The sequence below is a fragment of the Halobacillus sp. A5 genome, from assembly GCF_024189315.1.
In the GTDB taxonomy this organism is placed as follows: domain Bacteria; phylum Bacillota; class Bacilli; order Bacillales; family Halobacillaceae; genus Halobacillus_A.
This window is the reverse complement of record NZ_JAIZEO010000002.1, coordinates 398,629-513,971: the sequence shown is the minus strand read 5'-3', so window position 1 is coordinate 513,971 and position 115,343 is coordinate 398,629. Positions and strand designations below refer to the sequence as shown.

Genomic DNA, 115,343 nt, shown 5'->3' with positions numbered 1-115,343 from the left:
TGCTTTCTCTAGTAAATCCGGCCGGCCCACGTCCCCGACGAATACGAAGTCGCCCGTAAAAATACCCATAGGAACGCTGGCGCCTCCACCTTCATCAGTTAATAGATAAGATAAACTTTCCGGAGTATGACCGGGGGTATGCAGAACATCCAGTTTAACGTTCCCTACATAGAATTTATCTCCGCCTTCAAGAAGCTGATGAGAATATTCCTTGGCAAACCCATACTTCCAATCAAGATCTCCTTCATCTGACAGGTAAAGCCTGGCCCCTGTCTTGTCGGCAAGTTCTCTTGTGCCGGATAAGAAATCAGCATGAATATGAGTTTCAGTAATACTAGTAATATTGAATCCTTCTTTTTCTGCGGTCGTTACATAAGGGCTGATATCTCTTGCAGGATCAATTACCAAGGCTTCTCCAGTCTTCTGACAGCCTATCATATAAGACATTTGAGCTAAGTTTTCATCAAAGTATGATTTAAAGAACATTCATGATCCCTCCATACATAAAACGTTTATATTCAAATAATATACCCTTAGGGGTAAATTGTAAACCGCACATTCTTCATTATCTTTACCCTATCCTGGAAAAAAACAACTTAAAAAACCGTACCCTGAAATGGGTACGGCTCTTATGGTATTGAAATACCTGTTTTACACTTCCTGGCTGTTAAACGGATAGTTACTCTGGTTTTCTGCTCATCCTAAACCTATTTATGACTATTGAAAATATTCTCTCAATGCTTCCACAGGCGTCTTGGCTATTGGGTTAAAATAAAGCTCGGCATTGCTTATATAATTGATTTCCGCTGCATCAATTTCTTCATATTTTAACCCGTCCGCGGCGTCCTCCACTAATAGCTGTACCTGATTCATCATACAGAGGACCTGTCTGTTGTCAGTGTTCGTATAGACGAAGGGCTCTGCCTGCTTTAATAATTCATCAATAATTTCCTCTTCCACTTTAATTAATTGAAGTAATTGCTTGAGTGACCCTTTAATAACATTGTTTAAGTTATCAAACTGCTGTTTCCTGAGTCCAAATAGAGTTAAATTAATGCCTGTTTTATTATTCATAAGGATGAGGCATTTTCTTCGATTAATCGTGATCAGGTTGGCATGCCACCTATTAATTAAAGGAGTATCTTTATATTCATTTAAGTCTTCGAAATCTTTATGAATTTCTTTTGACAGCTTTTCTGTTGCTCCTATGACAAACATACTGTTCCACCTCTTGTTGGTTACTTTTCCTTAGTGTAACAGGTCAAATATATTTAACCTATTCATATCCATTTCTCTATTTTATACAAAAAGACCTATGATATAAAATCATAGGTCTTTATTTGGTACGCCTGGCAAAATCGACAAATTGAAATTTGTCTGGACGGTGTCTGGATTCTGTAAATTGAAACAAAGTAGCATCAGCCAGGTAGACGTAGCTGCGAATAACGACGACCTGCGAATGTTCTTCTACATCCAAATACTTCCGGTCTTCTTCTGTAACCTGCTCTACCACGATTTCTTTCTTAGCAAAGCTTATGTCCAGCCCTAATTCATTTTCAATATAATCGTAGATCGAATGTTGAGCGACGGATTTCGTTAAGTTAGGAACAATATCTTCTCTAATGTAGTCTTTGTCTAAGATCACTCGTTCTCCGTTAATTTCTCTTGATCTGGAGACCTTCCAGATTTTCACACTGCTGTGGCAGTTCAAACGTGATCGCAGACGATTATCAGCGGTTTCAACAAAAACTTCATGTACATGTGTTTTAAAATCCTGCCCAAGCTGATCTGACAGCTCTTTAAAGCTGGTTAAACCAGACACGGGAAATTCAAATTTATTTTGATCTAAAACAACAGACCCTTTCCCTCTTACCTTTTGAATGTAACCATTTTGAGAGAGAAGATTTAATGATTTTCGAATGGTCTCCCTCGATGTAGAGAATTGTTGAGAGAGATCATGTTCAGATGGCAATGTGTCGCCTGACATGAACTCTCCTTTACGAATCATCTGGACTAAGTCGTTGTAGATGATTAGATATTTATTTTTCATACTCACACCACCGTTATTATCCTATCACTTTGTGTGAAAATGGTAAACGATGGATTCATATGGACGCAGCTTAACCTCATTGTCATTCATCTCTGGATCTACATAGTTACTGATTAAGATTTCGGGTTCTCCCTGCAGGTTTATATCATCAGGCAGTGTGAAGGTTGCACCTTCCCCGTAAAAGTTATTCAACACCAGCAGAGTCTCACCGTTCCACTGTCTCGTAAAAGCGAATATCCGCTCATCACCCTTGTCGATCCACTTGTAATCTCCGTGAGTAATAATGTCATGTGTTTTACGAAGCTCATTTAATTTCTGGTAATGAGTAAATATAGAATTTTGTTCATTCATCACTTTTTCCGCGTTCACTTTTGGATAGTTATCTGCAACGGGAATCCAGGGAGTTCCAGTAGTGAACCCGGCATGGTCTTCATGACTCCATTGTACTGGTGTACGCGAATTGTCTCGTGATTTCTGTTTCAGAATTTCTATAATCTCTTCTTCTTTCATGCCTTTTTCTTTCATAATCCTAAAAGCATTCAGCGATTCAACATCCCGGTATTGGGTGATACTTTCAAATTTAGGGTTCGTCATCCCGAACTCTTCCCCCTGATAAATATAAGGAGTTCCCTGCATCATGTGAATCGTCGTTGCGAGCATTTTTCCGGATTCGACAGGATAGTTTTCATCATCCCCAAACCTTGATAATACACGAGGCTGATCATGGTTGCACCAGAACAAGGCATTCCATCCGCTTCCTTCATGCATTCTCTCCTGCCATGTAGAAAGAATCTGCTTCAGCTCCTGAAAATCAAATGGAGCTTTAGTCCATTTTTCGCCGTTGAGATAGTCTACCTTCAAATGATGAAAATTGAAGGTCATGCTTAATTCATTACGTTCAGGAGCTGTATAACGAATGCAGTGCTCAATTGTTGTAGAGGACATCTCCCCTACTGTCATTAAATCATATGGAGTAAATACTTCCCGGTTCATCTCCTGCATGTATTCATGCACTTTCGGTCCATCTGTATAGAATTTGCGGCCGTCACCTGGAGCGGCACTTCCATCGTCATTAGGAAAGTCCTGATCTTTAGAAATTAAGTTAATGACGTCGAGCCGGAAACCGTCAACACCTTTTTCTCCCCAGAACCGCATCATTTCATAAAGCTTCTCTCTTACTTCTTCATTCTCCCAATTCAAGTCTGCCTGAGTGACATCGAACAAGTGTAAATAATACTGGCCTGTTCCCTCATCAAACTCCCAGGCGTTTCCTCCAAATTTGGACTGCCAGTTGCTCGGAGGTCCGCCGTCCACGGGATCCTTCCAGATGTAATAATCGCGGTATTGGTTATCTTTAGACTTCACAGCCTCCTGGAACCATTCATGCTCTGTAGACGTATGGTTAATCACAATATCCATAATCAGCTTCATTCCACGCTTGTGCGTTTCTTCTAGAAGCTTTTCAAAATCATGCATCGTTCCATATTCATCATGAATGTCATAATAGTCGCTGATGTCATACCCATTGTCGTTCTGCGGAGATTTATACATCGGGGTCAGCCAAAGCACATCGACCCCGAGTGTGTTTAAATAATCTAGTTTTTCTATGATGCCCTGGATGTCGCCCACACCATTTCCTGTTGTATCATTAAAGCTTTTTGGATAAATTTGATAAACTACAGCTTTTTTCCACCATGGTTGTGCGGTCATATGAGCTCCCTCCATTTCTAATCAATCTTATACGTCCCGTTTACGTTTTGCATAAAGGTAAGTGGCTGCGGTCGGAAGTACAATAACGATGACCATACCAATAATAAAGTCAAACCAGTATTCTGTCACAATAGAGAATATTCCTGGTACACCGCCGACTCCAATTGAGTTAGCCAGGACGCCTTGAGAGGCAATGTAAAGTCCTGCGATAGCCGAAGAAGAGATCGCGATCACAAACGGATATTTAAACCTCAGGTTCACACCGAATAATGCTGGTTCTGTTACACCCAGCCAAGCTGAGATACCAGAGGATAACCCTAGTCCTTTAAGCTTCTCATCACGTGAAGCGAGCATAATTGCAAAGGCTGCTGAACCTTGTGCAATATTGGATAAGGCAAGCATCGGCCATAAGAAAGTTGTTTCTGTACTCCCGATTAACTGAATATCTACAGCCAGGAATGTATGGTGCATCCCTGTAATAACCATTACGCCATATAGTCCACCGTAAATGAAGCCGCCAAGAGCCGAAGCAGCATCGAAAATTCCAACTAATCCATCTGTAATAAAGTTACCGATAGCAAAGGTTACAGGTCCAATTAGAATGAACGTTAAGAAACCAGTAACAAGCAGCGCAACAGGGGCTACAACTAAAAGCTGAATAGCGTCAGGCGTTCGTTTCTGCATAAAGAGTTCAATCTTCGTCATCACCCAGGCCGCAACGAGTACAGGTAAAACCTGACCCTGGTAGCCGATCTTATCGATTTCCCATCCGAACAAATTCCAAATTGGTACAGATCCTTCGTCTACTGCATCTCCATACTCCCACGCGCTTAAGAGTTCCGGGTGTACTAAGGCTAACCCTAATACAATACCAAGAAGCGGATTGCCTCCAAACCGTTTAACGGCCGACCATCCAATTAAACCAGGTAAAAAAGCAAATGCTGTATTGGCAATGATGAAGATCATATTGGCAAGACCTTCCCATTGAGGGTAAACGTCTATTATGGATTCTTCGTCAAAGAAGATTCCCGGCCCGGTTAAAATGTTATTAATCCCTAATAGTAAACCAGCAGTAACGATGGCAGGTAAAATTGGAATAAAAATGTCAGCTAACGTTTTTATGCCTCGCTGCAGCGGGTTCATTTTTTTAGCGGAAGCTTCTTTTACTTCCTCCTTAGAAGATTCATCAATTCCTGCAATAGCTACTAATTCTTTATAAACCTTATCCACCGTTCCTTGTCCAATAACAATCTGGAACTGACCGTTGGTAGAAAAAGAACCTTTAACGGCTTCTATATCATTTAACTTCTCTTCATCCACAATGCCTTCATCATTTAATGCTAAACGAAGACGTGTTACACAGTGAGTAGCGGCATTAATATTTTCTTTACCGCCAATAGCTTCAAGAATTAACTCGGCTTGTTTTTTGTGGTTCATAATCTTCCCTCCTCAGATTATTCGTTATGAACTTTCATAAGTACCGTCGTTCCCGCGGCAGCTTCCTCGCTGTCTAAAAGCTGCACCTTAAGGTCATTGCTGTTCGTAATGATAATTGGCGTTATTGAACTTTTCGCCTTCTCTTCTACAAGACCTTTATCAAACGTAATCAGTTTATCCCCGGCTTTAACCTTATCTCCCTGTGAAACGTGCGGTTTAAACCCTTCACCTTCCATGCTTACAGTTTCAAGGCCGATATGAATAAGGACTTCAACTCCATTTCTTGTCTTTAACCCTATGGCATGATTAGTAGGAAACAGTTGAACAACCTCACCTTCCACCGGACTGAACACTTCTCCATCTGCCGGTTTAACAGCTAACCCCTCGCCCATCATCTTTTCTGCAAAAACTGGATCCGGAACTTCCTTCAAATCAACCACCCGGCCATTGACAGGAGCTACCACCTCCACAGTTTTCTCTTTATGTCCAAAAAGCTTCTTAAACATGTTTTCCTCCTTAAACGCTTACATGTTATTCCAGCGACTTGTCTATACAAAATTCAGTTATGATTATAATTTGTATATACAAGTTTTGCAAGCGTTTTTATGAATGGAAATTTTTTTATTATATATAGATTCCCTGAAAAACAACTTTTACTCCCAGCATTTCCTTTATACAATTGATTACTTATGGTATAAATATTTAGTGTACCGAAATAATGAGGAAGAAGGGGTTATTATCCTTACTCAAGAACAAAGAGCCAAGCGAAATGTTTGGATTATGTGGTTCGCAAATTTTTTTATTGCGGGCAGTATAACAATGGTTCTGCCTTTTTTATCACTTTACATAGATGATCTTGGAAATTATTCAGATTCTTATGTACAAACTTGGTCCGGGTGGATATTCGGAATTACATTCGTAACTGCTTTTATCTTTTCACCTGTTTGGGGGAAAATAGGGGATCGTTATGGAAGGAAAAATATACTCATCATCTCGTCCACAGGCTTAGCTTTATCCGTACTGCTTATGGGGTTTGCTGATTCTGTGTGGGAGTTGTTCTCTCTACGCTTTTTCATGGGTATCTTTACTGGATTTATACCTATGTCCCAAGCATTAATCGCTACGCAGACACCTAAGCACATGGCTGGGCGTGTCCTTGGAACCCTGCAGACAGGAAGTATAACAGGCACGCTGATGGGACCGATGATCGGCGGAGTCATAGCTGATGCCATTGGTTATGGTTTAACCTTTCAGTTTGTCTCCATTTTCGTTTTTATTTCAGCTTTCATTGTGTTTTTTGGGATTCACGAACAGCAGATTAAAGAAGAGGATGACGAGAAATCCAGCTATACGTCCAAAGAAGTCATTTTACATATTATACGGCACCCTGTATTGCTCGTGGTGATGATTATCTCTCTGTTTATTCAAGTAGCACACTTTAGTATCCAGCCCATCCTTTCCCTTTATGTTGGAGAATTACATGGCCCTGAAAATTTAGCGTTGTTTTCAGGAATTGCTTTTTCAGCTGCCGGGCTGGGGAATTTAATGATGGCAAGACGCTGGGGAACCATCGCTGACCGCCAGGGTTATATTAAGATCCTAATCTTTCTTTTATTTATGGCAGGCCTTGTCTACTTTCCTGCGGCGTTCGTCACAAATATTTGGCAGCTCGTCATTTTACGTTTTCTTTTAGGTATTTCAATCGGAGGAATCATTCCGGTTCGGACCGCCTATATTCGTCAGGAAGCTCCTATTGCTATGCAGGGAGAAGTGCTGGGTTATAATACAAGCTTACGATTTCTCGGTAACATCATCGGCCCAGCGATGGGCGGCATGCTTTCCGGGTGGTACGGTTTCTCCTCCGTGTTCTTCGTAACAAGTGCCCTGTTGATTACGTGCGGAGTGGTGTTATTGGCAGCTGTCCGAAAGAATTCCAGTTCCGCAGTTGATACTGCATCTACTTAAATAGAACTTCCCTATCTATGTTAATATAAGTGTATATACAGTACATAAGGGGTGGATAAGCGAAAATGGAAAAAGCATTAATTGTCATTGATTACACGTGCGATTTCGTCGCAGATGATGGAACATTAACCTGTGGAGACCCTGGACAGAATATTGAGAGTAATATTACAAGTTTAACGAAAAGTTTTCTTGCTCAGGAAGAATATGTTGTTTTCGCGGTAGATGTTCATGAAGAAGGCGATCCTTATCACCCGGAGACACATTTATTTCCCCCTCACAACATCCGGGGCACACACGGCAGAACTTTATACGGGGGGTTACAGGAGATCTATGAATCAAACAGCTCCAGTCCTCATGTTCTCCATATAGATAAAACCAGATACAGTGCTTTCTCGGGTACTCAGCTGGACCTGAAGTTAAGAGAAAGAGGCATTACAGAGCTGCACTTAACGGGTGTGTGCACAGATATATGTATTCTGCATACTGCTGTTGAAGCCTATAATCTTGGGTATAATATTGTCGTTCATAAAAACGCCGTTGCCAGCTTTAACCAGACGGGTCATGAGTGGGCACTCGAACATTTCGAAAATGTATTAGGCGCAACCGTGAAATAGTTTAAAAAGCACCCTTTGTTCAAAAGAGTGCTTTTTCAAGTTGATGAAAAACCATCGCTTTCTTGTAACCATTCCTTGCTTGTCCAAGAGGGAAGGGTTTTAGGAAACGACTCGCTTTCCGTGGGCGTACGGTAAGCCTCCTCAGGCTATCGCCTTCCGGGGTCTCACCATGTCCGTTTCTCCCACAGGAGTCTCGCCGCTTCCTAAAACCCTTTTTCAATAAATAATCACTAACCAAGTGACATCTATGATTTCCTCCCACATGCTCCATGCTCTGATGACTCCTGCAGGACGAGCAGACAGGAGATGCCCCGGAGGTCGCAGATCGAGGAGAGTTTCCGCCTGACCTGCTTAAAGTAGTGCTTTTCCAGTCCCTTTCTACATATTCGAATATTGAACCATTTGTACATCCATTTATGCTTTTTCAACAACTTGAAAAAGTTCCTTTTTTCCAAATGAGTGCTTTTTATTTTGGTCTAAATTCAGAAAATATTGTTCAAAAAACTGCCATTTGCTATTCTTGAAAAAATCGAATATGATGAAATATGGACATTTGCGTTTTTATATATAAGCAGTAAATGATATAGGAGGAATCACCCATGAGCTCAAAAGATTATCGAGTTCTGTTGTACTACAAATATGTAGACATGCCTGATTATGAAGAATATTGTCAAAGCCATTTAGAATACTGTAAAGACTTAGGACTCCGCGGCCGCATTATCGTTTCTCCTGAAGGGATTAACGGAACGGTATCAGGGACAGTGGACCAGGTTGAACAATATATGGAGTACGTCCGCTCCGAGGAACGTTTTGCGGACATTCACTTCAAAATCGATGAGCACGAAGGACATGCTTTCAAGAAAATGCACTGCCGCGTAAAACCGGAGCTTGTGAACTGGAGCATCGATAATGACGACATCGATCCTAAAGTATTTGGAGGTAAACATCTAAAGCCAAAAGAATTCCACGAAATGCTTCAGAATGAAGATACGATTGTTATTGATGGACGTAATGAGTACGAATACCGCATCGGACATTTCCGAAATGCGATTCGTCCAGAGGTCGAACACTCCCGTGAATTTCCTGAATGGATTGCAGAAAATGCAGACCAATGGCGAGACAAAAAGGTCCTCACCTATTGTACGGGAGGTATACGCTGCGAGAAATTAACAGGAATCCTTATGAAGAATGGTGTAGAGGATGTTTACCAGCTTGAAGGCGGCATTACCACTTATGGAAAAGACCCTGAAGTAAAAGGCGAGCTTTTCGACGGGAAAATGTACGTCTTCGATGAGCGCATCGCTGTTCCCGTTAATCAGGTAGACGAAAAAGTAGTCGCAGAATGTGAACATTGCGGTAAAGCAGAAGATCGTATGATTAACTGCAGCAACCCGATTTGCAACCGCCAATATGTATGCTGTAAGGATTGCGAAATTGAACAGCATGCAGCCTGTACGGCCGAATGTAAAGAGCACCCGGAAAACAGATGGGATGCAGAGCGTCAAAAACAAATCGATAAATATGACCGTATTTCCGGTTAATCAAAAACTCGCTTAGATCTCTCGACTAAGCGAGTTTTTCAGTAGTTGAAAAAACTTAGATGGTTGTAGGTCTCCATTAAAATCTAGAGAAAAGGAACTGGAAAAAGCGCCGCTTTTTAAGCGGGGCAGGTAGTTGTCACACTTGGTTAGAGATTTTTTATCGAAAAAGGGTTTTAGGAAACGGCGAGACTCCTGTGGGAGAAACGGACTTGGTGAGACCCCGGAAGGCGATAGCCTGAGGAGGCTTACCGTACGCCCACGGAAAGCGAGGCGTTTCCTAAAACCCTTCAACTTATGTGATAAAAATGAAAACGATGGTTTCTCAACGAGTTGAAAAAACTCGCTTAGACCAGTGATCTAAGCGAGTTTTTCTTTTCTTATTTTCCGATCATCAAACGCGTAATCCACAGCGACTAATAACAAAGCAAAGATCCATTGAGACCAGAAGTGCATTGTTACACCCGCAATTAATTCATCCACGATATAAACTGACACCCATGTAAATAATAGGTCGATTCCAATTATAAATTGAAGTCCTGCTCTTTTCACTTTTACTGCTTTAATAAGCTTAGCCAATGCTTCAAATATAAAACCAATCGCAAACACCATCATTCCAAACCATACAAGAGAACGATTTGATTCGTAATCGACTCCTAACAGTTGAAACAGACCTACCATACCTAAGAAGAAGACGCCGAGCAGGAAAAATAATCCTAACAATACTAAAAACGTCAAGCTGGTAATCACCATTAATTTTGTTTTCGAATCTAATTCATTAAAAGGTTTCTTCTTGGACATAACTGTCATCCTTTTCCCTGCATAAATGAAGAATAAGACCTTTCCACATAGACATAGCCTTCAACGGCGGTCATCCCCTGCTCCGTTAAATAAATACCTGATTGATCAGCTATACCGTAGCCCGCATCAACTCCAGCCTTATGAACAGCTTGTTTTAAATGATCTTCTTCCTTCCAGCTTAAATAATGTGCAGCTACAACAACATCTTTGACAAGTCCTAAGCCGCCTTTATATAAGGGCCCACCTTCTTTAGTATCCTTTGGCGATATTACACATGTTTCCGGTGCAATCAGAGCTCCTGCAGAAAAACCGGCAACCGGTACACCTTTTGCATATAAATCCCTTATGATCGAAGCTGCCTCGGTTTGAACGATGCCCTGCTGATATCTCACTGTGTCTCCGCCACCGATCATTATTCCGTCTGCCTTCCTAAGCTGATTAAGCTCACTTGAAGGATAACTCTCTTTAATCGAAACAAAAGAAAACTGCACGTGAGTAGACTGTGAAGAGACCGGGGCGGTATAAACAGAAGAGTACTCCTCAATTCTCATTCCTTTTCTCGGGATATACAATAAAACCACCGTGCCTTCACCCGCTAAACCCGCAAAGATTTTCGCAAGCTCCCCAGGCATCGGAGGACCGCCTCCCATTAAAAACAAATGCTTCCCCATGATCTTCCCTCCTTCTACTTATATTTTCGATAAGCTGCATGGTTGGTTGAACCAATTCCACGATTAAAAGAGAGAGCGTGTTCAATGGCTTTAGTTACAAATATCTTTGCTTTCCTTACTGATTCTTCGACTGACTTCCCTTTTGCAAGCTCTGCAGTGATCGCTGCAGAATACGTGCAGCCGGCACCACTTGTATGAATCGTGGCTACCCGTTCGGATTGCAGATAAGTCATTTCTTCTCCATTGTAGAGGATATCAATTGCTGGATAATCCTGTAATGACCCTCCTTTTATCAGTACATATTGCGCGCCGACGTGGTAAAGTTCACGGGCGGCCTGCTCCATCGCTTCAGGAGAATCGGGGGTGGAGATATTCAGCAGCCGTGCCGCTTCCTCCAGATTGGGTGTGATAATGGCCGCCGTCGGCAGCAGGTGTTTCGAGAGCGCTTCTACCGCCTCGTCTAAGAGCAGCTGCGATCCCATTTTTCCGATCATAACGGGGTCGACTACTACATTTTTTATTCCATAATAAGAGATCAGCTCACTTGTGCTGTTGATAATTTCTTCTGTAAACAGCATACCTGTTTTTAGGGCCTGAGGACCTACGTGCTCGAAAGAAGCATGAATCTGTGCTTCTACAGCTTGAAGGGGATGAGTGAATATTCCTTGTTCCGTTGTTGAATTATTAGCTACAATAGCTGTGACGGCACACATACCGTATACGTCTAATTCCTGGAAGGTTTTTAGATCTGCCTGAATTCCTGCACTTCCCTGCGCAGCCGACCCGGCAATAGTCAAGGCTCGTGGTATACTCATACTTAGATCTCCGTTCTAATTATTGTTTAGATGAATTGTACCAAATTTTGTTATGGTTCGGCTATTGATGTGAACGGACGGACAAGGAGTTTTTCTATGAATTCTTTTACCGAAAAGGCGGTACATATTATTCACTCCATCCCTAAAGGAAAAGTGATGACTTATGGAAGCATAGCGCGTGAGGCGGGAAATGCACGTGCAGCCAGACAGGTCGCCCGTATTCTTCATTCGATGAGCCGTAAACACAATCTCCCCTGGCATCGTGTAGTGAATGCGAAAGGGGAGATCGCGATTAAAAATGAAGAGACCGCATTAGAACAGCAGTTACGGCTGGAACGTGAAGGAGTAACTGTCACCAACCGCATCATCAACTTGAAAGTATTCCATTGGTAAGGTGAGGATTTATGAAATTTGAAGTGAGAAAATACCCTGAAATGTCATGGTCGTTATCCAGACATAAAACGATGCTTACCTGCAAGCGCAAATATGCGTATGATTATTACGTTTCCCATAATGGCTGGCTCAATGACGCTGATACGCTCGCCCGACAAGCATACCGTTTAAAGAAGATCACTAATTTAGAAATGCATTTCGGCAGTGTGGTTCACGATTTAATCTATCAAATCATTCAACGTGTGCTTAATAACCAGGAGATCCCGAGAGAAGAAGCAGTCGTAGACGAAATCCGCCATCATCTGAACCGAAGCTTTATTGAATCGACAAAAAAGGAACACTTATGGCAGCACCGGCCTAAACACTTCACGATGCTGCACGAAATCTATTACAGTCAAACCAACCAATTGCCAGATCACAAGATTAAGAAAATCACAGAACGTCTTCATACGACGGTAAGTAATTTTTTCGCCAGTCGTTCATTTGCCGATGTCCTTAATAAACAGCAGATGCGTTTCTTGGAATCTGAGAAATTTCGTTACATGACTGTGGACGGGGTAAAGATCTTTATCGTAATGGATTTGCTTTACAAGGACCTCACAGAGAATAAATGGGTCATTGTGGACTGGAAAACGGGTAAATCTTCTGAAGAAGACCGAGGTCAGCTTGCTATGTACGCATTATACTTGCAGCAGAAGCATCACATTGAGTCACTCGACGATATTGTGATTCGTAATGAATACTTGCTGGATGGAACACACGCGGAACACCAATTAACCGAGCAGGACCTAATCAACGTCCAGCGTTTATACGGCATAAGTCTGGAACAAATGCAGACGTTGCTGATAGACGTTGAGAATAATATTCCGCAGCCGATTGAGCATTTCTCCATGCAGGAGGACCCGCGTATATGCGCCCGCTGCAATTACCAGGAACTATGCTTCCCTTCTCTATCTAATGTTTAACATGATTATGAATCGGATACATATTAGGTGGATGCAGATCACACTTTGAAGGGAGTTTTTGTGAGTTATGAAAGTACTGGTAGCAGGAGCAAATGGTAATACTGGACGTTTACTTATACAATATTTAAAAGCCGATGGACACGAACCATACGGCATGGTGCGTAAAGAGGAACAAAAAGCTGCGATCGAACAGCTTGGAGGAATCCCTGTGCTTGCTGATTTGACTAAAGATGTAGGTCATACGGTTAAAGGGATGGACGCCGTTATATTCGCTGCAGGCTCAGGTTCAAGTACAGGACCTGAACAGACAGAGGCTGTAGACCGTGACGGAGCCATAAACTTAATTAAACACACCGAAAATCTCGGCATCAAAAAATTTGTCATGTTAAGCGCTATGAACGCAGATGATTCAAGCGAAGCCTCAGGCAACTTTAAAGTCTATCTTGATATGAAACGGGAAGCTGATGATTATCTAAGAGGGACAGAGCTTGACTACACTATTGTCCGCCCCGGCGCGCTGACAGATGAGGAAAGCACTAACAAAATTCAAGTCGGTGAAAAAGTGGAGCGTGGCGAAGTACCACGCGCTGATGTCGCCAAGACGATGATCACGTGTATGCAATATCAAAATGCCTATCACAAGACGTTTGAAATGATTTCCGGTGATACTCAGATCGAAGATGCTTTAAAAACTTTATAATTGTTCAAGTAAGAGCAGTATAAGCCGGACGGCTCATACTGCTCTTGCTTTTACACAAGAATATTATGTAAAATTACCCAATTTTATTATTCTATTTATAGATACTTTGATATAATATACCTTAGTCTTATGATAAGCTATTGTTGATGAAGAGGTGACCGTGTTGAAGGGGCAATTAATTAAGCAGCATCGTAAATTTAAAGATATGACATTAGAAGAACTGGCAGACGGAATCTGCTCTGCTTCTTATCTTAGTAAAATTGAACACAATACTATGAACGCAAGTGATGAAATTTACCGCCTGTTAGGTGAAAGGTTAAATATTCGTTTAGAAAATCTAAATGAAGAATTTGATGATGATATATATGACGAGATCATCCACTGGCATGAAACTATTCAATTAAAAGACTTTGCGTTGATGGACCAGCTTCAGAAACGATGCCACCGGAAGCTTCAGAAAAATCATAATATAGAACTGGCCAACTTATACAAGGTTGTAGATTCCAGGTTCAGAGTGACGAAATTTAAAAAACCACTTTCCAAAAAGATTGCCAAAGAACTTCGTGATGTATTGTCACAATCCTCAAATGAATATCGCTTTCTCTATTATAAAACAATCGGTCTGCATCATTTCTTAAATTCAGAGTACAAGAAAGCTATTAATCATTTTCAATGTGCTGAAGAATTGATGGAGAAGCTGCCGAATCATGATAGTGAACTATTCTATCATTTTTCCCTCACCTATACACGCCTCCGAATGTATGTTGAGTCCAATTATTACGCCAATTTAGCTTTAGAAGGCTACCAAAAATCTCTTACTTACTCCAAAATTACTGATTGTTATATGATGCTTGCCATTAATTATAATTTCTTAGGTGTCTATAATGTAGCTGAACGTTTGTTTCAGAAATTGTTAAAGGGATCAAAGGAGCACTTGAGTCTGGAAGACGAAGGACGGGTTTTTCATAATTTAGGCTACATTTACAGTAGTCAGGAAAAATATTCATCTGCTATGAAACACTTAGAAACTGCATTGGAGCTTAAAGAGAAAGAAGGTTTATCCACCGTCAGTACATTGTTTTTGCTGGCTCAGACTGCTTTTTATACCGCGGAGGAAGAAGGAAGCTGGGAATATTTCAAACGCGGTGAACAGGAAGCTGATGAACGTGAAGATCTTAAATATAAACATAAATTTTATGTCTTAAAACACAAAATCAATGAAACAACCCAGGAAGACGCATTTATTAAGAAGCTTGAGAAGAAAATTATACCTGATATGCTGCTTCTAAATGAGTACAATGATTATAAAAACTATTTAGAATTTCTTGCGGAGCTCTACTATGAGCGCAGAATGTATAAAAAAAGCTCAATGTTCTTTATTGAAGCAAATCAGTACAAGTCTGCACAAATTAAAGATCTATTTTAAAAAAACGATCGGTCCTCAGCCAGACCGATCGTTTTTTAATTACATCCCTATAATATTTTTCTGCCAGTTTTTAAATTCTAATTCGTCAAATTTGCTTGCCATGCGTGCTTCATCAATGAAAAACAAGGCATCTTCCAGTGAACATTCTACATCTGCTTCACAATGAATCGCAGCAAGCTTTCTCGAAAGGTGCAGCATCTCTAAATCCTGTTCAATCTTTGAGCGCTGGCCTTTGGTCAGCACTTCAAGATTTTCAAGGATTCCCTCAATGGTTTTATGTTGAATAAGCAGCTTTAAAGCTGTTTTTTCGCCAATGCCGCGGACTCCCGGGTAATTATCGCTGCTGTCCCCCATTAACGCTTTTAAATCAATCATCTGCTGAGGGGTGATTCCTTTTTCTTCAAAAAACGTTTCTTCCCGGTACTCAGCATAATTCCCATAGCCTTTTTTTAGTAGAACGACTGAAATATTAGGCTTGAGCAGCTGCAGCATATCCTGATCACCTGTCAGAATAAAAACGTGAGAGTTCTCGCTGTAGACTCGGCTGAGCGTACCCATACAATCATCTGCTTCATACCCTGCCGTCCCCACATTTGGGATATTAAGAGATTCAACGACTTCCTTTGCTAAATCAAATTGCGGAATGAGTTCCTCAGGAGGCTTCCTGCGGTTCGCTTTGTAGTCAGGAAATAAATCATTACGGAATGTCTTGCTCCCCATATCCCAGCAGCAAATCACATGAGTAGGCTGATACGTATCAATGGCCGTAAATAAATGCTTCATCATGCCATATACACCATTCGTCGGGGTTCCTTTACTATTAACCATATAATAATTGCTCATAGCTGTAGCGTAGAAAGCTCTAAACAGAAGGGCCATCCCATCTACAAGCATAATCCGGTTGGTAGTTGTCATAATTCCTATCCTTCCTATCATAAAGATGACTCTATTATAACAAATTTAATAGAAATTTGATCGATGATTAATCACCAGTATTATCTAATAATTGACAAAATTCAGATACAGTGATAATTTCAAAATAAGTGCTTATCGCTTTTTTTGTGCATTTTTGTAAGCGTTTGCACTAAAAGCTATAAATTGGGAGGAAATTAACTCATGGTCTACGCATTTCCAAACTCAGAAGGATCCATTGTACAATTCAAGGAACGCTACGACAACTTTATTGACGGTAAATGGACCGCCCCCGTCAAAGGGCAGTACTTCGATAATGTTTCACCAGTAACAGGCAAAAATTTCTGTCAAGTAGCCCGCTCTACAGAGGAAGACATTGAACTTGCTATTGATGCAGCCCATAAAGTTAAAGATGCCTGGGGCAAAACATCTGTCACTGATCGATCACTGATCTTGAATCGGATTGCGGATCGTATGGAGGAAAACTTAGAACAGCTGGCTGTTGCAGAGACATGGGAAAACGGGAAAGCCGTCCGTGAAACGCTGAACGCAGACATCCCATTAGCGATTGACCATTTCCGCTATTTCGCCTCCGTCATTCGATCCGAGGAAGGAACGATCGGAGAAATTGATAACGACACCGTGGCTTATCACTTTAAAGAGCCTCTCGGCGTGGTTGGGCAGATTATTCCATGGAACTTCCCGATTCTCATGGCAACGTGGAAAATTGCACCGGCCCTTGCTGCAGGAAACGCTATCGTATTAAAACCGGCAGAACAAACGCCGGCTTCCATCCTGTACTTACTTGAAATAATTGAAGACTTACTCCCTGCGGGTGTATTAAACGTAGTAAACGGCTTTGGATTAGAAGCCGGTAAACCTCTTGCTCAAAACCCGCGCATAAATAAAATTGCCTTTACTGGAGAAACGACTACTGGTCGGATGATTATGCAGTATGCTTCACAAAATATCATCCCTGTCACTCTCGAGCTTGGAGGTAAATCACCAAACATTTTCTTCGAAGATGTAATGGCCGAAGACGATGACTTCCTTGATAAAACAATTGAAGGCATGGTAATGTTCGCTTTAAATCAAGGGGAAGTCTGTACCTGCCCTTCCCGTGCGCTTATTCACGAATCCATCTATGACAAGTTCATGGAACGAGTCTTAGAGCGCGTAAAAGCCATTAAGACCGGCAATCCGCTGGACCCTGAAGTAATGATGGGAGCCCAGGCTTCCTCAGAGCAGCTGGATAAAATCTTATCCTATTTAAATATCGGGAAAGAAGAAGGGGCCGAATGCTTAATTGGCGGAGAACGGAATCAAATGGACGGTGACTTTGCTGACGGATATTATGTTCAGCCTACTATGTTCAAAGGAACCAACGATATGAGAGTTTTCCAGGAAGAAATTTTCGGACCAGTTCTTTCTGTTACAACCTTTAAAGATCATGAAGAAGCGATGGCCATTGCCAACGATACCCTGTACGGTCTCGGTGCCGGTGTATGGACGCGTGATATGAATACAGCCTACCGCTTCGGTCGGGGGATTGAAGCAGGCCGCGTGTGGACGAACTGCTATCACTCTTACCCGGCACACGCCGCTTTTGGAGGATACAAGATGTCCGGCGTTGGCCGCGAAAACCACAAAATGATGCTCGACCACTATCAGCAAACGAAAAACCTGCTCGTCAGCTACAGCCCACAGAAATTAGGCTTCTTTTAAGCGAAAGAGATAGGCGGTTCGGCATGAGATTCTTAGGTAATAAGACAGTGTGGTGAAGGGATCTTTCTTCATGCACGCCGATTGCTTATACCGCTGACTCCTGCGGATGGAAAAATAAGGGTAGGTTATACGTACTAAAACTCCCCTATCCTTCACACCCTAGTCATACACTATAAAAACCGGAGGTGAAAAACTCATGGTTGAACGCGTAACGGCAACTGATGCTGCCCTTGACCTTTTAGCCACTTTAAAAGAGAAGCATGGTCCTCTTATGTTTCATCAGTCAGGAGGATGCTGTGACGGGAGCTCCCCTATGTGCTATCAGCAGGGGGACCTTCTCATAGGAAGCCAGGACGTGAAGCTCGGTGAAATTGGGGAAACCCCTTTCTATATTAATAGGAAGCAGTACGAATACTGGAAGCACACGCAGTTAATTATTGATGTAGTTGACGGAAGAGGCGGCATGTTTTCCTTGGAAGGCGTGGAAGGAAAGCGATTCCTGTCCAGATCACGCGCCTTTACAGATGAGGAATATAAACAGTTAAAAGCTGAAGAAGCGTTATAGGCAGACATTCCCCTCAGCGACTTTAGTGTGGATAACCTATAGTAAAGCAGATAAGTATTCGAGGGGGTTGCACGACACACTTTTTACTATTCACCTTTCAAATCCGAACTCTTGTACATGAACGGACCAAAATGTCTCAGATGGAGTGATCTGGATAAAGGACCTTAATAGAAATAAGATACTATAAAAGCACTTCGCCTGTTCATCGGCGAAGTGCTTTTTACATAGTATTGTTCTTTTCTTCAATTAAGTGTTTGATCTCTTCTATTACTGATTCTAATTCTCGTACACCCTGATCCGGGCTGGAGAGAAATACTCGATCAAGACGATTGTTTACGTCGTCAGGCTTTATATTCATCAAGTTTAAGCTCTGTTTCTGCCACTTATAAGAGGGGTGATGCACATAAAGACAGTTAAGTCCAAATAAGAGACCCATAATTTTTGACTGGGTTTCTGTCAGTAATGAGTATAACATAAGCCAGTCTTCACGTTCTATTAAAGCATAGCGGTGATTCCACTTTTCCCCTAAGTCCAGATGAGCTTCAACCATATTTTGACTAAGTACTTCTGGATATACGAGTACTTTAGCCTTTAACCCATCTAATAATTCTTCTCCATGTAAAGGGACTCCATAGTGAATGGAAGCAGCTAAACACTGATCCTCAATATTAACTTGAAACTCTTTAGTCACACGCTGGATTCTCTTAAGCACCTCTTCTGTTAAGAAACTGCTGATTTCAAATTTCACACCATTAACTGTATATACCTCTGACCACTCTTCATCTTCGTAATCGTTAAAGTGAACTATAACCCCGTTCATTCTCTCTATAACGACTTTTCGGTCTTCATCGCTCGGCGGCTCTGTCCAGCATATGTTTAATTCTATGTCTGAATACTGGTCTTCCCATCCCCTCGAAACCGAGCCCACAATATAAACCGCTTCCACTTTCTTATTTTCCTTATAAACGTCCGCAGCTTGTTCAGCTAACTGTTTTAAGTTCATGGGGCACTCTCCAGACTTTTAGATAATAGCTTTCTGTTCCTTATTTACGTCTTCTTCACCTTACCAAATATTTACCAACATTGCTATACATCCGTACGTATTTAATTGATCAGCCGGGTTTTCTTAAAGAGATTTCTTTTTGCTTTTAGATTACATCCATTGGCTTCAAATATTCTTAACATTGGAGTATTGTTATGACTAGTCGCACCAATATAATCTGAAGCACCGAATTCCTTACGAAGCTTCGTTAAAGCTAAGTGATGTAACTCTCTTCCTCTGCCCTGCCGGCGAAACTCCGGTAACACACCGAAGTAAAACAGCCGCCCTTCTTCCTTAGTGCCCGGTTCAATATGAGGCATAATAATTCCTATAGCCTGCTCATTTTCATAGGCGGTCAAGCACGACTGTAAATAAGGGGCTCCGATCTCTTTTTTCAACCCTCTCATTTGTTCTTCCATATTCAGCTTGGATGGGGCATTTAAAGAGTCCGTCATCGTCTTCTCCCATACGTCCCGGAAAAAAGATTCCGACTGTAGTCTTACTTCAATTGATGATCCATCTTCTGTATGCTCCGCGAGAGTTTTATGAACATAGATGATAGTGTCCTCCTGCACATAGCCATTTGCTTTTAATTCCGAGCCTGCTAGAAGGGTTCTTTTCTCATTTAACAATATCGAGAAGTGTTCCACCTCAGAGTATTCAGCCTCCAAATGTGTCATGAGGTTTATAACCTCCTCCTCTCCCGCTTCCTCTACCATGATAAAATTCTCCCCTTCGATTAACTTCACTTTAGAGCTCACATGCCTGCCTCCTTTTCTCCTACTCTACCACGGACAGTATTCTATAGAAGCTGATTATTTTATGACTCCGTGTCATGCCGTTACAATAATAAGCAACCCAATTAAAAAGGAGTGGAAAGAAGTGAACCGCGAAATTCATTTAGTGAAAAGACCAGAAGCTGCACCTACGCACGAGCATTTAAATATAATAGAACAGCCTGCTCCAGCCCCCAATGAAGGTGACGTACTGCTGAAAACTTTATACGTATCAGTGGATCCTTATATGAGAGGCCGTATGAACGATGCAAAATCTTACATTGAACCTTTTCAATTAAATGAACCTATTTCAGGAGGCGCCATCGCTCAAGTTGTAGAATCACGTACAAGTCAATTTGAAATAGGTGACATCGTAACGGGTGCATTAGAATGGAAAGAATATTCCACAGCAGATGGAACAGCCTTAAGAAAAGTAGACCCTTCCCTCGGGTCTGTGACGACTTCCTTAGGTATTCTCGGGATGCCTGGTTTAACCGCCTACTTCGGTCTCCTTGATATCGGAGCTCCTAAAGAAGGTGAAACCCTGGTTGTCTCAGGTGCAGCAGGTGCTGTAGGTTCTGCTGTTGTACAAATCGGAAAAATTTACGGCTGCCGTGTTATCGGGATTGCAGGATCAGAACAAAAAACAAGCTACCTTAAGGACAAGCTCGGAGTTGATGCTGTAATCGACTACAAAAAAGAAAATGTGGCTGACGCTTTACAAACAGCCTGCCCAGATGGAGTAGATATATATTTTGATAATGTAGGCGGCGATATTTCCGACACGGTTTATCCACTGCTTAATAAGTTCGCTCGTATTGTCCAATGTGGAGCTATTTCCTCCTACAATACACCAGATGACAAGGGACCTAGAATCCACATGCAGCTAATTAAATCCAGCGCACTGATTAAAGGCTTTACAGTAGGCGATTACCAGGATCGCTTCAGCGAAGGCTTTCAGCATTTATCAAAATGGGTGAAAGAGGGAAGCCTCACTTATGAAGAAAACATCGTAGAAGGTTTTGAGAATATTCCTGATGCATTCTTCGGGCTCTTTAAAGGAGAAAACCTGGGTAAACAACTCGTTAAAACAGCAGAAATAGAATAGATAAAAAGCGCAGGGGCTTGTCCCCTACGCTTTCTCCAGACTAATTCCTATTTCGTTTAATGCTTGTTTTAAATTTGCTCTCGTTTTCACCTGACTGAAATTCACACCTTTTTCCACAACAGATCGTGCAATTTCAGGACGAATACCAGTCAAAGTCGTATCTACCCCTACTAATTCTAAGGAATGACTGACCTGGAAGATAAAGTGAGCTACTGTTGTATCAATTTCCGGCACACCTGAAATATCAATCAGTAAGTACTGAAGCTGATATTGTGCGCTTTTCTCTAATGATTTTTCCATAATTAGCTGTGCACGGTCCGGATCAATCTCCCCAATTACAGGCAGAACGGCTACACGATCCGCAATCGGGACTACCGGGACAGACAGCTGATTGAGTTTATCCTGAGCTTTTTCATAAACTTCATTGTTATGCTTAATATAGATTTGACTAAATTGAAAAATCACTTTATCCAGCAGTGGGTTTATGAATTTATTCACATCTAGCACCGTAATGGCTGCAAACTGATTCTCCTGAAGCTCCCGATCAAAAGTATTCCAGATCACCGACCTGTAGAAACCCATAATCGCTATCGTTTCATTAAGCGGAATTTGCTTATCTACGGCTTCTTCTCCAATTGAGTTGGCCCACGCAACAACCTTTTCTTCTACTTCTTGGTATTCCTCAATAAGTGATTCCCCAAGAAACTGGAACAAACGAGCCCTCCATGCAAGAATCTGCTCCCTGCTTAAATCGGAATGCTGAATCTTTTGCACATAAGATCCTTTCTCATAGTTTTCGATCTCTTTGGCAAGCTCATGCTTATGGTTAATAATACGATTACCGATGTAATTCAACTCTTCTTTCATCCGTAAAGAAGCTCCTTCATTCTTTTTTATTTATTATAAGTATTTTTTACCCAATTTGTAAAAAGTTTTATGAATCCAATCTCGGTTTTTCATATTGACCAAACCATTGGTAGCGTCTGGCTGAGAACCATTTGTAAAAACGGGCACCCATCATTTCCATACCTGGCAGATACAAATAAAGAGCTAATAACGAGAAAACAGGAAGCTGCAGTAAAATAAATCGAATTGATTTAAAACCTTCAAGCACCCTCCCTTCTTTTGTAAGAAGGTGAATTTCTTCAAGAATCGGCTTTCCCTCTAAATAAGGGTATTCACCATTTTCCTTTACTTCCTGTACAGAAACCCATTTCATCCGGTTATTCCAATCAAATCGCTTAACTGACTTTTTTACATGATAGCAGAACGGGCACTGAGCATCGTAAAATACAATATGTTTCATCGTTTATGCCTCCTCAGTTAAATCTACCTGAATCCAACCGCGGACACCATTAATCATCCATATTTCTTCACACGTGTCCAGTTCATTTTTATAAATCGTTCTTTCTTTAATCTTACCTTGTTCAAGCAGCTTCCCTCGTAATGTTCCTGCCAATAAACCTGAACTTACTTTTGGCGTCCAGTACTCGCCTTCTTTCTTAACCACTAGATTCGCTATTGTAAATTCGGTCAACTCTTCCTCAGCATTCCACAGCAAAACCGAGAAAACCCCCTCCTGCTTATGAACATCATAAACAGAACGATGGGTTGTTTTATGATATAGAAAAGGATCCTTATCATCGATTGGCTCCTTGGCTAACGCACAAGTTACCCGGGTTGGAGAGTGGGGGATTCTGTCTGCTCCGCCGCTCACTGTACCGTTCTCATTCACCAGCAATCTCACTTTATATGATCCCTCCTGGTGTTGTTTTTTCCATTTTTCCAGCTGCCCGTAAACCTGTTTATCATCGAACTGGAAGTTAAAATACCGGGCAGACTTCCTAATACGGTTGATATGATAAGGAAGGAGCGGCCATTCCCCATTTTCCAATTTCATTGATTCCAGCAATTGAAACTCAGGTCTTTTTTCAAATAAAAGCTGAGCTTTCGCTTTAATTTCTTCATATTCTTTTGCCGATGTGGAATCCCAGGTGACGCCTCCACCTGTGCCGTAGACGGCTTTATTACCTTCGAGCATAATGGTTCTAATCGGAACGTTAAATACGGCATCCCCTTGGGGAGTCATAAATCCAATAGCCCCGCAGTAGATTTCCCTGGGTGATCGCTCTATGTCAGCAATGTACTCCATTGTTCTGACTTTAGGCGCACCTGTAATTGAACCGCATGGAAACAAAGCACTGAAAATCTCCCACAATGAAGTTTCCTTTTCCAGCTCTGCTTCAATGGTTGAAGTCATTTGGTGCACAGTAGGATAAGTTTCTATTTCAAACAAGCGGGTCACGTTCACTGACCCTGAAGCTGCTATTTTACCCATATCATTTCTCAGTAAATCTACAATCATGACATTCTCAGCTTTTTCTTTCTCAGATTGTAATAGAGCATTTTTTTGTTTTTCGTCCTCTTCAAATGTGCGCCCTCGCCGGGCTGTTCCTTTCATTGGTTTTGTTTTAAATCTCTTTCCTTCTTTACGAAAAAATAATTCCGGAGAAGCAGATACGACTCTACGCCCTTCTCCATAGTTCAGATAAGCGCTGTATCCAGAGTTTTGATTGTTAGTCACCTGCTTATAAAAAGCAAGATCATTACCCTCAAATAAGCAGCGCAGCTTTGTCGTGTAGTTGACCTGGTATGTATCCCCGAGTTTAATGGCTGATTTTATTTTGTTCAAACCTTCAGTATAGGCAGTGAAATCTCCATCCATTTCCCAGTTTGAAGTGTAATAGGCATCTTCACTGAAAGACGGTTCTTCAGTTACTGGTGCTTCAAATACTCCAAACCAGACCAAGGGCCACTCAGCCCCCCGGCTCACTTTATAAGAGGAGTCGAATGCAGGGGCGGCTTCATATGAAATAGAACCCGCAACATAACAGCCCTCCCTCAAAGCCTGTTCTGCTTTAGTAAATGCTGCCTCGACTTCTTCGATCCTGTAAGCTTCTATAACAAAAACAGGATCAGAAAACTGCTTAGGATCGATCTTCCCATTGCTGTCTTCAAATTCAAAAACTAAATGTATACCGCTCATACTTTGCTCCCCTTCTTCTCCCTCAAAAACTTCACCGCATTGGTATATACATTCTTAAGCATATCAAACCCCCGCTCTGTCAAAATTGCCTCAGGGTGAAATTGAATTCCTTCAATAGGAAGAGAGTGATGCCTAACTGCCATTACAACACAGTCTTCCGACAGTGCACTGATTTCCAGACAAATCGGCATATCTTCTATTGGAGTGTGAAGAGAATGATAGCGGGTGACTTTAATCGGCGTGGGAAGGCCTTGAAAGAAACTTCTTCCGTCATGTGTAATCGTCGTAACCTTGCCATGCATTGGCTGCTCCCCTTCATCAGTCCGTCCTCCAAAATATTCGACGATTAATTGATGCCCGAGGCAGACTCCCAATATAGGAACTGATCCGGCAAAATGCTCAAGGGCTTTTCTGCAGATCCCCGTTTCGCCCGGGTGACCAGGACCTGGCGAAAGAACAAGCAAAGCAGGTTTTTGCACGATCAGCTGAGCTAACGTAACTTCATCGTTACGAAACACAACAACATTCTCGTCCATCTGTTTAAAGTATTGAACTAAGTTATACGTAAATGAATCATAGTTATCAATAATGGCGATCATGGTAAACACCTTCACTTTATATTAGTACCGCATACTATTATAGCGATCCTGCACTTATTTTTCACGCTAGATCTTTTTTCCTATTACATCCAATTCCACTAAATTATCACTGAAATGTATCTAATATTTTGATAAATCTGTAAAATTCATTGAAAGTATTTTAAATAACATAGTATAATGAACCATATGTAAGCGTATACAAGAAGAAGCTTACATCTCTATTCACTTAAGGAGGGGTTAAGATGAGTGCAATCTGGCTGGCTGTAGCTGGAGGTATTATTTTTATACTAGGCTATAAGTATTACTCTAAATTTATTGCAGAAAAGATTTATCGATTAGATCCGAACTACACAACTCCTGCCCACCAATATAAGGATGGTGTAGACTTCGTCCCTACCAACAAATTTGTCTTATGGGGACACCATTTTACCTCAGTGGCCGGGGCGGCTCCTATTGTAGGTCCTGCGATCGCTGTTTACTGGGGATGGCTGCCTGCACTGCTGTGGGTATTACTGGGTACGGTTTTTGCAGCTGGTGTACATGATTTTGGGACACTTGTGCTTTCCGTGCGTAACAAGGGACAATCTGTTGGCACCTTAGCCAACAAGCTCATTGGTCAACGAGCAAAGGTATTATTCCTATTTATTATCCTACTGCTTGTCCTCATGGTAAACGCCGTATTTGCCTGGGTTATTGCAAACTTATTTATTTCATTCCCGGCAAGTGTTATTTCCGTATTTATCCAAATCCCGCTTGCGATCTGGATTGGTTATATTGTGTACAAACGTAAGAAGAGCATGCTGCTTCCTTCACTTGTTGCACTTGCGGTCATGTATGCTGCAGCGATTATCGCAAGCTATGTGCCGGCACTGCAGATTGATTTGGTGAGCTATTTCGGAGGCGATAATGCAGCACCGATCCTTGGATTAGATGCAACCGCCATGGCGTTCTTTGTATGGATCATTATATTGATGGTTTATGTGTATATCGCTTCTACACTGCCCGTTTGGAAGCTGCTGCAGCCCCGTGACTATATTAATTCACACCAGTTAATCGTAGGGCTCGGTTTACTTTATTTAGGGCTTCTATTCACAAATCCTGAGATTACAGCTCCGGTAAACAATAGTTCAGCTGATACTTCATGGTTCCCGCTGCTATTCATTACGATTGCATGTGGAGCGATTTCAGGATTCCACGGGTTAGTTTCATCCGGAACTTCCTCAAAGCAGCTCGATAAAGAAACCGATGCCCGGTTTGTCGGTTATTTAGGTGCAGTAGGAGAAGGTGCTTTGGCACTAATTGCGATTATTGCTGTAATCACTTTCTTCCCAAGTACAGCTGAATTCTCGGCCACCTACAGTGGGTTTACAGCCGCAAACGGGGAAGGGCTTGGTGTATTTATTCAAGGTGCAGCAGCGCTGGCATCTGGTTTAGGAATTCCTGCATCTGTAGCCTCAACCATTGTATCTGTCATTGTTGTAAGCTTTGCTGCCACAACACTTGATTCCTCTGTACGTCTCATGCGTTATATTATCGCCGAGCTTGGTACAGAATACAATGTAACACCATTAACAAAAACTCACGTTGCTACTACTACTGCAGTTTTGTCAAGTGCGGCTTTAACACTTATTCCTCAAGGACCAAATGGGTTTGGTTCAGGCGGATATCTGTTGTGGCCGTTGTTTGGGACATCAAATCAGCTTCTGGCAGGGATCAGTTTACTGCTGATCGCCATTTGGCTGAAGCGTCAGGGCCGTAATTATTGGCCGGCTGTTATTCCAATGGCCTTCCTAATGTTCATGACTCTGTATGCAATGTTCCTGCAGGTCATGACCCAATGGGCGCCTTGGGCCGGGCAGAGTGACTGGCTGCTCTTCATATTCGGAGCGATTATTTTCGTCTTCGCCCTGTGGATTATGTTCACGGCAGCTTCTGCCTTAATGAACAGTAATAAAGACCGTATTTCTAAAAGTGCTTAACTAATTATTCAAGCTTAAAAAGAGGGGGGCCCCTCCATCAGAGAATATGAACATTATTGTTGACAAAGAGAGTCGCGCATTGCATGTGCGGCTTTCTCTGTTTACCCGGTCCCACCATAAGAAAGGAGACTTATTATGGTCGAAATAATGATACTCAGAGCTGAGAAAGAAATTGGAATGGGCTGCTGCGGGGGTGTCTGCGGTGAAGGGTTTATAGAAATGAGAGATGAATTCAAACATCACGAAAAGGACCGCATACAGCTGGGCGAGCTTTATCAATACCTCAGCACTAAGTTTGGGGACCAAATTCAAATCACTTACCTCGACCCAAGAAACGTACTTATCATCGGGGCCTACTTTATTAAACAATGGAGAAAAGGACATATTACGTTCCTCCACGCTTTTAATAACGTAACACGCCAGATAAAGTACAATGCGATTTTCGTAAACGGTAAATATTCTGAGAGTTCTGCAGGCTGTGATACACTTGTTGAAGAAATGCTTACCCTCTCACACTAACCTTTTATAAGAGGTGAACCTAAATGGCTGACCGTAAATTCTCATTAAAACGTCTATTCCAATTCTATGATGAAGTCCTCAGTCTCCCCCACAAAAATGAGATTGCAAGGGAATTAAGAGACGAGGACGATCTTTTTCTTCTGCTCGTCTACTCTGATATGCTCGGAATTCCTAATCCGGCTTTTTATTATACGCTGGAACTCTACCCATTCATTATTGAGAGATTTCACGACTGGCACTTACGGATGGGGATGGAGAAGTCACCGTTAGATGGTATAAGATGCTGCTAAGAGAGGACTGTCAAAAATGACCGATATCCAGGCTGATAAAATTTTATTTGTGGGAGGCAAGGGCGGTGTAGGAAAGTCCACCTCTTCTGCTGCCTTAGCACTCGCTTCGGCCAGATCAGGCTATAAAACACTTGTTGTCTCCACTGATCCCGCTCACAATTTAGGAGACATTTTTCATAAAAAGATAAAGCACGAGAAAACCCTGCTTGAAGAGAATTTGTGGGGGATTGAAGTGGATCCTGCCCGCGAGTCTAAGCGTTACATTCAAGGAGTAAAAGATAATTTACAGGGGCTCGTGAAATCCCGGATGGTTGAAGAAGTCCACCGGCAGATAGATATGGCCAGCGCTTCTCCCGGAGCTGATGAAGCTGCCCTATTTGATCGTCTGATCTCTATTATTTTAGAAGAAGCAGATGAATTTGATAAAATTGTATTTGATACCGCTCCAACCGGTCATACGATCAGGCTGCTCACCCTCCCCGAACTGATGAGTGTATGGATAGACGGAATGCTTGAACGAAGAAAGAAAATCACGGACAATTATACTGAGCTTTTGAATGATGGTGATCCTGTTGATGATCCAATCTATGATGTGCTTCAAAAAAGGAAGGAAAAGTTTGCCGCTGTAAGAGATATTATATTAGACTGTAAACAAACAGGCTTTATTTTTGTTTTAATTCCTGAGCGTCTCCCTATTCTGGAGACACAACAGGCCATCAAGCAGCTTGACCAGCACCACCTCCACATTAGGACATTGATTGTTAATAAAGTACTTCCTGAGCACGCGGATGGTGTATTTTTAGAAAAACGCAGGATCCAGGAAAAAAACTATTTAGATGAAATTGACAGGGTATTTAAGAAACAGCGGCTGATTAAAGTTCCTCTTTTTGAAGAGGACGTGTCCGACATGGACAAACTGTCGATTTTCGCAAAGCATTTATCCACATTAATGAAGGAGGATTCACCTTAATGAAAGCTGTTAACCACTCAAACATAGAAGGACTTGAAGGATTATCTTACTCCGATATGGAAACTCCTCAGATAGAACCTCATACGGTCAGGGTCAAACTCAAGACTGCCGGTTTGAATCGAAGAGACGTCGCCGTTACGAACCGTCATAAAACGGATCAGCCGCCTCTTATTCTTGGCTCAGACGGTGCAGGAGTCATCGATGAAGTAGGAGCTGAAGTCAAACATTTAAATGAGGGTGATGAAGTTATTTTAAATCCTGGTTTAGGATGGAAGCATAACAGTGATGCCCCGCCGGCCGGATTCGAAATTCTAGGCCTCCCTGACCATGGCACTTTCACAGAATATATCACTATAGATGGAGACCATGTTGAACCAAAACCTTCCCATTTAAGCTGGGAAGAGGCCGGTGTCCTGCCGCTTGCTTCTCTTACGGCCTACCGCGTATTATTTACGAGGGCAAAAATCAAACAGGGAGACACGGTGATGCTCCCGGGAATCGGAAGCGGTGTGCTCACCTTCGCCTTAAAGTTCGCTAAAGCCGCTGGAGCACGGGTGATCGTCACCTCCCGCAGTGAAGATAAATTGCAGAAAGCAAAAGAACTGGGCGCCGATGTTGGAATTTTAACGCAATCTGACTGGAACGAAGAGTTAAAAGAAGAAAACGTGGATGTACTAGTGGAAAGCATAGGTCAGGCTACTTTTTCTAAATCCTTGAAAGTCATCCGAAAAGGCGGAACAATCGTTACTTTTGGAGCGACCACGGAAGACGAAGTCACCATCGACATCCGTCAGTTTTTCTACGGTCAGTATAATCTTCTCGGGTCGACAATGGGAAGTGGTGAAGAATTTAAAGCCATGCTTCAATTTATTGAACAGCATGACATTAAACCAGAGGTCGACAGGATGTTTGATCTGTCCGATTACAAGAAAGCGTTTAATTACTTGCGTGATACAAAAAACTTCGGAAAAATAGGATTTTCGATCAGCTAGATCTTACCCTGTGACGGTGTCCGTCACGGGGTTTTTCATCGCTTCTAGAAACGACCTAGTAATGTTTTAAAATTTCGAGCATAAACCATTGCCAACCTTGGCGTTAAATTATAATATTAGTAGTATTAACACGGCGACGCGGTAAACAACATGAAAAGGAGGGCGATTTTCAGTGAGGTTATTAATTGTCGATGACGACGAAACATTGCGTGATATGATGAAAAACTTATGTGAAAGAGATGGACTAAATGCTGATACTGCTGTGGACGGGCGGGATGGACTATACTTATTTAATAAAAATCATTATGATATCTTAATCATTGATTACCATATGCCAATCATGGACGGATTAGAGCTGGTTAAACAGGTAAGGTATGAAAATCAACAAATTCCTATCCTCGTATTAACTGAAGATGACCGGCATGAAACAGCTGAAGAGTTTATTAAGGAAGGGGCCACGGACTTTGCTCTAAAACCAATTAAAGCTCTTGACCTCATTTCCCGCATTCATCTTCATATACAAATCGTTAATATGAGAAATCGTTTAAAAATTGAAGAAGACGTTTATACAGCTAAAGGCATCAGCAAAGGAACACTTGATTCCATCGCTGCTTATTTAAAAGACCACCATACCCCGAAATCGGTAGATGAAATTTCGTCCAGTGTAGGGTTGGCCTATCCTACGGTGTATCGCTATCTCATGCATTTATTAGAGGATGGCATGGTGAGGCAGGTCGTGCGTCATCAAAAAATCGGCCGGCCTAAGAAGTTATACGAATGGTATACTCACTAATCAAACGACGAGCCTGAGAGAAAACACGATTTTAATCCAGAATAGACCCGAACAATTCATTCGAATTTGATCGGGTTTTTCTCTATTTAGCAGTCACCATACTTTGCTGCAATATATTCATTTATTAATTATAAGTTTAAAATTTCAGCTGATTTACAGACATTACAACTAAAATATGCATATTTCGCCCCATATTTCATCCTACTTGAACAAGTTCTGTCGAAACCCGGCCCTTTAAACCCTTAAAATCCCCTCCCCTTTCCCAATAACAATTCCATTGTAACCGTGTTATCATAATATTGTAACAATTTAGATATTACATAAATTTTGCCCGGGCTTTATGTAATCAACACAAGGAGGACATTTAATGAAAAAGCAGTTGAAATGGATAGGCTTCATGATATTGCTCGCACTTGCTTTAACCGCGACACTTGGAAGCGCCGTAAGTGCCGATTCTAAAGAATCTCCAGTTGAAGATTACTTAATTGGTTTTAAGAATGATGCTCAATCTAACGCAGTTAACAGTTTAGGCGGTGAGGTGGAGCATCAGTATAAACATATGAATGTCGTGAAAGCGAAATTGCCTGAACAGGCTGTGGATGCCCTTTCCAAAAACCCTAACATCGATTTCGTTGAGAAGGACCAGGAAGCTAAAGCTTTTTCTCAAACGACACCAGAAGGCGTTCCACAAGTTAACGCTGATGACGTTCAGGAAGATGGAAATAGTGGATCTGGTGTAAAAGTTGCTGTTCTGGATTCCGGTATTGAAGCTGGTCACGAAGACCTTGATGTGGCTGGCGGAGAGAGTTTTGTAAGTGATGAACCCGATCCGTTCGATGATCAAAATGGCCATGGTACACACGTCGCCGGAACAGTAGCCGGTGTTGATAACGACCTGGGTGTTCTTGGCGTAGCTCCGGAAACTGATCTATACGCTGTTAAAGTGCTAGATGGTGAAGGAAGCGGTTCATACAGTGATATTGCTGCAGGAATCGAATGGGCTATTGATAATGATATGGATGTTATTAACATGAGTCTTGGTGGATCCATTGGTTCTTCCGCCCTTGAAGAAGCAGTAGATAATGCAGATGACAATGGTTTATTAGTCGTTGCGGCTGCAGGGAATGAAGGGTCATTTGGTCCATTCAATACTATTGGTTACCCCGCTAAGTATGATTCCGCTATGGCTGTAGGCGCTGTTGATGGTGATAATAACGTAGCCTCTTTCTCAAGCCGCGGCGATGAATTAGAAGTGATGGCACCAGGAGTAGACGTACTTAGCTCCGTACCGGAGAATTCTTATGAAGAGTTTGATGGAACATCAATGGCCAGCCCGCATGTAGCTGGCGTTGCAGCTCTCGTCCTTGCTGATGATTCAAGCTTAAGTAATGACGAAGTTCGCACAATCTTAAACGAAACCGCTACCCCGCTTGGCGATTCCTTTGATTATGGAAATGGTCTCGTTAATGCCGAGGAAGCTGTTCAATAAATTCCCCCCCCTTTTTTCCTGGCCGGCAGCTAATAAAGCTGCTGGTTTTTTTTCGTTATTAATCCACGAAAATGATAACCTTTGCAGCTGGAAAACAGAGGTGCAAGCGTCCTGGCAGACACAAAACGGGTAAGCAGAACGTCTGAAGGAAGTTGGCTGGCCCTTCCGAAGGGCGCACTGCTCGTGACGTGCGTTGGATTTTTATAATTTCCCAGCCCATAAAAAAAGTGAGCTTGATTCAGACCAAGCTCACCCTTTCCATTATTTACGTCGAAAAAATTCAAAGAAATCGATAAATGCTTGAAACATTCCTATAGATTGAAAGGTAATAAGGCTTAACGCTGTTAACGAGAAAAACCCAATAAATAGAAATCGAGCAGCTTGGATTCCATGTAACCAGGCCATTTTAATTCCTCCTTATGGATACACCCCTTATAGCGGATACATTCATTTTACTCTTCTTTATAAAATTTTCAACTACTTTATTTGTCGAGCTCCGTTATTATTTTTCTGCGGAAGCTCCAGGACATTTTAGCATTGAGTTCACCTTTCATTTGGCTGGCCTTCCCGGGAAAAGATCCGCACCCCGTTTTTATCTTTACTCTTCACTTTATATAATGCTTCATCTGCATGGTTCAGAAGCTCGCTTTCTGTGTAACCGTGCAGGGGATAAAGAGAAATCCCGATAGAAACACTAAGCTGCAGTGTGATGCCATCTACTGATGCCGTCTGACTAATATGTGTAACAATTCGCTCAGCTATTTCAACTGCCGATTTTTCTGTATCAACATGTGGAAGCAGGACAGCAAATTCATCCCCTCCGATTCGAGCGAATAAATCCTCTTCACGCAGCACGTTTCTTACTCGATTCGAGAATATAATAAGCACTTGGTCCCCAATATGATGACCATACGTATCATTAATCTCTTTTAAACTGTCCATATCCATATAAAACACTGCGAAATGTGGCAGTGAACCTTCGCTGTGTATTGAATTTACCAGCTGTTTTAAGAAATATCTCCTGTTGTATACTTCTGTGAGCGGGTCGATATAGATCATTTCTTTTAATTGCTGGTCTTTCGTCCTTTGATTCGTCACGTCCTTACAGATCGTCTGGATGGCATAATCCCCCTGGAAGTTCATAACTCCGCCATGCATCTGGACAAACAGCAGCGAGCCATCATAACCTTTAAAGCACCTTTCCAGCGGACCCGACACAAATGTTCCAGCAAACAGCCCCCTCAATCTGGCGCGAATATGCTCTGCCGGCTCACTGTGAAAAAGACTGACAATATCTTTGCCCAGAAGATCGTCTTCCCGTTCTGCTTTAAGCAGCCTTACAGCAGCTTTATTTACAAATACAATTCGATCATTACGGTCATGTAAAAATACAGCATCTTTTGAAACCTTTGCCCGTTCCAAATACCTTTCTTCTATATCTTTCAATTCCTTTTTCTTATCGTTTGGAGAACTGGAGAATTCCGATGCCTGAAACACGATTAAATAGCTGACTGCGTCCTGATCAAGTCCAATAATCGAATGAATTAAATAATTTTCATTTAAAAGAGGATGAAAAAAACGCTGATTATTTTGTTTTATATCATCCACTCTCTGAACCGATTGAATAATTACTTTAAACTCCTCGCTGTCCTCGAGAAGAGTATTTATTGAAAGAACCTTATGAAATTTTTCCGCTGCGAGCCGGCTGACAAAGCTGCATATATATTGATCAGCCGCCTTTTGGATTAAAATTGCTTCCATTTCTAATGCTTCCATCATATCCTCGATCATCTGCTGATACATATTGTATTTCAAATAACCACCCCGCCCCTCATCCCATATCCAGCTTGGTTAAGTTAAAATCTCGCGTTGAATAGATTCCATCACATCAATATAACGAATGGTCTCTTTTCGGTAAGTTTCTAAAGACTCACCATTATTGACCGCATTCATAAAGGCTTGTACCTGAAGACTATACTGATCGCCGCTTTCCACAAATTCCTGTCTTCCTTCATTATTTTCCAGAGTAATTTTTCCTTGATGGTCTTTTTTGTCTGGCCGGTAAGAATTATGTACCGTAATGACGCCTTTCGAACCTATAACTTCATAGGTGTTTCTTGATGCTGAGTCAAAGCTGCAATCCACCTGGACGACAACACCATTCTCTAACAGCAGAGTTGCAGAGGATGTAGTATCTACCTTAGCCATTGGATCGATTTTAGCTGCAGCCTTTACACTTTTGACTTCCTTATTTAGAAGGTGGAGAGCAGAGTACACCCCGTAACAGCCGACATCCCATAGTGCTCCCCCGCCCTTATCTGCATCAAGTCGAATGTTGTAGCTTTCACGATCGAAATAAAACGAAAAGCTTGATCTAACGAGGCTGATTTCACCGATCGCTCCATTCTTAATTAAACTTTTCACTTTCTGATGCTGAGGGTGGAACTGGTACATAAACGCTTCTAAAAAATGAACGCCATGCCTATCACACGCTTCGATCATATCCAGAATGTCCGATCTAGTTAATGCTGCAGGCTTTTCACATAGAACATGCTTCCCAGCTTCTGCTGCTTTAATGGTCCAATGTTTATGCAGATGATTCGGCAAAGGAATATAAACGGCTTCCACTTCAGGATCGTTTAACAGCTCCTCATAATTGTTATACGTTACAGGTATCTCAAACTGTTCTGCGAGTTCTCTTTCCTTTCCACTTTGGCTGGCTGCGGCATAGACTTCCGCTCCCTCTGTTCTCAAAAGAGCCGGAATGATCGCTTTCCTAGCTATATTTGCCGCACTGAGTATACCCCACTTCATATGTACCTTCCTCCTTATTTACTACTTTTTTAAAATTATAACATTACTTTTGAAATTATGTTATAAATTACCTATTTTCCATCCTTTTCTTCTTATTTATCTATACATCACTCATCATTCGGACCCTCTAATTGCTGTCCTGAAGAAATGGCAGATTCCCTTTCATAATCGGTTAATAGCTCAATAATAAATGTCGGACTGCCTCCATTTTTATAAGTCATTAGGTTTAGGTCTATTTACTTATTTATGTTCTCTGCTTTATTTAAAATAAACAATTGGACAGGCACGGTTTAACTCGCTCTAAATCGGGAAACTTATTAACAAAGCTTGAGGAGATGATTATTGTGAGCCGTTCCTTTCTTCGTTCCCCTCCTGTGATTATTGCTGCAGCCGCCGCAGGTATCCTTGCCTTCTTTTTCACCAATGGATTTTTCATCGAAAATTTAACCCGCTCTCTCATTATCTTTATCCTTGCACCATCAGCCATTATTTTCGCAAATACCCGCCGCCTCTGGTTCCTGCATTCCTTTCGCTGGCTCCTTTATTTCAGCCGTCATTTGCTATTAAGCCTGACCATCTTTATCCTGGGCGGCTTACTTAGCTACGAGCTTCTACATCTGGTGCCTTCTCCTGTTGGATTTGTCTTACATCTTATTATTTTGCCGGTCAGTTCCCTCATTTATTGGGCACCGCTTCTTGTGAAGTGTGCATTTCATAAACCTCGAGAATATTCAGATAAGATGGCGTATTTTTCTATCACAAGCGCTCTCTTCTTCATTTACCACCAGGCAGCTTTCCTCTACTACGACGGAGCTCCGACTCTTGGATTTATGATTGCGGGATTAACAGTTATGCTCATAACTCTGCTCTATTTATTTATTGCCTGGCATCAGTCCGAGAAACAGATCGATCGTCCAACCGTAGAAGGTTATGTTCGATCCGTTCCTAAACAAAGAAATTCATAAATAAAGACAGGCATCATCTGCCTGTCATCCTGTAGAGAAAATATTGTTTGCTCTGTTAGTTAAAAGAATTGAGTCTGCTTTTCAACTATGGGAGTACGCTGGAGGCCGGAGTGAAAAGGGGCTTAGGAAACAAGCTGGCGAACCGTAAGCACCTAAGGCCTGCCGTGGTCTCACTAAGTCCGCATCTCCCACAGTAGTCTCTACGTTTCCTAAATCCCTTTTACGATAATGTGCTGAACCTGTTAAACGGCGGATGTGAAAGTATGAATCGTTGAGAAAAGTTCAAAAAATAAGGCTGTCGAGAACTTTCCCGACAACCCTGCAGGCTTCTGCCTGTCTTTCTTTAGCGGGGCGTCATAAACATTTGAGTCCAATACGTCCCGTACCGATCTCCGCTTTCCTCCACATAGCCTACTCCGATATGGGTGAAATCTTCTTTCATGATATTCTCACGGTGCCCCGGGCTGTTCATCCATCCTTCAACTACCTGTTCTGGACTTCTCTGCCCGGCAGCAATGTTCTCCCCTGCAGACCAATAAGAAAACTCATACTGGTCCATCATTTCAAAAGGAGAACCATAAGTAGGAGATGTATGATCGAAGTAATCCTGGTCTGCCATATCCTGAGATTTTAACCTCGCTAAATCACTTAAACGGTCATACATTTCAAGTGGTTCCAATTCTTCTTTTGCTCGTTCCTCATTAACAAGCGTTACGACCTCTTCTTCAAAATCAGAAGGGTCTTCAGATTGAAGGGAACTTTCAGGCTCTTCTGCCCCTTCCTCATCTTTTATTGCAGCTCGTTCATTCAGCTTTTCTTGTAACTCTCTTTGCTCTGGCTGACCCTCTTCTTCAACCGGCAGCTGCTCCGGATTAAATAAGTTTTTCAAGTTCGTTTCAAATTCTTCCATCGTTATATCTTGTTCAGTCAGCCAGTCTTTTATATTCATCGACCATTTGCCAAAGGTCGTTGACCCTTCATTTTCGTTCTTCCACATCTGATCTGCTAATGCAGGAGTGGCGACAGATACCATAAACAATAGACCAATAAAGACAAGGACATATTTTTTAATCATACAAGCCCACTCCTTCTTGCTGGATACCATTTAGTATTTCACCTTAAGTGGTTTACGTCTAGAGGACTTTCATTTATTTTATGATAAAAACTGTTGGGAATGTCACCAAGTATTACAACTATTCCCTTACATCACCTTTTTTAAAACTTAACAGGCTCCCTATTTCATTTAGGGAGCCCCAGACTGTCGAGAAAGTCTCGACAGCCTGATTTTTTTGATTTCTTTTATTTTTCACCACGTTCATTTGTTATCCTATAGATAAGAATCTGTTTAGGCGGTGATCTTTAGTTTCAGTCCAGAAAAGAACGACAAAATGAAATGGAAATCGTAACGATTGAAGAGCTTGTCCCGGAAAATCACTTACTCCGTAAGATTGACTAATACATAGATTTCTCCTTTATCCTCGAAAAAGTTCGAGAGCAGGCGTTACTGACGGCTGCCTGCCAGAACATGAAAAAGATTGCCCTTCACCTAACTAAGGTGAGTTAGGTGAAGGAGAGTCTTTTTTGGTGAAGGGCGGTCAAATACCAGGAGACTCCTGCGGAAAAACGGGCGATCCGAGACCCCGCAGTGGAGTTTTCACGAGGAGGCTCGGGCGTTCGTCAGCGAAAATCGAGTGGTATTTGTCCGCACGGGCGCACAAAAAAAGCTTGTAGTAAAACACAGGGTTTCTCTACAAGCTGAGGCTCCCTATTTCATATAGGGAGCCCTGACGCCATTAACGATATTGAAGTTGACCTTTTATAATTGAAGCTTTTGTTAAAGTAAAATCATGATCACGTGCAATTTTCTTTAAGCGTTTTTCTTCGACAGGATTAACGAGAGAAATTACTATTCCTGAAGACGACCCCACTCTTGCGGTTCTTCCTGCTCGATGAATATATGAAGTGAAATCTTTTGGGACGTCAAAATTCACGATATAGTTAATATCCTGAATATCAATTCCACGAGCAGCTACATCAGTCGCCAGCAATAGTTGATATTCACCCGTACGATATCCTTTTAGAGCTTTTGCCCGCTGTTCTTTTTTCGCGTCACTGTGTAAAACAGCAAGGTCAATTCCTTTATAACGCAGTTTCTCAGCATATACGTTCAAGTTGCCAATATCCCGCATGAATGCAAGTCCTTTAAAATGATCAAGGTGAATCAATTTTCGTAAGAGCTCCACTTTTTCACGATCTTCACAAGAAATGTAAAAATGTTCTACTTCCGGCTTTTGAGCTTCTTCCTTCACACGGACAATTTCTGGTGAACCCATGTAATCGAGGGCTGTTTTTTCGATCTCTTTAGGGAGAGTAGCGGAAAAGAGCAGAATCTGCCGTTCCTTCAGTGTGCTCTTGATAATGTCTTGTACCGTCTTTATATGCTCAGGCACAAGAAGTTGATCCGCTTCATCTAACACAATGGTCTTAATTTCATGGGCCTTTAGCTTTTTCTTTTGCATTAGTTCATACACTCTTCCAGGAGTGCCGATAACCAACTGTGGTTTCTTTTTCAATTTCTCCATTTGACGTTTCACGTTGGCCCCGCCGATAAGAGTGGTGCTTTGTACACCACTCCCCTTCGACCACAGCTGGACCTCTGAATGAATCTGCATCACCAGTTCGTGGGAAGAAGCCAGAATTAAAACTTGAGTATGTTTTTTGGACGTATCAATACTCTCAAGCATTGGAAGTAAATAGGCAAGGGTTTTACCACTGCCTGTCGGGGCTTCTGCGATGACATCTATACCTTCAGTAATCAAAGGGATCGTTTTGTTCTGGATCGTTGTTGGTTTTTCAAATTGTGAGGCTGTCCAAGCTTCTTTCGTAAACGGCTGCATCGCCTGCATCCATTCAGGCAGATTGGAATGTGTCATAGGTGCTTGCATCTCCTTCGTCTCAGGCGATAAAAAAAGGCCTGCTTATCGGCAGAACCTTGTACCCGAACTTTATCTTTCTTAGATTATAACATTTCTCGTTTACTATGCGCTACTGCTGTCCTTCTCAAGGTATTGCTTTAAATTATCTAAATGATTTTCATCTTCTTTTTTAATAATTTTCTTGATTAGAGGCTGAGCCAGTTTATTTCGAATCCCTTGCGTAAAGAGCTCTCCTTTAAACTCAATCTTCGTTCCTTCTGTTGTTTCTACGAATTTATAATGATAGCGCAGATCCAGTCCATTCTGCTCACTGCTTGCTGTAAAATATTTATTTTGCTCAAAATCGGTAATTTCAATGGTGGAAGCTGCCTTTCTTCCTCTAATTTCCCGCACTTCCTTAAATTGATATCCCTTGCGTACAGGTCCCTCTGTTAAAGGCTGGACTTCTACAACAGCGTCCATAATTTCAGGACTTTTAGTAAAATCAGCAGCAGTATCAAATACTTCTTCTAGAGGTTTTTTTACAATAACAGTTCGTTCAAGGAAAGCCATAAGACTCCCTCCTCTTCTAAATGTAGTCCTTCATAACTTTATTCGTCATTAGGTCTGAAAATCCTTTTTTATGGAGCGAAACCGTAAAATATAAGAACGAACATAAATAAGGAAATGTAACCGCCGCCACAATAAGATACCTTTCACAACTGGTGTGTTAGTTGATTGTAGCGGCCATTTATATAACTTAAAAACGAAAAGCATTATTAAAGGCAGGACAAAAAAGTACTTAAATGCAGCTACCCAGTCAAATAATGCTGAAAAACCGCCTTCTAATGGTCGACTGCTTAAATTATAGCTGGATGAAATATAAAAATGACCAACTGTAAAAATAATAGTCAGAAGTACAAAATACGTCATGACTGAATACCTCAATGTTGGTTTTTCTTCTTTAATTAATGTATAAATGCCAATCAGACCCGCAGTTAATAACAGTACCTTAAACATAGTCAGCATCCCCTGTGCATTAATTGGAAAATGATACCTTTTTATATTATCACAGGTGAGCTATATATGATAAAATAAGTCCACCATATATAGAGGAGCATTCAATATTATGAAGAAAACACTTGACCATATCGGAGTTGCGGTTCGTCATCTGGATGAAGCGGTTAATTTTTATACAAACATTCTTGGAGCGGTTATGATTGATCGTTATCGCAGTGAGGCTCCGGGCGTTGAAAGCGAAATTGCCATTATGGACGTAGATGGAGAGCGGACGGAACTGCTGTGCCCGACGAATAATACAACGTCCCCTATTGCCCGCTTTATCAAGCAGAAAGGTAAAGGAGTGCACCATATCGCCTACCGGGTAGAAGATTTAGAATTGGCCGTCAGCGATTTAAAGAACCAGGGAATTCGCGTTATGGAAGATACGCGGCGCACAAACAAGCATGGCAGAAGGTTAATATATTTAAACCCTGTGGACACCGAAGGAACGATTATTGAATACTGTGATTACCCTGATCAATAAATTAGGCCGTCATGAAAGTTCGAACAGTCACGCCTGCCGGAACATGAAATAGACTTCCCTCCATCCAGACAAATGGAGCTGGCTGGGTGAAGGAGAGCCTTATTCTGCCTTAAGTAATTTTCAAAAATCCTTTCCTTGATGATGAGAGAAATATGTACACTTTTGAAATAAAAGAGAAATCGATGGTTTCTCAATACCCTTAGAGCCAGGAGTTTAAGTACTCCTGGCTCCTCTTATTTAAAACATATCCGGGCTCAACATCTCTGGAATGTAGAAAGCTACTCCAGGTATGAATGATATGACAGCTAAAACGACTAATACGATGGCTATATAAGGCATTACTGCACCAAATGAACGTTCAATTGGCATCTTACCTATTTTCGCAGCCAGCAGCAGGCATAAACCGTAAGGAGGGGTAACTAAACCAACGGCCAGCGTCATAATGGTGATAATCCCCAGAAGAAGAGGATCAACCCCAAAGCTCTCAGCTACCGGTAAAATCACCGGAACAAAGAGAATCATCGCGGGTATTGCATCCATAAACGTTCCTACAAAAAGGAAGAAAGCAATAATGATCAGAATAAAAACCCACTTGCTGTCGACTGAGCTTGCAAAAAATTGTTCCGTCCATGAGGCTAATTGGTAGTAACTCATCAATTCCCCAAGAGCATTTGCTGCTGCGAGCGCAAACAATGACAGCGAGCTCAGTGTAAGCGTATCCACTAAAATTTTTGGGAAATGCTTAATTTTCAAAGTTTTATAGTAGAACATTCCGATTATTACAGTGTAAATCGAGGCGAAGGCCGCTGCTTCAGTGGCCGTAAATACTCCCGAAACGACGCCCCCTATTAAAATAATAGGAGTAAAAAGTGCCGGCAATACGTCGATGAACTGTTTAATAAAATTACTTAGAGATGCTCTTTGATAAACAGGGTAATTCCTTTTCTTAGCCAGAATGTAAACCAGTACCATCATTCCCAAGCCGATCAATGCCCCGGGAATGATTCCGACCAAAAATAATGCCCCTACTGATACATTTGTTAATCCTGCAAAAATAATCATTGGAATACTCGGCGGGATAATAACCCCTATGGTCGAGGAAGCAGCTGTGACTCCCACAGCCGTGGCGTTATCATATCCTTGTTTTTTCATATTGGGAATAAGAATCTTACCTACACCTGCGGTATCAGCTTGAGCAGCACCGGAAATTCCAGCAAACAACATCGAAACTAAAATGTTGGCATGAGCCAGACCACCTCTTATGTGGCCAACGATAGAAAGGGCAAAATCAATAAGCTTCTGAGAAATTTGTCCGCTGTTCATAAGGTTGGCGGCCAAAATAAATAAAGGAACTGATAATAATACAAAAGAGTCTAAGCCATTTAACATTTTAACGGGCATTAAAGCTTCTGGTGTATAAGGGATGTTCATAAAACCGAGTAAGGCTACAATTCCAATAACAAAAGCGATTGGAATCCCAATAATCATCAATAGTATAAACAATCCCAGCAATAGCAGGCCGATCATTGAGCAGACTCCTCTCTATTAAATGTTTTGACGTTATTTAGCATATGAGCCAGGGTGTAAATAATCATTGTGCCCGCCATTGTCGGGATAGAAAGCCAGACATATCCCATTTTCATCTCGGGCAGCGACTCCCACCTGAAATTCCAGAAGCTTTCTACCACAGTACTGCCAAGAATAAACAAGGCAATACTGAAGAGTAAAAGAATTGTGTCGTTTATGAGGTAAAGTGTTTTTTTCTTCTTCCCCTTCAGCTTGTTCAGCAGCAGATCAAACTGAAAGTGATCTCTCTTATTAAGCATGACTGCTGTGCCCATAAAGATAGACCAAATAAATGAATAAGTAGCAACCTCTTCCGTCCAAATAGCGGAAACACCCATAAATCTAGTTACTACTTGAATGACAATAGTGACGAAGAATACAATAAGAAATAGTATTCCTACAGCTAATTGAGTACGTTCCAGCAGTTTAATAAACAATCTGCTCTCCTCCTTCTCAAAAGTTTTTTAAGACTACTCTCATTCCTCTTTTAAACTCCTGATTTCCTCTAGTAGATGAACCGCATTAGATCCGATATCTTCCGCTAATTTTTCTTGATAAGGTTCAGCTAATTCAATGAAAGGCTCCCGATCAATCTCATTGACTTCAGCCCCATCATCAATGGCCTGCTGCTTATATTCTTTTTCTTGTTCCATATCCACTTCTCTTTCTTCTTCTACAGCTGCGTCTGCCGCTTTTAATACAATTTCTTGCTGTTCATCGGTATATTCATCAAACTTATTTCCATTCATGAGTAAGAAGCGTGTCGTGTAGTCATGTGCGGTTTCGGTAATATATTTTCCGTTCTTCGTTTTATGGTGATTTTGCTGCACGAAATAAGGGTAAGAGTTTTCAGATGAATCCACTATCCCCTGCTGTAATCCCTGGTACAGTTCTCCCCAGGACACATTCGTAGGGACTGCCCCGGCTGCTTCCCAATATTCCGCTATAGCACCGGAGGTTTGTGTACGGTATTTCATCCCTTCCAGGTCGTCGATTGATTCTAAAGGCTCTCCACCATAGTAGTGACGTACGCCCGCGCTCCAATAACCCATCATTTTAAAATCACCGTCAGATTTCTCCTGAATCGACTGAGCTACTTCTTCTCCGACTTCACCGTCAACTACCTGCTGCCAGTGCTCATAGTCTTCAAACATGTAAGGCATGGCGAACAGATCAATCTCCCTGATCCCTGTTTGAGACATAAATCCGGGCGATACAAGTACAAGGTCCGCTCCACCGAGCTTCAGTTTTTCTATCAATTCTGATTCACTTGTTCCCAGTGTTCCGGCATGTACTTCGACTTCAATGTCCCCGTTTGATTCTTCTTCTGCCACACGTTTAAACTCTTCCATTCCGAATTGATAAGGGTTGTCTGGAGATGTTTGGTTATGAGCGGCAACAATCTTAATCTTTCCATCATCCTCCTGGCCTCCTGCAGCATCGCTGCATCCGCTAAGAACGAGAAATGCTAAGATAATAATCCACCACACTGCGTTTTTCATATATGCTCCCTCCTGCGCTGTTTTGAACACGCTTTCATAGAATGATAAAAATTATTGAGCCTTACGAATATAACGTTCCGCTTCTGTTGTTAATCTGCGGTAATCCTCACCCGAAGTTAACTGATCTGCTGATACAAGCTGACTGCCGACACCTACAGCCCCGGCCCCCGCTTGAAAGTATTCATTCATGTTCTCTAAATGAATTCCTCCTGTGGCCATAATTGGAATATGCGGGAGCGGACCCCGAATGTTTTTAATATAATCAGGTCCCATTGAGCCTGCAGGAAAGATTTTGACCATAGCTGCTCCTGCTTCATAAGCCGTTAACACCTCAGTAGGTGTCAGCGCCCCGCTGATAAAGGGAATACCATAGCGGTTAGCCAGACGGATCGCTTCCTTATTTAATGTCGGGGAAACAATAAACTGGGCGCCGGCAGCAATAACCGCCTTTGCTGTTTCTGCGTCTAACACCGTTCCAGCTCCTACTAAAATGTCTAAACTGCTGTTTCGTACTTGTTTAATCAATTCTTCAACGTCAGGAGTTTCGGCAGTAATTTCGATAACATTTATGCCTCCAGTTTCTAAAGCTTCAGCTATCGGGAGTATGTTATCTACGTTCGCTTTTCGTACGACGGGAATGACTTTTGCCTGCTGTAAGATTTGATTCATAAATGGATTCCTCCTATTCGAGATTGGCGTGACGGCCGGTCATTTCTTCATTGTCTGTTTTCTTTGATTGATCTACGGCATAAATAATAATGGCATCTAAAAGTAAATGCAGAGATTGGTCGAACTGATTCCCCAGAGGCTGAATCGTATCCGGCTCTTCAGGAAGTCTTTTCTTCGTAGCTGCCGGTACAATAACCATATGATCACTGACTTCTGCTAATAGAGAGTCCTTATTTGTTGTCACTGCTGTAATCACAGCCCCTTGCTGCTTAGCTTTTTCTGCAAATTGACATATAGAAGATGTGGAACCTGAACCAGATATAGCCAGCAGTAAATCTCCCTCCTGAATACTCGGGGTGATAGTTTCTCCGGTTACGTAAACCTCGTAACCGGCATGCATCAGCCTCATAGCGAAAGCTTTTCCCATTAATCCGGAGCGCCCTTCTCCTGTTACAAAAATTCTACCTGCCTCTTCAATTGACCGGGCCGCTCTGACCGCCTGCTCCTCGTCTATACCAGCCAGCACCTGGCTAACTTCATAACTAACGGTGTGTATTGTTTGTTTCATAAGATTGGATGACCTCCTTCATTTTTTTTGCTGCTTCTTTATGATCTTTCGCTTTTGTAATGGCGCTGCCCGCAATTACTGTGTCAGGCTGATGAGAAAGTATAGCGGGTAACGATTGAAGATTAATCCCTCCTGCAACCGCTACTTCTAAATGGCGAGAATCCTTAACAAGTTCAAATAAAGACTGATCCATTTCATTGTTTTGCTGCATGTCTTTGCCAAAATGAAGGCTCACCAGGTCTATACCTAAAGTATGAAGCTCCGTCACCCTCCCCGAATCGGCTACATTAAGTAAATCAACCATTATCCTTCCGCTACACTCTTTTGCTTTCTGGACCATATCTTTAATCGTTTGATCAGCAGCAAAGGCCATTACTGTTGTAATATCTGCTCCCGCTTCAAACACCTGTGCAGCTTCATGCGCTCCTGCATCACACGTTTTCATATCAGCCACAATCACTGCGTCTGGATAGTGATCTCTTACCCTTCGTACTATTGACATTCCATACTCTTTAATTACACCCGTCCCAATTTCAATCCAGTCCACATATTCATTCGTTTCACTTAATATCGTCATGCATTCTTCATCAGTAAGCCGGTCCAGCGCAATTTGAAGATTCATGCTCTCACCTCTCAATTAACTCTTTTTCTCCAAGCTTCACCAGAACATCCTCAAGCTCCGGTAAACCTTCATTGTCCCCCGTGACACTAACAACCATTGAACCTATCGTATTGGCCATGTGCAGAATACGTTTAAGCGGCCACTGCTTGAGCAGACCATAAATAAATCCTGCATCAAACCCATCACCTGCTCCTACTGTATCGACTACTTTACCTGGGAGAACCGCTGCCATTTCAATTGTTTGACCTTCATGATATGCCGCAGCTCCGTATTCTCCTTTTTTCATAGCCATCGTTGAAATCCCAAAGGTTGTACAAATCTCTATTACTTCTTTAATTTCATTTGTGCCAAACAACAAGTCAGCTTCTTCATCACCAGTGAGCAGCACATCTACATAACTTAGCAGCTCAGTAATTTTTGCTTTAGCTTGATGCTTATCCCACAGCTTTAACCGAATGTTAGGGTCGAGTGAAACGACAGCCCCGGCGTTTCTGGCGAGAACAGCTGCTCTCTTTAACAAAGGAATGTTTTTATCTGGATCAATAGCTGCAAAAACCCCACTAATATGAAGAAGTTTACACTGAGCGAAGGTTTCTTCGGTAAGAGACTGTTCCGTTAACTCCTGAGTGGGTGAATTCTCTCTATAGTAAAAGGTCCTCCCGCTTCCGTCCTCGTTAATTTCCTTGAAGTTTAACGATGTTGGATAGCCGTCGAGTAATTTTACATCCGTTACGTCAATTCCTTCCCCGCGAGCAAAATTTCGAATAAATTTACCAAATTCATCGTTTCCTAAGCGGCTGATCCACCCTGTCTGTAAACCGAGCCGGGCACACCCTATAGCAAAGTTAAATTCAGCGCCTCCTGCTTTCCGTTCAAATGATGAAGCAAAACGCATCGGCCCCTGGCGGGAAGGATTAAAGGTGACCATTGCATCCCCAATCGTGATGACATCTCTATTCATGATTAAACTCCTCCTTTCTCTAACACTGAAGCACGTATGATTAACTCCGGATCAAACCGGTCATCCGGTCTGTCATCCTCCGGCTCCTTTTTATGAATTTTATCAAGCAGCACCTCAGCTGCCGTTTTACCCATTTGAAAAGTAGGCTGTGCGACTGTTGTTAAAGGGGGATTGTAGAAATCCGCGTAAGGCACATCATCAATTCCGATGATTGAGAGGTCAGCCGGGATAGACAGGCCATTCTCTTTGACGAACGTTAAAATCTCTTTCAACACACGATCGTTCCCAGCTAATATCGCCTCAGGAGGTTCGCCGGCCCGCCACATCTCTCTCAGCGCCTCCTTCACCTCATCCGGCTGAACACTTTTCACATATTCTTCTATAACCACAAGATTCAAAGCGCGGAGAGCTTTTTTAAAGCCGTCGATTCTCTCTACTCTCGGGGATACATTCTCAGCAATTGAAGCCGTTATCATTGCAATTCGCCGGTGCCCTTTCTCATAAAAATGATTTACCGCGATTTCAGAAGCTTTTTCATTATTCAACATGACTGATGAGACGGATATATCCGGGACAGGGCGGTCCAGGAATACGACTGGATACTTCTCGTCGAGCATTCTTTTATATAAATCGCGGTTATTTCCTGTTGGAAAAATAATTAACCCGTCAACCTGTTTAGCTCTCAACATTTCAATGTACTTCTTTTCTTTCGCCGGATCATCATCAGCGTTACAAATGATCGTGTGGAAGTCGGCTAGCTGGCATACATCTTCAATGGCTCTGCTTACTTCAGTAGAAAAAGTGTGAAGTATATTAGCCACGATTACACCAATTGTTTTCGTGGATTTCTGTTTCAGGCTCCTTGCTACAATATTAGGCTGATAGCCGAGCTCTTTGATGGCTTCCTCAATTCTCAGCTTTGTTTTTTCACCCATGTAGTCATAGCGTTTATTTAAATATTGCGAAACAGTACTTTTGGAGACATTTGCATGCTTAGCCACATCTGCCATCGTCACAGTTCTCATCATTTTACAACCTCAAATCTGTCTTCAGGATTTTTACTAAATCGGTTTAGTAAATCGATTTAGTTAAGTATAAATTTTATGAAAGCGTTTTACAACCTTTTTTTCTAAAAAAAATTGCAGAAAAGTTTCCTGACCTTATATCATAGTTCCTCTCCGGCTTTTTTCATAATCTAATGAATACTATTGTCCCTCTTCACTCAAGCTAATGAAGTAAATGAGCTATGGAAGAGGTGGCAGCATGGAATTTATTTCGGTCATTCCTTTTATTGTTGTAATCGCAGCTGCAATATGGACAAAACAGGTTATTCCCAGTTTATTATTCGGTGTAGTAGTTGCCGGGTATTTAGTAGATCCTCACTGGTTAAATGGAATGATCAAAACCCTTCAATTTATTATGGAAGGTTTATCTGACGAAAGTAATTTAAAGATTATTATTTTTTTATATGCTTTTTCTGCTTTAATTGGATTAGTCCGTATGTCAGGCGGGATTAAAGGATTTGTTAAAGCAGCCACAGAACGAATTGAAAATAAACGCGGTGCATTTATACTGACCTGGGTCTCTTCTGTCGGTACATTTGCTGCTCCAAGCTTCCGTATCGTAACAATTGGTCCTGTTATGAAAGCAATGCGAAAGAAAATCCCGATGGCCAAGCAGGAGCTGGCCTTCGTTATTGAAACAACAGCAACTCCTCTGGTTGTTTTAATACCAGTCGCCACTGCTTTTGTAGGGTACATGACTTCAGTAGTGGATCTGTCTCTCCATCAAGCTGGTACCGAAGGAGATGCCTATACGCTTTTCCTTCAAAGTATTCCTTATAACTTCTTCGCTTTTGCCATGCTGATTTTAGGGTTTTATTTAAGCTTCTTCCACAAAGGAAAGCCTGCAAACGATAAAGAAAAGACTCCCGAGGAAACAAAGGATGAGGAAGATGACCGCTGGGAAGACTGTCACCCCGCCGTGATGCAGGATCTTCCAGCTAAACCGTGGAACTTAATTATTCCTCTCTTCAGTGTGATTCTTCTCACCTTTGTCTTTATGTATGCGGTAGGCGTTGAAGAAGGAAAATCAGGGATTGGAGCGTTAATTAACGATGGTGTATTAGATGCTATGGTGTTAGCAGTTGTTGTCACTATTGTCTGGTTTGTTGTTTACTTAAAAATTAAAAAAGAACACCTCAAGAAGATGATGGACGGATTGATCGATGGCGGTAATGATATGATGAATGTTATTTTACTGCTTGCGATGGTGTGGGGGTTAAGTAAAGGAACAGAGGCACTGGAGTTTGCTGATGCAATATCCAAATGGTTTGACTGGATTCCTGAAAATTATGTAGCCGTCGTCATCTTTGTTGTAGGATGCGGACTTTCCTACTTCATCGGCTCAGCGTGGGGCACGTGGGGAATCCTCATGCCTGTTGCTCTCTCCATTGCCGTAACAGCGGGCAGTTCATTACCGATTACAATTGGAGCCGTATTTGCAAGTGGGACGTTCGGAGCCTTCTCTTCTCCACTCAGCGACGATACCAACACTTCTGCTGGAATTTTAAACTTAAATACGATTGAGTATGCTAAATTCAAGCTTAAGCCGGCATTAATTGCCGCTGGAACTGCCGCAGCAGGCTATTTCGCACTGTCTTTCTTCATTTAAGCTCCTTTTCACTTAAAGGCCACCCTGAAAAGTGAATGAATTTGACCGATACTAAATGGTAGAGCATACTTTCTTGTAAAGAAATCTACTAATGAAGTGGAGGTTAAATGATGAGTCTATTGTTTAAATACTTGAAAAAACAAATCGTGGCTTCAGTGCTTTTATCTATGGTTATGACAGGAGCTGCTGTCTGTGCACCTTCTCAAGATGCTGAAGTGATGAGCTGGAAACAACAGCTTAAACAACAGGAAGATCTTAAGTACACCGCTGAAATTATCGAAGGTGTCTATAAAACCTTAAGAGAAAAAACAAAAGGGTCTCTTCCTATTGAAGACGCTTTAAAAACGATCAATGAAATGCCGAAAGTTGAAATCATGGACAGCTACCTAGACCATTTTGAAGAGAAAGTGCCTCCTGAAAAGGTACGAAAGATAATCAATCAAGTATATAACATAGACCTAAATGCTGTGTCAGATTTAGATGCAGGGAATTCAAACGGCTATCCAGACAACATTATTGAAGGAGTCAAACAATCACTAAATCCGAAAGAAGTCGATCACAGCTACATTAATAACCTTTCAAAAGCAGAAGTCATGAATCTTTATATGCAGACCCTCGACGGAAAGGTAAACGGTGATGAAATACGTGCATTGGTCAATGAGATATTCGGTATTAACCTTGATGGGATCTCACATCTTGAAGGATCCGGCGTATCACTTTTCTCTAAGAATCAATGGATTTCACAATATGATCAAGATCTTTTTGTTGTTCACACAGGATTAACAGATGTCGATGTCTGGGTTTATCCCACCGAATACTTTACTCAAGAAACCGGATTGAACGAATTACCAGATGCACTTCAGAAGGCTTTAGAAGAGATCGGCTTTTCCTACAATAAGGAAATTGGAGCTTACTATTACAGCAACCCGGGCGGCACATCTGTACCCGACTCTTTTAAAGAGCAGACACTTGGCACGATTATTGAGGTAATTGAGGCATATTATAGTGATTTAAAGACAGGATCCAAAGCTCAGCCAGCTTTGGATCCTTAGTTTGTTGAGAAACCATCGTTTTCACTTTTATCACAAAAGTTTAACCATTCCTTGCTTGACCAATAGGGAAGGGTTTAGGAAACGACTCACTTTCCGTATGCGTACGGCAAGCCTCGTCAGGCTAAAAGTGGCGCTTTTTCCAGTTCCTTTTCTTTAGGTTTTAATGAAGGAACCATGAGATAACTTGTCTACATCCGTCCTAGCCTGTTTCGACAGCCTGAGGATCCTTTTTATACATTATATTGATTTCCTTCCTGCCTTTTTCGGCCAAATAAAGTTACTGATGGCAATTAATAAATCAATAACGAGGACAACCGTCCAAAGACGAAGCGCACCTTCTAAGGCCTCGGTCTGGGCAGGCTCACTAACAAAGTAAATGAGTATGATCAGGAGAACTGCTCCGATGACGTAAGCCAAAACATGCTGCCCCCAGCTTTTCAAATAGTGTTTCGCATAATCCATACCTGTCCGTTTCGTCGGTCGGGGCCCCTGCTTTGTAATATAGTATTGAAAACGTACATCCGCCCATTCGATCATGCTTTTACCAAAAGCAATGGATACACCTATATAGACAGCAGCAATCGCATGAGCCATCGTTGCCGTCGACCCATGGTATAGATCTACAGTGGTTGTCACGAGCAAAACCAAATCAATGACAGGAGTTAACGCTAACAGAAACAACCCCAGCTTCTTCTGGTTGAACACGTATCTCATTACTAAACCTAACCCGATGACTATCCAAAATCCGATTTCGCATGCAACAATCATCCACCCTATTATATTCAAATCTAAACCATCTCCTGCCATCATAATCTTGTAATCTCATTGTACAGGAGGACACAGCGCATTCTTTAACTTATTTTAAGTGACGGTAAATTGAGTAACCAAGGAAGTCGAAATAATCTTCAAAAACCCTTGGTTTCACCCCCCTGTCCCAAGCAGTCAGATATAATAAAATACTGAAAAAAATAAACCCAACTGAAAAAATTTCAGCTGGGTTTACTGAATAAATTATTTTGGTGTTTCAATAGGATCATCAAATAAGTCAGTATATTTAGCTACATTCTCGTAACTAAATTCAAAGGCCATTTTCACTTCACCAAATCCCGGCTGATAAAAATATCCCTGCACCTCGTAGCTGCTTTTGTTTTCTCTTACCTTAGTAAGATGAAAATATGGTCTGAAGTATTGAGCCATCTCTTCAAGTTTCTTATTCCGTACCTTAATCCATTGTTTTTTGAGTTCTTCTGTGGGAAAGTCTGTTTCCTTTAACATTTGTTCACTCCTCTACGGAAATCATATCTCGGACACTCTATAGACATAATGATATAAGAGCTTCGACTTATTTTCAACTGCTTCTTATAGAAGTCTACGAAATAAAACGTGCCCTCTTTAATTACTTATACCCAGAAATTCTCGATACTAACATTCTTACCCTATTACGTTTCAATAAAAAATATGACTGTTCAGCCAGATTAGAGTTAAGACCGAGGCTTTTCTTTTTTCTTCTTCCCGGTTATTTCCCGTCCCTTCCAGGTTGACTGTTTAAATAGAAAAGTTTTCAGCAGGGAATAAGCAAAAATTAAGGCAAAAAAGATAAAGTGCAAAGGAAATAACAGGGCATCATAGAAGCTGAAATTTCCTATATCCTTCAGAATTCGATTCAGCCAAAAAGCAAGAAACAAATAGCCGATGACTCCCCACCATCCTGTTCCCTGAATGTTAACAATATATGAAATAACGACTGAGATCCATGCTATATTCGCAAGTGTCATCAGGGGTGAAGCTGTTTTAGCTCCTGAGGCAAAGCTTTTTGACCATCCTTCTGCGACGGCTTTAAAGCTGGCTGCATACATACGCATGTTAACAACGTTCCTGCCGCTGAACGCATAAGTCCTCACTCCGTTTGCTTCCGCCCGCCTTGCCATCGCGAGATGTTCTACCACTTCACTGCGGATAGGGTGATGACCGCCTAAATTCCAATACGTATTGGCATTGACCAGTAAGCAGGGACCGAATCCTCCGCGTGTCCCTGCCTGATCTCTAAAAATGGTTGTAATACCTGAAGACGCAAATACAACTAAATGAAAAACGGCTGAGAGCTTTTCCCAAAAAGAATGCATGAAATGGAAAGGATGGACCGTAATTAAAGCGTCCTCCCCCTTCATTTCTAAGTATCGGATAAGCTTTTTCGGACCATTGGTGGAGAACCACGTATCGGCGTCAAGAAATAGTAGGGATTTGCCTGTCGCTTCTTTAGCTCCGTTATAGCAGGCCCATGATTTTCCCATCCAGTCTTCAGGAAGTGGTGGATTGCTTATCACCTTTACCCCATAAGCCTCGGCTGCTTCCCGCGTGCCATCTTCGGAATGATCATCTACGACGATCACTTCCCCCTGTTCATGCCCACCGGATATAATCGACGGAAGCAGCGTCTTCAAGTTATTTTCTTCATTGCGTGCAGGGATTATAATCGAATAAGAGGATACATTCTTCTCTTCCACGACAGGAAAAGAAACCCTTTTCCAAAAAAGCAGCAGGGTAATCCCCACTGCCGTAATCACAAACCACATCAGGATCCCGCCTCCTTTATTGACTATCCGTACATATGTAATTGATAATGGTGTACCCTTTTCTCTTTCCTTTTACTCCACATCAGCCGCACCCAAAGCATCTTACACAGATTACAACGATAAAATAGAGGGTACATGAAGAAAAAAAGAGGGATGTACATGCTTACACATATCTTAGCAAAAACGCTGAGACTTTTACCCAATCAGGAAAAGAAAGCTCCTATGGTTTCCCATCAACAGGTAAAAGACAAGCGGGAAATCATTATCGAAACAAGTGTGAAAGATACATATATTTCATGCTATTACCCGTTAGGTGCAGCAGATGATAAGCTGCCCGTCTACATGAACTTCCACGGCGGCGCTTTTATTATGAATGAAAAAGAAATGGATGATCCTTACTGCCGGCAGATAGCTAACCACACAGGATGTATGGTCATTAATGTTGACTATGCCAAAGCTCCAGAATACCCTTTTCCAGCTCCTGTTGAGGAAGCGCACGATATCATTCAATGGGTCCGTTCCCATGCCGGCTTTCTTGGCATCGACCCGGAAAGAGTGGCTGTAGGCGGTCAAAGCTCAGGTGCTAATATCGCCGCAGCTCTCTGCTTATTATTAAAAAATCGACAGGAACCTCAGCCGACGCTGCAGGTTCTATGTTATCCGATGCTCGATTTCGTTACTCCCCATGCAAATAAGCCTGAGCCGGACCCTTACAGGGCTAAACTTCCTCAAGTGGCTAACTTCTTAAACAAATGTTACGTCCCAAATCAGGAAAAGGCACAGTACCCCCTCGCCTCCCCAGTAATGGCGGACGATGTGAAGGGTGCCGCACAAGCGCTTATAGTAGTAGGTGAGTATGACGCTTTTAACCCTGAAGCCGTTAAATATGCAGACAAGTTAAAGGAAGCCGGTGTATCCATCCGGTTCAAAGAATTTGAAAACTGCACCCATGCGTTCACACACCTGGGCCCAAAGGTCAAGGCTGAAGAAGCATGGTCTTTAATTGAGGATGAGATTCGAGAAGCTTCAAAAGCTAAGGATTAAAAAGCATCCCCCGGAAAAGGACAATCCACTGTCCAACCCGGGGGATTTACCATGTTACACTCTTTCTTCCCAATTCTTCTTTTCTTCCTCTTTCATCATGTCTTCGGCTTCCTGCGGGTAAGCTGTACGGAAAGCATGATGATCGGCTTCAATCACTTCTACCATCTTGTTGATCATATCCTGAGGGTCGTACTGCTCATCTAATATTTTTTCCGTTTCAGCGATGGAAGTTCTCGGTGTAAAGTTTTTATTTTCGTCATACCATTTGTGTTTCTCTTCAAACATCCGGTCATTAAACCCAGTCTCAAACGGTCCTGGATTGATCGTAGCCACCTGCACGCCAAACTCTTCAAGCTCAGCCTTCATCGTTTTCGCAATAGCTTCTACCGCATGTTTAGAGGAAACGTAAGCACCAAGGTAAGGCATCCCGACGATGCCGACAATAGAGCTGAGAAAGATAATTTTGCCTTTTTTCTTCTCTACAAATTTCTTCGCTGCAATCTGCGCATTTTCCAGTGTACTAAATACATTGGTTTCATAGACTTCCCGAACACGGTCTACTGGAATTTCAGCAATCGGTCCGCCTTCTCCTATAGCTGCATTAGTAACAAACACGTCATAGTCGTACTCTTCAATAAGCTGCTGATCACGCTTGCTTGTAATGTCTAATTTAATAACTTCCAATTCCACGCCTGCTTCTGAAGCCGCCTCACGCAGGCTTGTAATCTGAGAAATAATTTCAACAGCCGCGATTACATGGTGGCCTTTTTCAGCTAGTCCGATCGCTGTTCCTTTGCCCAAACCAGTACCTGCGCCAGTAATAAAGATCGTTTTACTCATACTATTCCCTCTCCTTTATTAAATCCTATCGTGTAAGGAGAATACCCGCCTCCGTTTTTTCTAAAACTTCCCAACACTCCTTGTATTTCTATAAGTTATTTATAATCAGGGTCAAATCTGACTGTCCCCCTCCTTTCTTTAATGAACTAATTTCTAAATTAGCCTGTCCCAAGTACCTGGACAGGCTAATCAGCTTTATAATTAAGTTCCGCAGAACGTTCGGTAAGGACCGCAGGAGGGGTCAGGCAGTTCTGCATATTTATCTTGTTCAGGCGAATAAGCAAAAGGAGCTGAAAGAGCATCCATTAACCGCTCCATTACGCTGTAATCTTCTTTTGCTACAGCCGCTTCGAGCGCCTCTTCCACCCGGTGATTCCGCGGAATAATGGCGGGGTTCGATTCTTTCATGAGCTGATAGGCAGAGGATTTTGATTCTTCCTGACGGCCAAGGCGGGCCTGCCATTGCTCATACCAGTGTTTAAACTCTGTCGTACCGCTCATTGCGGTTGTCCCAGGTTCATCTAACGTTAGAGCACGGAACGTATTTGTAAAGTCAGCAGCGTGTTTTTCCATAATTCGAAGAAGATCTTCGATTAACGGTTCGTCCTGCTCTTCTTCATTATGCAATCCTAGTTTTTCTCTCATACCTGACAGCCAATAGGCGTGGTACAGGTTCTCATATTTGGCATGAACCTCTACTGCCAGCTCTACCGCTTGTTCCTGCTCGTCATGGAGCAGCGGTAACAGTGCTTCAGCAAAGCGGGCAAGATTCCATTGTCCAATCGGAGGCTGATTCTGATAAGCATAGCGCCCTTGAACATCAATAGAACTAAAGACCGTTTTCGGATCATAAGCGTCCATAAACGCACACGGACCATAGTCAATCGTTTCGCCGCTGATTGTCATGTTATCCGTATTCATTACTCCATGGATAAAACCGACCAGCTCCCACTGAGCAATCAATGAAGCCTGCCGCTTAATCACTTCTTCAAATAAGGTAATGTAGCGGTCCTCGTTGACTTCAATAGTAGGATAATGGCGTTCAATTGCGTAATCAGCAAGCTTTCTAAGCTCTTCTACACTGCCCCATCTTGCCACATACTCGAACGTACCGATACGCAGATGACTGGAAGACACCCTGGTCAAAACAGCACCCGGCAGTTCGGTTTCACGCATAAGAGGTTCTCCTGTAGTCACAACCGAGAGACTCCGGTTGGTCGGAATACGAAGCGCATGCATCGCTTCACTGATGATATATTCGCGCAGCATCGGCCCCAGCGCCGCCCGCCCATCACCTCCACGCGAGAATGGTGTTCTGCCGGAACCTTTAAGCTGAATATCAAATCGATTACCAGAAGGCGTAACCTGCTCGCCTAGAAGCACAGCCCGTCCGTCGCCAAGTATTGTAAAGTTTCCAAACTGATGACCGGCATAAGCCTGGGCAATCGGCTTCGCACCTTCAGGCACCTTATTCCCCGCTAAAATATCTAAACCTTCCTTACTTTTCAGCTTATCCGCATCCAGCGCTAGAAAATCGGCCAGCTCGTTATTAAAGATGACGAGGCCTGGGGAACTCACCGGCGCAGGCTCAATCTGTTCAAATAAAGTCTCCGGGAGACGGGAATAACTATTATCCAAGTTCCAACCTATTTCTTTATTCTGTATCATTCTATCTCCTTTGCATTATGACATAACTCTCTCCACATATATTCTTCTACAAAATCCACATAATCATCGCAAAAAATTAAGATTCTTTTATATTTACCTCCTACTTTTATTTACCCTTCAAAAGGTAGTATGTAACTCATTAACATCATTAAAAACCGGGCACAATCTGTGTCTTTAAAATTGCGCCCGGCTGCCTTCTCTAGTTACCTTTACTCTCTACATTTATTTTAGAAGATGCAGCCTTTGCCTGTTCGCATGCTGCATCCGCGTTTTCACCTTTGCTAAGCACCACAGCCATCCGCCGTCCTTCTTTAGCATTAGGTTTTCCAAAGATGCGTACTTGAGTACGTGGTTCAGCCAGAGCTTCTTCCACTCCGGTGATTTGATAGTTATAGCTTTCAACTGAAGATTTAACAGCATGGCTTGCCCCCGCAGAGATGAGTTGAACGGGATCTACCGGAAAACCTAAAATGGCCCGTACATGCAGAGCAAACTCCGAAAGCTCCTGAGTTACCAGGGTCACCAGCCCTGTATCATGTGGACGGGGTGATACTTCACTGAAGTAAACACCATCAGATGTAATAAAAAGTTCAACGCCAAATACTCCGCAGCCTCCGATCTCATCCGTAACTTTCTTTGCGATCTGTTCTGCTTGTCTTATGTGTTCCTCACTCATAGCATGCGGCTGCCAGGATTGAATATAATCTCCACCCTGCTGAAGATGACCGATCGGAGGACAGTAAAACGTGCCTGAAGTAGAACGGATAGTCAGCAGCGTGATTTCAGAATCAAAATGGATAAATTCTTCTACAATAACCCGTGTACTTTTGCCTCTTCCACTGCTGATAGCTTCCTCCCATGAATTCTCAATATCAGCTTCTGTGCGGCAAAGACTCTGCCCTTTCCCTGAAGAACTCATAATCGGTTTGATTACACAAGGAGTTCCAATAGAAGCAACAGCCTCTTTCAATTCCTCATAGGAATTGGCAAACTCGTATGCAGCTGTTGGAAGCCCCAGCTTTTCATTCGCGAGCCGTCTAATGCCTTCACGATCCATAGTAAGTTGAGCAGCATAGGCAGTAGGGATAACATTATAGCCTTCCTCTTCTAATTCCAGAAGTGTTTCTGTCGCAATAGCCTCAATCTCCGGTACGATCAAATCAGGCTTCTCCTGTTCAATTACCGCCCGCAGCTGTTGACCATCCAGCATATCAATGACATGAAAACGGTGAGCCGTCTGCATGGCAGGCGCCCCTTCATATCGATCTACTGCAATCGTTTCTACTCCGAGCCTTTGGGCCTCGATTACTACTTCTTTTCCTAATTCTCCAGCCCCTAGAAGCATCATTGATTTTGAATAATTATGATTCGGTGCTCCAATCATGTCGCCACTCCTTCTGAACGTATTGGTTTACAGTAATTTTAGCGTTTATCGACAGGTTACATCAAGGGGAACAGGGTTAATTTACGAACATTTTAATGAAAATAATTATTAATGTTCATCTTTTGTTAATTTGAACATGAATCAATGAACCCTTCAACTGTCCAAAAGCACCGAATCTTCTATCCACATTTTTTTCTTATCGGCCATTTCCCAAAACAAATATTCCAGTTTACTTGTATGAATAAAGATTTCTTCAAGACGGGCTTTTTCCCGTTCGGGCTTATCACCTGCAAGTTGATTCATAAGCCGCTTCATATCTTCAGCGAGCTTTGTAAATTCGTCGGAAGCATACATCTTAATCCAATCCCCATAGAACTCATGTTCACTGGCTCCCTCTTTTTGGTTCAGGGCTAAGCCTATTTCATTATAGCTCCATGCACAGGCAAGCACACAGGCAGCAACCTCGGCTTCAGAACCCTGCTGGGCTTTGTTCAACATATAGCTGGTATAAGCAAGAAGCGTTGCAGAAGGTTTTGTGTTTTCCAGATCTCCTCTGCTGATACCAATTCTCTCCGCGTATTTTCTGTGCAGCTCCATTTCTTCATTCAAGGTTGAATGCAGTAAGTCAGCAAACATGGTCATAGTATCCAACTGAGTGGCTTTTACGCTTCCCAATGCAAATACACGGCAATAGTCGATTAAATATAAATAATCCTGTTCCATAAAGAACTTAAACTTCTCAAGTTCTAATGACCCATCCCCAATTCCCTTAACAAACGGATGTTCAAGATACTGTTCCCATATAGGCTGAACCTTTTTATAGAGTCGGTCTGTAAACATTATTCATCATCCTTTCTTTCTGATTGCTGAAACCAGTCATACAAAAAAGTAATCATGGTTTTCGTAAACTGCAGGAGCTGTTCCCGCTCCAGTGACTCATTGACTGCATGTGCTTCTTTAAGCTCTCCAGGTCCGTATAAAACCGTCGGAATGCCAGATTCAGCTAACCACCCGCCGTCTGTTACGGTAGGGGACATTGAATATTCGACTGGTTTTTCATGTATTCGCTGGTGTGCTTCTGCCAGCAGTTGAACTCCAGAATGGAAGGTGTCTACTGAAAATGCCGGAAAAATTTCTCCCTTGTCCTCAATCATCGATTTCCCTCCCCATGAAAATTGAGGAGGATGATCTTTTAACCAAAGGTCAGCCTGAGCTGCACGGTTAATATGGTCTTCTATCTCGCGGATCACGTCTTTATAATATTCTTCTGGATAGTAATGGACGGTGATCCATAATTCGCAGCGGTCGGCGATGAAAGCTGCATGCCGGCCCCCTTCAATGACCGCAGGATTAATGGTATTAGAGCCTGCAGGAAAACCAGGACTGGATTTCGTTACAGCCCAGTGCCGTTCCAGCTCTTGTAAGGAAGAAATAACCTTCATCATCTTCTCTATCGCACTGGCGCCCTGCATACCTCCGCCAGCGTGGATCATAGAACTTCGACTGGCATCATGAAAGACTTGCGGACTTTCGATCGTGATCCACCCTGTAATTACTCCTCCCTGACCTTGAATGCTGCAGTCACTTGTGTCGACCACCAAAGCTAAGTCAGCTTGATACCCTTTCTCACAGCAGGATTTCGTGCCAGCTTCTCCTACCTCTTCCCCTACAACAGATTGGAAGTAAAGGTTTCCTTCCGGCTCAATCCCTGCCTCATAAAGTACTTTCATCGCAAACAGAACCCCCGCCATCCCTCCTTTCATGTCTGCTGTACCACGTCCATATACTCTTCCTTCCTTTAATGTACATATGAACGGATCCTCTTCCCACTGTTCATTTTCTTCGATAGCGGCAACGTCAAGGTGGCCGTTAATGATGAGACTTTGAGCTTGATTATGTTTATATCCTTGCTTTGTCCCTGCCACAATGGGATCACCTGGATAAAGATTCCACGAATCAATTTCAAAATCCAGGTCCCTTAGTTGTTGAGCAACATACTCCTGAGCTTTTTCAGAATTACGGGCAGGCGGACTCAAGGTTGGATATGCCACTAAATCTGCTAAAAGCTCGAGAAGTTCATCTTCTCTTTCTTCTACTTTGTTCAGTAAGTCATTTAATACACTGTTCACCTTTCTACGCTCCTCTCTTAAATAGGCTCCTGAAAGGGAGCCGTCCAGACCTCCATTATTTATAAAAAACAGAAAAAGCCCGCTCCTGATGAGAAGGAGCGAGCTTTTTTAAAAATGCACGTGGATTTGTCTACTCGCTTCACTTCCCTACGCTGGTATAATCCAGATCAGGTCATAAGGGTCAAAGCTTTATTGCTTCTCTCAGCCGGTTAACGGCTCCCCTAGTGAAGGTGCTTATTTTATTAGGTTATCCATAATTAGAACATACTCCATTGAATATAACAATCCTCATTTGTAGGTTACTACCTATTGTCATAAACTATCGCTGAAAGGACTAAAAGTGTGCACAGTTTTAAAGAGAACGCTGAGTTCAACCTTAACTAAATGTTTTCTTTCGTTTCGGAAATATCTAGATCCCATCGCTCTTCCACCAATTTTGTGCCAGTCCACGCCTCATTTGTTTTTTCTTCTGATAGTGTGAAATCAAATTTTTGGTAAAGGTGTCTGGCTGCGTCCAAAATACTCACTGTCCATAAGAAAACATGCTGGAATCCCTGTTCCTTACAATAATTCACGGCCGTCTCCATAAGTTTCTTCCCAATGCCCATGCCTTGATAATTTTCATCGAGAATAAACCACCTGAGCTGCGCCACTGTAGAATTAGATTTTGTAATCGCAATCGACCCGGCAATTTCTCCATTAACTTCTGCTACCCATAGTCCCCCTCCTGCAGAATCTGCCATAAATTCTGTCAGCCCTTTCATCACATAATATTCGAACATCGATCCAAAATTGTAATTTTCATTGTAGTATTTACCGTGTAGATGAGCTACATAACCAAGATCTCCCGGCTTAAATGAACGAATAGACACTTTATTGTGTTGAGTGTTTTCGTTTAGAAATACGTTTTCGATCGTTTCCATAGAGTTGAGAAGCTTTGATAAATCACGTTCCGGGATACCTTGGATCATTCTGCTTACACCAACATTGGCATCTGTAACCAGACGATTATAAACATCTTCACCTTGAGCAGTTAAGTAAAGATGATGCCGCCGTTTATCAAATGGAGATTGTTCTTTCATGATTAATTTATCTTCTTCTAATTTCCGAATGATCCTGCTCATATAGCCTCGATCTATCCCGAGGTTTTCTCTTATTTCTGTCGCCGTACACCCTTCGCGAAAATGTATCTCCGTTATAACCCGCGCCTCCGTAAGCGGCAGCGGCTGGTTGTAAATATCTTGGTCGACTCTCCCCAAAAAGTTGGCATAGTGCCTGTTAAACTGTCTAATCTTCTCAATGCTGCACAGTTGATCCATATGTTTATCCTCCTGGCCTTCAATCATTATTTTTCTTTGTTTATATTGTAATTAAATAAGTTGACTAAGTCAACTTATTGATAGTGTTTATATTTAAAAATTTTTTTGATCGGTCAGAATTGTTGAATACCCAGGTTCTGTTACGTTTAAGTCGATAAGGAGCATCATTTTTACGCTCTCAAAATTAATTGAACTCCGCATAATAAACCAGGTGAAAGAAAAACTATATGTAACGAATCAAAGCCATTTATTTAGTAAAGGGGGGGTATCAATGAAAAAAAATCCACGAAAAATGACAACCGTAATGTGTACTATCGCTCTTATGCTCAATTTCTTACTCGTCACGGTACCCGCCAGTGTCTCCGCTCCTGATATTACTCATGCTCAATCATCAAAAGATCGCTATGAAACGGTTTATAATCCAGTATCAATCGAAGCTCCCTTTGATTATACTTTTGTTTGGATGTCCGATACCCAGTACTACTCAAAACGTCACCCGCACATTTACAGGAGTATGGTCGACTGGATTACAGCGAATAAAGAAAAACTATCTATCCCCTACGTCATTCATACAGGTGATATAGTAAACAACTGGGACAGTAAAGAGCAATGGCAGCATGCTGAAGATACAATGAACGTGCTGGAGGACGCAGAAGTCCCTTATGGAATTTTAGCGGGAAATCATGATATCGAGTTAAAGAACAAAGATTATACACCATTCTCCACATATTTTGGACAGTCACAATTCGAGAAGCAGCCCCACTATGGAGAATCATATAAAGATAACCGGGGGCATTATGACTTACTAAGTATGAACGGCAATGATTTTATCATGATTTACATGAGCTGGGGGATTACGCAGGAGGAGATCGACTGGGTGAACGAGGTGTTAGAGAAACATCCTGATCATATGGCTTTTATCAACCTCCACCAATATTTACTGCCTACCGGTAAACGAAGCCGGATCGGTGAAGATCTCTTTGAGCAAGTGGTTAAGCCAAATGAAAATGTAGCAGCCATCTTAAGCGGTCACTATTACGGTACGGCGAAAAAGGTTGATAAGATTGACGATAACGGCGACGGGACTCCGGACCGTAAAGTTTACCAGCTGTTAGCCAATTACCAGGGCGGTCCTGAAGGAGGACAAGGATACATGCGGTTATTACACGTCAATCAAAAGGAGAATAAAATTCATGTAAAAACCTATTCTCCTTTTCTGGATGATTTCAATTATTACGATACCGGACCTCACCCCGGTAAAGATGACTTTATCATGGAGATTCCATTAGAACCTTAAAGTGAATATTCCCACACCAAACGTACTACGACAGGAAACCTTTAATGTAGTACGTTTGTTACATAATAAAAGGAATTTAACATCGGTCATGATCTTTGGATTTTAATAGCCCGGCGGATCATTGGATAACTTTTCATATGTAATTCAAAATCTTCCTGTATTAAAAAATTCATAAGAACAAAGGCGCAAGAATGAGTGTCTGGTCGCTTGTACCTGCTGCCGCTATTTAAAAAGACGATTTTCACAGTTCGAAATTTCAGACGAACAAAAAACAGCCCAACCCATGTTGGACTGCTTTTACTACGAATTTGGTTTACCAATGACAGATTGCAGAATGGCTTTCTGAACATGAAGTCTATTCTCCGCTTGCTGAAAGACTGCCGAATGAGGACCGTCGATTACAGAAGCTGTTACCTCCTCCTCGCGGTGAGCAGGAAGACAGTGCAGAAAGTGAACGTCGTCCTTGGCAATGTTCAACAGTGTATCATTAACTTGATAATCAGCTAAGGCTGTCAGACGTTCTTCAGCTTCTTCCTCCTGACCCATGCTGGTCCATACGTCTGTATAAATCACGTCAGCACCCTGTACGGCTATAGCAGGGTCGTTTTCTACCTTTACGGAACCATTATTTTCTTCAGCGACCTGATTTGCTTTCTCCACAATGGCAGGGTCGGGTTCATATCCTTTTGGCGAAGCTGCTACAACCTCCATTCCCATCATAGCAGACAGGATCATAAGGGAATGAGCGACGTTATTTCCGTCGCCTATATAGACAACTTTAACGCCGCATAAACGGCCTTTCAGCTCAAGGATCGTAAATATATCCGCCAGAGCCTGGCAAGGATGATAAATATCGCAAAGACCGTTAATTACCGGAATGGAGGCGTGCTCAGCTAATTCAGCCAGCTTTTCATGCGATGAGGTGCGATACATAATGGCGTCAACATATCCTGATAACACCTGTGCAGTATCAGCAATTGTTTCTCCACGCCCGATTTGGATGTCGCGGCTGTTTAAATAAAGGGCGTGTCCTCCCATCTGCACCATGCCTACTTCAAAGGAGACGCGCGTACGAGTAGACGATTTTTCAAAAATCATCCCCAATGTTTTACCACTCAACGTCGTATTGTGGGGGTTTTCTTTAAGATTCTGGGCCTGAGCAAGCAGCTGAGAGACATCGGTTTGATTGAAGTCAAGCCATGTCAATACATCTCTGCCTTTTAATGTGTGGTTCGAAGTTGTCATCATTTCCATTAAGTTCATTATACGCACTCCTTCGCTTTACTCCCGGGCAGCGGGGTTGGTTGGTAAGGGTTGTAAGCAAGTGAACCGACGTATGCGTTAAACGTCGCGGCTTGTGTAAATACCGTTACGCCGGCTTTTAATGCCTGAATTCTTTTCACCGAGTCAATCTGCCTGTTCCCATCGTTCATATAAACCTTCGCTTCCTTCAGCTCAATCCATTCCGCAAAATTCAAATCACTGGACTTACCCTTCACCTCATGCTCTGATTCAATTAAACAGGCATTCTCCGCTTCATAAAGGTTAGGAAGATGTTCAAACACTTTCGCCATCGCCTCTTCTGTTGTATCAGCAAGGCACATTCCTTCACCTGTAGAGAGCATGTTAGCACCAAGTTTATGATCTAGCTCCGGCAGCGCATGTGAAGAGAATAGCGGAAATTTCACGGCTGCTTTTTGAATGGATGGCTGAGCGGTATCGTTAAGAGCATCCGACTCCTCGTCGACAAGAACTTTCACAGCTAAATCGACCAGTGACACCTCGGATACTTTGCTGATAATCGGAACGGTTCGGCTTGCACGCGGATTCACTTCTAAGACATACACAATACCGTCAGATAGTAAAAATTGAATGTTCATTAATCCCTTATAGTTCACCTTTTGCACAATTTTCTGTGCATAATCTGTAAGTTTCTTTTTGACCTCAGATGTTAAGTTTTGGGATGGGAAAAGAGCCATGCTGTCACCTGAGTGGACCCCGGCAGGCTCGAGGTGCTCCATAATATCAGGAACAAACACATTCTCTCCGTCCGCAACGAGATCAATCTCCGCTTCGCTGCCTGTCATAAACTGATCGAGCACAATTGGATAATGACGTTCATCCGTTTCCCTTAAAGCTTCTATTAATTGCTGCTCATTTTCTACTTTAACCATGCCCTGGCCTCCAATGACGTAGGAAGGACGGCATAGGAGCGGGTATTCATAGGAGCCTGCCGCTTCAAGAGCTTCATCCATCGTATGGCACATCTCGCCTGGAATATGCGGCACGTCAATGCTTTGCAGTACAGAATAAAATTGTTCCCTGTCCTCAAGCTTGGCGATCGTGTCGACACTTACTCCCGCAAGAGGGACCCCGGCTTCACTAAGTTCCTCTGCAATATTAATGGCTGTCTGCCCTCCAAATTGGGTAAAGACGAGGTCAATCCCTTCATGCTCGACAATGGATTCAATGACTTCTTTATTAATCGGATCAAAATAAAGGCGGTCAGCAGTCGTGTAATCGGTGCTGACGGTTTCTGGATTGTTGTTAATCATTACTGTCGTCCAGCCGAGATTCTGAAGGCTTTGAATAGCCTTAACTGCACTGTAATCGAACTCAACCCCCTGGCCGATTCGGATGGGGCCCGAGCCGATGATTAAAGCTTTCTTGTTAGGAGGCAGCGGCGCAATTTCATTTGTGCCTGCATATGTGGTATACACATAATTGGTTGCTGCTTCAAATTCAGCTGCACACGTGTCAACCATTTTATAACTTGGCGACACTTCAAACCGGGTACGCTTCTCTTTCACTTCAGCTTCATCGATTCTTTTGAGCTCGGCGATCTTTTTATCTGTAAAACCCTGTACTTTAGCGGTTTTCAATAATTTTTTATCTAAATTTTGATTTTTTAATTGCTGCTCTGTCTGAACGAGGTTCGCGATGACCTGTAAGAAAAATAAATCAATAGCCGTTGTGTCATGAATTTCTTTTATTGTCGTTCCCTGCTTCAACATTTCTACAATTGTGAAGTATCGCAAATCTGTAGGCTTTGTTAAGTGTTCTTCAAACTGCTCTTCTAAGATTTCAGGTATGGTTTGATCAAGCGAAGCGACAGCCTTTTGAAAGGCCCCTTCGAGGGTGCGGTCAATCGCCATCACTTCTCCTGTTGCTTTCATTTTCGTTCCCAGCCTGCGATCAGCATTTGAAAATTTATCAAACGGCCAGCGCGGAAATTTCACAACCACATAGTCCAGGGCAGGCTCGAAGCTTGCGTAAGTTGTACCTGTTAATGGGTTGATCAGTTCATCCAATCTATAGCTGAGGGCCAATTTTGTTGCCATTTTCGCAATGGGGTAGCCTGTTGCTTTAGAAGCAAGAGCTGACGACCGGCTCACTCGTGGATTAACTTCGATGACGTAATATTTCTTGCTATAAGGATCGAGCGCGAACTGGACATTACACCCGCCGATTACATCAAGTGCTGATATAATCGTAAATGCTGCGGTTCTTAACATTTGATATTCTTGATCTGTGAGCGTCTGGGACGGAGCGACTACGATAGAGTCTCCAGTGTGCACTCCAACGGGATCAAAATTTTCCATGTTGCAGACACTGATGCACGTCCCGTTCACATCCCGCATCACTTCGTATTCTACTTCTTTAAAACCGGCGATACTCTTCTCAATAATCACCTGGCCGATTGGACTGGCTTTTAGGCCGTTCGCTACTAATTCCTTTAATTCTTCCTCGTTATCAACGATGCCGCCGCCACGGCCGCCAAGCGTATATGCCGGCCGGCTTATTACAGGATAACCATATTCAGCCGTAAACTGGAGCGCTTCTTCTACACTTGCGATGACCTCACTTTCAGGTACCGGCTGTTTCAGTTCATCCATCAGCTCGCGGAACAGCTCACGGTCTTCCCCCTGCTGGATCGATTGGACACTAGTTCCAAGAAGCTCAAGATCATATTCAGCAAACAAACCATGCTTATTCATATCGACAGCCAGGTTAAGTCCTGTCTGACCGCCGAGGCCGGCGAGAACGGCGTCCGGCTTTTCTTTTTTTATAATGGCTTCAACACTTTGCACAGTTAACGGTTCGCAGTACACTTTATCGGCAATCTCATTATCTGTCATTATCGTAGCCGGGTTGTTGTTTACTAGTATAACTTCGTGTCCCTCTTCTTTGAGTGCAAGGCATCCTTGCGTACCGGAATAATCAAATTCCGCGGCCTGACCAATAACAATTGGACCTGAGCCGATAACGAGAACTTTCTTAGGCATATACCTGCACTCCTTTCTTGTGGTTTACACTTGTAAAAAATTCATCGAATAACCATAACGCATCTTCTGGTCCCGGGTTCGCTTCAGGATGAAACTGTGCCGACAGAATCGGTTTGGACGGGTGCATTAACCCTTCGACCGAACCATCGTTGACGTGGTTGAAGCTAACTTCAAGCACAGTATCTGCTACGCTCATATCGTCCACCACGTAGTTATGATTTTGAGAGGTGATAAAGACGCGGCCGGTCTGAACATCTTTAACCGGGTGATTAGCACCGCGGTGACCAAATGCGAGTTTTTTCGTATCTGCTCCATAGGCTAAAGCAATCACTTGATGCCCTAAGCAAATCCCGAGCGATGGATACTGCTCCAGTACCCCTTTAATTTCGGATAAGAATTTCATGGCGTCTTTGGGGTCCCCTGGTCCGTTGGATAAGACCACTCCGTCAGGCTGAAGGTCATGAACTTTTTGCACTTGAGTAAAAGGAACAACCGAAACTCGGACTCCGTGCTCTTGCAGCTGGTCTACGATTGAGCCTTTATAGCCGAAGTCAATAACCGCGATATGCTGTCCGCCATTCCCATAGGTTTCCACTTCTGATTTCGAAGCCTGGAAGATCTGTCCCACAAGCTTCGTATCTGATGGATTAATTGTTTCATGAGCCATCACAGCCTGGCACGTACCTTCACTGCGGATTGCTTTCGTGACTTCTCTCGTATCGACCTCTGTTAAATAAGGCACGTTCCATTTATTTAAATAGTCTTTTAAAGAAGTTGTCGCCTGATAATGATAGGCTTCTTCTGCACACTGCATCATGACCACCCCGCTTACCTGCGGATATCCACTTTCAAAATCATCTTCATTGATGCCGTAATTACCGATCAATGGGTAGGTAAATACAACGATCTGCCCTTTATAAGAAGGGTCTGTTAATACTTCTTGATAGCCTGTCATTCCAGTGAAGAACACAACCTCTCCTTCCACTGGTTTTTCCCATGTACCAGATGCTTCACCTTGAAAGCTCTTGCCTTCTTGTAATGTTAGGAATCCCTGCATCTCTCTACACCTCGCTGTATATTTATTAGTATTAAGGTATTTTTATACATTGTTATGATTAAAAATACTTTGCAGGGGATCCCTGACAAAGTATTGGCTTCATGGAGTACTTGATTTCTCCAATTGCAGTACATCTTCAAGGATGGAAACAGCCCGGTCGATTTCTTCCCCTGATACGTTTAACGGCGGAAGCAGTCGAATGACCTGTGGACCAGCTAATACAGCCAGTAATCCTTTTCCTCGCAGCTTATGAATAAATTCAATAGCCTGAGTATCCATTTCAATACCTATCATCAAGCCTTTTCCTCTTACCTCTTTCACACCGTCAATTGGTGAAAGCTTGGACTTAATCTGCTGCTGAAGGTAAGAACCTTTTTCCTTTACATCCTGCAGGAATTGTTTCGGAAAAATCGTCTGCAGTGTAGCTTTTACGGCAGCTGAAGCTAACGGGTTTCCGCCGAAAGTCGAACCGTGTGATCCTGCTGTAAATGTCTCAGCCAGTTCGGCCTTCCCAAGCATAGCTCCGACTGGGAATCCGCTGCCCAGCCCTTTTGCTGAAGTGACAATATCCGGGTCTAAACCAAAGTGCTGATAGGCAAAGGGTTCTCCTGTACGGCCAATGCCAGTCTGCACTTCATCGATGATAAACAACGCTCCCGTCTCCCGGCACTTCTTTTGTACAGCCTGCAGGAAAAGCTCCGTCCCTTCCACGACTCCGCCTTCACCTTGAATGACTTCGACCATGATGGCTGCTGTATCTTCCCCGTCCCATTCAGTCACAGCCTCTGAATCATTATAAGGAAGATATTCGAACGTAGGAAGAAGTGTACCGAAGCCCTGATGAACTTTATCCTGACCGGTAGCACTCATCGTCGCGAACGTCCGGCCGTGGAACGACTGTTTAAAGGTGATGATTTTTTCTTTACCGGTATGTTTTCTCGCCAGCTTGATAGCTGCTTCATTCGCTTCAGCTCCACTATTGCAAAAGAAAGCATAATCGAGGTTGGTTTCAGCTGTTAAAAGTTCAGCTGCTTCCTGCTGCACAGGAATTTGATATAAATTAGACACATGCCACACTTTTCCAAGCTGCTCCTGTATGGCCTGCTCAACTGCCGGCGGACGGTGGCCGAGATTACACACAGCAATACCTGAGACAAAGTCTAAGTATTGATTTCCTTCATCGTCTGTTACGACCGTCCCTTTCCCTGACTCAATCGTTAAGGGGAAACGGTTGTACGTTGGAAACACACTCATTTGACGACTCCTTCCTTCATTTCCTGATAAATCGTTGTTCCTTTAATAACGTCCCCTTGAACCAGGGATTGTTCTCCGCTGACTATGAGTACTTCATTTAAGTGTACAGATAATGCATTAACTGCCGATTTCACCTTTGGAATCATTCCACCGTAGATGACGCCGTCAGTAATGAGTTGTTGAATTTCTTCGGGAGTGATCTGTGTGATCATTTCTCCTTCATGCAGAATACCCGGTACATCTGTAACGAAGAGCAGCTTATCTGCTTTAAGCGCATTGGCAACAGCAGCTGCTGCAATATCTGCATTTACATTTACCATCTGATCGTCACTTGTCGTTGCAAGCGGGGCGATAACTGGGATGTAATTCTGCTTAAGAATCTCCTGGATCAGAGTGACGTTAACTTCTTCGATATCTCCAACTAAACCAAGCTTCTCTTCATTGATTAACCGCGCTTTTAACAAGCCTCCATCCGATCCTTTAAGACCAACACAAGGAACTCCCTGTTTAGTAAAAGCAGAAGTCACTTGAGCGCTGACTGTGCCGCCTAACGTCATCGTCACGACTTCGAGTGTTTCAGCCGTGGTCTTCCGTAAACCTTCAAAGAACTCACCCTTAATATTTAAGTCCTCTAATAAGGAAGTAATCGCCGGTCCTCCACCGTGAACGACAACACATTGATACCGCTTTGTCAGCTCGCAGAAGCTTTTGTAAAAGCTTTCTGAAATATGGTCAATCATGCTTCCACCCAGTTTAATAACTAATACTGGTTTATGATTATGTTCGGTAGCTTGCATTGATTTTGACATAGTCATATGTTAAATCACACCCCCATGCAGTTCCTGCCCCTTTTCCTTCATGAAGCTCAATCTTGATTGTTACCTTTTCCTTCTTCATATCTTCTACAGCCTGTTCCTCGGAAAAAGAGCAGGGTGTTCCGTTACTAAAAACGAGCTGGCTTTCAATATAAATGTCGCAGCTTTCCGGGTTCACCTGTGCTTCACTATGGCCAATGGCACCCACAATACGGCCCCAGTTGGCATCTACTCCATAAACCGCAGTTTTCACCAAACTTGATCCGACTACTTTTTTAGATATAATACGGGCTTCTTCGTCCGTTAAAGCCCCTCTTACATTCACTTCTATTAATTTAGTGGCACCTTCTCCATCTTTCGCAATCTGCTTTGCCAGGTCTTCACATACGAGCTGGAGCGCTTGTTTAAAAGTATCCCAATCTTCGTGTTCAGGAGTGAGCTCGGCATGATCTACACTTCCATTTGCCATCGTCAGCACCATGTCATTTGTTGATGTTTCACCATCGACCGTAATTTGATTAAATGACTTATCAATTGATTGACTCAAGGCGGTCTGCAAATGCTCAGACTCAATCTTTGCATCCGTTGTAATGAAACCAAGCATCGTTGCCATATTAGGGTGAATCATTCCCGACCCTTTTGCTGCGCCGGCCACTGTAACGGTCAGTCCGTTGACTTCAACCTGGTAGCAAGCTGACTTCTCACACGTATCTGTTGTTAAAATCGACTGCAAAAAATCATGGTCCCCTTCGATTGAAGGGGATACGTTCATGGATCCATGCTCAATTTTGTCCATTTCAAGCTGCTGTCCGATTACCCCGGTAGATGCTACAGCGACGTGATCTTCTGGAATAACGTAGCGTTCAGCAATTAAAGTTCTCATCTTATAAGCATTCTCAAGCCCCTCTTCCCCTGTACAAGCGTTAGCAATTGCGCTGTTGACAGCTAAGGCTTGAATCTTTTGTGAGGAAGCTATGCTTTCCTGGGTCACTTGAAGTGGAGGGGCCTGGAAATGACTTTGCGTGTAAACGGCCGCGACAGAGGCGGGCTGAATACTCATTAATAATCCATAGTCTTTCTTTGAATGTCGCAGGCCGCAGTGAATACCTCCAGCCATGAAACCTTTAGGCGACGTTATTGTCCCGTCCTCTGCTTTCACAATCTTGTTCGCGTCCGTTAGTTGAATCAATCGCTCTCTCCCTTTCTATATGAGTTATGGATAAACTGGAATATGGTGTAAACCTGTAGTTTCTTCCATTCCCAGTACTAGATTCATATTTTGTACGGCCTGACTGGCGGCCCCTTTCATCAGGTTGTCGATGACAGAAACGATCGTCAATCGACTAGTCCGTTCATCAAGAGCTAATCCAATGTCGCAATAGTTCGATGCATACACGTCTCGTGTGCAAGGGAACTCCCCGGCTTTCCTTATTCGAACAAAAGGTTCCTTTTCATACGTCTTCTCGTATAATTGAACGAGTTCATTAAGAGAATAATCACCTTTTAAATCAACATAGATGGTCGACATAATCCCGCGCGTCATAGGAACGAGATGCGTCGAAAACGTAACGGGCTCTGCGGTCGTATCCCAGTGCATTAACTGCTGTTCAATTTCGGGAATATGCTGATGCTGATTCACTTTATAAATGCGAAAGTTCTCTTGTGTATTGGCGAAATGAGTTACAGTGCTGGCTTTCTTCCCTGCTCCGGATACCCCTGATTTAGCGTCAATGATAATGCGGGATGGGTCAGCCAGCTCCCGGCTGACGACTGGACCTAACCCGATAAGCGTCGCCGTCGGGTAGCATCCGGGGTTCGCAATGATGCCGGCTGATTGAATGGCTTCCTTGTTCCACTCGGGTAAGCCGTACACCGATTGTTCGAGCACGTCTTCTGACGCAGCTTCGTTTTTGTACCAGGTGGTGTATAACTCGCGGTCTTTAAGCCTAAGGTCACCCGATAGGTCGATGACTTTACCTTTTCCTCCTATTAATTGAGGTGTCAGTTCACTCGATACCCCCGCCGGCGTGGCCAGGAAAATGATATCAAGCTGCTGCTTCATTTCATCAGGATTCAGGTCTTTTAATGTGTAGTTTTCATTATTCACATGAGTGTATATTTCTTGAAAGAACTCTCCATGTTGTGTTGATGAATATAGATTTATATTTTCCACTCCAGGGTGGCTGTATAATAAGCGGAACAGCTCTACACCGCCATATCCTGTAGCTCCGACAATTCCAATTTGCAACGTTCCTTCACCTCTTTTTTGTATATGTATAAATATTATAAATAACGTATATTTATGCTATTATTACTCTTGTAATAAAATCTGTCAACAGGTGGAGCAAAAGTTTTATTTCAAGCTGAAGCATTCCATAGAAAAAAGTATGATAAAACTCCATTAGTAAGCGGTTACATTTATATTGAAATTTTTTTGTTAAAATTTCATTTATACAAATTCAAATTTATGTGAATAAAGAATGATTTTCAGACAGAGGTTGACTTAATTCAGGAAAGACCGGCAAAATGAATTAAAATGGTAATGAAGGAAGAGCTTGCACCTGAATAATACTACGTGGGTTTCGCGAGGAAACTCGGGCACTCGTCTGCGGCTCCTTCAGCTCCCGGCAGCAAGGTAAAAAGCTTGCAGAAGTTTCTCCACAAGCAGAAAGACCAGCTGGAAAACAGCTGGTCTTTCTGGATTATTCAATATCGAAGGATTGGAAAATACTATGATCAGGCAGCTTGTACATTTCGCGATCCAGGAGGTGGTTAATAATCACCTTATTACGATGAACAGCGAGCCCTAAATTCGTTGAACCAACGCCGTGGGTATGGGAAATTCCACTGTGTACATATATTTCGTTCTCGACGTTTTCGGTCTTTTTCAATCGATAATCTGCCTCTACTTTATACCGCCCTTGCTCGTCCCATTCGAGGAAATTACTTAAATAATGAATGAACTCAGGAACATAAGGCTTGTACCCTGTTGCTGTGATCACGACTTCAGATTCGTGCTCAAATGCTTCTTTTTTCTGCCAATGAAAGCAGTCGAGTACGTAGCCTGTACCATCCCTCTTCTCTTCAATGCCGCGCACTTCACTAAGCACCTGTAATCCGACATTCAGCTGATCACCGCCAATTGAATATTCGTACAGTAAGTTATAAATGTCTTCAATGGTATGATTGCTGATCCCCTTATAATATAACCCTTGATTCGCAAAGATCTCATCCTTGTCTTTTTGCGGCAGCTGATAGAAGTATTTCACGTAATCTGGTGAGAAATGCTCGAGACTCAGCTTGGATTCTTCCATTGACTCAAAGCTGGCCGAGCGGGTAATCCAGTCCAGTCTAAACCCGCATTCGCGTTGTTCTTTAAGAAGCTCACGAAATGTCTCAGCAGCGCTTTGTCCGGAACCAACCACTGTAACAGATTTTGCGTTTTTGCAGCGGTCCTTGTTAGGAACATAATCGGCAGTATGAAAGACATCCTTCTCAGGTAAGTTTTGAAATGATTTCGGCATAACAGGAACACTCCCGGTCCCCATCACAATGTGCTTCGATTTATATACGTCTGTTTGGTTGGTATCCAAATTCTCTACCGTCACTTCAAAGTAAGTCTCTTCCTCTCTAACATGACGGATGTTAGAAACACGGTGTCCGAACAAGCAGCTGCTTAAACGCTTGGACACCCATTGACAATAGTCGTTATACTCACGGCGTGGAATATCGAGCCGCTGCAAAAAGTAAAATTGATACATTCGATCATTTTGACTGATGTAGTTTAAGAAACTGTGCTTATTGGTTGGGTCCGCCATAGTAACTAAATCCGCTAAAAATGGAACCTGCAGCTTGGTTCCTTCAATCAGCATGCCGGGATGCCAATCAAACTCCTGTTTTTGTTCAAAGAACAAACTGTCTACTTCTTCGATTTCATCAAGCAGAGCAGCTAGACTTAAATTAAAAGGGCCGATCCCTACCCCCATTAAATCGTATATTTTATCATGTTGTGCCATTTAAGTTTCACTTCTCCTTTGGTGGGCTATGTTTATTTCCTTGTTAATATTATTCAAAACGAACATCCATGCAGCCAGAATTAATTACTGAGAAACCCGATTCCGACTCCAATTATACGTTTGTGCAGTGAAATCTTTATCCCTGACCAGCGGTTTTTCATAAAGACAATAAGATTGCACAATGAATAAAGAATGATAATAAAGAATGATTTCAATAGCTAAAACCTTATTTATTATAGCGTTCTTTTAAAGAATCCGTCCGCATTTCTTAATTCTTCTCAATATTATCATAAACAATTTAAAAACTATAACAGCTTTCGTCTGTTTAGGTTAACCGAAAAGAGGAGTTATCATTATTCATTCAATAAAAGAGCTTCCTTTCTACAGCTCTTGGTGCGTGCCCCCGTTTAAGGCTATTCACAGTTTAGAATTCGATAATTTCCCATAGCATATAAAAAAACCAGGGGGTCCCTGGTTTCACCGTTTAATTAATGAAGAGGAGAGTTAAGATTGCTGATCTTTAAACTTCATAATACCCGAAAAGAGCAGCAGAATAGCACCTAATCCTATTAATACCGAATCGGCTTCTTGAAAAGCAACTTCTATATTTAAAAGCCAAAGTCCTACCCCAATTAAAAATAGTAACCACCCAGCGATCGATAATTTTCGTTGCATGGGATCTCTCCTCTCAAATCATGCTTATCAAAATTGTAACATAACGAAACCTTTTTGAATGAATCGACGTAAAAGAAGGAAACTAATCAAAGGGGCCACACTATGACATACCTAAACCCGGTACACTGCCGGCAGGACTACCTTGCATTACTTCTACTAGCTGATGAAAGCGAAGCCATTATATCTGAATACATAAACGAAGGTGAAATGTATACGATCAATGAACAGGAACAGCCTATAGGCATCTGCCTATTCATTTTTCCACAACATGACGTAGTAGAAATTAAAAATATTGCGATTCTCCCTGATTATCAACGAAGAGGGATAGGAAAGAAAGCCATCGCCGAAGCACATAGTATGTTTCAACGACGAGGTTTTAGTGAAATTATAGTAGGGACAGCGAATTCAAGCTTAGAGAATATTTTATTTTACCAAAAATGCGGGTTTCGAATGCAATCAATTCGAAAAGGTTTCTTTATAAACTACCCCGCTCCTATTTATGAAAATGGGATTCAAGCTCTCGATATGATTGTTTTTCAAAAGAACTTAATTGAAGGAGATGAGTAGGTTGAAAAAGAAATTGTACAAGTCTACCAGTAACAAAATGCTGACCGGTACGTTAGGCGGGGTAAGTGAGCTTTATGATATTGATTCAAGCCTGTTACGTATATTGTATGCAGCAGGGATCTTTTTAAGTAGTGGATTTCTATTGCTCGTCTATATTGTAGCTGCATTTATTATGCCGACGGATAAGGAATTGAATAAAGAAGTATAAGGAAAACCCCCGCAGCTACAATAAAACGCTGCGGGGGACTTTTACCTATTCATCCATAAACGTATTCAGTTCCTTTTAGTCTAATTCAGCCTCCTACTACGATGTAAGCAACCATTGGCCCATCCGTTTCAAAATCAGCGTGCGTCGTACAGATCATTCGATAAACTCCTTCTTCATCAAATTGCACGTCCACCACCGTCTCATTCCCTTGATGAACCACCCCTTGTTTTTCTGTTCCCTCAATGACAAAAGGATGTTCTTCTCCGTTTACTCCGTAAATATTCAGCTGAAGCGGCTCCCCTTTTTCAGCAAAAATAGTTCCAGGATCCCAGCGATACGTTTCAATTTCCTCACCATCAGCTGTTTCAGCTTTGAATTCTCCTGTGACAATGTTAACTTCTCTTACCTCCTTCTGCTCCTCTCCGGAGAAGGTAGGCAGACTATCACCAAACGATCCAAATACGAATAATAAAGCCAATAGTAAAGCACACCCGCTGACAGCCCACATTATCTTTTTTCCTGACAGAACTAACGCTTTCAAATGATTCCCTCCTTAAAAGGCATATTTAGCTCATGTATATGCGGACACGTCCCTAAAACTTGTCTACTTTTTCTATTTAAAATATGAGTGATTACTCACTTTACTTTCTTGATTCTTCATCGTATACTTTAAGTGAGTAATCACTCACTTAAAGGGGGAGCCCGTATGAATAGTGTCGTGAACCTTCAAAATGTCTCTCATCAAATTAAACAAAAATCCATTCTTTCGAATATAACTTTTAGTATTCCTCAAGGTGAAGTCTTTGGGTTATTAGGCCCTTCTGGATCAGGAAAAACCACTCTCGTTAAATTAATTACAGGTTTGCTGGTGCCTGCCGGCGGCACGGTTTACGTGAATGGAGAAAGAATGCCTTCTCTTGAACAAATGAAACGCTATGGATTTATGGCACAATCTGATGCACTATATCAAGAGCTTACCGGAAAAGAAAACCTTGAATTCTTTGCATCGATTTATCGGTTAAGTAAGCAGAGGAAGAAGCAGCGGATAAAAGAAGTGCTGGAAATGGTCAATTTAGTCGAAGATTCTCATAGAGAAGTCGAGAAATATTCTGGTGGTATGAAAAGAAGGCTGTCATTGGCTGCCGCCCTCCTCCATGAACCAGAGTTAATCATACTTGATGAGCCTACTGTCGGTATAGACCCTGTACTTCGGCAGTCGATCTGGAAGGAATTGAACCGACTGAAAGATAATGGTGTGACGATCATAGTTACGACTCACGTTATGGATGAAGCAGAGAAATGTGACCGACTCGCGATGCTGCAAGACGGAGAGATCATCGCACTGAATGCCCCGAAACAGCTCAAAGCAGAAATAGGGGCTGATACCATTGAAGATGTATTTCTACACTACGGGGGTGCTTCTAAATGAATACCTGGACGATCACCAGAAGAATTCTTCTTCAGTTTAAAAGAGATAAACGCAGCATAGCCTTGATGATTGCTGCTCCTATTTTTGTATTAACCCTGATGTGGCTTGTTTTAGAAAGTGGTGAAGATGAATTAAAGATTGCAGCTATTGATGTTCCGGAGGCTTTTGAAGAACAGCTCGCTGAGAAAGAGGAGGTGAACTTGATTCCCATGGAAGAAAGTAAAGCCAAAAGTGAAATGGCTGATGCTGGACTTGACGCTTTTGTTTTATGGGAAAACGGTGAGCCGTCTGTTACGATCGAAGGAAGTGATCCTAATACCACGTCAGATGTTAGAGATTTACTGCAGAAAGCTTTGGGAAGTGAAAGCCGTGCAATGGAGATCGAGTTCTTACACGGATCAGAGGACCTTGGTTTATTCGATTATATAGGTCCTGTATTGATCGGCTTTTTTGTCTTCTTCTTTGTGTTTATTGTCGGCGGTGTTTCTCTTCTTCGTGAGCGAACACAAGGCACCCTGGAGCGTATACTTTCAACGCCGCTTAAGCGAAGTGAATTAGTTTTTGGTTATTTATTAGGCTTCGGATTATTTACAATCGTCCAATCCTTCCTGATTGCTGCTTACTCTATATACGTCCTCGATATGTTTATGGAAGGTCGTTTTTTCTACGTACTGCTTGTTACGTTTTTACTCGCTATGACAGCCTTGAGCCTGGGGACTCTTCTATCAGCCTTTGCGAAAAATGAGTTTCAAATGATTCAATTCATCCCTGTAGTCATTGTACCGCAGGTTTTTTTCTCCGGGCTGTTTCCTTTAGAAGGCATGGCCGACTGGCTGCAGGCCATCGGCAGAGTGATGCCATTGACCTACGGAGCAGAAGCCTTACGCGGAATCATGATTAGAAATGAAAGTTTCTCCGATTTTCAACTAGAACTGTATGTATTAACTTCCTTCATAGCGCTGTTCACGCTGCTTAACATTTCAGCCTTGAAGAGGCACAGGCGCATATAGTACGATTATTGCAATGACAAGAGGTGTATGTAATGACGAAAGATTTAAATGAACTCATTCAAATACTTGAAGAAGGCGAGCAAAAAAAAACTCCTAAACAAACCCAAATCCTTAAAGCCGCTGTAGAAACCTTTGCTGAAAAAGGGTACGCTTCCACTTCTACAAGTGAAATTGCCGCGAAAGCCGGGGTAGCCGAAGGCACCATTTTCCGCCATTACAAAACTAAGAAAGAGCTGCTCTTATCCATCGTTACTCCTGTTATGGTGAAGTTTACTCTGCCTGTATTCGCCTCTCACTTCGCAGAGCAAGTGTTCGAGCAGCTTCCACAAGATTTTGAAGAGCTTCTTTATAAAATCATTAAAAATCGGTACGAATTTGTGAAAGAAAACCATCCGCTCGTCCGTATCATGCTGCAGGAAATGGCTTTTCATAAAGATCTGCAGGAACAATTCAGGCTTGTATTTTTAGAGCACGTTTACCCGCGCTTTGAACATTTAATTGCGCATTACAAACAGGAAGACAGGATTATCGAACTTCCTGCTCCTTCAGCAATTCGAATGATAATGACATCTTTAATTGGTTTTATCTTCACCCGTTTCATTATAGCTCCCGATCTGGAGTGGGATGATGAAAAAGAAATGGAGAGAACCGTGCAATTTATCATGCACGGTCTCTCCAAATAAGCAGGGGCCGGGCCAAATGGAAACAGCATTCCTTTGAGAACCCGATACAATTCAGGTCTTTTGGGATGAATATCGCTTTGACCGGGTCTTTTCTTTTATACGGAAGCTTTACCTTCAGCCTGCTGGGCTCTAACTAAACCGGAATAAAACCCTTCCTGCTGGAGCAGCTCTTGATGGCTGCCTTTCTCTATGATCTCTCCGTGCTGAAGAACTAATATTAGGTCAGCCGCACGAATTGTATTAAGCCGGTGAGCGATCACGAAGCTCGTTCTTCCTTTCATCAGCTTCGAAAGAGCATCATTGATTTTGATTTCGGTCACCGTATCAATACTGCTCGTAGCCTCATCTAATATGAGTAAAGCCGGGTCTGCCAGCATAGCCCGGGCAATTGAAAGCAGCTGCCTTTGCCCATGGCTGACTCCTCCCCCATCAGAATCGAGTACAGTTTCATACCCATCAGGGAGGTGGGTTATGAATTCGTGAGCATGAGCCGCTTTGGCAGCATACTCTACTTCTTCATCCGTGGCATCTAAGCGGCCGTAACGTAAGTTTTCTCTAATGGTCGTATGAAACATAGTAGAATCCTGCAGGACAACTCCCATTTGACGTCTTAAGCTGTCTCTTGTCATTGAATGAATTTCCTGACCATCAATAAGAATCGAACCTTTGTTTATTTCGTAAAAACGGGACAGCAGAGAAATAATTGTTGTCTTCCCTGCCCCGGTCGGACCGACTAAGGCGACCGTTTCTCCAGGAGAAGCGTGAAAGTTAATATTAGACAACGTTAAATTCTCTTTCTCATAGGAAAAATCAACCGAACGAAATTCAATATCCCCTTTTATCTCTTTAATATCCTCCGCCAGCTGTTCATCTTGTTTTTCTTCATTCTCATCGATAATTTGGAAGACGCGTTCAGCCCCGGCCACTGCAGATAAAATCATATTATATTGATTGGCCAGATCATTAAGAGGTCTTGTGAATTGTCTGGAGTACGTAGTAAACGTGACGATTACCCCAATAGAAATACTCCCATTTAAGGCAAGTAAACCTCCTGCTCCAACTATGATTGCGAAGCTGACGTTATTAAGCATATTCATAAGCTTAGGGATAAAGCCGGAATATGTCTGGGCCCAATACCCCGAATTTTTTAATGCTTCGTTTTTGGCTTCGAAATCCTTTATGACACGCTCTTCTCTTGAGAACATAGATATAATGGTTTGTCCTGAAAACATTTCTTCCACATATCCGTTCACATCACCTAAGTGCTTCTGCTGCTCTTTAAAATACTTCCCTGTCCGCTTAGTAATCCATTTCATTCCAAAGTACATCACCGGTACAATGGTTACCGTAAACAAGGTAAGCAGCGGGCTCAGCCATAACATTATCAATAGAGTCCCCGTGATCGTTAATATACTTGTCACGAATTGAATAACCGCCGTATTTAACGTTCGGCTCACATTCTCCATATCATTCGTCAGCCGGCTCATTAGTTCTCCTTGCTGCCTTTTTTGAAAAAAAAGTATCGGGAGCCTCTGCAGATGAGAAAAAAGGTGATTACGCATTTTATATATAGTGTTTTGTGAAATATTGATCATCCAGTAATTTTGCAGCCAGAGAAAAAGAGATTGAAACACGTATACACCAAACAAAAGACTCAGCATTGTCCAAAGCGTTCCTGTATTAGGTTCTTCAATAATTTCGTCAACGGCAGCACCCAGCAGATAAGGTCCGAGCAGCGATAATCCTGAGCTTAGTACAATCATGGCGAGAACTACATTAAATTTCTTTTTCTCCTGATACATATATCTCCAAATGCGTTTTAACGTTGCCTTCATGTCATCTACTTTAGGAGGAGCAGTGCCAATCCCCTGGTGATGTCGACGAATGACCGGCTGGTTACGTGATTTATCTTTCGTCATTACATCACATCCTCTTGCTGAGATTTATACACCTGTTGATAGTACGAGCTTAAAGACAGCAGTTGTTCATGATTACCTTCTGCTATTAATTCTCCTTGATGCATGACAATAATCTGATCCGCCGCCCGTAAAGAACTTATCTTCTGAGCGACCATAAAAATCGTACAATTCTGCTGTTTTAATGTCTTTAATAAACGGGCTTCCGTGTGAGCATCAAGAGCACTTGTGCTGTCATCCAAAATGAGAATCTTAGGCTTTCTCACCAGTGCTCTGGCAATAGAGAGACGCTGCTTCTGCCCGCCGGAAAAAGTGACGCCTTTCTGTCCAAGCATAGTGTCATAGCCATTTGGAAGAGAAGTAATAAAGGAGTGTATTTCTGCCTGCTTCGCTGCCTCTATAATTTCTCCCTCTGCCGCATTCTCTTTGCCCCAGGCAATGTTTTCTTTTACACTTCCCGAGAACAGGTGAACCTCTTGAGGGACGAGACTGATCTGCTGCCTAAGGCTCTTCACATTCACATCATCAATTTCCACATCATCAAATAAAATCCGGCCTTTACTTTTATCATGCAATCTCGGCAGCAAATGAAGCAGTGATGTTTTACCTGAACCTGTCTCTCCCAGAATTCCAATGGTTTCGCCCGCTTTCACATCAAGAGTGATCCCTTTCAAGACCTCTGCCTCGTTCCGTGAAAAAGATACCTCTTTCAATGATACATTCCCTGAGAGGTTAAAGTGTGGTCTCCCTGCAGCATTTAAAAATTGAGGTACCGGCTCCTCTAGAACTTGACTGATTCGATTAGCTGAGGCATTTCCGCGGGAAAACACCATAATTAAAAATGAAAATATTGAAAAAGTGAACATAATACGAGTCGCATAATTAATAATAGCGACAACCTCACCTGCTTGGGCTCCCCCTATATTCAACTGGACAGCTCCGACGAACAGCAATACGAGAATGATGACATTCATGCCGAGCATAATAATGGGCATGGCAATCTCCATAAGCCATAAGGCATGTTTATTCTTTTCCATGAGGGAATTATTTACTTTATCGAAACGTTCTTCTTCATAATCACCTCGGTTAAACCCTTTGATTAACCGGACTCCTGCAAGATTTTCGCGGATGACCGTATTTACATGATCCAGCCGGCTCTGCACACCCTTAAAGAGCTTGACCCCTTTAAGTAAAACCCAAAAAAGAAAGCCGCCCAGCAGAGGAACAGCTGCCACCAGGATGAAAGCTAATGTAACGTTAACTGTAAAAGCCATAACGAGGGCAAATATTATAAAAAGCGGTGCACGGAGAGCAATTCTCATCAGCATCAAAACAAGATTTTGAATTTGAATAACATCATTTGTCATTCGTGTAACTAAGTTTGGAGTAGAATAAGATTGGAAGTTGTCATTCGTAAAGCTTTGAACCTTTTTAAATAAATCCCTTCTTATATCAAAACCTACACCCTGACTAACATTGGCAGCAAAAAAAGAATTAATAATACCAGCTGCAAATGCGAGCAGGGACAGTCCTGCTAATACTCCTCCATATATGGAAACAACAGTATAATCTTCTTTCATAATACCTTCATCTATAATGTGAGCCATCAAAAGAGGCTGAATAAGCTCTACAGTAAGTTCAAGAAGCATAAGTAATAGAGCAATAATGGCAGAAGCTTTATAAGCTGTAGCGTATGAAAAAACTTTTTTCATAGGAAGTCCTCCGCTTTATCTTGAAAGTTCCTATTATTATACAGGAATTCACGCTTTGATAGTACTGTTTAGACTTTCCTCATGTCAGCCCGTCTTTTTGGTATCGCCAAACAAAACTAAGCAGCTATACATTACATGTAATCTGTTTGACGGTAACAAATTTGTAACTACTGGTAGAGATTTGGAAAACGGCATCTTATGGAAGCTCGTCCAGGAGAAACGGATGCGCTTCAACGAACTCCGGCGGGAAATTGACGGAAATATTTCATCACGTATTCTTTCACGGGAGCTTCGAAAACTGGTTGAGGATGGACTTGTTGAACGAATTGATTATGGTACGGTCCCTCCAAGAGTGGAATACCGGTTGACACAATACGGACAGACAGCCTCTTCTTTTTTAGAATCGATGAACAAATGGAACCTGGCTCATAAGCAAATGAATGCCTCTAAATCTGAAATGGATGAGATCTTAAATAAAGAAGAGCTGAATATGAATAACCACAAAAAAGTGGACTGATCAGGGTCAGTCCACTTTTTTACTTATCTGCCGGGAAAACAATCCCCATCTGTTTTCTGGATTCCTCTAATAGCTTCGCCGCAATCTGAGTGTTGTCTAAAGAATTATTTCCGGCCGGACGGTTTCGATCATTAATTTTGCTGCAAAACTCTTCAATTTCATAATACATGGGAGGATATTGATCAGGAAGATCCAGGCTTTCCACTCCTCCATTGTTATATTGAATATACACATCCTTAGGTTCAGAAATGTTAGGAATGATGATGACTCCTTCTTCTCCTTGAATTTCAGAGGAAGTATGAGAGTGGCTGATCTTAGAATGCATAATTACAGCTTCCATATCTTCATAGTGAGCAATAATGCTTCCCTCTCCGTCAACACCAGAATCCAGCTTCACTCCATTAGCCTGGATTCGGTCAGGTTTCCCAAAGAGAACCACCATTGGATAAATTCCATATACTCCTAAATCCATTAAGGAACCATTGGAAAAATTTGGATTAAACGCATTGAGTACGGTTCCTTCCCGGTAGGCATCATAACGTGAAGAATATTTACAGAAGTTACCTACATAGCGGCGGATCCTGCCTATCTTATGGAGGTTCGATTGAATGGATAAGAAAGATGGCATCAATGTTGATTTAACAGCTTCCATGAGCACGACATCGTTTTCCTCTGCTGCCTGAACCATCCTGTTTACTTCAGATTCATTGGACCCCATCGGCTTTTCACACAGGACATGTTTACCATGCTCCATAGCCAGGACGGCCTGGTCTGCATGAAACGAATTAGGACTGGCTACGTAGACTGCATCAACTTCTGCACTTTTTACCATTACTTCAATTGAGGTGAAAACCAACGGTGCTCCGTAAGTTTGAGCAAACTCTTCAGCTCTCTCTTCCGAACGTGAATATACGGCTTGAATCGCAAAGTCCTCCAAATGGCTGCCCGCCTCTATCATAAGCTTTGTAATAAAATTAGTACCTATAATGCCAAATCGAATCATATGTAAATTTCTCCTTATCCTATAGATTACACTCATTATAACAAGATCAGGAATGAAATCATAAAAGAAGTAAAGTCCGCGGCTCCATGCTTCCGAGATCCTCTTTTGATTAAAAGGAACGGAAAACGCGACAACTCCTGGCTGCCCCGCTTAAAAGCGGCGCTTTTTCCTGTTCCTTTTCTCTAGATTCTTATGGAAAAATCATGTGATACCATGTGTATATCAAGCTTTTTCAACAGACTGAAGAGAAGTCTTGGACATAAGTAAAGCAGTAATGTAAAAAAATGAATATTTGTACAAACGCATATGATTAGCGCAGCTAAGCAGGAACAGCACGAGCCGAGATTCCGGAGGAAAGCGTTCTTGCTTTCTGAGAAAGCTTAAGGCCGTGCCCACGGAAAGCAAAGCATTTTGACGGAGCGATAGTGTGAATGCTCTTTAACATAAATAATCCGAACTGATTAATCATTCAGATTATTTTATGTTTTATTCAGTTTTGTCCCGACCTCTTCTCTAATTTCTTCAGCCCAATATTTGCAAGTACAATCTGCCCCTCAGCCGTTGGGTGGACATCATCTTTTAGAATGTATTCTGGATGTCCTTTAAACGCCTGATAAGCATCCACCAGCTTTACATTAGTAAAGTGACTCAATAATTCAATCAAGGAACTGTATTGAGCATTGATATAGTGAAGCGGCTGGTCTAAGGATTTTCCTTCTTCAGGATATGGATTGTAAATATTATAGACAAGAATTTCGGCATCAGTCAGCTTATCCAGTTCCATAATTGTCGAGTATACATTAAATAATAAATTGCGTACGACGACCGCAGTTTCATCCATTTCAATGCCTTTGATGCCTTTATGTTTCTTTAATAAATTCAATAGATCATTGCCGCCTATATAAAGTACAATATAATCTGAATCCTTTATTGTATCCCTGAATATTTCATTTTTCTGCACAGCTGTTAACAGCTCATGAGAAGTTAATCCAGGGATACCCAAATTGGTCACTTCCAATCCAGCTTGCTGTCCGATAGTATAAGGGAATGCTTTTCCTGAAGGATAATGATTATTTTTATTTAAATTGTATCCATAAGGGATAGAATCACCAATAGCGCTAAGCTGCTTAGCATCAGCGTGGATCGTGTACGGTTGAATATAAGGTATAAGGAAAAGAATGCATAACAGCAGCGTTATTTTCTTCACTGGGATCACCTCTTTTTTAATATCACTCCTTATGAATAGCATGTCTGAGAACAGGATATATCAATCAATGTTAATTCTTCCAAATGTAAAAGAAGTAAAGCATACCGCTGATTGGCACAGTCCTTCTAGTCCAAGTCAACTTTAAAAAGGTGATATTTGAGGTCCAAGAAATTAAAAATGCTTGCAGAGAAATTAGGCTTCCTCTACAAGCTTAAAACGTTGATTAGCGCGGCAGTAGTTAATTACCAATAAACATTTGAGTCCAGTGATGACCATTTTCTTCATAGCCTATACCGATTTCAGTCATATTTTCATTCATAATATTTTTTCGGTGACCCGAACTGTTCAACCAACCATCTACTACTTCTTCAGGTGTGCGCTGTCCTGCCGCAATATTCTCGGCGGCTGTATTGTAATCGACATCAAACTCTTGAAGCATATCAAAAGGGCTTCCGTAAGTCGGAGAAGTGTGGGAGAAGTAATCATTTTCAGCCATGTCTTCAGATTTCTCCTGAGCTACTTCAGATACCTCTTCATTTAATTCCAATGGTTCTAACCCCTGCTCTTCACGTGCTTCATTCGTTAATTCAACGACTTGTTCGTGAATATCTCCTGTAGCCTGCTGTCCTTCGTCCTCATCATCAGGACCTTCCTGTTCTGGATCTCTTTCCTCTTCTCTTTCTTCCCCGCCATAAGGGTAAGGGCCATCATTGTTATCATCATATCGATCGTCTTCATCTGTAAACCGATCATACGGATAATAAGGTGTTTTATTATCAAATGGGAAATTCTCGTCCATACGATTCAAATCATTCATACGGCCGTCTTCATCTGTACCGCCTGGTCCATATGTGACTTGATTATACTCAGAAGCGGCATTATCCGCCGGATCGTTATTATCAGCACCACACGCGGTAAGTGCTGACGCACATAATACCATGCATGAAGTGTAAATTATTTTTTTCATCATGTTGCCTCCTTAAGGAATTTCCTCTTCCTTAATGTGTGCATCGAAAGGGATAATATCCTTTGAAAGCAAAGGAAAAAGCCACTAAAATTTAGTGGCTTTCCCTGTAAATTTTAAAGTAATTTTTCCTGAAGTCTAAAAGATACAACTTTTGCTTCTGTCATCGCTTCTATCGCAAATTGAATGCCTTCCCGGCCGATCCCTGAACCTTTTGTCCCTCCAAAAGGCATGGCATCTATCCGGTAATCACTGCTGTCGTTAATCATAATACCGCCGACATTCATGTGTTTTACAGCATAGAAGGCTTGATTAATGTTGCTTGTGAAAATACCAGCCTGGAGACCATAATTCACGTCATTCGATCTTTCTACGGCTTCATAAAGTGAATCTACAGGATAGACTAATACTACAGGACCAAAGATTTCTTCCTTTGCAATCGTAGCATTGGCTGGAACATTAGATAATATCGTAGGTGTATAATATGCCCCATCCCGTTTACCGCCAAATTCGAGTGTAGCTCCTTTATCAAGCGCCTCTTTCACCCACTCTTCTACGCGTACAGCTTCTTTTTCGTTAATCAGGGGTCCCATATCTGTTAATTCATCCATTTTATCTCCAACGTTTAATTCAGAGGTTCGATTGACGAATGTGTCCACAAAGGTGTCATAAATGCTTTTCTCTACGTACACCCTCTGCACTCCGATACAGTTCTGGCCAACCGCGGAAAAAGCTCCTGATACGGTGGACTGAACGGCATCATGTAAATCGGCATCATCAAGTACGATCACGGGTGAATTAGAGCCAAGCTCCATGCTCAGTTTCTTCGTACCCGCCTTCCGGGCGATTTTTTCTCCTGCATCTGTCCCGCCTGTAAACGAGATCATTTGAACAGCAGGATGCTGGACCAGCGTATCGCCAATCTCACGCCCTGAACCTGTCACAATGGAGAGAAATCCTTCAGGAAGCCCGGCTTCCACAAAGGCCTCAGCTAATTTCAATGCACTTAAAGGAGTCACTGTGGCTGGTTTAAGCACGACTGCATTGCCCGAGGCTATCGCCGGACCAATTTTATGCGCAACCATATTTAATGGGTCGTTAAAAGGTGTAATGGCCCCGACTACACCGATTGGGAAGCGGTAGTAATAACCAACGCGGTTCTCACTGCCTTCATTTTGATCGAAGTTGAGAGTTTCTCCATTAATGCGGCGAGCTTCCTCCGCACTAATCTGTATCGTTTGTGCGGCACGCTTTACTTCCCCGCGTGCCTCATTAATGGTCTTGCTCCCTTCACTCGCAATTACCCTGGCGAACTCCTCTAAATGTTCTTTCATATAGCTTGATACTTTCGATAAAATTGCGATTCTTTCGTGAGTCGGCCAGACAGTTGTTGTCTTATAAGTCCTCTCCGCCGCTTCAATCGCTTCAATCATCTGTTCCTTCGAGGCCAGTGGTACGGTGGCGATTGGTTCATTATTCTGGGGATTAGTGACTTCAATCGACTTTTTTCCCTCTACCCACTTTCCACCGATCAGCATTTTCATCGCTTTCACCTTCGTATGCATAGTAATCACCACCCATTAAATTTTGGCTAGCTTTTTCTCTTTTTGATAATGGATTAAATCAATTAACAGCGAGAATCCCGTTTCTTTTAAACCAGCGCCTGCCCCCGTTAATAGGATCGTCCCAGATAAATCACATTCATAAACGATCGCATTGGTAGCACCTGTAACCCCCGAAAGCGGATCACTGCTCTCAATACACTCCGGTTTCACAGACGCTTTCACCTGGCCGTTTTCATTTCTTATACGCGCCATAAGCTTCCATCTTTTTCCTTCTGTTAAAGCAGCCTGCACCTGTTCCAGCGTGATGCCGCTGATGCCCTCACATTCCACTTCAGTATGGGAAATAGGAGTGTTCATAATATAATTGGACAGGATAGCTGCTTTATAGCGTGCGTCATAGCCTTCTACATCACTTGTAGGGTCTGCCTCAGCATATCCAAGCTTCTGTGCCTTTTCCAACGATTCATCATAGGATTGACCCTTTTCCATTTCCGTTAAAATATAATTTGTTGTTCCGTTTAAAATGCCGCGAATTTCAGTAATTTGGTTACCTGCCAGTGTTTCAACAGGCATTCGCAGTGCTGGTGTACCGCTCATTACGGTTCCTTCAAAGCCGAAGAACGCATCATTCTGTTCAGCTAATGCTGCCAGCTCCCTATACGCTAAGGCGACAGGTCCTTTGTTAGTCGTCACTACACTTTTCCCATGTTCAAACGCGGTCCGGCAGTGAGTAATTGCAGGCTCGCCCGTCTTCACATCCGTAAACGTTACTTCGACGATGACATCCGCATTCGAGTTCGTAATAGTTTCAATACTGCTTAACCCGGTGGAAGCTTGAGCAGCACCTTCATACGCTTCTACTGTTCCCTTTTCCCGAACAGCCTTCAACAATTCATCTATATCCAGCCCCTCGGGGTTATAAATCGAGCCTTTCATCACGTCAGCTACAGCTACAACTTTCGCATCCAACCCATAAGACGAGAGCAGGCTGTTTTTTCGGTCCCTTATAATTTCAGCCAGTGCCTGGCCGACGCCGCCGAAACCAATAAACGCAATATTTGTCGTCATTATTCTCCTCCTTCCTTTGTTAACAAATACAAGGCAGATTTCACTAAAATCGCTGTTCCATCGATCATTGCCTTCTCATCAATATCAAACTTAGGATGGTGTAAGCTGCGTTCTTCCTCCAGACCACAGCCTAGAAAAAACATAGCCGCCGGGAGCTTCTCGGTTATATAGCTGAAGTCTTCGCTTCCCATTCCAAATGGTTTCTTCACGACTTGGAATCCGTCCGCGGCTTTCTCAATTACTCTATTGATAAAAGGATGATTGAGCAGGGCAGGCTCACCATTATTTATATTTAACTTATATGATCCCCCCAGCCCTTGAGTAAGCGATGCCGCATTTTTTAGTTCTTCGTGAAGCTTGAGTCGAACGTTTTCCTCATAAGAACGGATCGTTCCTTTAATCACTATTTGATTTGGAATAATATTATGAGCTTCCCCGCCATTGATCTGGCCTGCGCTGATTGTACCTACTTCCAGGGGGTCTACCTTACGTCCGGTCAAACTGTAGATAGCTTGAAGAACATAAGTTGATAACCAAATGGGGTCAATAGTGTGGTGGGGATACCCTCCATGACCTCCACGGCCATTAATTACAAGTTCAAACTCATCATTGTTAGCCATACTCGGACCGTCATGAAGTTGGAGGGTTCCCCTTTTCTGCCACGGACACATATGCAGAGCAATCGCCCTGTCCATATCATCTAATAATCCAGATTGAAGAATTTTGACCGCTCCAGATTCACCTTTTTCGTCGCAGGCTTCTTCTGCCGGCTGAAAAATAAGCTTAATGGTACCTTGAAAATTCTGCTTGATTTCACTTAAAATTTTTGCTGTTCCCAGCAGAATAGCTGTGTGGGCATCGTGGCCGCAGGCGTGCATCACCCCGTCATGCCTGGATACAAAGCTGTGATCAGACTGCTCTTGAATCGGCAGAGCGTCCATGTCTGCCCGGATTCCAACAGTAGGACCTTCTCCGTTGGTTAAGGTGGCTACTACACCGCAGCCGCCTACATGAGAGTGAATCTGATAAGCACCAAAACCATTCAAAATTTCGATTACCTTTTCACTCGTTCTTTTTTCCTGAAAACTCAGCTCAGGATATTGATGAAAGTCGCGTCTCCAGGCGACTAATTCTGAATAAAGAGCTTCGGCTCTTACATTTAATACACTCGGATTCATTCAGCACCACCTCAGTCAGCTTTGTACGGCTAAATCCTGTGGAAGCGCCTGGAACGCCTGTTCTAAATCCTGCTTTAGGTCCTCGATATCTTCAATACCTGCAGAATAACGAATTAACCCTTCCGGAATACCCATTGCTGCACGCTCAGCCGGCGTGCATTCCACGTGACTTGTCGTACGTGCCGGTCCGACTACTGTTTCAACGCTGCCGAGGTTCGCTGCACGGTTTGCGTATCTCAATTTAGGAAGCAGGTGACGAACGGTATCGACTCCTCCCTTAACAGCAAAGCTCAGCATTCCTCCAAAACCTCTCATTTGTTGTTTAGCCGTTTCGTGACCCTTATGCTCCGTTAAGCCTGGATAAAATACGTCCTCTACAATATCGAACTGCTTTAAGAATTCAGCAATTTCCTGAGCATTTTGGTTTTGCTTTTCAATTCGAAGGTGCAGAGTTTTCATCCCTCTTAGTAACAAGTAAGCCGCCATTGGATCGAGCGTCGCTCCATTTATTTCACGGTAATGATAAATTTTCTCTACCAGCTCTTTGCTTCCGCAGACTGCTCCGCCAAGGGCATCTGCATGGCCGCCAAGAAATTTAGTCGCACTGTGAATGACGAGATCCACCCCTAATTCAATTGGGTTTTGATTCACTGGAGTGGCAAACGTGTTGTCAACTACAACAGTAGCCCCCACGGCTTTCCCAGCCTGTGCCATTCTTTTAATGTCTGTAATTTTAACCGTTGGATTCGTAGGACTTTCTAAATAAAGAACTTTACACCCTTTTTCAATCTCCTGCTCAATCACATCGTGGTCACCGGTGTCACACAGCATGACATCGACGTTCAGCTGAGGAAGAAATTCAGTGAAAATCTTATTCGTTCCTCCATACGTATCTTTAATTGATACAATTCTATCTCCTGGATGCAGCAGTGTCCCCAGCGTATTGCTTATTGCAGCCATACCGGTTGAGAAGCTTGTTGCAGCTTCTGCTCCTTCAAGGATACGAATTTTTTCCTCAAAGGCTTCAACAGTAGGATTTGTATTGCGTCCATAAATATGGCCCTTTTTATTCCCAATTGCCACTTCATACCATTCGTCCATGTCGTCATAGCCAAAAGATACACTGTGCACTACTGGAACCTGAGTCGCTCCAAAGGCCAGCTGATCTTTCTCTCCTGCCCAGATTGATTTCGTTGCAAATTTAGCTTCCTTCATGATCATCATCCTCCTTAGTATCCAGTAATTGATATACATACCGGGCAATCGCTGTATCCTGAGCGCCTGTACCCGTCAAATCACAAATCGTAATTTGATCATAGCTGCTGCGTCCCTTCTTCATTCCGCTTGTAATTTCACCAAGCTCAACAGCAGAGTTGATCACTTCATTATTTGAACAAGACCTTAATTCTCCAAGTCGAGTGGATTGTTCAACGACATCGCACACAAATAGTCCGGCCTTTTCTAAAGCTTGAGAGGACAGCTCTTGTTTATGCTCTGCATCTGAACCCATCGCCGTAATATGAAGTCCTTCATGAAGCCAATCCACTTCAATTACCGGTTCTGTAGAAGGTGTAGTAGTCACAACAACATCACTGTTTTCCACTACTTCTCTGGCAGTTTTTATCTCCACAGGAATTCCGAGCTCTGATTCCATCTCTCTTTTATAAATTTCTGCTTTCTCTTCACTACGTCCATAAACTAACACTTTTTCGATTTGCCGGACATTCATGAGAGCTTTAAGCTGGTATCTCGCTTGAGAACCTGTACCAATAATTCCTGCTGTATGACTATCTTCCCGGCTTAACAGACGGGAAGCTGCAGCACCTGCAGCAGCTGTCCTTAAATCAGTCAAAAGTCCGTTATCCGCAAAAACAGCCAGCGGCTCCCCCGTCACAGCGCTCAACAATATCATCATTCCATTTGCGCTTGGAAGACCCATTTTGGGGTTGTTAAAGAAACCCGAAGAGAGCTTTACCGCAAAGCTGTCTAAGCCTTCGATATAGGCCGACTTTATATCTACTTCCCCGTTATTCTCCGGCACATCAATGCGCATAATCGGCGGCATCGTTACCTGCTTAGTTGATAAATCAGTAAAAGCCTCTTCTACTATATTAATTAATTCAGTGTCTAATCGAATCACTTTGTCGATTCGATCTCGGTTATACAAACGAATCGCTCCCACCCCCTTAACTAATTTGATCGCTGCTGTTTAGCAATATTGATGACTCCCGCTTTACGATAAGCTCCTGCGGATAGGTGGTAAACCGCTCACAGCCTGTTTCGGTCACTCTAAACGTCTCACTGATCTCAATTCCGTCATAATCAAACCACAGGCCCGGGATTAAGTGAAAAGTCATATTTGGCTGCAGGATCGTTTGATCACCTTTTCTAATACTTGCTGTATGCTCTCCCCAGTCCGGCGGATAATTGAGACCGACTGAGTATCCGAGCCGGGATTCTTTTTCAAACCCGTGCTTCTTAATGCTCTTTGCCCAAATCGATTCTAAATCACTGCACGTCATACCTGGTTTGGCAGCCTCCAGAACATTTTGAATTCCTTCTAATACTACCGGCGCCAGGATCTCTAGTTTCTGGCTGGGTTCTCCAATCGACACAGTTCTTGCAAGTGGTACATGATACCGTTTATAACAACCCGCCAGCTCTACTATTACTGGACTTCCATCTACAAAAGGACGATCTGACCAAGTAAGGTGGGGAATTGACGTATGATCTCCTGTAGGCAGCAGCGGTACAATCGCTGGATATTCCCCGCCATGATCCGGGGTCCCTTTAACGAGCTGGTAATAGATTTCTGCCGCCGTATCACACTCTCTCCGGCCAGCACATATACTTTCAACACCTCTTGCCATTGCTAAATCCGCAATTGAAGCAGCCCGTTTCATATATTCAATTTCCTGGTCTGATTTTACAATTCGAACACGATTCACAAGCAGGGAGGCGTCCTTAAACTGGGCATTCGGCATCCCTTTCTTTAACCGCTCAAGGGCCATACCTGTAAAATAGTAATGGTCCATTTCAACTCCAACACTTCGATTTCCCTGACCGATCTGAGTAAGGATCTCGGAAATGAAATCCATAGGATGGTATGTGTCTGAATGAACATAATAATCCGGATAAGCAATTACATTTTCTTCATAAACCCATGTAGTCGCACGGGCACCATTGGCATCCTGATAACGGCCGATCCAGATCGGCTGCGGCTCATCAATCACAATGACGAGCATTTGATGAACATAGAAGGACCAGGCATCATAGCCAGACAAATAATTCATATTTGCCGGGTCCGTAATAAGCAGCACATCTATTCCTTTCGCAGCCATGCGCTCTTTAGTCCCCTTAAGACGTTGGTGATATTCTAAAATATCAAATGGAAGCACCATAACTATCCCTCCCCCTATTATCTGAATATTTAATCTACTGTACTTTCATTGTATTCAATGGGTATTTGTTATGTAATGTAAAAGTTGTATGAAATTTTATATTATATTTTTATACACATGTTTCATTAGACAGGCTTCGACGAGCAAAGACTTTACCGCTCTCCTGAGACTGAACAGCTAAAAAGTTAATCAGCCCGGAATCATTTAGCCTGTAAACAAAAAAACGCGTTTCTCCGTAAAGAGAAACACGCTTTCAGGCTGTTGAAAATCTTGGATATAGACATGGTATCTCCTGGCTCCCCCATAAAATCTGGAGTAAAGGAACAGGGAAAAAAGCACCGCTTTCCGCGAGGCAGGGTGGAAAGGGAATCGTTTCATAAAACTCTTTCCTCTTTTTTTGTGCAACGAATGTTTACCTTTCTAAATAACAGAGGAAGTGGTTCTCAACTCTCTTTTTAATCTTCCCCAAACATATAAGTCCTGTGATGATAGGATACTGAAAAAGCTAAGCCGGCAGCTATTAAAAAGGCCAGCAATGAACTTCCCCCGTAGCTGATGTAAGGCAGAGGAATTCCGGTAATCGGAAGCAGTTGGATAGACATTCCGATATTTTGAAAGACGTGAAAGGATACCATACAAATGAGGCCTACCATTACATAAGTACTGAACCTGTGATTGGCTCTTGTTGCAATCGTAGTCAACCGATAAATAAACAGAAAAAAAGTTAATAAAACGACACAGCTCCCTAAAAATCCATATTCTTCTCCAATAATACTAAATATAAAGTCTGTATGGGCTTCAGGCAGATACAGTTCTCTTTCTCCAAGACCTTTTCCAAACATCTGACCTGAGCCAATTGAACGCATAGCTCTAATCAGCTGAAAACCTTCAGAAGATCCATATTGCTGAGGATTTAACCAGGCATAGATTCTCCCTAATTGATATTCCTTTACACCAAAGTACTGATCCAATATTTGAGGAAATTTAAGAGCGAGCCAAATTAAGCTTAGGCCGGTGGCAGCTAATGAACCGAAAATGGGAGTGATAATTTTCCAGCTGATTCCTGATATTAAGATCATCCCTGCCATAATAGCCAGGAAAACTAGTGACGTTCCTAAATCAGGCTGCTGCATAATTAAGGCTAATGGAATAAAAGTCAGCCCCGTAATTTTACCAAGAAGAAGAAAATCACTTTTGATTGTGACAAATTTCACTTTCTCATGATGGTTCGATATTGCATTCGATAAGATTAGGATCGTGAAGACCTTCATAAATTCCGATGGTTGAATCGATCCCATACCAGGGAGGATAAACCAGCTTTTTTGTCCTTTAACCACAGGAGCAATAGAGGGAGGCGCAATAACCAGGGCTAGTAAAACAAGAATACCGGCAATATAAAGAGGCCAGCTTATCTTTTTATAGAAATCAGGTTCAAAATAAAGCATTATTCCAATAATAATGCCGCCCGCTCCAAACCAGACAAGCTGCTTAAGCATAAAATTTTCGTTATATTGAGGACTTTGCTGCGCACTATACAAAGCGACACAGCTTATCGTAATAAACATACAAATAATAAAAAAAAGCTTCCAATCAAAACGTTCTTCAAAGTTCAATGGATCCCTTTTCCTCCTTTCCAAGGGATGTGATAAAAATTACCGCAATCTATTTAATCATATCTTGCTCATAAAAAGAAGATTGACCATTAATAAACAACAAAATCTTCACATCTTCAAAGTTTTATTATATCACAAAAGTCGATTGTAAAGGGGGTTTCCCTGCTTACAGCTGAACTTTATGCTGGTTACTTTATAGACTTCATGTTACCTTTAAAGGTATATAATTCCATATATTGAATGCAGGTGAGATAATGGATAACTTTTCAAATATATTTAAGCAGTTTTCTACAGAAGCCATTCTAGGCTCCAGCAAATTATACAGCTCTTTAGCTGCGGAAATCGCTGAGGATCCCTTCTTACTGAATTTAGCCTCTCACGTCCGTTCAGGTCAGCCGCCTGCCAATCTTTTACTTGGCAGCATTCATTATCTTCTGCTGAATAATTATAATCATCCCTTAAGAAGCTATTACCCCAGCATCTGCCCCTCTCCCGCTGAAGAAGGTACATTTGCAGCATTTAAAGACTTCTGTAAAACCTACAAGTCCGATATAGTCAGACTGCTGCAGACAAAGCTCGTTCAAACAAACGAAGTAAGGCGCTGTGCATATTTATATCCTTGCTTTTCATATATTTATCAACAGACAAACCAGCCTCTAGCTCTTATAGAAATAGGGACAAGTGCCGGCTTCCAGCTGCTGTGGGATGAATACAGCTATACATACAATAGTTCGAAGACCGTAATAACTCATAAAAGCAAGGTACATATAAAAGCACAGATCATTGGGAAGGGTGAACCCCCTCTCCCATCACATACACCTCCAGTTACGCACAGATACGGCATTGACCTTCATCTCAATGACATGAATAATACCGAACACCATGCCTGGCTGCACGCCCTAATATGGCCTGAACACATTGAACGCAGGAGATTATTTGAACAAGCTGCTGACTCTGTGAAACAAGCTTCCATACAGCTGATTGAAGGGGATGGTGTAGAACTTCTGCCTTCTGTGGCAGAACAAATCCCTAAAGACTCAATCATTTGTGTCTTTCACACTCATGCAGCCAATCAAATGACAGCTGCCGCTAAAACCAAGCTGAACGAGCATATTGAAAGGATCGGTTCAAAAAGAAATATAGCCCATTTGTATAATCATATGACAGATGCGAAACTTCATTTGGACTTAATCGTAAATAAAGAGAGACAAGAAAATGTGGCAGGAGAGACCGATGGGCACGGCCGCTGGTTTACGTGGGAATTACATTAAATGATAGGAAGGTGATCTAATGCCATTTACAGCCCTGTTTTTTGGTTTATTGTTAACAGGTATATTCGGGGGACAGTTCCTTATCCGGTTGTTAGGTGAGGGAAACTTTTATTATATGGAATTCGGCGTCGGCATAGCTGGACTACTGCTCCTTATTACAGGTATAGTTTACAAAAGCAGAAGGGGCGGTCACTCAGAGAAAGAAGAAACCTTATGAAGAAATATGTTACGTTTATTATAAGCTTTGGCATCATCTATTTTTTAATTGAACTGGCTTCCGGTTTGTGGCTCACCATGATCCATCAGCCTGATTTTACTTTTGCCCGGCAGCCGAAGTCAGAGGTCCAGATATCGTACATGCCCTTTATTGCAGCTGCACTCGCTGCAAGTATTGCATATTTTATAACCCAAATAATAAGCCGACGCAAGGAGACTCGCTATGAATCATCCAAAAGTCAAAGGACTTGATGTGGACTCGAACACCCGCTGCAGGCATTATCACAGCGAAGTAGACATAATTGCAATCAAGTTTAATTGCTGTCATGAATACTATGCCTGTTATTACTGCCATAAGGAACTAGCCGGACACAAGGAATCTACATGGCCTAAAAACAAACGAGACGAGTATGCGATCATGTGCGGAAAATGCAAAAAAGAATTAACAATTCACCAATACATGAACACAACCAACTGCCCGCATTGTCAGCACACATTTAACGAGAGATGCCGTAACCACTACCCTCTCTACTTTGAAATGTAAATAGAGGCTGGAACATAAGTAGAAAAAGAAACATTTGTATAAACGCAGATTATTAGCGTTGTTAAAATGCGAAGACCCCTGTGGGAACACCACGAGCCGAAGACAGACGACCGTGCCTAAGGAAAGCGAAGCATTTTGACGGAGCGATGGTGTGAAATCTCTTTAACATAAAACAATCCGAACTGATTTCTACAGAATCAGTTCGGATTGTTTTATGTTTTATTCAGTTTTGTCCCGACCTCTCGTTCTTATTATAATCCGTTTACCGCCTCACGCACATCAGAAGCAGCGGTAACAGCAGAAATAACAGATACACCATCTGCCCCTGCCCCTATTACTTCAACGGCATTTTCTACAGTGATTCCTCCTATGCCTACAAGCGGGAGATCCGGATGCAGCCGCTTCACCCTCGTAATCCACTCCACTCCGACTGCCTCCTTCGCGTCAACCTTCGTCGACGTAGCAAAGACTGGTCCCGCACCAAGGTAATCGACAACTTCCACAGCACTTCTCTCTAACTCATCCTCATTTGAAATGGACAAACCAATCACCTTTTTTGGAAAAAGGGTACGGAGCTCCTGTACATCAACATCGTCCTGACCTACATGGATACCATCTGCCTCAAGAGGCTCCACCAAACCGCTGTCATCATTTACAATAAACAATACATTATGCTTCCGGCATAAATCGCGGAGCTTTCGGCCCAGTTCAAGCTTTGCTTCTCCACCAAGCGACCCAGGCCCCTTCTCACGATATTGAAAGGCCGTAATCCCGCCGTCAATGGCTTCTTTTAGTATGTCGACTGGATCACGCTCACAGTTTTGACTACCCATGATTAAATATTTTCTTAACCGGCCGCTAAGCTTCACTACTCAGCCCTCCTCAAGCTTCGTTAAATCCATTGCTAATGCATCGATAAAACGGGCGGCAAACGTCCCAGGACCGTTTACACTCGTATGTCGTGCGGCCTTCTCAGCTGCCAGTCCATAGAACCTGACCGCAGCACAGGCCTGCTCCAGCCGTGTCCCTGTAGTCGTCAAACAGGCCGCTAGTATAGATCCTAACAGGCAGCCTGAGCCTGTAACTTTCCCCATCCATTCATGTCCAGTTTCATTGGTCACTGCCTCTTCTCCATCACTAATCACATCTACTTCTCCTGTAACTACAGCAATCGTATTAAAACGGGAAGCAACCTGCCTCGCAATAGATTTGGTATCTCCTTTCCCGACCGAATCGACCCCTTTTGTTTCTAAAGAAACCCCTATAAGATGGGCCATCTCCCCAGCGTTTCCTTTTATAGCCGCCGGCTGAACTTCTTTAATAATTCGGTTAAATGCTTCAGTTCGATAAGGTGTTGCCGCAACACCTACAGGATCAATCACAACAGGAACTCCCTGTTCATTAGCTGCTTTTCCGGCGAGAATCATCGCCCGAAGATGAGGCTCCGTTAATGTTCCAATATTAATCAATATCCCATTAGAAAGCTTTGCAATATCCGCCGCATCCTCTTCAGCCATGGCCATAATTGGAGACGCTCCAAAAGAGAGCAAGCCATTTGCACTAAAATTCATAACGACTTCATTGGTTAGATTATGAATCAATGGTTTCTTTTCACGGACTTCATTTACAAGCTTAATTGTCATTGATATGCTCCTCCTTACGCATTGCAAAATGGTTCGTCGGACCACTTCCTTTACCAAGATCCAACGAGTGGCGGATAGCTTCTGTCACAAAACCCTTCGCACGCTTCACTGCTTTCTCTAAAGGGACGCCCTGGCTTAAATAGGCTGTTATAGCTGCCGCGTATGTGCAGCCCGTACCGTGAGTGTTAGACGTAGGAATGCGCTCGCTCTTAAATTCATGAATGGTTGATCCATCAAACAAGAAGTCTACCGCATCTCCTTCCAGATGTCCCCCTTTCACAAGTGCCGCTCCTGCACCAAAACGAGTACATATCTGCTCTGCGGCTTGTTTCATATCTGCTGTGGTCTCGACATTAGCATCCAGCAGAAATTCCGCTTCTGGTATATTGGGAGTCACTACTGTTGCCAATGGAAGCAGGTGATCCCGCAGGTATCCTCGTGATTCCTCCTCAATTAAAGGGTCCCCGCTGGTAGCCACCATGACGGGATCCATAACGTAAGGGGCGGAAACTTCAGGAATCCATTCAGCGATGACTTTCATCATATCCATGCTTGCGATCATTCCCGTTTTGAACGCGTGCACAGGCATGTCAGACGATACGGCCTCTAATTGACTTCGAATAAACTCAACAGGCAGATGATGAACATCTTTTACCCCTGTTGTGTTTTGTGAGACGACTGAAGTAATGACACTCATCCCGTAACTTCTCAACTCTTGAAATGTTTTTAAATCTGCCTGGATACCGGCACCGCCGCTCGGGTCCGTTCCTGCAATGGTTAAAGCCGTTGATACCTTACTCATTTACTGCTCACTCCTTCTCCTTGGGGCCATTCTTCGCAAGTGTACGCCATATCCCAGAACTTTAATTCCAGCTGACAACTCTTACGAAACGCTTCCTTCATACGCTGGCGTTCCGAATCCGATGCTTGTTCGGCCAGCTCATCGAGACGGTGCCGCATAGCTTCGGACAGCGTTTCAAATTCCTCATTGGCGTAAAACGCGATCCATGGGTAGAACGTGTCATCTGGTGATGGCTGATACTTTTTCATTAAATGCTTACCGATTTCAAGATACGTCCAAGGACATGGGAGCATGACGGCCAGAATTTCTCCCAGGCCACCTGTCTGAGCATAATACATCATGTGTTTTACATAGTGATCAGCTGTAGGAGGAAGCGGGAAGCCGTGGAGTTCATTGTAGCCGACCGCTATGACATCGCAAAAATTCTGATGCGGATGAGCCTCACTGTTCATCGTAAAGCTGATCTGCTCGTTAAAATAATTGATATCTCTTCGTTCGGTAGATTTAGAAATCGCTATTCCGTAAAGATGCATAAAGGCATTTAAATATTCATAGTCAGCTTTAATATAGTGAGCAATTGAATCGTGCGGAACGTCTCCTTTCCCAATTCCGTCTACGAATGGATGGTCGAAGATTGCTTGAAAGATGTTATTGTTTTCCCTTCTTAGATCCTCTGTAAAACTCATACGTTTGTCCTCCTTTAGTCTATTACTTATCCTTAGTAGTTCAATGGAGCTAGTTGTTTAGTTTGTCTTAATCTTGCCGCAACAAACCATCCAAGCAGGGCTCCACTAATGCTGCTGACGAGAAATGACGGTAAAAAAGCGAGTGCGCCGGCTGAGCTGCCCATTAATAGTTTGGCGAATGGAACGGCAAATAGAGCGCCGATCAGTCCCGAGCCAACCATTTCACCTGAAGCAGCGGCCAGGGGTTTCTGTGTCCATTTATATAAATATCCAGCGAATAAAGCTCCAATCATCCCTCCCGGGAACGCCAGCAGCGTTCCTAAACCAAGTAAGTTCCTCAGCAAGCCTATTGTAAAGGCAATAGCTACAGCAGGGACCGGACCCAGAGTGATTGCTGCCATTACATTCACTGCGTGCTGGACAGGATAAGCTTTTGCTATACCTGCCGGAAACCATAACAGCTGTGATGCCAGGGTTCCTACAGCTACAAATACTGCCATGGTCGTAAGTAATCGTGTTCGATTCATCAACTTCCTCCCTTCTTTTTGTAAGAGAGTTGACAGGGCAAAGGCGCAAGCACCCTGGCAGACACGACATGCCTAAGCAAAACGGCCGGAGGAAGGCGGCCTCCCTTTCCGCAAGCCGGTTTGCTTATGAAGCGAGTGTCTGGGCGCTGGAGCTGGATGTCACTCTTTTAAAAAAGAGATCCACAGTTTGGATTTTCACTATTTCCTGGACCATAAAAAAGTCAGGCCCTCAAGGAGGACCTGACTTGTAAAGGTAGAGTAATAGACTTGGCGTCTGACTACTTCCCTCCGCTGGTGTTAACCAGATCAGGTGTATAAGAGTTGGAATGCCTTAAGCTTTCCTCTCAGCCCATCCGGGCCCCCCTAGTAGTGTTACTGTGAATATTTGTTTAGATGCATACATCATAACAAAGGATCTTGTATTTGTCATTGAGTACAGTGTAATATTTGAAGTAAATAGACCTTCTACAGAATGGAGGAAAAATAAATCATGAAAAAATGGTTGCTTCTCATTTTTATCGTATTGTCCGCTTGTGGAACGACTGACGAGGAAGAGGAGGATGGATCAACCGGAGATTCATCCAATGATCAAGAAGGGAAGAATTCAACTTATTCTGGTTATGTTATGGACCAGAACGAAACAAGTATATTAGTGGTAGACACAATTGAGCCTGACGGGGGAGAGCCTATATGGGTAACTGGAGTCAAGGATGATATGTGGCTGGGAAAAAAAGTTGAAGTAACTATAGACGGTGCTGTAGCCGAGTCTACACCTATGCAGGGAGAGGCAGCTGAGGTGAACGTTGTTGAGCCAGAGCAGCCTGAGGGGGCGGATTTAACGGAGTCTCAAGCATTAGCAAGCGCCCTTTCAGAAGTGGACCGTGGCAACGCTCTTTCCATCGAATCTTTATCTTATGAAGAACAAAAGGACGAATGGGTGTTTAAACTCAGGTCGACAGTAACGGAAAGTGGGACAGAAAAAGTCATCGTTCCAGATAAAAATTTTGAAGAAGGGTAGACGAAAAAGGTGTGACCCCGGATGTCTGTTAAAGCGCCCGTGGCCACACCTTTGCACTAAAAAAGAAGTCGTTTCCTCCTGGTCTTGCAAGGGGTGTTTACATTTTTAACTGGAAAGAGAAAACGGTAAATTAATGATTTAAATTTGTTCTATTATTCATTCATCGACTTTTTTAAGCATCCACAGCCGGACGCTTAATTCCATCAAGAACATGTCATCGGCATTTAATAAGGACAGCCCTGTTAATTGCTCAATATTACGCAATCTGTGGAGTAAGGATTGACGGTGTAAATTTAAAGCCCGGGCTGTCTGGCTCACATTACTGTTGTATTTATTGTAGACAATAAACGTGTGAATTAAGTCGGTTTGTCGTTTTTGATCGTATTCAATCAGGCTTTGCAATGTATTCTTTACAATCTGCTCAATTTCTTTTTCATGAGATAGAGCCATTAGTAAACGATTCATCTGCGTATCACTAAAAAAAGTACGTTCTCCAATTTCATGCTGCTGGCGTCCGATATTAAAGGCTGTAACCGCTTCGTTATAGCTTTTATGAAATGTATACACACCCTCTTTATGCATGGATATTCCCCAGGAAATATTTATCCCGGCAAGCAGTTCATTAAGCCTTCGTTCGACTAAATCGAGGAATTGGTTTGCCGTTTCCATGTAAGGTCGATTATCTGCCTCTAGAAATACAATAACCTCACCATCTTCAAAAGTCGCCATTGTCCGCCTTTTTAATACATCCCCTGCATGTGCAACTTCTTTCTGAATGTAGTAATTTCGACTATGCATAGAGGAAGACATAACAGCCTGGTCCGGTGTTCCGATATGATCATCGACTTTTTTCTCAAAACGGATTTCACCGACAAGGCAAATGTATGGTTTCGTTAAGTCATAGCCGAGCAATTGAGCTTTGGATTGTAATTGCTTATCCATCTCCATATCGGTCTTGGCTAAATCAAGAAGAAAATTATCTTTCAACCGAATTTCCGTCATTTCTATCGCATTTTCTTTCACAAAGTATAATGCACAAGCTGTTAAAGCATGCTCAAGAATATTTAAGTTAGACCAGGTCAACTCCTTATCTGAAGACGGTTTGAATAATAGATAACCCTGCTTTTTGTAATTCGATAATATAGTTAATTGATAGCAGTAATCCTCTCCTATCCGGTACTCTTCTATATAGTGATATAAAGGGTGGTCCTTAAATGGAGTTTCATGTGACGGTATGAGCTGGTAGTCCCCCTCCACTTCTCCATTTAACACTTGAATCATGTGCTGATTGAAATAATAATTAGCGCGGACGAGCTTGTTGTGATCACTTATAGCCACAGGGATGCTTGTATTTTCGTACACGATTTTCATGATTTCCTGGAGGCCCTTCCCATTTAACACACAGTTAATTAATTCCTGTCTTATTTCTTCTGTCCGCTGCTGCTCAGCGTGTTTCTGCCGGCTGATTTCCTGGAGGACATCATGAAGCACATCACCAAACCGTACTTCCCAGGGCAGCTCCATAAGGACAAAACCCTGACTGGATGCTTTTTTAATAATACGGTCAGGGATTTTGTAAATATGCCGCCCTGTGGCAAAAGCCAGAGCCGAGGCACCAGAATCAATTACGTCCTGCACATACCCCTCTAATGCAACTGGATCGTCACTGCAGCCAATTCCTGTACTTAATACAAACTCATTTTTCCTCACAAAGTTTTCGACCGGCGTTTCGATTACTGATATCCATTCAATCTCCCTGTTATCCATGCAGGCTTCACCTGTCAGTACTCTGGCAGGCTGCAGCACAGGAATTTGCAAAATATCCTTTACGGGTATCCCCATTCTCCCACCCCATTCACTCTTTTCTCTAGATCAAATCACGAATGGTCTGATGATCGACGTTATTTCCACTAACAACTATCACGATGTTTTTGCCATCCCCATCCTTCTTCTCCAGCACTCTGCCTATTCCTGCAGCGGCAGCACCCTCTATTATCATTTTATGAAATTCCATCATAAAAACGATTCCTTTTTCAATCATTTTTTCTGAGATTAACACACTGTTGTCGATATAGCGCTGTGTTAGAGAAAATGTATATTCGTTGTCAGGCCCCAGCCCTCCGAGAAGGCTGTCGGCTAATGTGTCTGATTCTTTCAGCTGAACAGGCTTTCCCTCCTTAAGACTCTCGTGCATCACAGCCGATTTCTCCATTGAAACTCCTTCAACATAAATAGTTGAAGCCGCGGATTTCAAAGTATAGGCTATCCCGGAAAGGAGCCCTCCGCCTGAGAGAGGAATGACAACCTCATTCACATCAGGAAGCTGCTCGAGAATTTCAAGGCCGATGGTCCCCTGTCCGGCAATTACATGGAGATCATCAAAGGGCTTTATAACTGAAAGTCCTTTTGTTTTCTCAAGATTATAACAAAAAGCTTCTGCATCGTCTTGATTTTCTCCTACCTTTTCTACATGAGCACCCAGCCGCTTGAGCCGGTTCACCTTCTCATTAGGAACCCGGTTTGATATACAGACGGTCGCATGAAGTCCTAATTGTCTGGCTACATAGGCCACAGCAATTCCATGATTTCCTGTAGAGAAGGTGGTAATTCCTTTTTGTTTCTCCTCTTCTGTAAGGGATAAAATCTTGTTAGCAGCCCCTCTAAGCTTAAAGGCACCTGTCGGCTGCATGTTTTCTAATTTTAAATAAACACTGCTGCCTGTCTCGTTAGAAAGCGTTTCTGAGTAAATAAGCGGGGTTTCTGCAGCAATCCCTTTGATGCGCTGTCTGGCTTTAAATATAGAACGTAAGGATATAGATTCTTTCACATTTCCCCTCCTCCGCATCATTTCAGATTTTTCTGATAATATATCATAAAAAATAAGATCGCACTATGTGTACGACCTCATTTATTTATTTTTGTTAACGATTCAAAGATCACTTTTTTTAATTGTTCCGGGTCACGAACAGACTCAATGCTCGCCTGTAACACAACTTCTTTCGGCATTGCTGCCCAGTTAATAATAAATTCTGCTTCGAGAGCAAGACACCGGATAAATTCACGAAGACTCCTGCCATTGCCTTCCCGAAAAGGGTGCAGCACATTTATTTCAGCCATATAATAGGCCAGCCGCCGAGCCAGTTGTTCTTTGCCCATACTTTCCCAATCTTCTGCTATAAGTTGAGTAAATACTTCTTCAGCTGCTTCGTGTATAAACTGCGCCTGAGCGAATGTGAATCCACCTTTTCTTATGTTTTCACTTCTTAACTCGCCGGCAAAAGGATAAAGGTCTTTAAATATGCATTCATGAATTTTCTGTAAATGACGTAAATCAAAGTCACCTGGTACAGGGGTATCCTGAAGCTCAGACAGCCTCTGAGTTGCTAATATATTTTCCATGCTCTGCAGCTGGCGGTCATCCTTAATATCATAATGGTTAATAAGAATTGATGTGTCCGGATAACAATAGCGGGAGGATCCACTCCCATACCTTGAGTCAGGCATGACGGGACAATTCCAGTGCCCGCTTCAAAAATTCTTTATGGGTAATAGAGCCGGTTAAACACTTCTTAACAAGGCTTTCTTCTCTCTGACTCAGGTCTAAACCTTCAATAGCCATTGATGCCTTTGCAGACTGCATCAGGCTTTCTGCCTGCTCATCCGTACGAACACTCATCTAAACAACCCTCCGACCGAATTGATCTACTATTATTATACTACAAAACTCAGTATAAATACAGGGTTATAGTTCGACAAAACGCTCCATATCAAGGGTTACTCTTAAGAAGATTTCTTTTTGCGAGTAGATTTTTTGGCCGTTGTTTTCTTTTTAGGAGATATTTTTTTCGATTCCTTTGTACTCTCCAAAGATTTCTCTAATGCTTCCATTAAGTTGCTTACATTTTCAGGAGCAGCTTTTTGTTTTGTTGTAGTTATTTCTTCATTGTTGCGTTTTGCATCTATTAATTCCAGTAACGCTGTACGGTAGTCATCTGTATATTTCTCGGGATCAAATTCAGCCGTCAACTGATCAATTAACGTAATAGCTGTGCTTACTTCTTTTTTACTTAGCTCTGTCTCTTCAGGAACATTAGGTACGTCTGCTGTATCCCGGACTTCATCAGGGAAATGGATCGTTTCCATGATGAGGGTGTTTTGGAAAACACGGACGATGGCAAGCTGCTCCTTTGAACGGATAATAATTTTCGCAATCCCGATCTTACCTGTATCATTAAGTGCCTTCCTTAGTAGTCCATAAGCTTTAGACCCTCCGTCATTCGGTGACATGAAGTAGCTCTTATCAAAATAAACAGGGTCTATTTCCTCTAATTTCACAAAATCAAGAATTTCTACCGACTTATCTTCCTGCTCTTTCTTTAGGTTTTCAAGATCTTCAGCATCGAGTACAACAAACTTATTTTTCGTGTATTCATAAGCTTTCACTATTTCTTCGTTACTCACTTCTTTATCACAAACCGGACAACGCTTTTTGTATTCAATTGGTGACTTGCATTCTTCATGAAGCTGCCTCAGCTTAACATCTTTATTCTCCGTAGCCGCATGCAGCTTAATCGGGATGTTGACTAACCCAAAGCTGATCGTCCCTTTCCACATTGTGTGCATGACTCTCACTCCTTTTTTACTAGCATGCGTCTTGTAACAAAAATTATGTTTAAGCTGAAGCGAACGGCTTAGACTAACGAGTATAAAAGAGGGTGAAAAAAATTGAATAAACCTATGCTTCCCACTCTGACCGCCGATCCTCCTGAAGGAAAAGAGTGGCTGTATGAAATAAAATATGACGGATTCCGGGCCTTCCTTATTTGGAGGGAAAATAAAGTGCAGTTAATCAGTCGTAACGGAAAAAACTTAACAGCACAATTTCCCGAGCTGACTAAGAGATTTACAGGCTTTACATCCGATGAATTAATAATGGATGGGGAGATTGTCATTCTAAATACGCCCTATCAAGCTGATTTTGAACAATTACAAACACGGGGACGCTTAAAAAACAAGGACAAAATCAGCCGCCACTCTTCCCGCCGTCCTGCCGCTTTTATGGCTTTTGACCTAATTAAATATAATAAAGATTTGACTTCCACCTCTTACACAACAAGAAAAAATGAGCTTAAAAAACTAGTTAACTCTTTAAATCTGTCGACGATTCATTATGTGAACGAGTATGCAGACTGGCAGACAGCCTGTCATATCGTGTTTGAACACCTCGGTGAAGGGGTGGTAGCAAAACGAAAAAATAGCACCTATGCCTATAACAAACGATCATCTGACTGGTTAAAAGTGAAGGTATGGCGTACGGTTTCAGGTTTTCTAACCGAATATAACCGGAATAACGATTATTTTAAAACTGAAATTTATGATGAAGAGCAGAGGGCTGGGCTGGGACAGCTGAAACACGGTTTTACAGACGAGCAGTTTCAGACATTAATACAGTTTTTTAAAGAAAAAGGGCAGAATGGGAGAATTCACCCTGGTGTGTGTGTTGATATTAACTGTCTGAACGCTCAGGACAGAGAGTTAAGAGAGCCTGTATTTCATGACTTTCGGTTTGACTTAACCCCAAAGGAATGCACGAAGAAAAAGCTCCACTGGGACCTTGCATTATTTCCTGAGGAAGTCGATTACACACATATTGATAAACCTCTATGGCCCGGTGGGTTAACCAAGGAGGATTACTTGCTCTATTTACGACATGCCGCTCCCTATATGCTCCCTTTTTTTACAAATAAAAAAGTCACAGTGATCCGATACCCTGATGGAATACACAAGCAGTCATTTTTTCAAAAGCACCTGCCCGATTACGCGCCTTCTTTTGCCAGAGGGTGGGCAGAAGAAGAGGGAGAGATATCCTTGCGTGCCGATACCCTCTCGTCTTTATTATGGCTTGGAAATCAGGGGGCGTTAGAGTTTCACCTTCCGTTTCAGCGGGCATTATCAACTTATCCCGATGAAATCATCTTTGATTTAGATCCACCTTCCCGGGAACACTTTCAAATTGCTGTTACTGCGGCCAGGTTACTAAAACATCTGCTTGATCAGCTGAAGGTCTACAGTTTCGTTAAAACCTCAGGCAATAAAGGACTGCAGATTCATATTCCTATTGAAGAAGGAAAGATGAGCTACGAAGAGACGAGAAAATTCACTGAAAAGTTGGCACATCTTCTCGTTAATGATAAACCGGAGTTGTTCACTATCGAACGGTTGAAGAAAAAGCGCGATGACCGCCTTTACATCGATTTCGTCCAGCATGCAGAAGGAAAAACTATTATTGCCCCTTATTCGGCCCGGGCAACAGAGGAAGCAAGCGTAGCTGCGCCTTTGTATTGGAATGAGTTAAATAGCAGCCTCACTCCGCTTTCTTTTACGATTGAGAGCATCCTGGAACGTGTACGCACGATGGGCTGCCCCTTTCAATCCTATGATGAGGTGAGAGCACTGCAGCCCATTAAGACCATTAAAAAACTGTAGGATGATGGCTGGGGGAGTTTCAATAACGGTCTAAACACAAATACAGCCGGGCATAAAACCTATGTGGTTTCATACCCGGCTCACAATTGTTTCCCGCTATCAGCTATAAGAATTTACGCTCGTTCTTCAAGTTGTTCCCGAAGCTTAAACTTCTGCAGCTTTCCACTTGCGTTTCTAGGCAGCTCGTCGACGAACTCATAGCGTCTGGGTCGTTTATAGCGGGCCAGCCTGTTCGTTGATGTACAAAATTCCTCAAGGTCAGCTTCTGTTAAGCTTTTTTCTTGTGGTACCACGTAAGCCACTACTCGTTCTCCCCACATTTCATCCGGCTCCCCTATTACGGCTGCATCCATAATGGAAGGATGATCGAACAAGACGTCTTCCACTTCTCTTGAATAAATGTTCTCTCCGCCTGATATAATCATATCCTTCACTCGGTCGCTCACCCATAAGTAGCCGTCCTCATCAAAGGAACCGATATCCCCTGAATGATACCACCCTTTGTACATGACCTCTTCTGTATCCTCCGGCCTCTTATAATATCCTTTCATTGTACTCGGCCCCCGTACCACAATCTCTCCTAATTCACCCGGGCTGCAAATGTCATCGGGATCTGCCGGGCCCCCTTCACTAGTCCTTACAACGCGTACCTCATGGTTAAAGAGTGCTCTCCCAGCCGAACCTGCTTTTGAAATTTGTTCATCTTCAAATAATACCGTAATAGCAGGTCCCATTTCAGTCATTCCATAGGCCTGCAGTAACTGAACACCCAGTGACTCATGAAGACGGGTCGTTAAAGCGGGAGCCATAGGAGCACCTCCGTACAAACCTTGTCGGAGAGTTGCGAAGTCCTTTTGTGTGAAGTCTTCCTGAAGGACCATGTTCCACATTGTTGGAGCGGCAAACATCGTTGAAATCTGCTCTTCCCGAACCGTTTGGATCATAGCACCAGGATCAAAATGATGCAGAATGACATTCGACGCCCCTACCATTACTCTAGGAAAGAAGGTACAATGAAGCTCAGCACAGTGAAACAGCGGGGCAACGCTTAACCCTCTGTCCTCTGAAGTGAGTCTCAGAGTTGCCGTCAGTATTAGAGCTTGATCAATCATGTCTCTATGTGTGTGAAGCACGCCTTTAGGTGCTCCCGTGGTACCGGAAGTATACATAACAGCATAGAGGTCATCCTCGTCTACAAGTATGTTTGGCGCCAGCTTTTGATGTCCTTCAATTACATGATAATAATTTTCTGCATAATCGAGATGGACCTCATCAATCGACCAAAAGCCGATATCTGCTCTTAGAGCTGCCATTTCCTTAACTGATTCAGCAGTCGCCTTTTCGAAAATTACAATTTTAGGGGCAGCCTCGTGAATAATGTAGTCAATTTCCTGAGCTGTTAAACGGAAGTTGATAGGATTAAATACTGCCCCGATTTTCATACAGGCAAACAGCGTTGTTGCAAATTCAGCTGTGTTAAAAAGTACCGTCGAAACACGATCCCCTTTCTCAACACCCTGGGCAAGCAGAGCATTAGCCAGCCGATTGACTTCTTCATCCCACTGGGCATATCTCCATCTAATTCCTAAACGAAGGTCCACTAAGCCTTCTTTATTTGGGTATTTAGCCACTGTTTGTTCAAACATACTTGTTAACGTTGGTCCCATACCTATCCCTCTCCCTTTATAAAGTTAAGTCGACTCCCTCTCCTACCTCGGCTCCAGCCTTATCGCCCCATCAAGCCGGATCACCTCCCCATTTAACATAGAATTCTCAATGATGCTTAAAGCAAGTTTTCCGTATTCCCGGGGCCGGCCGAGACGATTAGGAAAAGGCGTGGCTTTTCCGAGCGCCTCTTTAGCTGATGCTGGAAGTACGTCAAACATCGGCGTTTCAAATAAACCAGGTGCAATGGTCATGACTCTTATACCATAGCGCGCGAGCTCTCTTGAGATTGGAAGAGTCATAGCGGCAACTCCACCTTTAGATGCGCTGTAGGCTGCCTGTCCAATCTGGCCGTCGAAAGCAGCAATAGAAGCGGTATTAATGATAATGCCTCGATCACCTTCTTCATTGGGTTGATTCGTCCTCATTTTTTCAGTAGTTAATCGAATCATATTAAAAGTACCGGACAAATTAACTTCGAGTACTTTTTGAAAAGAGCTCAGCGAATGAGCACCTTTCTTCCCCGCTACCTTTTCAGCTATAACGATTCCGGCACAGTTGATCAACCCATTAACATATCCGAAATGGTTAACCGCCTGGTTCAGTGCTTCACCTACTTGTTCTTCTTTTGTCACATCTACCGAATAATAGGCAGCAGACCCGTTCAATTCTTCTGCAAGAGCCCGGCCTCTTTCTGCATTTAAGTCAAAAACAACAGCTTTCCCGCCACATTCTACGATACTGCGGACGGCTGCCTCTCCAAGTCCCGAGGCACCTCCTGTTACAACAGCGACCATTTCCTTAATCAGCATCCCTTACTCCCCCAGTCGCTCAATAATGGTGGCGTTGGCCATCCCCATGCCTTCACATACAGCTTGGAGTCCGTAACGGCTTTGACTTCTTTCTAACTCGTGGACTAAAGTCGTAATCAGCTTGGTTCCTGTCGCTCCAAGTGGGTGTCCAAGCGCAATTGCTCCCCCATTAACATTCAGTTTATCGCGATCCGCTCCTGTTTCTTTCAGCCAGAAGAGCGGAACAGATGCAAAAGCTTCATTCACCTCAAATAAGTCTATGTCTTCAAGACTCAGCCCGGCTTTTTGCAGTACTTTATACGTTGCAGGGACAGGTCCTGTAAGCATAAACGTAGGATCAGAACCTACGACGGAGCGAGCTGCGATTCGACATCTCGGGCTGACTCCGAGTTCTTCGGCTTTAGTACGGGACATTAAAAGGACAGCTGAAGCCCCGTCACTGATTTGACTGGCATTTCCTGCTGTAATCACACCATGTTCTTCAAAAACGGGCTTAAGTCCGGCAAGCGTATCCGCTGTCGTACCGGGACGCGGACCTTCATCATGGTTCATCATGACAGGAAGTCCCTGCTTATCCTTAGCTTCAACAGCCATAATCTCTTTTTCAAAACGATCTTCTTGACGGGCTCGTAGTGCTCGAACGTGGCTGTCTGCTGCGTATTCATCAAGGTTTCTGCGGCTTAACTTCCAGTGGTCTGCAATTCGTTCAGCAGAAAGACCTTGATTAATTATTTCATAGCGATCCGTAAGCTTTTCACTATACTCCGTCCCTTTCATATTTGAAAACATGGGAATTCGTGACATACTCTCCACCCCGCCGGCTATGACTATATCCATATCCCCACTGGCGATAGCCTGCGAAGCAAAATGGAGCGCCTGTTGACTGGAGCCGCATTGACGGTCAATCGTTACCCCCGGTACTTCTTCAGGGAATCCGGCAATAAGTGCAGCCGTCCGGGCCACGTCTCCCGCCTGCTCTCCGACTTGAGAGACACACCCTGCAATAACATCATCAATTAACTTCGGATTTAAGGAGACACGATCTACGACCTCTCTTAATACTTTAGCCAATAATTCATCGGCTCTAAGATCACTCAGCATTCCATTTCTCTTACCTACAGGTGTACGAACAGCTTCAACAATTACCACTTCATTCAAAATTGTTACCTCCTAATATATATTTACAGAAGTCCCATTTTTTTAGCGATGATCGATTTCATAATTTCATTGGATCCTGCATAAACAGCTGTTACAGGAGCATCTCTGAACCTTCTTGCTATCTCGTACTCTTCCATGTATCCGTAGCCCCCATGGAGATGCATACAGGAAGAGGCGACTTTTTTCACAAGGTCTGTGATCCACCACTTAGCCATCGAGACTTCTTTAACTACGTCTTCTCCCCTCATATGGGCCTCAATGGTGCGGTCTAAAAATGTTCTTCCTATTTCAACTTCTGTCTGCAGTTCAGCCAGCTTAAACTGTGTGTTTTGAAACGAAGCAATCGATTGACCAAAAGCTTCTCGGCTCTTCACATAATCTATTGTAATTTCCAGCATTCTTTCACTTGCTGCTATACCGCCAATCGCCACAATCAGCCGTTCCTGCTGAAGCTGATCCATTAAATAATAGAACCCTCGGCCTGCTTGCCCCAGCAAATTTTCTTTTGGAACCCTGGCATCTTGAAAAACAAGCTCCGCCGTATCCTGACTGTGCAATCCTACCTTCCTTAACTTCTTTCCCCTGGAAAAACCTTCAGTCCCTCTTTCGACCACCAGCAGACTTAACCCTTGATGAGGGCGTACAGCTTGAGAATCTGTCCGGCAGACGACAAGAATTAAGTCCGCATGAATTCCATTTGTAATAAATGTTTTCTCTCCATTTACTATATAGTCGTTTCCATCCAATTTTGCACTCGTTTTGATATTCGCCAAATCAGAACCCGCTCCCGGCTCAGTCATGGCGACAGCTGTAATGATTTCCCCGCTCGCACATTTAGGCAGCCACCTTTTCTTCTGCTCATCTGTCCCATAATGATGGAGGTAAGGTACAACGATATCGTTATGTAATCCTACACCAATCAACCCTGTACCCACTTTTTCTAATTCTTCATTAATGACAACAGAATATCCAAAATCCGCTTCAGCTCCACCATAAGCTTCCTCCAGCCAAGGACATAGAAAACCTTGCAGCCCTAACTTTTCCCAGAATGAACGCGGTATCGATTCATTTTTTTCCCACTCTTCAAAGTATGGGTAAGCTTCTTTATCAAGAAATTTTCTTATCGAGGCCCGAAGAAGATCGTGTTCTTCTTTTAAATATGAGGCTTTCATGTGCTACCTCCTTTTACGAAGTACTAAGACAAAAATACTTCTTCTTTTTATTATTCGTGCCCAGTAAGTAAATTCCTGCCTCTGTACGTAAGCGTTTTCAAATAAAAATATAGCACAACCACCCTGTTAGACACGAAACACAGAAGCAAAACATCTGAAGAAGCCGTCCATTTCTTCTACAGAGCTGATCGCTTATGAATTTCAGTGTCCGGGCACTTGCAAAGGAGGCTGCTAATTAATGCAGAATTACCTACACCTCGCCATTTATAATTTCCTGTTCCACAAAAAAACACGGAGCTTATAATGATAAGCTTCCGTGCTTTTCTGTATAGGAGGAGACTTTAGGTAGGGTAGTATTATATTATGAACGCAGAAGATTTCTTATGCCTCAGTTGTTCTATAATACACTGCGGATTGCCTTTGCTACTCCATTGTCATTGTTAGTATCTGTTACCCATGCTGCAGCTTTCTTTACATCTTCCTGAGCATTGCCCATAGCAACACCTATTCCCGCTTCTTTAATCATGGCTAAGTCATTTAGACTGTCACCTACAGCCATTACATTGTCCAAATTGAAGTTTAATCGCTCGGATACTTTAAGAAGGGCAGCGGCTTTATTGACTCCCGCAGGATTCACCTCAATATTGGTGGGACTTGAATTGGAAATCTCCAACGCTTCATTACTATTGAGTTCATCCAAAATAACTTTCCTAATTTCATCATCTTCAATATCAAACCCAAATTTCAGCCAGTCATAGTCTCTGACTTCTTTGTCAAAATTTTGTGTACTGTTGAACTGCCCTTGAACTGTGGTTGACCAATAATGCACTTCATGCTGTTTACGAAGCTCCCATAACCGCTCAACAAGTTTCGAATCTAATAACGTTTGATCCACCAGCTCAAACCTGTCATTATAAATCTCGCCGCCATTAATGGTTACAATATAAGAAGATCGCCCAAGCGATTCTGCAATTTCCCGGCAGCGGTCTAATGAACGCCCTGTACTTAATACGACATGAATCCCTTTATTTTTTGCTTCCTGGATCGCTTTATAGTTTTCCTCACTAACCTTTTCCTCTGTATTCAATAACGTCCCATCCATATCCAGGGCGATTAATTTAATATCTTTTTCTATCCTCATTGATGTCCACGTCCTCTCTTTTGCTCCCCTTATTCTAATATAAAAGAATAAAATGATACAGGCATATGATCAATCTTTTTCCAATTATTAAATGAAAATAAGGAAATACGCTGGATTACATTTATACGTACAAGCGTATATTACGTATGAAATATCCATTACAAGGAGGGTGTTTATGTTTGATTATTCTGTAGCGGCAACAAAGGAATTGACGAAGCTGCAGCAAGTCTTGAATCCAGCCTGAAAGAGGAGCAGTTCGGTGTACTATGGACATTTTATAATAAAGATAAGCTTCAGGAAAAAGGACTTGAATTCGATAAAGAGTACAAAGTATTAGAAGTGTGCAATACAAAAGGAGCACAGCGGGTGCTGACGGAAAATCAAATGGCAGGTTATTTTCTTCCATGTAAAATGGTAGTCTACGACGATGGTGGTACCACGAGAATTGGAATGCCTAAACCAACCGCCCTTATTAGTATGGTAAATGACGAAAATATTGAAGCTTTAGCTAAGGACATTGAAGACCGTTTGATCACTAGTATGGACCGAAGCGTCTAAGGAGAGGTGTAAATGCTCCTAAACTTATTTTAATGTACAATAGGAGGCACGGTCCCCTCCCCTTCCTCTTTAGTGGAATACACAAATTTCCCTGCAGGTGTAAGAGCACCATAAAACACTTCTTTCATGTCAAAAATGCTATGGTTGTTTAGTTGTTCTTGCACCCACTCTTTATCTTTCCCCAACCTTTTTAGCATTTCTTCCTGCAGTTCACCGTCTAATATAATCGGAACGTCATATTGCCCGTTTGTAATTTTCCCTCCAACGTCTTCCTTTGTCGCCCATTCTTTGTCTCCTTTCAGCTTAACGGAAAGTTGTCCATTCGCTTCCACCACTGCAATTTCTACATCTTGAATAGTAAATACGCTTTTCTCCCTAAGCATCTGCCCTATATTATCAATAGCATAATGCACTTTCTTCATGTTTTTATAAAGAAATTTACCATTATAGATAACAACAGTTGGTTCAAACGTAAGTAATTTACCAATTTTACGGTTTTTCAATTTCATATAAATGATGAGCTGATGAAGCAGCGCAATAGCCACCATAGCAACAATTGTATGAATGTGATTAATATCAGGGTCAGCGATATCAGCTCCTACTACAGAGCCCAATACTAAAACGACTAAAAAATCAAATACAGGAAGCTCTCCGACTGAGCGCTTTCCCATATATAACCCGATAACAAGCATAAATGGAAGAATGGTCACAATTCTTCCTAATACTTTTAATGTATCCATGAAAATGTCCATAATTTCTCACCTCCATTTTAGACTCTCCCAAAAATATAATTTTAAATGTTGACAATATACCCAATGGGGTATATTATGAACTCCTACTCGCCAAAAAAGAAACTTCAAAAACAAGGAGGTTACCCTATGCATTACAACAGTTCGGTAAAAAACCGCGTCAAACGAATGCAAGGTCAGCTGCGAGGTATCCTCAATATGATGGAAGAGGGCAAAGACTGTAAAGACGTTATTACCCAGCTGTCAGCTGCATGCAGTGGACTTGACCGTACAATTGGATTAGTCGTAAGTTCTAATCTGGTTGAATGCATCCAAGATGCACAGGATGAACAATCAAAGGAAGAATCTATTAACGAAGCTGTACAATTATTAGTGAAAAGTCGATAATTTTTTTAATATAAATAATACCCTTAGGTGTATATGTATATAGGAGGAAGATATTATGTCTGAAACTAAGAAAACGAACATTATTTTATTCAGCGGAGATTACGACAAAGCTATGGCAGCTTACATTATTGCTAACGGAGCAGCCGCTTATGATCATGAAGTAACCATTTTTCATACTTTCTGGGGATTAAATGCACTGCGTAAAGATGGTCACGTAGCAGTTAAGAAGAACTTTATTGAAAAGATGTTCGGCAGAATGATGCCGCGTGGAGCAGATAAAATGGGCTTGTCTAAAATGAACTACGCCGGCTTTGGTCCGAAAATGATTAAAGATGTTATGAAAAAACACAATGCTATGCCCTTACCT

At 42.5% G+C, this 115,343-nt stretch carries 117 protein-coding genes and 2 riboswitches (2 of these 119 only partly in view); of the genes, 39 read left to right on the top strand and 78 right to left on the bottom strand.

Going from position 1 to position 115,343, the window contains the following annotated elements; genetic code table 11:
* The 6 genes from LF822_RS10715 to LF822_RS10690 all read right to left on the bottom strand — a co-directional run.
* On the bottom strand, positions 1-486 hold the beginning of the coding sequence (locus LF822_RS10715) for an MBL fold metallo-hydrolase (RefSeq protein ID WP_253924020.1). 918 nt of this gene lie to the left of the window's left edge; 486 of the gene's 1,404 nt are visible here — the first part of the coding sequence; its start codon is at positions 484-486; the stop codon falls past the left edge of the window.
* Between the two features lie 231 nt (positions 487-717).
* The gene (locus LF822_RS10710; RefSeq protein ID WP_253924019.1) at positions 718-1,218 is read right to left on the bottom strand and encodes a DUF6933 domain-containing protein; all 501 of its coding nucleotides are present in this window, start codon (positions 1,216-1,218) and stop codon (positions 718-720) included.
* Positions 1,219-1,336: 118 nt separating this feature from the next.
* Positions 1,337-2,050, bottom strand: coding sequence for a trehalose operon repressor (gene treR, locus LF822_RS10705; RefSeq protein ID WP_253924018.1), 714 nt, complete (start codon positions 2,048-2,050; stop codon positions 1,337-1,339).
* Between the two features lie 24 nt (positions 2,051-2,074).
* Complete coding sequence (gene treC, locus LF822_RS10700) at positions 2,075-3,760, bottom strand: alpha,alpha-phosphotrehalase (RefSeq protein ID WP_253924017.1); 1,686 nt, start codon at positions 3,758-3,760, stop codon at positions 2,075-2,077.
* Positions 3,761-3,787: 27 nt separating this feature from the next.
* Positions 3,788-5,197: a PTS system trehalose-specific EIIBC component gene (gene treP, locus LF822_RS10695; RefSeq protein ID WP_253924016.1), complete on the bottom strand. Its 1,410-nt coding sequence runs from the start codon at positions 5,195-5,197 to the stop codon at positions 3,788-3,790.
* Positions 5,198-5,214: 17 nt separating this feature from the next.
* Entirely contained in the window at positions 5,215-5,703 is a 489-nt protein-coding gene (locus tag LF822_RS10690) for a PTS sugar transporter subunit IIA (protein ID WP_253924015.1), read from the bottom strand.
* A 274-nt stretch (positions 5,704-5,977) separates the two neighbouring features.
* Between LF822_RS10690 and LF822_RS10685 the strand changes: the two genes are divergently transcribed.
* The 3 genes from LF822_RS10685 to trhO all read left to right on the top strand — a co-directional run bounded on the left by LF822_RS10685 (position 5,978) and on the right by trhO (position 9,317).
* Positions 5,978-7,162: an MFS transporter gene (locus LF822_RS10685; protein ID WP_253924262.1), complete on the top strand. Its 1,185-nt coding sequence runs from the start codon at positions 5,978-5,980 to the stop codon at positions 7,160-7,162.
* Between the two features lie 65 nt (positions 7,163-7,227).
* Positions 7,228-7,776: a cysteine hydrolase family protein gene (locus LF822_RS10680; RefSeq protein WP_253924014.1), complete on the top strand. Its 549-nt coding sequence runs from the start codon at positions 7,228-7,230 to the stop codon at positions 7,774-7,776.
* Positions 7,777-8,375: 599 nt separating this feature from the next.
* The gene (gene trhO, locus LF822_RS10675; protein WP_253924013.1) at positions 8,376-9,317 is read left to right on the top strand and encodes an oxygen-dependent tRNA uridine(34) hydroxylase TrhO; all 942 of its coding nucleotides are present in this window, start codon (positions 8,376-8,378) and stop codon (positions 9,315-9,317) included.
* Between the two features lie 357 nt (positions 9,318-9,674).
* Here the strand turns inward: trhO and LF822_RS10670 are convergent, their stop codons facing one another.
* The 3 genes from LF822_RS10670 to thiD (LF822_RS10660) are packed head-to-tail and all read right to left on the bottom strand — an operon-like array spanning position 9,675 to position 11,601.
* On the bottom strand, positions 9,675-10,115 hold the full coding sequence (locus LF822_RS10670; RefSeq protein ID WP_253924012.1) for a YrvL family regulatory protein: 441 nt from the start codon (positions 10,113-10,115) through the stop codon (positions 9,675-9,677).
* 5 nt (positions 10,116-10,120) lie between these two features.
* Positions 10,121-10,786: a Type 1 glutamine amidotransferase-like domain-containing protein gene (locus LF822_RS10665; protein WP_253924011.1), complete on the bottom strand. Its 666-nt coding sequence runs from the start codon at positions 10,784-10,786 to the stop codon at positions 10,121-10,123.
* Between the two features lie 14 nt (positions 10,787-10,800).
* Positions 10,801-11,601, bottom strand: coding sequence for a bifunctional hydroxymethylpyrimidine kinase/phosphomethylpyrimidine kinase (gene thiD, locus LF822_RS10660; RefSeq protein ID WP_253924010.1), 801 nt, complete (start codon positions 11,599-11,601; stop codon positions 10,801-10,803).
* Positions 11,602-11,697: 96 nt separating this feature from the next.
* On the opposite strand from thiD (LF822_RS10660), the gene LF822_RS10655 reads away from it, so the two are divergent.
* The 4 genes from LF822_RS10655 (at position 11,698) to LF822_RS10640 (ending at position 15,085) form a co-directional block, all read left to right on the top strand.
* Positions 11,698-11,994 (top strand): MGMT family protein, encoded by a 297-nt coding sequence (locus LF822_RS10655; protein ID WP_253924009.1) that lies wholly within the window; start codon positions 11,698-11,700, stop codon positions 11,992-11,994.
* A gap of 11 nt (positions 11,995-12,005) precedes the next feature.
* Entirely contained in the window at positions 12,006-12,959 is a 954-nt protein-coding gene (locus LF822_RS10650; protein ID WP_253924008.1) for a PD-(D/E)XK nuclease family protein, read from the top strand.
* 67 nt (positions 12,960-13,026) lie between these two features.
* A complete protein-coding gene (locus LF822_RS10645; RefSeq protein ID WP_253924007.1) occupies positions 13,027-13,659 on the top strand; it encodes an SDR family oxidoreductase in 633 nt (210 codons plus the stop codon).
* A 163-nt stretch (positions 13,660-13,822) separates the two neighbouring features.
* Positions 13,823-15,085, top strand: coding sequence for a helix-turn-helix domain-containing protein (locus LF822_RS10640; RefSeq protein ID WP_253924006.1), 1,263 nt, complete (start codon positions 13,823-13,825; stop codon positions 15,083-15,085).
* A 39-nt stretch (positions 15,086-15,124) separates the two neighbouring features.
* Here LF822_RS10640 and LF822_RS10635 read toward each other — a convergent pair whose 3' ends face one another.
* Positions 15,125-16,000 (bottom strand): 5'-3' exonuclease, encoded by an 876-nt coding sequence (locus LF822_RS10635; protein ID WP_253924005.1) that lies wholly within the window; start codon positions 15,998-16,000, stop codon positions 15,125-15,127.
* A 201-nt stretch (positions 16,001-16,201) separates the two neighbouring features.
* Here LF822_RS10635 and exaC point away from each other — a divergent pair, with 201 nt between their 5' ends.
* Positions 16,202-17,722: an acetaldehyde dehydrogenase ExaC gene (gene exaC, locus LF822_RS10630; protein WP_253924004.1), complete on the top strand. Its 1,521-nt coding sequence runs from the start codon at positions 16,202-16,204 to the stop codon at positions 17,720-17,722.
* A gap of 196 nt (positions 17,723-17,918) precedes the next feature.
* Positions 17,919-18,287, top strand: coding sequence for a DUF779 domain-containing protein (locus LF822_RS10625; RefSeq protein ID WP_253924003.1), 369 nt, complete (start codon positions 17,919-17,921; stop codon positions 18,285-18,287).
* A gap of 220 nt (positions 18,288-18,507) precedes the next feature.
* Here LF822_RS10625 and LF822_RS10620 read toward each other — a convergent pair whose 3' ends face one another.
* Complete coding sequence (locus tag LF822_RS10620) at positions 18,508-19,290, bottom strand: DUF4037 domain-containing protein (RefSeq protein ID WP_253924002.1); 783 nt, start codon at positions 19,288-19,290, stop codon at positions 18,508-18,510.
* 101 nt (positions 19,291-19,391) lie between these two features.
* Entirely contained in the window at positions 19,392-20,090 is a 699-nt protein-coding gene (locus LF822_RS23080) for a GNAT family N-acetyltransferase (protein WP_253924001.1), read from the bottom strand.
* 121 nt (positions 20,091-20,211) lie between these two features.
* On the opposite strand from LF822_RS23080, the gene LF822_RS10610 reads away from it, so the two are divergent.
* Positions 20,212-21,213, top strand: coding sequence for an NADP-dependent oxidoreductase (locus LF822_RS10610; RefSeq protein ID WP_253924000.1), 1,002 nt, complete (start codon positions 20,212-20,214; stop codon positions 21,211-21,213).
* 24 nt (positions 21,214-21,237) lie between these two features.
* On the opposite strand, the gene LF822_RS10605 is transcribed toward LF822_RS10610, so the two are convergent.
* From LF822_RS10605 to LF822_RS10590, 4 genes are all read right to left on the bottom strand, one after another.
* On the bottom strand, positions 21,238-22,080 hold the full coding sequence (locus tag LF822_RS10605; RefSeq protein WP_253923999.1) for an STAS domain-containing protein: 843 nt from the start codon (positions 22,078-22,080) through the stop codon (positions 21,238-21,240).
* 67 nt (positions 22,081-22,147) lie between these two features.
* Positions 22,148-22,519 carry a thiol-disulfide oxidoreductase DCC family protein gene (locus LF822_RS10600; protein ID WP_253923998.1) on the bottom strand — a complete coding sequence of 124 codons (372 nt, stop codon included), beginning with the start codon at positions 22,517-22,519 and terminating at the stop codon, positions 22,148-22,150.
* 3 nt (positions 22,520-22,522) lie between these two features.
* Entirely contained in the window at positions 22,523-24,259 is a 1,737-nt protein-coding gene (pabB, locus tag LF822_RS10595) for an aminodeoxychorismate synthase component I (protein WP_253923997.1), read from the bottom strand.
* Positions 24,256-24,858, bottom strand: a complete 603-nt coding sequence (locus LF822_RS10590) for an anthranilate synthase component II (protein WP_253923996.1) — start codon at positions 24,856-24,858, stop codon at positions 24,256-24,258. The genes pabB and LF822_RS10590 overlap by 4 nt, the downstream gene beginning before the upstream one ends.
* A gap of 242 nt (positions 24,859-25,100) precedes the next feature.
* Between LF822_RS10590 and LF822_RS10585 the strand changes: the two genes are divergently transcribed.
* From LF822_RS10585 to LF822_RS10555, 7 genes are all read left to right on the top strand, one after another.
* Positions 25,101-26,837, top strand: a complete 1,737-nt coding sequence (locus tag LF822_RS10585; protein ID WP_253923995.1) for a carbon starvation CstA family protein — start codon at positions 25,101-25,103, stop codon at positions 26,835-26,837.
* Positions 26,838-26,972: 135 nt separating this feature from the next.
* Positions 26,973-27,356, top strand: coding sequence for a hypothetical protein (locus LF822_RS10580; protein WP_253923994.1), 384 nt, complete (start codon positions 26,973-26,975; stop codon positions 27,354-27,356).
* Positions 27,357-27,379: 23 nt separating this feature from the next.
* Positions 27,380-27,646 carry a cory-CC-star protein gene (locus LF822_RS10575; RefSeq protein WP_253923993.1) on the top strand — a complete coding sequence of 89 codons (267 nt, stop codon included), beginning with the start codon at positions 27,380-27,382 and terminating at the stop codon, positions 27,644-27,646.
* Positions 27,647-27,662: 16 nt separating this feature from the next.
* Positions 27,663-28,616, top strand: coding sequence for an ArsA family ATPase (locus LF822_RS10570; RefSeq protein ID WP_253923992.1), 954 nt, complete (start codon positions 27,663-27,665; stop codon positions 28,614-28,616).
* Positions 28,616-29,608 (top strand): zinc-binding dehydrogenase, encoded by a 993-nt coding sequence (locus LF822_RS10565; RefSeq protein WP_253923991.1) that lies wholly within the window; start codon positions 28,616-28,618, stop codon positions 29,606-29,608. Before LF822_RS10570 ends, LF822_RS10565 begins: the two co-directional genes overlap by 1 nt.
* A 172-nt stretch (positions 29,609-29,780) precedes the next feature.
* Complete coding sequence (locus LF822_RS23075) at positions 29,781-30,401, top strand: response regulator (RefSeq protein WP_253923990.1); 621 nt, start codon at positions 29,781-29,783, stop codon at positions 30,399-30,401.
* A 367-nt stretch (positions 30,402-30,768) separates the two neighbouring features.
* Positions 30,769-31,890, top strand: coding sequence for a S8 family peptidase (locus LF822_RS10555; protein ID WP_253923989.1), 1,122 nt, complete (start codon positions 30,769-30,771; stop codon positions 31,888-31,890).
* Positions 31,891-32,151: 261 nt separating this feature from the next.
* Here the strand turns inward: LF822_RS10555 and LF822_RS10550 are convergent, their stop codons facing one another.
* The 3 genes from LF822_RS10550 to LF822_RS10540 all read right to left on the bottom strand — a co-directional run bounded on the left by LF822_RS10550 (position 32,152) and on the right by LF822_RS10540 (position 34,704).
* A complete protein-coding gene (locus LF822_RS10550; RefSeq protein WP_253923988.1) occupies positions 32,152-32,295 on the bottom strand; it encodes a hypothetical protein in 144 nt (47 codons plus the stop codon).
* A gap of 138 nt (positions 32,296-32,433) precedes the next feature.
* Positions 32,434-33,705, bottom strand: coding sequence for a sensor domain-containing diguanylate cyclase (locus tag LF822_RS10545; RefSeq protein ID WP_253923987.1), 1,272 nt, complete (start codon positions 33,703-33,705; stop codon positions 32,434-32,436).
* A 36-nt stretch (positions 33,706-33,741) separates the two neighbouring features.
* On the bottom strand, positions 33,742-34,704 hold the full coding sequence (locus tag LF822_RS10540) for a Gfo/Idh/MocA family protein (protein ID WP_253923986.1): 963 nt from the start codon (positions 34,702-34,704) through the stop codon (positions 33,742-33,744).
* A gap of 344 nt (positions 34,705-35,048) precedes the next feature.
* On the opposite strand from LF822_RS10540, the gene LF822_RS10535 reads away from it, so the two are divergent.
* Positions 35,049-35,669 (top strand): hypothetical protein, encoded by a 621-nt coding sequence (locus LF822_RS10535; RefSeq protein ID WP_253923985.1) that lies wholly within the window; start codon positions 35,049-35,051, stop codon positions 35,667-35,669.
* A 343-nt stretch (positions 35,670-36,012) separates the two neighbouring features.
* Here LF822_RS10535 and LF822_RS10530 read toward each other — a convergent pair whose 3' ends face one another.
* The 4 genes from LF822_RS10530 to LF822_RS10515 form a co-directional block, all read right to left on the bottom strand.
* Positions 36,013-36,744: a CAP domain-containing protein gene (locus LF822_RS10530; RefSeq protein WP_253923984.1), complete on the bottom strand. Its 732-nt coding sequence runs from the start codon at positions 36,742-36,744 to the stop codon at positions 36,013-36,015.
* A gap of 718 nt (positions 36,745-37,462) precedes the next feature.
* Positions 37,463-38,602 (bottom strand): DEAD/DEAH box helicase, encoded by a 1,140-nt coding sequence (locus LF822_RS10525; protein ID WP_253923983.1) that lies wholly within the window; start codon positions 38,600-38,602, stop codon positions 37,463-37,465.
* Positions 38,603-38,707: 105 nt separating this feature from the next.
* The gene (locus tag LF822_RS10520) at positions 38,708-39,157 is read right to left on the bottom strand and encodes an SRPBCC family protein (RefSeq protein WP_253923982.1); all 450 of its coding nucleotides are present in this window, start codon (positions 39,155-39,157) and stop codon (positions 38,708-38,710) included.
* Positions 39,158-39,205: 48 nt separating this feature from the next.
* Positions 39,206-39,604, bottom strand: coding sequence for a hypothetical protein (locus LF822_RS10515; protein ID WP_253923981.1), 399 nt, complete (start codon positions 39,602-39,604; stop codon positions 39,206-39,208).
* 109 nt (positions 39,605-39,713) lie between these two features.
* Between LF822_RS10515 and LF822_RS10510 the strand changes: the two genes are divergently transcribed.
* Entirely contained in the window at positions 39,714-40,130 is a 417-nt protein-coding gene (locus LF822_RS10510; protein ID WP_253923980.1) for a VOC family protein, read from the top strand.
* Between the two features lie 237 nt (positions 40,131-40,367).
* Here LF822_RS10510 and LF822_RS10505 read toward each other — a convergent pair whose 3' ends face one another.
* The 8 genes from LF822_RS10505 to LF822_RS10470 are packed head-to-tail and all read right to left on the bottom strand — an operon-like array spanning position 40,368 to position 47,043.
* Positions 40,368-41,657: a TRAP transporter large permease gene (locus LF822_RS10505; RefSeq protein WP_253923979.1), complete on the bottom strand. Its 1,290-nt coding sequence runs from the start codon at positions 41,655-41,657 to the stop codon at positions 40,368-40,370.
* A complete protein-coding gene (locus tag LF822_RS10500) occupies positions 41,654-42,133 on the bottom strand; it encodes a TRAP transporter small permease (protein WP_253923978.1) in 480 nt (159 codons plus the stop codon). The genes LF822_RS10505 and LF822_RS10500 overlap by 4 nt, the downstream gene beginning before the upstream one ends.
* A 39-nt stretch (positions 42,134-42,172) precedes the next feature.
* Positions 42,173-43,198: a TRAP transporter substrate-binding protein gene (locus tag LF822_RS10495; RefSeq protein WP_253923977.1), complete on the bottom strand. Its 1,026-nt coding sequence runs from the start codon at positions 43,196-43,198 to the stop codon at positions 42,173-42,175.
* A gap of 51 nt (positions 43,199-43,249) precedes the next feature.
* Complete coding sequence (locus LF822_RS10490) at positions 43,250-43,867, bottom strand: bifunctional 4-hydroxy-2-oxoglutarate aldolase/2-dehydro-3-deoxy-phosphogluconate aldolase (protein ID WP_253923976.1); 618 nt, start codon at positions 43,865-43,867, stop codon at positions 43,250-43,252.
* A 13-nt stretch (positions 43,868-43,880) separates the two neighbouring features.
* Positions 43,881-44,435 carry a 6-phospho-3-hexuloisomerase gene (gene hxlB, locus LF822_RS10485; RefSeq protein WP_253923975.1) on the bottom strand — a complete coding sequence of 185 codons (555 nt, stop codon included), beginning with the start codon at positions 44,433-44,435 and terminating at the stop codon, positions 43,881-43,883.
* On the bottom strand, positions 44,410-45,057 hold the full coding sequence (gene hxlA, locus LF822_RS10480; protein ID WP_253923974.1) for a 3-hexulose-6-phosphate synthase: 648 nt from the start codon (positions 45,055-45,057) through the stop codon (positions 44,410-44,412). The genes hxlB and hxlA overlap by 26 nt, the downstream gene beginning before the upstream one ends.
* Before the next feature lie 4 nt (positions 45,058-45,061).
* Positions 45,062-46,018 (bottom strand): sugar kinase, encoded by a 957-nt coding sequence (locus LF822_RS10475; RefSeq protein WP_253923973.1) that lies wholly within the window; start codon positions 46,016-46,018, stop codon positions 45,062-45,064.
* A 2-nt stretch (positions 46,019-46,020) separates the two neighbouring features.
* Positions 46,021-47,043 carry a LacI family DNA-binding transcriptional regulator gene (locus LF822_RS10470; protein ID WP_253924261.1) on the bottom strand — a complete coding sequence of 341 codons (1,023 nt, stop codon included), beginning with the start codon at positions 47,041-47,043 and terminating at the stop codon, positions 46,021-46,023.
* A gap of 238 nt (positions 47,044-47,281) precedes the next feature.
* Between LF822_RS10470 and LF822_RS10465 the strand changes: the two genes are divergently transcribed.
* Together LF822_RS10465 and LF822_RS10460 are read left to right on the top strand one after the other, a co-directional pair.
* Positions 47,282-48,691, top strand: coding sequence for a Na+/H+ antiporter NhaC family protein (locus LF822_RS10465; RefSeq protein ID WP_253923972.1), 1,410 nt, complete (start codon positions 47,282-47,284; stop codon positions 48,689-48,691).
* A gap of 110 nt (positions 48,692-48,801) precedes the next feature.
* Entirely contained in the window at positions 48,802-49,743 is a 942-nt protein-coding gene (locus LF822_RS10460; RefSeq protein ID WP_253923971.1) for a hypothetical protein, read from the top strand.
* A gap of 237 nt (positions 49,744-49,980) precedes the next feature.
* Here LF822_RS10460 and LF822_RS10455 read toward each other — a convergent pair whose 3' ends face one another.
* The 3 genes from LF822_RS10455 to LF822_RS10445 form a co-directional block, all read right to left on the bottom strand.
* Complete coding sequence (locus tag LF822_RS10455; RefSeq protein ID WP_253924260.1) at positions 49,981-50,529, bottom strand: hypothetical protein; 549 nt, start codon at positions 50,527-50,529, stop codon at positions 49,981-49,983.
* A gap of 225 nt (positions 50,530-50,754) precedes the next feature.
* Entirely contained in the window at positions 50,755-51,018 is a 264-nt protein-coding gene (locus tag LF822_RS10450) for a hypothetical protein (protein ID WP_253923970.1), read from the bottom strand.
* A gap of 206 nt (positions 51,019-51,224) precedes the next feature.
* Positions 51,225-52,316 (bottom strand): glycosyltransferase family 2 protein, encoded by a 1,092-nt coding sequence (locus tag LF822_RS10445; RefSeq protein ID WP_253923969.1) that lies wholly within the window; start codon positions 52,314-52,316, stop codon positions 51,225-51,227.
* Positions 52,317-52,475: 159 nt separating this feature from the next.
* On the opposite strand from LF822_RS10445, the gene LF822_RS10440 reads away from it, so the two are divergent.
* Positions 52,476-53,360, top strand: a complete 885-nt coding sequence (locus LF822_RS10440) for an alpha/beta hydrolase (RefSeq protein WP_253923968.1) — start codon at positions 52,476-52,478, stop codon at positions 53,358-53,360.
* A 54-nt stretch (positions 53,361-53,414) separates the two neighbouring features.
* On the opposite strand, the gene LF822_RS10435 is transcribed toward LF822_RS10440, so the two are convergent.
* The 6 genes from LF822_RS10435 to LF822_RS10410 all read right to left on the bottom strand — a co-directional run bounded on the left by LF822_RS10435 (position 53,415) and on the right by LF822_RS10410 (position 60,700).
* On the bottom strand, positions 53,415-54,200 hold the full coding sequence (locus LF822_RS10435; RefSeq protein ID WP_253923967.1) for an SDR family oxidoreductase: 786 nt from the start codon (positions 54,198-54,200) through the stop codon (positions 53,415-53,417).
* 201 nt (positions 54,201-54,401) lie between these two features.
* Positions 54,402-55,868 (bottom strand): protein adenylyltransferase SelO, encoded by a 1,467-nt coding sequence (locus tag LF822_RS10430; protein WP_253923966.1) that lies wholly within the window; start codon positions 55,866-55,868, stop codon positions 54,402-54,404.
* Positions 55,869-56,067: 199 nt separating this feature from the next.
* Complete coding sequence (gene purT, locus LF822_RS10425) at positions 56,068-57,252, bottom strand: formate-dependent phosphoribosylglycinamide formyltransferase (RefSeq protein ID WP_253923965.1); 1,185 nt, start codon at positions 57,250-57,252, stop codon at positions 56,068-56,070.
* A gap of 153 nt (positions 57,253-57,405) precedes the next feature.
* Positions 57,406-58,092 (bottom strand): thiaminase II, encoded by a 687-nt coding sequence (tenA, locus tag LF822_RS10420; RefSeq protein ID WP_253923964.1) that lies wholly within the window; start codon positions 58,090-58,092, stop codon positions 57,406-57,408.
* Positions 58,092-59,381 carry an acetylornithine deacetylase gene (locus tag LF822_RS10415; RefSeq protein ID WP_253923963.1) on the bottom strand — a complete coding sequence of 430 codons (1,290 nt, stop codon included), beginning with the start codon at positions 59,379-59,381 and terminating at the stop codon, positions 58,092-58,094. The genes tenA (LF822_RS10420) and LF822_RS10415 overlap by 1 nt, the downstream gene beginning before the upstream one ends.
* A 127-nt stretch (positions 59,382-59,508) precedes the next feature.
* A riboswitch (TPP riboswitch) is annotated at positions 59,509-59,614 on the bottom strand.
* A gap of 147 nt (positions 59,615-59,761) precedes the next feature.
* Complete coding sequence (locus LF822_RS10410) at positions 59,762-60,700, bottom strand: bifunctional helix-turn-helix transcriptional regulator/GNAT family N-acetyltransferase (protein ID WP_253923962.1); 939 nt, start codon at positions 60,698-60,700, stop codon at positions 59,762-59,764.
* 271 nt (positions 60,701-60,971) lie between these two features.
* Here LF822_RS10410 and LF822_RS10405 point away from each other — a divergent pair, with 271 nt between their 5' ends.
* Positions 60,972-61,997: a metallophosphoesterase gene (locus tag LF822_RS10405; RefSeq protein WP_253923961.1), complete on the top strand. Its 1,026-nt coding sequence runs from the start codon at positions 60,972-60,974 to the stop codon at positions 61,995-61,997.
* A 300-nt stretch (positions 61,998-62,297) separates the two neighbouring features.
* Here LF822_RS10405 and argF read toward each other — a convergent pair whose 3' ends face one another.
* The 9 genes from argF to LF822_RS10360 all read right to left on the bottom strand — a co-directional run bounded on the left by argF (position 62,298) and on the right by LF822_RS10360 (position 74,100).
* Positions 62,298-63,245, bottom strand: coding sequence for an ornithine carbamoyltransferase (gene argF / locus LF822_RS10400; protein ID WP_253924259.1), 948 nt, complete (start codon positions 63,243-63,245; stop codon positions 62,298-62,300).
* Between the two features lie 14 nt (positions 63,246-63,259).
* Positions 63,260-66,283, bottom strand: coding sequence for a carbamoyl-phosphate synthase (glutamine-hydrolyzing) large subunit (locus LF822_RS10395; RefSeq protein WP_253923960.1), 3,024 nt, complete (start codon positions 66,281-66,283; stop codon positions 63,260-63,262).
* Entirely contained in the window at positions 66,276-67,340 is a 1,065-nt protein-coding gene (locus tag LF822_RS10390) for a carbamoyl phosphate synthase small subunit (RefSeq protein ID WP_253923959.1), read from the bottom strand. The genes LF822_RS10395 and LF822_RS10390 overlap by 8 nt, the downstream gene beginning before the upstream one ends.
* Positions 67,341-67,439: 99 nt before the next feature.
* Positions 67,440-68,594, bottom strand: a complete 1,155-nt coding sequence (locus LF822_RS10385; protein ID WP_253923958.1) for an acetylornithine transaminase — start codon at positions 68,592-68,594, stop codon at positions 67,440-67,442.
* Positions 68,591-69,409, bottom strand: coding sequence for an acetylglutamate kinase (argB, locus tag LF822_RS10380; RefSeq protein WP_253923957.1), 819 nt, complete (start codon positions 69,407-69,409; stop codon positions 68,591-68,593). Before argB ends, LF822_RS10385 begins: the two co-directional genes overlap by 4 nt.
* On the bottom strand, positions 69,372-70,598 hold the full coding sequence (gene argJ, locus LF822_RS10375; RefSeq protein ID WP_253923956.1) for a bifunctional ornithine acetyltransferase/N-acetylglutamate synthase: 1,227 nt from the start codon (positions 70,596-70,598) through the stop codon (positions 69,372-69,374). Before argJ ends, argB begins: the two co-directional genes overlap by 38 nt.
* A 24-nt stretch (positions 70,599-70,622) precedes the next feature.
* The gene (gene argC, locus LF822_RS10370; RefSeq protein WP_253923955.1) at positions 70,623-71,657 is read right to left on the bottom strand and encodes an N-acetyl-gamma-glutamyl-phosphate reductase; all 1,035 of its coding nucleotides are present in this window, start codon (positions 71,655-71,657) and stop codon (positions 70,623-70,625) included.
* A gap of 454 nt (positions 71,658-72,111) precedes the next feature.
* Positions 72,112-73,425, bottom strand: coding sequence for a lysine N(6)-hydroxylase/L-ornithine N(5)-oxygenase family protein (locus tag LF822_RS10365; RefSeq protein ID WP_253923954.1), 1,314 nt, complete (start codon positions 73,423-73,425; stop codon positions 72,112-72,114).
* 504 nt (positions 73,426-73,929) lie between these two features.
* Positions 73,930-74,100: a hypothetical protein gene (locus LF822_RS10360; protein WP_253923953.1), complete on the bottom strand. Its 171-nt coding sequence runs from the start codon at positions 74,098-74,100 to the stop codon at positions 73,930-73,932.
* Positions 74,101-74,202: 102 nt separating this feature from the next.
* Between LF822_RS10360 and LF822_RS10355 the strand changes: the two genes are divergently transcribed.
* Positions 74,203-74,667, top strand: coding sequence for a GNAT family N-acetyltransferase (locus LF822_RS10355; RefSeq protein ID WP_253923952.1), 465 nt, complete (start codon positions 74,203-74,205; stop codon positions 74,665-74,667).
* Position 74,668: 1 nt separating this feature from the next.
* On the top strand, positions 74,669-74,875 hold the full coding sequence (locus tag LF822_RS10350; protein WP_256521833.1) for a PspC domain-containing protein: 207 nt from the start codon (positions 74,669-74,671) through the stop codon (positions 74,873-74,875).
* Between the two features lie 85 nt (positions 74,876-74,960).
* Here LF822_RS10350 and LF822_RS10345 read toward each other — a convergent pair whose 3' ends face one another.
* Positions 74,961-75,416 (bottom strand): hypothetical protein, encoded by a 456-nt coding sequence (locus LF822_RS10345; RefSeq protein ID WP_253923951.1) that lies wholly within the window; start codon positions 75,414-75,416, stop codon positions 74,961-74,963.
* Between the two features lie 165 nt (positions 75,417-75,581).
* Between LF822_RS10345 and LF822_RS10340 the strand changes: the two genes are divergently transcribed.
* The 3 genes from LF822_RS10340 to LF822_RS10330 are packed head-to-tail and all read left to right on the top strand — an operon-like array spanning position 75,582 to position 77,997.
* Positions 75,582-76,304: an ABC transporter ATP-binding protein gene (locus tag LF822_RS10340; protein ID WP_253923950.1), complete on the top strand. Its 723-nt coding sequence runs from the start codon at positions 75,582-75,584 to the stop codon at positions 76,302-76,304.
* Entirely contained in the window at positions 76,301-77,314 is a 1,014-nt protein-coding gene (locus LF822_RS10335) for an ABC transporter permease (RefSeq protein WP_253923949.1), read from the top strand. Before LF822_RS10340 ends, LF822_RS10335 begins: the two co-directional genes overlap by 4 nt.
* Before the next feature lie 32 nt (positions 77,315-77,346).
* On the top strand, positions 77,347-77,997 hold the full coding sequence (locus LF822_RS10330; RefSeq protein WP_253923948.1) for a TetR/AcrR family transcriptional regulator: 651 nt from the start codon (positions 77,347-77,349) through the stop codon (positions 77,995-77,997).
* A 95-nt stretch (positions 77,998-78,092) separates the two neighbouring features.
* Here LF822_RS10330 and LF822_RS10325 read toward each other — a convergent pair whose 3' ends face one another.
* Both LF822_RS10325 and LF822_RS10320 read right to left on the bottom strand, forming a co-directional pair.
* Positions 78,093-79,916 (bottom strand): ABC transporter ATP-binding protein, encoded by a 1,824-nt coding sequence (locus LF822_RS10325; protein ID WP_253923947.1) that lies wholly within the window; start codon positions 79,914-79,916, stop codon positions 78,093-78,095.
* Positions 79,916-81,625, bottom strand: coding sequence for an ABC transporter ATP-binding protein (locus LF822_RS10320; protein ID WP_253923946.1), 1,710 nt, complete (start codon positions 81,623-81,625; stop codon positions 79,916-79,918). Before LF822_RS10320 ends, LF822_RS10325 begins: the two co-directional genes overlap by 1 nt.
* Before the next feature lie 55 nt (positions 81,626-81,680).
* On the opposite strand from LF822_RS10320, the gene LF822_RS10315 reads away from it, so the two are divergent.
* Complete coding sequence (locus LF822_RS10315) at positions 81,681-82,142, top strand: winged helix-turn-helix transcriptional regulator (protein ID WP_253923945.1); 462 nt, start codon at positions 81,681-81,683, stop codon at positions 82,140-82,142.
* Between the two features lie 19 nt (positions 82,143-82,161).
* Here the strand turns inward: LF822_RS10315 and LF822_RS10310 are convergent, their stop codons facing one another.
* The 10 genes from LF822_RS10310 to LF822_RS10265 all read right to left on the bottom strand — a co-directional run bounded on the left by LF822_RS10310 (position 82,162) and on the right by LF822_RS10265 (position 94,141).
* Positions 82,162-83,145 (bottom strand): Gfo/Idh/MocA family protein, encoded by a 984-nt coding sequence (locus tag LF822_RS10310; RefSeq protein WP_253923944.1) that lies wholly within the window; start codon positions 83,143-83,145, stop codon positions 82,162-82,164.
* A gap of 490 nt (positions 83,146-83,635) precedes the next feature.
* The gene (locus LF822_RS10305; protein WP_253923943.1) at positions 83,636-84,352 is read right to left on the bottom strand and encodes an SGNH/GDSL hydrolase family protein; all 717 of its coding nucleotides are present in this window, start codon (positions 84,350-84,352) and stop codon (positions 83,636-83,638) included.
* 238 nt (positions 84,353-84,590) lie between these two features.
* The gene (locus tag LF822_RS10300) at positions 84,591-85,319 is read right to left on the bottom strand and encodes a CAP domain-containing protein (RefSeq protein ID WP_371925880.1); all 729 of its coding nucleotides are present in this window, start codon (positions 85,317-85,319) and stop codon (positions 84,591-84,593) included.
* 113 nt (positions 85,320-85,432) lie between these two features.
* On the bottom strand, positions 85,433-86,881 hold the full coding sequence (locus tag LF822_RS10295; protein WP_253923941.1) for an aldehyde dehydrogenase family protein: 1,449 nt from the start codon (positions 86,879-86,881) through the stop codon (positions 85,433-85,435).
* A 15-nt stretch (positions 86,882-86,896) separates the two neighbouring features.
* Complete coding sequence (locus LF822_RS10290) at positions 86,897-87,949, bottom strand: homoserine dehydrogenase (RefSeq protein ID WP_253923940.1); 1,053 nt, start codon at positions 87,947-87,949, stop codon at positions 86,897-86,899.
* A complete protein-coding gene (locus tag LF822_RS10285; protein ID WP_253923939.1) occupies positions 87,949-89,127 on the bottom strand; it encodes a M20 metallopeptidase family protein in 1,179 nt (392 codons plus the stop codon). The genes LF822_RS10290 and LF822_RS10285 overlap by 1 nt, the downstream gene beginning before the upstream one ends.
* Positions 89,128-89,142: 15 nt before the next feature.
* Positions 89,143-90,342, bottom strand: a complete 1,200-nt coding sequence (locus LF822_RS10280; protein ID WP_253923938.1) for a cystathionine gamma-synthase family protein — start codon at positions 90,340-90,342, stop codon at positions 89,143-89,145.
* Positions 90,329-91,294 carry a cyclodeaminase gene (locus tag LF822_RS10275; protein WP_253923937.1) on the bottom strand — a complete coding sequence of 322 codons (966 nt, stop codon included), beginning with the start codon at positions 91,292-91,294 and terminating at the stop codon, positions 90,329-90,331. The genes LF822_RS10280 and LF822_RS10275 overlap by 14 nt, the downstream gene beginning before the upstream one ends.
* Before the next feature lie 19 nt (positions 91,295-91,313).
* On the bottom strand, positions 91,314-92,528 hold the full coding sequence (locus LF822_RS10270; RefSeq protein WP_253923936.1) for a M24 family metallopeptidase: 1,215 nt from the start codon (positions 92,526-92,528) through the stop codon (positions 91,314-91,316).
* A 455-nt stretch (positions 92,529-92,983) separates the two neighbouring features.
* Positions 92,984-94,141: an FtsW/RodA/SpoVE family cell cycle protein gene (locus tag LF822_RS10265; RefSeq protein WP_253923935.1), complete on the bottom strand. Its 1,158-nt coding sequence runs from the start codon at positions 94,139-94,141 to the stop codon at positions 92,984-92,986.
* Positions 94,142-94,395: 254 nt separating this feature from the next.
* Here LF822_RS10265 and LF822_RS10260 point away from each other — a divergent pair, with 254 nt between their 5' ends.
* From LF822_RS10260 to LF822_RS10245, 4 genes are read left to right on the top strand one after another with little or no spacing between them, the layout of a single operon-like run.
* Positions 94,396-95,412, top strand: coding sequence for a DUF2332 domain-containing protein (locus LF822_RS10260; RefSeq protein WP_253923934.1), 1,017 nt, complete (start codon positions 94,396-94,398; stop codon positions 95,410-95,412).
* A 19-nt stretch (positions 95,413-95,431) separates the two neighbouring features.
* Entirely contained in the window at positions 95,432-95,629 is a 198-nt protein-coding gene (locus tag LF822_RS10255) for a hypothetical protein (protein ID WP_253923933.1), read from the top strand.
* On the top strand, positions 95,626-95,880 hold the full coding sequence (locus LF822_RS10250; protein ID WP_253923932.1) for a hypothetical protein: 255 nt from the start codon (positions 95,626-95,628) through the stop codon (positions 95,878-95,880). The genes LF822_RS10255 and LF822_RS10250 overlap by 4 nt, the downstream gene beginning before the upstream one ends.
* Entirely contained in the window at positions 95,852-96,172 is a 321-nt protein-coding gene (locus LF822_RS10245) for a CHY zinc finger protein (protein ID WP_253923931.1), read from the top strand. Before LF822_RS10250 ends, LF822_RS10245 begins: the two co-directional genes overlap by 29 nt.
* Before the next feature lie 251 nt (positions 96,173-96,423).
* Here LF822_RS10245 and thiE read toward each other — a convergent pair whose 3' ends face one another.
* The 5 genes from thiE to thiW are packed head-to-tail and all read right to left on the bottom strand — an operon-like array spanning position 96,424 to position 99,830.
* Positions 96,424-97,041, bottom strand: a complete 618-nt coding sequence (gene thiE / locus LF822_RS10240) for a thiamine phosphate synthase (RefSeq protein WP_253923930.1) — start codon at positions 97,039-97,041, stop codon at positions 96,424-96,426.
* A gap of 3 nt (positions 97,042-97,044) precedes the next feature.
* Complete coding sequence (thiM, locus tag LF822_RS10235) at positions 97,045-97,815, bottom strand: hydroxyethylthiazole kinase (RefSeq protein ID WP_253923929.1); 771 nt, start codon at positions 97,813-97,815, stop codon at positions 97,045-97,047.
* The gene (gene thiD, locus LF822_RS10230) at positions 97,805-98,617 is read right to left on the bottom strand and encodes a bifunctional hydroxymethylpyrimidine kinase/phosphomethylpyrimidine kinase (RefSeq protein ID WP_253923928.1); all 813 of its coding nucleotides are present in this window, start codon (positions 98,615-98,617) and stop codon (positions 97,805-97,807) included. Before thiD (LF822_RS10230) ends, thiM begins: the two co-directional genes overlap by 11 nt.
* Positions 98,614-99,303 (bottom strand): thiaminase II, encoded by a 690-nt coding sequence (tenA, locus tag LF822_RS10225; protein ID WP_253923927.1) that lies wholly within the window; start codon positions 99,301-99,303, stop codon positions 98,614-98,616. The genes thiD (LF822_RS10230) and tenA (LF822_RS10225) overlap by 4 nt, the downstream gene beginning before the upstream one ends.
* A 32-nt stretch (positions 99,304-99,335) precedes the next feature.
* Positions 99,336-99,830 carry an energy coupling factor transporter S component ThiW gene (gene thiW / locus LF822_RS10220; RefSeq protein ID WP_253923926.1) on the bottom strand — a complete coding sequence of 165 codons (495 nt, stop codon included), beginning with the start codon at positions 99,828-99,830 and terminating at the stop codon, positions 99,336-99,338.
* Between the two features lie 68 nt (positions 99,831-99,898).
* On the opposite strand from thiW, the gene LF822_RS10215 reads away from it, so the two are divergent.
* On the top strand, positions 99,899-100,081 hold the full coding sequence (locus LF822_RS10215; protein WP_253923925.1) for a hypothetical protein: 183 nt from the start codon (positions 99,899-99,901) through the stop codon (positions 100,079-100,081).
* Positions 100,082-100,096: 15 nt separating this feature from the next.
* A riboswitch (TPP riboswitch) is annotated at positions 100,097-100,205 on the bottom strand.
* A 115-nt stretch (positions 100,206-100,320) separates the two neighbouring features.
* Complete coding sequence (locus LF822_RS10210) at positions 100,321-100,848, top strand: DUF3221 domain-containing protein (RefSeq protein ID WP_253923924.1); 528 nt, start codon at positions 100,321-100,323, stop codon at positions 100,846-100,848.
* A 156-nt stretch (positions 100,849-101,004) separates the two neighbouring features.
* Here LF822_RS10210 and LF822_RS10205 read toward each other — a convergent pair whose 3' ends face one another.
* The 5 genes from LF822_RS10205 to ku form a co-directional block, all read right to left on the bottom strand.
* Positions 101,005-102,690 (bottom strand): PucR family transcriptional regulator, encoded by a 1,686-nt coding sequence (locus LF822_RS10205; RefSeq protein WP_253923923.1) that lies wholly within the window; start codon positions 102,688-102,690, stop codon positions 101,005-101,007.
* Positions 102,691-102,715: 25 nt separating this feature from the next.
* Positions 102,716-103,675 (bottom strand): threonine/serine dehydratase, encoded by a 960-nt coding sequence (locus LF822_RS10200; protein ID WP_371925879.1) that lies wholly within the window; start codon positions 103,673-103,675, stop codon positions 102,716-102,718.
* A 77-nt stretch (positions 103,676-103,752) separates the two neighbouring features.
* Positions 103,753-104,352, bottom strand: coding sequence for a Fic/DOC family protein (locus LF822_RS10195; protein ID WP_253923922.1), 600 nt, complete (start codon positions 104,350-104,352; stop codon positions 103,753-103,755).
* Positions 104,345-104,524, bottom strand: a complete 180-nt coding sequence (locus tag LF822_RS10190) for a hypothetical protein (protein ID WP_188377172.1) — start codon at positions 104,522-104,524, stop codon at positions 104,345-104,347. Before LF822_RS10190 ends, LF822_RS10195 begins: the two co-directional genes overlap by 8 nt.
* Positions 104,525-104,628: 104 nt before the next feature.
* Positions 104,629-105,471, bottom strand: a complete 843-nt coding sequence (gene ku / locus LF822_RS10185) for a non-homologous end joining protein Ku (RefSeq protein ID WP_253923921.1) — start codon at positions 105,469-105,471, stop codon at positions 104,629-104,631.
* A 102-nt stretch (positions 105,472-105,573) separates the two neighbouring features.
* Between ku and ligD the strand changes: the two genes are divergently transcribed.
* Positions 105,574-107,334: a DNA ligase D gene (ligD, locus tag LF822_RS10180; protein WP_253923920.1), complete on the top strand. Its 1,761-nt coding sequence runs from the start codon at positions 105,574-105,576 to the stop codon at positions 107,332-107,334.
* Positions 107,335-107,447: 113 nt separating this feature from the next.
* Here the strand turns inward: ligD and LF822_RS10175 are convergent, their stop codons facing one another.
* The 5 genes from LF822_RS10175 to LF822_RS10155 all read right to left on the bottom strand — a co-directional run bounded on the left by LF822_RS10175 (position 107,448) and on the right by LF822_RS10155 (position 113,282).
* Complete coding sequence (locus tag LF822_RS10175) at positions 107,448-109,001, bottom strand: long-chain-fatty-acid--CoA ligase (RefSeq protein ID WP_253923919.1); 1,554 nt, start codon at positions 108,999-109,001, stop codon at positions 107,448-107,450.
* A 42-nt stretch (positions 109,002-109,043) separates the two neighbouring features.
* On the bottom strand, positions 109,044-109,811 hold the full coding sequence (locus LF822_RS10170) for a 3-hydroxyacyl-CoA dehydrogenase (protein WP_253923918.1): 768 nt from the start codon (positions 109,809-109,811) through the stop codon (positions 109,044-109,046).
* 3 nt (positions 109,812-109,814) lie between these two features.
* A complete protein-coding gene (locus LF822_RS10165) occupies positions 109,815-110,969 on the bottom strand; it encodes a thiolase family protein (RefSeq protein ID WP_253923917.1) in 1,155 nt (384 codons plus the stop codon).
* A 23-nt stretch (positions 110,970-110,992) separates the two neighbouring features.
* The gene (locus LF822_RS10160; RefSeq protein ID WP_253923916.1) at positions 110,993-112,141 is read right to left on the bottom strand and encodes an acyl-CoA dehydrogenase family protein; all 1,149 of its coding nucleotides are present in this window, start codon (positions 112,139-112,141) and stop codon (positions 110,993-110,995) included.
* A gap of 397 nt (positions 112,142-112,538) precedes the next feature.
* On the bottom strand, positions 112,539-113,282 hold the full coding sequence (locus tag LF822_RS10155) for a Cof-type HAD-IIB family hydrolase (RefSeq protein WP_253923915.1): 744 nt from the start codon (positions 113,280-113,282) through the stop codon (positions 112,539-112,541).
* A gap of 339 nt (positions 113,283-113,621) precedes the next feature.
* On the opposite strand from LF822_RS10155, the gene LF822_RS23070 reads away from it, so the two are divergent.
* Positions 113,622-113,840: a DUF302 domain-containing protein gene (locus LF822_RS23070; RefSeq protein WP_371925878.1), complete on the top strand. Its 219-nt coding sequence runs from the start codon at positions 113,622-113,624 to the stop codon at positions 113,838-113,840.
* A 29-nt stretch (positions 113,841-113,869) separates the two neighbouring features.
* Here the strand turns inward: LF822_RS23070 and LF822_RS10145 are convergent, their stop codons facing one another.
* Positions 113,870-114,592 carry a YetF domain-containing protein gene (locus LF822_RS10145; protein WP_253923914.1) on the bottom strand — a complete coding sequence of 241 codons (723 nt, stop codon included), beginning with the start codon at positions 114,590-114,592 and terminating at the stop codon, positions 113,870-113,872.
* A 126-nt stretch (positions 114,593-114,718) separates the two neighbouring features.
* On the opposite strand from LF822_RS10145, the gene LF822_RS10140 reads away from it, so the two are divergent.
* Both LF822_RS10140 and LF822_RS10135 read left to right on the top strand, forming a co-directional pair.
* Positions 114,719-114,976, top strand: a complete 258-nt coding sequence (locus LF822_RS10140) for a metal-sensitive transcriptional regulator (RefSeq protein WP_253923913.1) — start codon at positions 114,719-114,721, stop codon at positions 114,974-114,976.
* A 55-nt stretch (positions 114,977-115,031) separates the two neighbouring features.
* Positions 115,032-115,343, top strand: the 5' portion of a protein-coding gene (locus LF822_RS10135) for a DsrE/DsrF/DrsH-like family protein (protein WP_253923912.1). The gene runs 168 nt beyond the window's last position; only the first 312 of its 480 coding nucleotides appear in the window; its start codon is at positions 115,032-115,034; its stop codon lies beyond the right edge, outside the window.

What these genes read in the sequence shown, in the direction of transcription:
- LF822_RS10710 (WP_253924019.1), bottom strand. Translation starts at nt 1,218, where the DNA reads ATGTTTGTCATAGGAGCAACAGAAAAGCTGTCAAAAGAAATTCATAAA.
- treR (WP_253924018.1), bottom strand. Translation starts at nt 2,050, where the DNA reads ATGAAAAATAAATATCTAATCATCTACAACGACTTAGTCCAGATGATT.
- treC (WP_253924017.1), bottom strand. Translation starts at nt 3,760, where the DNA reads ATGACCGCACAACCATGGTGGAAAAAAGCTGTAGTTTATCAAATTTAT.
- treP (WP_253924016.1), bottom strand. Translation starts at nt 5,197, where the DNA reads ATGAACCACAAAAAACAAGCCGAGTTAATTCTTGAAGCTATTGGCGGT.
- LF822_RS10690 (WP_253924015.1), bottom strand. Translation starts at nt 5,703, where the DNA reads ATGTTTAAGAAGCTTTTTGGACATAAAGAGAAAACTGTGGAGGTGGTA.
- LF822_RS10685 (WP_253924262.1), top strand. Translation starts at nt 5,978, where the DNA reads ATGTGGTTCGCAAATTTTTTTATTGCGGGCAGTATAACAATGGTTCTG.
- LF822_RS10680 (WP_253924014.1), top strand. Translation starts at nt 7,228, where the DNA reads ATGGAAAAAGCATTAATTGTCATTGATTACACGTGCGATTTCGTCGCA.
- trhO (WP_253924013.1), top strand. Translation starts at nt 8,376, where the DNA reads ATGAGCTCAAAAGATTATCGAGTTCTGTTGTACTACAAATATGTAGAC.
- LF822_RS10670 (WP_253924012.1), bottom strand. Translation starts at nt 10,115, where the DNA reads ATGTCCAAGAAGAAACCTTTTAATGAATTAGATTCGAAAACAAAATTA.
- LF822_RS10665 (WP_253924011.1), bottom strand. Translation starts at nt 10,786, where the DNA reads ATGGGGAAGCATTTGTTTTTAATGGGAGGCGGTCCTCCGATGCCTGGG.
- thiD (WP_253924010.1), bottom strand. Translation starts at nt 11,601, where the DNA reads ATGAGTATACCACGAGCCTTGACTATTGCCGGGTCGGCTGCGCAGGGA.
- LF822_RS10655 (WP_253924009.1), top strand. Translation starts at nt 11,698, where the DNA reads ATGAATTCTTTTACCGAAAAGGCGGTACATATTATTCACTCCATCCCT.
- LF822_RS10650 (WP_253924008.1), top strand. Translation starts at nt 12,006, where the DNA reads ATGAAATTTGAAGTGAGAAAATACCCTGAAATGTCATGGTCGTTATCC.
- LF822_RS10645 (WP_253924007.1), top strand. Translation starts at nt 13,027, where the DNA reads ATGAAAGTACTGGTAGCAGGAGCAAATGGTAATACTGGACGTTTACTT.
- LF822_RS10635 (WP_253924005.1), bottom strand. Translation starts at nt 16,000, where the DNA reads ATGACAACTACCAACCGGATTATGCTTGTAGATGGGATGGCCCTTCTG.
- exaC (WP_253924004.1), top strand. Translation starts at nt 16,202, where the DNA reads ATGGTCTACGCATTTCCAAACTCAGAAGGATCCATTGTACAATTCAAG.
- LF822_RS10625 (WP_253924003.1), top strand. Translation starts at nt 17,919, where the DNA reads ATGGTTGAACGCGTAACGGCAACTGATGCTGCCCTTGACCTTTTAGCC.
- LF822_RS10620 (WP_253924002.1), bottom strand. Translation starts at nt 19,290, where the DNA reads ATGAACTTAAAACAGTTAGCTGAACAAGCTGCGGACGTTTATAAGGAA.
- LF822_RS10605 (WP_253923999.1), bottom strand. Translation starts at nt 22,080, where the DNA reads ATGAAAGAAGAGTTGAATTACATCGGTAATCGTATTATTAACCATAAG.
- LF822_RS10600 (WP_253923998.1), bottom strand. Translation starts at nt 22,519, where the DNA reads ATGAAACATATTGTATTTTACGATGCTCAGTGCCCGTTCTGCTATCAT.
- pabB (WP_253923997.1), bottom strand. Translation starts at nt 24,259, where the DNA reads ATGAGCGGTATACATTTAGTTTTTGAATTTGAAGACAGCAATGGGAAG.
- LF822_RS10590 (WP_253923996.1), bottom strand. Translation starts at nt 24,858, where the DNA reads ATGATCGCCATTATTGATAACTATGATTCATTTACGTATAACTTAGTT.
- LF822_RS10585 (WP_253923995.1), top strand. Translation starts at nt 25,101, where the DNA reads ATGAGTGCAATCTGGCTGGCTGTAGCTGGAGGTATTATTTTTATACTA.
- LF822_RS10580 (WP_253923994.1), top strand. Translation starts at nt 26,973, where the DNA reads ATGGTCGAAATAATGATACTCAGAGCTGAGAAAGAAATTGGAATGGGC.
- LF822_RS10575 (WP_253923993.1), top strand. Translation starts at nt 27,380, where the DNA reads ATGGCTGACCGTAAATTCTCATTAAAACGTCTATTCCAATTCTATGAT.
- LF822_RS10570 (WP_253923992.1), top strand. Translation starts at nt 27,663, where the DNA reads ATGACCGATATCCAGGCTGATAAAATTTTATTTGTGGGAGGCAAGGGC.
- LF822_RS10565 (WP_253923991.1), top strand. Translation starts at nt 28,616, where the DNA reads ATGAAAGCTGTTAACCACTCAAACATAGAAGGACTTGAAGGATTATCT.
- LF822_RS10555 (WP_253923989.1), top strand. Translation starts at nt 30,769, where the DNA reads ATGAAAAAGCAGTTGAAATGGATAGGCTTCATGATATTGCTCGCACTT.
- LF822_RS10550 (WP_253923988.1), bottom strand. Translation starts at nt 32,295, where the DNA reads ATGGCCTGGTTACATGGAATCCAAGCTGCTCGATTTCTATTTATTGGG.
- LF822_RS10540 (WP_253923986.1), bottom strand. Translation starts at nt 34,704, where the DNA reads ATGAAGTGGGGTATACTCAGTGCGGCAAATATAGCTAGGAAAGCGATC.
- LF822_RS10530 (WP_253923984.1), bottom strand. Translation starts at nt 36,744, where the DNA reads ATGATTAAAAAATATGTCCTTGTCTTTATTGGTCTATTGTTTATGGTA.
- LF822_RS10525 (WP_253923983.1), bottom strand. Translation starts at nt 38,602, where the DNA reads ATGACACATTCCAATCTGCCTGAATGGATGCAGGCGATGCAGCCGTTT.
- LF822_RS10520 (WP_253923982.1), bottom strand. Translation starts at nt 39,157, where the DNA reads ATGGCTTTCCTTGAACGAACTGTTATTGTAAAAAAACCTCTAGAAGAA.
- LF822_RS10515 (WP_253923981.1), bottom strand. Translation starts at nt 39,604, where the DNA reads ATGTTTAAGGTACTGTTATTAACTGCGGGTCTGATTGGCATTTATACA.
- LF822_RS10510 (WP_253923980.1), top strand. Translation starts at nt 39,714, where the DNA reads ATGAAGAAAACACTTGACCATATCGGAGTTGCGGTTCGTCATCTGGAT.
- LF822_RS10505 (WP_253923979.1), bottom strand. Translation starts at nt 41,657, where the DNA reads ATGATCGGCCTGCTATTGCTGGGATTGTTTATACTATTGATGATTATT.
- LF822_RS10495 (WP_253923977.1), bottom strand. Translation starts at nt 43,198, where the DNA reads ATGAAAAACGCAGTGTGGTGGATTATTATCTTAGCATTTCTCGTTCTT.
- LF822_RS10490 (WP_253923976.1), bottom strand. Translation starts at nt 43,867, where the DNA reads ATGAATCAAATCTTACAGCAGGCAAAAGTCATTCCCGTCGTACGAAAA.
- hxlB (WP_253923975.1), bottom strand. Translation starts at nt 44,435, where the DNA reads ATGAAACAAACAATACACACCGTTAGTTATGAAGTTAGCCAGGTGCTG.
- hxlA (WP_253923974.1), bottom strand. Translation starts at nt 45,057, where the DNA reads ATGAATCTTCAAATTGCGCTGGACCGGCTTACTGATGAAGAATGCATG.
- LF822_RS10475 (WP_253923973.1), bottom strand. Translation starts at nt 46,018, where the DNA reads ATGAATAGAGATGTCATCACGATTGGGGATGCAATGGTCACCTTTAAT.
- LF822_RS10470 (WP_253924261.1), bottom strand. Translation starts at nt 47,043, where the DNA reads ATGAGAACTGTGACGATGGCAGATGTGGCTAAGCATGCAAATGTCTCC.
- LF822_RS10465 (WP_253923972.1), top strand. Translation starts at nt 47,282, where the DNA reads ATGGAATTTATTTCGGTCATTCCTTTTATTGTTGTAATCGCAGCTGCA.
- LF822_RS10460 (WP_253923971.1), top strand. Translation starts at nt 48,802, where the DNA reads ATGAGTCTATTGTTTAAATACTTGAAAAAACAAATCGTGGCTTCAGTG.
- LF822_RS10450 (WP_253923970.1), bottom strand. Translation starts at nt 51,018, where the DNA reads ATGTTAAAGGAAACAGACTTTCCCACAGAAGAACTCAAAAAACAATGG.
- LF822_RS10445 (WP_253923969.1), bottom strand. Translation starts at nt 52,316, where the DNA reads ATGTGGTTTGTGATTACGGCAGTGGGGATTACCCTGCTGCTTTTTTGG.
- LF822_RS10440 (WP_253923968.1), top strand. Translation starts at nt 52,476, where the DNA reads ATGCTTACACATATCTTAGCAAAAACGCTGAGACTTTTACCCAATCAG.
- LF822_RS10435 (WP_253923967.1), bottom strand. Translation starts at nt 54,200, where the DNA reads ATGAGTAAAACGATCTTTATTACTGGCGCAGGTACTGGTTTGGGCAAA.
- LF822_RS10430 (WP_253923966.1), bottom strand. Translation starts at nt 55,868, where the DNA reads ATGATACAGAATAAAGAAATAGGTTGGAACTTGGATAATAGTTATTCC.
- purT (WP_253923965.1), bottom strand. Translation starts at nt 57,252, where the DNA reads ATGATTGGAGCACCGAATCATAATTATTCAAAATCAATGATGCTTCTA.
- tenA (WP_253923964.1), bottom strand. Translation starts at nt 58,092, where the DNA reads ATGTTTACAGACCGACTCTATAAAAAGGTTCAGCCTATATGGGAACAG.
- LF822_RS10410 (WP_253923962.1), bottom strand. Translation starts at nt 60,700, where the DNA reads ATGGATCAACTGTGCAGCATTGAGAAGATTAGACAGTTTAACAGGCAC.
- LF822_RS10405 (WP_253923961.1), top strand. Translation starts at nt 60,972, where the DNA reads ATGAAAAAAAATCCACGAAAAATGACAACCGTAATGTGTACTATCGCT.
- argF (WP_253924259.1), bottom strand. Translation starts at nt 63,245, where the DNA reads ATGATGACAACTTCGAACCACACATTAAAAGGCAGAGATGTATTGACA.
- LF822_RS10395 (WP_253923960.1), bottom strand. Translation starts at nt 66,283, where the DNA reads ATGCCTAAGAAAGTTCTCGTTATCGGCTCAGGTCCAATTGTTATTGGT.
- LF822_RS10390 (WP_253923959.1), bottom strand. Translation starts at nt 67,340, where the DNA reads ATGCAGGGATTCCTAACATTACAAGAAGGCAAGAGCTTTCAAGGTGAA.
- LF822_RS10385 (WP_253923958.1), bottom strand. Translation starts at nt 68,594, where the DNA reads ATGAGTGTGTTTCCAACGTACAACCGTTTCCCCTTAACGATTGAGTCA.
- argB (WP_253923957.1), bottom strand. Translation starts at nt 69,409, where the DNA reads ATGACTATGTCAAAATCAATGCAAGCTACCGAACATAATCATAAACCA.
- LF822_RS10365 (WP_253923954.1), bottom strand. Translation starts at nt 73,425, where the DNA reads ATGGCACAACATGATAAAATATACGATTTAATGGGGGTAGGGATCGGC.
- LF822_RS10360 (WP_253923953.1), bottom strand. Translation starts at nt 74,100, where the DNA reads ATGCAACGAAAATTATCGATCGCTGGGTGGTTACTATTTTTAATTGGG.
- LF822_RS10355 (WP_253923952.1), top strand. Translation starts at nt 74,203, where the DNA reads ATGACATACCTAAACCCGGTACACTGCCGGCAGGACTACCTTGCATTA.
- LF822_RS10340 (WP_253923950.1), top strand. Translation starts at nt 75,582, where the DNA reads ATGAATAGTGTCGTGAACCTTCAAAATGTCTCTCATCAAATTAAACAA.
- LF822_RS10335 (WP_253923949.1), top strand. Translation starts at nt 76,301, where the DNA reads ATGAATACCTGGACGATCACCAGAAGAATTCTTCTTCAGTTTAAAAGA.
- LF822_RS10330 (WP_253923948.1), top strand. Translation starts at nt 77,347, where the DNA reads ATGACGAAAGATTTAAATGAACTCATTCAAATACTTGAAGAAGGCGAG.
- LF822_RS10325 (WP_253923947.1), bottom strand. Translation starts at nt 79,916, where the DNA reads ATGACGAAAGATAAATCACGTAACCAGCCGGTCATTCGTCGACATCAC.
- LF822_RS10320 (WP_253923946.1), bottom strand. Translation starts at nt 81,625, where the DNA reads ATGAAAAAAGTTTTTTCATACGCTACAGCTTATAAAGCTTCTGCCATT.
- LF822_RS10310 (WP_253923944.1), bottom strand. Translation starts at nt 83,145, where the DNA reads ATGATTCGATTTGGCATTATAGGTACTAATTTTATTACAAAGCTTATG.
- LF822_RS10300 (WP_371925880.1), bottom strand. Translation starts at nt 85,319, where the DNA reads ATGAAAAAAATAATTTACACTTCATGCATGGTATTATGTGCGTCAGCA.
- LF822_RS10295 (WP_253923941.1), bottom strand. Translation starts at nt 86,881, where the DNA reads ATGCATACGAAGGTGAAAGCGATGAAAATGCTGATCGGTGGAAAGTGG.
- LF822_RS10290 (WP_253923940.1), bottom strand. Translation starts at nt 87,949, where the DNA reads ATGACGACAAATATTGCGTTTATTGGTTTCGGCGGCGTCGGCCAGGCA.
- LF822_RS10285 (WP_253923939.1), bottom strand. Translation starts at nt 89,127, where the DNA reads ATGAATCCGAGTGTATTAAATGTAAGAGCCGAAGCTCTTTATTCAGAA.
- LF822_RS10280 (WP_253923938.1), bottom strand. Translation starts at nt 90,342, where the DNA reads ATGAAGGAAGCTAAATTTGCAACGAAATCAATCTGGGCAGGAGAGAAA.
- LF822_RS10270 (WP_253923936.1), bottom strand. Translation starts at nt 92,528, where the DNA reads ATGGTGCTTCCATTTGATATTTTAGAATATCACCAACGTCTTAAGGGG.
- LF822_RS10260 (WP_253923934.1), top strand. Translation starts at nt 94,396, where the DNA reads ATGGATAACTTTTCAAATATATTTAAGCAGTTTTCTACAGAAGCCATT.
- LF822_RS10255 (WP_253923933.1), top strand. Translation starts at nt 95,432, where the DNA reads ATGCCATTTACAGCCCTGTTTTTTGGTTTATTGTTAACAGGTATATTC.
- LF822_RS10250 (WP_253923932.1), top strand. Translation starts at nt 95,626, where the DNA reads ATGAAGAAATATGTTACGTTTATTATAAGCTTTGGCATCATCTATTTT.
- LF822_RS10245 (WP_253923931.1), top strand. Translation starts at nt 95,852, where the DNA reads ATGAATCATCCAAAAGTCAAAGGACTTGATGTGGACTCGAACACCCGC.
- thiM (WP_253923929.1), bottom strand. Translation starts at nt 97,815, where the DNA reads ATGACAATTAAGCTTGTAAATGAAGTCCGTGAAAAGAAACCATTGATT.
- thiD (WP_253923928.1), bottom strand. Translation starts at nt 98,617, where the DNA reads ATGAGTAAGGTATCAACGGCTTTAACCATTGCAGGAACGGACCCGAGC.
- tenA (WP_253923927.1), bottom strand. Translation starts at nt 99,303, where the DNA reads ATGAGTTTTACAGAGGATCTAAGAAGGGAAAACAATAACATCTTTCAA.
- thiW (WP_253923926.1), bottom strand. Translation starts at nt 99,830, where the DNA reads ATGAATCGAACACGATTACTTACGACCATGGCAGTATTTGTAGCTGTA.
- LF822_RS10215 (WP_253923925.1), top strand. Translation starts at nt 99,899, where the DNA reads ATGCCTAAGCAAAACGGCCGGAGGAAGGCGGCCTCCCTTTCCGCAAGC.
- LF822_RS10210 (WP_253923924.1), top strand. Translation starts at nt 100,321, where the DNA reads ATGAAAAAATGGTTGCTTCTCATTTTTATCGTATTGTCCGCTTGTGGA.
- LF822_RS10205 (WP_253923923.1), bottom strand. Translation starts at nt 102,690, where the DNA reads ATGGGGATACCCGTAAAGGATATTTTGCAAATTCCTGTGCTGCAGCCT.
- LF822_RS10195 (WP_253923922.1), bottom strand. Translation starts at nt 104,352, where the DNA reads ATGCCTGACTCAAGGTATGGGAGTGGATCCTCCCGCTATTGTTATCCG.
- LF822_RS10190 (WP_188377172.1), bottom strand. Translation starts at nt 104,524, where the DNA reads ATGAGTGTTCGTACGGATGAGCAGGCAGAAAGCCTGATGCAGTCTGCA.
- ku (WP_253923921.1), bottom strand. Translation starts at nt 105,471, where the DNA reads ATGCACACAATGTGGAAAGGGACGATCAGCTTTGGGTTAGTCAACATC.
- LF822_RS10175 (WP_253923919.1), bottom strand. Translation starts at nt 109,001, where the DNA reads ATGGGACCAACGTTAACAAGTATGTTTGAACAAACAGTGGCTAAATAC.
- LF822_RS10170 (WP_253923918.1), bottom strand. Translation starts at nt 109,811, where the DNA reads ATGCTGATTAAGGAAATGGTCGCTGTTGTAACAGGAGGTGCCTCGGGA.
- LF822_RS10160 (WP_253923916.1), bottom strand. Translation starts at nt 112,141, where the DNA reads ATGAAAGCCTCATATTTAAAAGAAGAACACGATCTTCTTCGGGCCTCG.
- LF822_RS10155 (WP_253923915.1), bottom strand. Translation starts at nt 113,282, where the DNA reads ATGAGGATAGAAAAAGATATTAAATTAATCGCCCTGGATATGGATGGG.
- LF822_RS10145 (WP_253923914.1), bottom strand. Translation starts at nt 114,592, where the DNA reads ATGGACATTTTCATGGATACATTAAAAGTATTAGGAAGAATTGTGACC.
- LF822_RS10140 (WP_253923913.1), top strand. Translation starts at nt 114,719, where the DNA reads ATGCATTACAACAGTTCGGTAAAAAACCGCGTCAAACGAATGCAAGGT.